The 115,343-nt window shown below is 51.1% G+C and carries 84 protein-coding genes and 1 CRISPR repeat array (1 of these 85 running past the window's edge); of the genes, 34 read left to right on the top strand and 50 right to left on the bottom strand.

The window, feature by feature from the left end; genetic code table 11:
• Window positions 1-113, top strand: partial view of a prephenate dehydrogenase gene (locus DCW36_RS16025; protein WP_114781281.1) — the 3' end only. Its footprint begins 742 nt before the window's first position; 113 of the gene's 855 nt are visible here — the last part of the coding sequence; the start codon falls outside the window, past its left edge; the stop codon is at window positions 111-113.
• A gap of 126 nt (window positions 114-239) precedes the next feature.
• Here DCW36_RS16025 and DCW36_RS16020 read toward each other — a convergent pair whose 3' ends face one another.
• On the bottom strand, window positions 240-455 hold the full coding sequence (locus DCW36_RS16020; protein WP_114781280.1) for a hypothetical protein: 216 nt from the start codon (window positions 453-455) through the stop codon (window positions 240-242).
• 351 nt (window positions 456-806) lie between these two features.
• On the opposite strand from DCW36_RS16020, the gene DCW36_RS16015 reads away from it, so the two are divergent.
• The 3 genes from DCW36_RS16015 (at window position 807) to DCW36_RS16005 (ending at window position 4,719) form a co-directional block, all read left to right on the top strand.
• On the top strand, window positions 807-1,973 hold the full coding sequence (locus DCW36_RS16015; RefSeq protein ID WP_125185321.1) for a hypothetical protein: 1,167 nt from the start codon (window positions 807-809) through the stop codon (window positions 1,971-1,973).
• Between the two features lie 140 nt (window positions 1,974-2,113).
• Entirely contained in the window at window positions 2,114-2,812 is a 699-nt protein-coding gene (locus DCW36_RS16010) for a 3'-5' exonuclease (RefSeq protein ID WP_164891160.1), read from the top strand.
• Entirely contained in the window at window positions 2,812-4,719 is a 1,908-nt protein-coding gene (locus DCW36_RS16005) for a DUF294 nucleotidyltransferase-like domain-containing protein (RefSeq protein WP_114781276.1), read from the top strand. The genes DCW36_RS16010 and DCW36_RS16005 overlap by 1 nt, the downstream gene beginning before the upstream one ends.
• 151 nt (window positions 4,720-4,870) lie before the next feature.
• On the opposite strand, the gene DCW36_RS16000 is transcribed toward DCW36_RS16005, so the two are convergent.
• Complete coding sequence (locus tag DCW36_RS16000; protein ID WP_114781275.1) at window positions 4,871-6,223, bottom strand: NfeD family protein; 1,353 nt, start codon at window positions 6,221-6,223, stop codon at window positions 4,871-4,873.
• Window positions 6,224-6,245: 22 nt separating this feature from the next.
• Between DCW36_RS16000 and DCW36_RS15995 the strand changes: the two genes are divergently transcribed.
• The 3 genes from DCW36_RS15995 (at window position 6,246) to DCW36_RS15985 (ending at window position 8,974) form a co-directional block, all read left to right on the top strand.
• Complete coding sequence (locus tag DCW36_RS15995; protein WP_240676204.1) at window positions 6,246-7,091, top strand: DUF4905 domain-containing protein; 846 nt, start codon at window positions 6,246-6,248, stop codon at window positions 7,089-7,091.
• Window positions 7,092-7,109: 18 nt separating this feature from the next.
• A complete protein-coding gene (locus tag DCW36_RS15990; protein WP_240676203.1) occupies window positions 7,110-8,099 on the top strand; it encodes a LysM peptidoglycan-binding domain-containing protein in 990 nt (329 codons plus the stop codon).
• Window positions 8,100-8,194: 95 nt separating this feature from the next.
• On the top strand, window positions 8,195-8,974 hold the full coding sequence (locus DCW36_RS15985; RefSeq protein ID WP_114781272.1) for a TIGR02757 family protein: 780 nt from the start codon (window positions 8,195-8,197) through the stop codon (window positions 8,972-8,974).
• Between the two features lie 217 nt (window positions 8,975-9,191).
• Here DCW36_RS15985 and DCW36_RS15980 read toward each other — a convergent pair whose 3' ends face one another.
• The 4 genes from DCW36_RS15980 to msrA form a co-directional block, all read right to left on the bottom strand.
• A complete protein-coding gene (locus DCW36_RS15980; protein ID WP_164891159.1) occupies window positions 9,192-11,444 on the bottom strand; it encodes a glycoside hydrolase family 20 protein in 2,253 nt (750 codons plus the stop codon).
• A gap of 322 nt (window positions 11,445-11,766) precedes the next feature.
• Window positions 11,767-12,645 (bottom strand): alpha/beta fold hydrolase, encoded by an 879-nt coding sequence (locus tag DCW36_RS15975; protein ID WP_114781271.1) that lies wholly within the window; start codon window positions 12,643-12,645, stop codon window positions 11,767-11,769.
• A 440-nt stretch (window positions 12,646-13,085) separates the two neighbouring features.
• Entirely contained in the window at window positions 13,086-13,520 is a 435-nt protein-coding gene (locus tag DCW36_RS15970) for a hypothetical protein (protein WP_114781270.1), read from the bottom strand.
• Between the two features lie 167 nt (window positions 13,521-13,687).
• Window positions 13,688-14,236, bottom strand: coding sequence for a peptide-methionine (S)-S-oxide reductase MsrA (msrA, locus tag DCW36_RS15965; RefSeq protein WP_114781347.1), 549 nt, complete (start codon window positions 14,234-14,236; stop codon window positions 13,688-13,690).
• A 249-nt stretch (window positions 14,237-14,485) separates the two neighbouring features.
• Here msrA and DCW36_RS15960 point away from each other — a divergent pair, with 249 nt between their 5' ends.
• Window positions 14,486-15,430, top strand: a complete 945-nt coding sequence (locus DCW36_RS15960) for an NADP-dependent oxidoreductase (RefSeq protein WP_114781269.1) — start codon at window positions 14,486-14,488, stop codon at window positions 15,428-15,430.
• A gap of 232 nt (window positions 15,431-15,662) precedes the next feature.
• Complete coding sequence (locus DCW36_RS15955) at window positions 15,663-15,959, top strand: DUF3303 family protein (protein ID WP_114781268.1); 297 nt, start codon at window positions 15,663-15,665, stop codon at window positions 15,957-15,959.
• Between the two features lie 116 nt (window positions 15,960-16,075).
• Here DCW36_RS15955 and DCW36_RS15950 read toward each other — a convergent pair whose 3' ends face one another.
• The 4 genes from DCW36_RS15950 to DCW36_RS15935 all read right to left on the bottom strand — a co-directional run bounded on the left by DCW36_RS15950 (window position 16,076) and on the right by DCW36_RS15935 (window position 19,094).
• A complete protein-coding gene (locus DCW36_RS15950; protein WP_114781267.1) occupies window positions 16,076-16,459 on the bottom strand; it encodes an SPW repeat protein in 384 nt (127 codons plus the stop codon).
• Window positions 16,460-16,461: 2 nt separating this feature from the next.
• Window positions 16,462-17,028 (bottom strand): vitamin K epoxide reductase family protein, encoded by a 567-nt coding sequence (locus DCW36_RS15945; RefSeq protein WP_114781266.1) that lies wholly within the window; start codon window positions 17,026-17,028, stop codon window positions 16,462-16,464.
• Between the two features lie 117 nt (window positions 17,029-17,145).
• Window positions 17,146-18,162, bottom strand: coding sequence for an SDR family oxidoreductase (locus DCW36_RS15940; protein WP_114781265.1), 1,017 nt, complete (start codon window positions 18,160-18,162; stop codon window positions 17,146-17,148).
• A 311-nt stretch (window positions 18,163-18,473) separates the two neighbouring features.
• Entirely contained in the window at window positions 18,474-19,094 is a 621-nt protein-coding gene (locus DCW36_RS15935) for a hypothetical protein (protein ID WP_114781264.1), read from the bottom strand.
• 344 nt (window positions 19,095-19,438) lie between these two features.
• Between DCW36_RS15935 and DCW36_RS15930 the strand changes: the two genes are divergently transcribed.
• The 4 genes from DCW36_RS15930 (at window position 19,439) to DCW36_RS15915 (ending at window position 23,465) form a co-directional block, all read left to right on the top strand.
• The gene (locus tag DCW36_RS15930; RefSeq protein ID WP_114781263.1) at window positions 19,439-21,004 is read left to right on the top strand and encodes a SulP family inorganic anion transporter; all 1,566 of its coding nucleotides are present in this window, start codon (window positions 19,439-19,441) and stop codon (window positions 21,002-21,004) included.
• 111 nt (window positions 21,005-21,115) lie between these two features.
• Window positions 21,116-21,754: a carbonic anhydrase family protein gene (locus tag DCW36_RS15925; protein WP_114781262.1), complete on the top strand. Its 639-nt coding sequence runs from the start codon at window positions 21,116-21,118 to the stop codon at window positions 21,752-21,754.
• 8 nt (window positions 21,755-21,762) lie between these two features.
• On the top strand, window positions 21,763-22,443 hold the full coding sequence (locus DCW36_RS15920) for a TetR/AcrR family transcriptional regulator (protein WP_114781261.1): 681 nt from the start codon (window positions 21,763-21,765) through the stop codon (window positions 22,441-22,443).
• Between the two features lie 164 nt (window positions 22,444-22,607).
• Window positions 22,608-23,465, top strand: a complete 858-nt coding sequence (locus DCW36_RS15915; protein ID WP_114781260.1) for an MBL fold metallo-hydrolase — start codon at window positions 22,608-22,610, stop codon at window positions 23,463-23,465.
• Between the two features lie 112 nt (window positions 23,466-23,577).
• On the opposite strand, the gene DCW36_RS15910 is transcribed toward DCW36_RS15915, so the two are convergent.
• Complete coding sequence (locus DCW36_RS15910; RefSeq protein WP_114781259.1) at window positions 23,578-29,013, bottom strand: alpha-2-macroglobulin family protein; 5,436 nt, start codon at window positions 29,011-29,013, stop codon at window positions 23,578-23,580.
• Window positions 29,014-29,356: 343 nt separating this feature from the next.
• Between DCW36_RS15910 and DCW36_RS15905 the strand changes: the two genes are divergently transcribed.
• Window positions 29,357-30,406: a hypothetical protein gene (locus DCW36_RS15905; protein ID WP_240676202.1), complete on the top strand. Its 1,050-nt coding sequence runs from the start codon at window positions 29,357-29,359 to the stop codon at window positions 30,404-30,406.
• A 251-nt stretch (window positions 30,407-30,657) separates the two neighbouring features.
• On the opposite strand, the gene DCW36_RS15900 is transcribed toward DCW36_RS15905, so the two are convergent.
• Entirely contained in the window at window positions 30,658-32,589 is a 1,932-nt protein-coding gene (locus DCW36_RS15900) for a M13 family metallopeptidase (protein ID WP_205702955.1), read from the bottom strand.
• A gap of 575 nt (window positions 32,590-33,164) precedes the next feature.
• On the opposite strand from DCW36_RS15900, the gene DCW36_RS15895 reads away from it, so the two are divergent.
• The 3 genes from DCW36_RS15895 to DCW36_RS15885 are packed head-to-tail and all read left to right on the top strand — an operon-like array spanning window position 33,165 to window position 36,788.
• Complete coding sequence (locus DCW36_RS15895) at window positions 33,165-34,985, top strand: TrkH family potassium uptake protein (RefSeq protein WP_114781345.1); 1,821 nt, start codon at window positions 33,165-33,167, stop codon at window positions 34,983-34,985.
• Between the two features lie 16 nt (window positions 34,986-35,001).
• Window positions 35,002-35,685 (top strand): potassium channel family protein, encoded by a 684-nt coding sequence (locus DCW36_RS15890; RefSeq protein ID WP_114781257.1) that lies wholly within the window; start codon window positions 35,002-35,004, stop codon window positions 35,683-35,685.
• A 14-nt stretch (window positions 35,686-35,699) separates the two neighbouring features.
• On the top strand, window positions 35,700-36,788 hold the full coding sequence (locus tag DCW36_RS15885; protein ID WP_114781256.1) for a porin: 1,089 nt from the start codon (window positions 35,700-35,702) through the stop codon (window positions 36,786-36,788).
• Window positions 36,789-37,025: 237 nt separating this feature from the next.
• Here DCW36_RS15885 and DCW36_RS15880 read toward each other — a convergent pair whose 3' ends face one another.
• Together DCW36_RS15880 and DCW36_RS15875 are read right to left on the bottom strand one after the other, a co-directional pair.
• Window positions 37,026-37,973: a gamma-glutamyl-gamma-aminobutyrate hydrolase family protein gene (locus DCW36_RS15880; RefSeq protein ID WP_114781255.1), complete on the bottom strand. Its 948-nt coding sequence runs from the start codon at window positions 37,971-37,973 to the stop codon at window positions 37,026-37,028.
• Entirely contained in the window at window positions 37,961-38,965 is a 1,005-nt protein-coding gene (locus DCW36_RS15875; RefSeq protein ID WP_114781254.1) for an amidoligase family protein, read from the bottom strand. The genes DCW36_RS15880 and DCW36_RS15875 overlap by 13 nt, the downstream gene beginning before the upstream one ends.
• A 447-nt stretch (window positions 38,966-39,412) precedes the next feature.
• Between DCW36_RS15875 and ggt the strand changes: the two genes are divergently transcribed.
• Window positions 39,413-41,098, top strand: a complete 1,686-nt coding sequence (gene ggt / locus DCW36_RS15870; RefSeq protein ID WP_205702950.1) for a gamma-glutamyltransferase — start codon at window positions 39,413-39,415, stop codon at window positions 41,096-41,098.
• 62 nt (window positions 41,099-41,160) lie between these two features.
• Here the strand turns inward: ggt and DCW36_RS15865 are convergent, their stop codons facing one another.
• The 6 genes from DCW36_RS15865 to DCW36_RS15840 all read right to left on the bottom strand — a co-directional run bounded on the left by DCW36_RS15865 (window position 41,161) and on the right by DCW36_RS15840 (window position 51,772).
• Window positions 41,161-41,829: a DUF3347 domain-containing protein gene (locus DCW36_RS15865; protein WP_114781343.1), complete on the bottom strand. Its 669-nt coding sequence runs from the start codon at window positions 41,827-41,829 to the stop codon at window positions 41,161-41,163.
• Window positions 41,830-41,878: 49 nt separating this feature from the next.
• The gene (locus DCW36_RS15860) at window positions 41,879-43,648 is read right to left on the bottom strand and encodes an efflux RND transporter periplasmic adaptor subunit (RefSeq protein ID WP_114781253.1); all 1,770 of its coding nucleotides are present in this window, start codon (window positions 43,646-43,648) and stop codon (window positions 41,879-41,881) included.
• Window positions 43,632-45,098 carry a TolC family protein gene (locus DCW36_RS15855; protein ID WP_114781342.1) on the bottom strand — a complete coding sequence of 489 codons (1,467 nt, stop codon included), beginning with the start codon at window positions 45,096-45,098 and terminating at the stop codon, window positions 43,632-43,634. The genes DCW36_RS15860 and DCW36_RS15855 overlap by 17 nt, the downstream gene beginning before the upstream one ends.
• A gap of 210 nt (window positions 45,099-45,308) precedes the next feature.
• The gene (locus DCW36_RS15850) at window positions 45,309-49,067 is read right to left on the bottom strand and encodes an efflux RND transporter permease subunit (protein WP_114781252.1); all 3,759 of its coding nucleotides are present in this window, start codon (window positions 49,065-49,067) and stop codon (window positions 45,309-45,311) included.
• Between the two features lie 103 nt (window positions 49,068-49,170).
• On the bottom strand, window positions 49,171-49,605 hold the full coding sequence (locus tag DCW36_RS15845; protein ID WP_114781251.1) for an HYC_CC_PP family protein: 435 nt from the start codon (window positions 49,603-49,605) through the stop codon (window positions 49,171-49,173).
• 508 nt (window positions 49,606-50,113) lie between these two features.
• Window positions 50,114-51,772 carry a S8 family peptidase gene (locus DCW36_RS15840; protein ID WP_164891158.1) on the bottom strand — a complete coding sequence of 553 codons (1,659 nt, stop codon included), beginning with the start codon at window positions 51,770-51,772 and terminating at the stop codon, window positions 50,114-50,116.
• Between the two features lie 326 nt (window positions 51,773-52,098).
• Between DCW36_RS15840 and DCW36_RS15835 the strand changes: the two genes are divergently transcribed.
• On the top strand, window positions 52,099-55,029 hold the full coding sequence (locus DCW36_RS15835) for a ligand-binding sensor domain-containing protein (protein ID WP_114781249.1): 2,931 nt from the start codon (window positions 52,099-52,101) through the stop codon (window positions 55,027-55,029).
• Between the two features lie 362 nt (window positions 55,030-55,391).
• Here the strand turns inward: DCW36_RS15835 and DCW36_RS15830 are convergent, their stop codons facing one another.
• From DCW36_RS15830 to DCW36_RS15805, 6 genes are all read right to left on the bottom strand, one after another.
• Window positions 55,392-57,803, bottom strand: coding sequence for a glycoside hydrolase family 3 N-terminal domain-containing protein (locus DCW36_RS15830; protein WP_205702949.1), 2,412 nt, complete (start codon window positions 57,801-57,803; stop codon window positions 55,392-55,394).
• Window positions 57,804-57,904: 101 nt separating this feature from the next.
• A complete protein-coding gene (locus tag DCW36_RS15825) occupies window positions 57,905-58,753 on the bottom strand; it encodes a glycoside hydrolase family 16 protein (protein ID WP_114781248.1) in 849 nt (282 codons plus the stop codon).
• Window positions 58,754-58,877: 124 nt separating this feature from the next.
• Window positions 58,878-60,281: a PKD domain-containing protein gene (locus DCW36_RS15820; RefSeq protein WP_114781247.1), complete on the bottom strand. Its 1,404-nt coding sequence runs from the start codon at window positions 60,279-60,281 to the stop codon at window positions 58,878-58,880.
• An 11-nt stretch (window positions 60,282-60,292) separates the two neighbouring features.
• The gene (locus tag DCW36_RS15815; RefSeq protein ID WP_114781246.1) at window positions 60,293-61,792 is read right to left on the bottom strand and encodes a RagB/SusD family nutrient uptake outer membrane protein; all 1,500 of its coding nucleotides are present in this window, start codon (window positions 61,790-61,792) and stop codon (window positions 60,293-60,295) included.
• Window positions 61,793-61,811: 19 nt separating this feature from the next.
• A complete protein-coding gene (locus tag DCW36_RS15810) occupies window positions 61,812-64,958 on the bottom strand; it encodes a SusC/RagA family TonB-linked outer membrane protein (RefSeq protein WP_114781245.1) in 3,147 nt (1,048 codons plus the stop codon).
• Between the two features lie 642 nt (window positions 64,959-65,600).
• Window positions 65,601-66,893 (bottom strand): MgtC/SapB family protein, encoded by a 1,293-nt coding sequence (locus DCW36_RS15805; protein WP_114781244.1) that lies wholly within the window; start codon window positions 66,891-66,893, stop codon window positions 65,601-65,603.
• Between the two features lie 180 nt (window positions 66,894-67,073).
• Between DCW36_RS15805 and DCW36_RS15800 the strand changes: the two genes are divergently transcribed.
• Window positions 67,074-67,685: a hypothetical protein gene (locus tag DCW36_RS15800; RefSeq protein WP_205702948.1), complete on the top strand. Its 612-nt coding sequence runs from the start codon at window positions 67,074-67,076 to the stop codon at window positions 67,683-67,685.
• Window positions 67,686-67,760: 75 nt separating this feature from the next.
• Here DCW36_RS15800 and DCW36_RS15795 read toward each other — a convergent pair whose 3' ends face one another.
• Entirely contained in the window at window positions 67,761-68,402 is a 642-nt protein-coding gene (locus DCW36_RS15795; RefSeq protein WP_114781243.1) for a haloacid dehalogenase-like hydrolase, read from the bottom strand.
• A gap of 252 nt (window positions 68,403-68,654) precedes the next feature.
• Here DCW36_RS15795 and DCW36_RS15790 point away from each other — a divergent pair, with 252 nt between their 5' ends.
• Both DCW36_RS15790 and DCW36_RS15785 read left to right on the top strand, forming a co-directional pair.
• The gene (locus DCW36_RS15790) at window positions 68,655-68,966 is read left to right on the top strand and encodes a ferritin family protein (protein WP_114781242.1); all 312 of its coding nucleotides are present in this window, start codon (window positions 68,655-68,657) and stop codon (window positions 68,964-68,966) included.
• Window positions 68,967-69,069: 103 nt separating this feature from the next.
• Complete coding sequence (locus DCW36_RS15785; protein ID WP_114781241.1) at window positions 69,070-69,996, top strand: mechanosensitive ion channel family protein; 927 nt, start codon at window positions 69,070-69,072, stop codon at window positions 69,994-69,996.
• A gap of 134 nt (window positions 69,997-70,130) precedes the next feature.
• Here the strand turns inward: DCW36_RS15785 and DCW36_RS15780 are convergent, their stop codons facing one another.
• The 3 genes from DCW36_RS15780 to DCW36_RS15770 all read right to left on the bottom strand — a co-directional run bounded on the left by DCW36_RS15780 (window position 70,131) and on the right by DCW36_RS15770 (window position 71,208).
• Window positions 70,131-70,592, bottom strand: coding sequence for a cold-shock protein (locus DCW36_RS15780; protein ID WP_114781240.1), 462 nt, complete (start codon window positions 70,590-70,592; stop codon window positions 70,131-70,133).
• Between the two features lie 67 nt (window positions 70,593-70,659).
• On the bottom strand, window positions 70,660-70,887 hold the full coding sequence (locus tag DCW36_RS15775; protein ID WP_114781239.1) for a hypothetical protein: 228 nt from the start codon (window positions 70,885-70,887) through the stop codon (window positions 70,660-70,662).
• A 129-nt stretch (window positions 70,888-71,016) separates the two neighbouring features.
• Complete coding sequence (locus DCW36_RS15770; RefSeq protein WP_114781238.1) at window positions 71,017-71,208, bottom strand: cold-shock protein; 192 nt, start codon at window positions 71,206-71,208, stop codon at window positions 71,017-71,019.
• A gap of 263 nt (window positions 71,209-71,471) precedes the next feature.
• On the opposite strand from DCW36_RS15770, the gene DCW36_RS15765 reads away from it, so the two are divergent.
• From DCW36_RS15765 to DCW36_RS15750, 4 genes are all read left to right on the top strand, one after another.
• Window positions 71,472-72,056 (top strand): Crp/Fnr family transcriptional regulator, encoded by a 585-nt coding sequence (locus DCW36_RS15765; RefSeq protein ID WP_114781237.1) that lies wholly within the window; start codon window positions 71,472-71,474, stop codon window positions 72,054-72,056.
• A gap of 73 nt (window positions 72,057-72,129) precedes the next feature.
• The gene (locus DCW36_RS15760; protein WP_114781236.1) at window positions 72,130-72,549 is read left to right on the top strand and encodes a DUF4345 domain-containing protein; all 420 of its coding nucleotides are present in this window, start codon (window positions 72,130-72,132) and stop codon (window positions 72,547-72,549) included.
• Window position 72,550: 1 nt separating this feature from the next.
• Complete coding sequence (locus DCW36_RS15755) at window positions 72,551-73,123, top strand: DinB family protein (RefSeq protein ID WP_114781235.1); 573 nt, start codon at window positions 72,551-72,553, stop codon at window positions 73,121-73,123.
• Window positions 73,124-73,290: 167 nt separating this feature from the next.
• Window positions 73,291-74,115: a ZIP family metal transporter gene (locus DCW36_RS15750; protein WP_114781234.1), complete on the top strand. Its 825-nt coding sequence runs from the start codon at window positions 73,291-73,293 to the stop codon at window positions 74,113-74,115.
• 101 nt (window positions 74,116-74,216) lie between these two features.
• On the opposite strand, the gene DCW36_RS15745 is transcribed toward DCW36_RS15750, so the two are convergent.
• Both DCW36_RS15745 and ftsH read right to left on the bottom strand, forming a co-directional pair.
• A complete protein-coding gene (locus DCW36_RS15745) occupies window positions 74,217-74,627 on the bottom strand; it encodes a hypothetical protein (protein ID WP_128396984.1) in 411 nt (136 codons plus the stop codon).
• 198 nt (window positions 74,628-74,825) lie between these two features.
• The gene (gene ftsH / locus DCW36_RS15740) at window positions 74,826-76,787 is read right to left on the bottom strand and encodes an ATP-dependent zinc metalloprotease FtsH (RefSeq protein WP_240676201.1); all 1,962 of its coding nucleotides are present in this window, start codon (window positions 76,785-76,787) and stop codon (window positions 74,826-74,828) included.
• Window positions 76,788-77,078: 291 nt separating this feature from the next.
• Between ftsH and DCW36_RS15735 the strand changes: the two genes are divergently transcribed.
• Window positions 77,079-78,770 carry a DUF5723 family protein gene (locus tag DCW36_RS15735; protein ID WP_128396983.1) on the top strand — a complete coding sequence of 564 codons (1,692 nt, stop codon included), beginning with the start codon at window positions 77,079-77,081 and terminating at the stop codon, window positions 78,768-78,770.
• 321 nt (window positions 78,771-79,091) lie between these two features.
• Here DCW36_RS15735 and DCW36_RS15730 read toward each other — a convergent pair whose 3' ends face one another.
• From DCW36_RS15730 to DCW36_RS15675, 13 genes are all read right to left on the bottom strand, one after another.
• Window positions 79,092-79,790 (bottom strand): protein-L-isoaspartate(D-aspartate) O-methyltransferase, encoded by a 699-nt coding sequence (locus tag DCW36_RS15730; protein WP_114781231.1) that lies wholly within the window; start codon window positions 79,788-79,790, stop codon window positions 79,092-79,094.
• 354 nt (window positions 79,791-80,144) lie between these two features.
• Window positions 80,145-83,837: a T9SS type A sorting domain-containing protein gene (locus tag DCW36_RS15725; RefSeq protein WP_164891157.1), complete on the bottom strand. Its 3,693-nt coding sequence runs from the start codon at window positions 83,835-83,837 to the stop codon at window positions 80,145-80,147.
• A gap of 865 nt (window positions 83,838-84,702) precedes the next feature.
• A CRISPR array of direct repeats spans window positions 84,703-87,214; the repeat unit is 30 nt; unit sequence CTTTCTATACCACAGAGGTGCAATTGAAAT.
• 334 nt (window positions 87,215-87,548) lie between these two features.
• Window positions 87,549-87,812, bottom strand: a complete 264-nt coding sequence (gene cas2, locus DCW36_RS15720; protein ID WP_114781229.1) for a CRISPR-associated endonuclease Cas2 — start codon at window positions 87,810-87,812, stop codon at window positions 87,549-87,551.
• A gap of 45 nt (window positions 87,813-87,857) precedes the next feature.
• A complete protein-coding gene (gene cas1b, locus DCW36_RS15715) occupies window positions 87,858-88,943 on the bottom strand; it encodes a type I-B CRISPR-associated endonuclease Cas1b (RefSeq protein WP_114781228.1) in 1,086 nt (361 codons plus the stop codon).
• A 64-nt stretch (window positions 88,944-89,007) separates the two neighbouring features.
• Window positions 89,008-89,547 carry a CRISPR-associated protein Cas4 gene (locus tag DCW36_RS15710; RefSeq protein ID WP_114781227.1) on the bottom strand — a complete coding sequence of 180 codons (540 nt, stop codon included), beginning with the start codon at window positions 89,545-89,547 and terminating at the stop codon, window positions 89,008-89,010.
• Window positions 89,544-92,012 (bottom strand): CRISPR-associated helicase Cas3', encoded by a 2,469-nt coding sequence (cas3, locus tag DCW36_RS15705; RefSeq protein ID WP_114781226.1) that lies wholly within the window; start codon window positions 92,010-92,012, stop codon window positions 89,544-89,546. Before cas3 ends, DCW36_RS15710 begins: the two co-directional genes overlap by 4 nt.
• Before the next feature lie 33 nt (window positions 92,013-92,045).
• Window positions 92,046-92,558: a hypothetical protein gene (locus DCW36_RS22740; RefSeq protein WP_205702947.1), complete on the bottom strand. Its 513-nt coding sequence runs from the start codon at window positions 92,556-92,558 to the stop codon at window positions 92,046-92,048.
• A gap of 21 nt (window positions 92,559-92,579) precedes the next feature.
• On the bottom strand, window positions 92,580-92,945 hold the full coding sequence (locus DCW36_RS22735) for a hypothetical protein (protein ID WP_205702946.1): 366 nt from the start codon (window positions 92,943-92,945) through the stop codon (window positions 92,580-92,582).
• A 40-nt stretch (window positions 92,946-92,985) separates the two neighbouring features.
• A complete protein-coding gene (locus DCW36_RS15695; RefSeq protein ID WP_125185319.1) occupies window positions 92,986-94,233 on the bottom strand; it encodes a hypothetical protein in 1,248 nt (415 codons plus the stop codon).
• Entirely contained in the window at window positions 94,208-94,570 is a 363-nt protein-coding gene (locus tag DCW36_RS15690; RefSeq protein WP_125185318.1) for a hypothetical protein, read from the bottom strand. The genes DCW36_RS15695 and DCW36_RS15690 overlap by 26 nt, the downstream gene beginning before the upstream one ends.
• The gene (locus DCW36_RS15685) at window positions 94,567-95,358 is read right to left on the bottom strand and encodes a hypothetical protein (RefSeq protein ID WP_114781224.1); all 792 of its coding nucleotides are present in this window, start codon (window positions 95,356-95,358) and stop codon (window positions 94,567-94,569) included. The genes DCW36_RS15690 and DCW36_RS15685 overlap by 4 nt, the downstream gene beginning before the upstream one ends.
• A gap of 8 nt (window positions 95,359-95,366) precedes the next feature.
• Complete coding sequence (cas6, locus tag DCW36_RS15680) at window positions 95,367-96,041, bottom strand: CRISPR-associated endoribonuclease Cas6 (protein WP_114781223.1); 675 nt, start codon at window positions 96,039-96,041, stop codon at window positions 95,367-95,369.
• Between the two features lie 73 nt (window positions 96,042-96,114).
• Window positions 96,115-97,035: a helix-turn-helix transcriptional regulator gene (locus DCW36_RS15675; protein WP_114781222.1), complete on the bottom strand. Its 921-nt coding sequence runs from the start codon at window positions 97,033-97,035 to the stop codon at window positions 96,115-96,117.
• Window positions 97,036-97,399: 364 nt separating this feature from the next.
• Between DCW36_RS15675 and DCW36_RS15670 the strand changes: the two genes are divergently transcribed.
• From DCW36_RS15670 to DCW36_RS15660, 3 genes are all read left to right on the top strand, one after another.
• Window positions 97,400-98,479: a fatty acid desaturase family protein gene (locus DCW36_RS15670; RefSeq protein ID WP_114781221.1), complete on the top strand. Its 1,080-nt coding sequence runs from the start codon at window positions 97,400-97,402 to the stop codon at window positions 98,477-98,479.
• 244 nt (window positions 98,480-98,723) lie between these two features.
• Window positions 98,724-99,824, top strand: coding sequence for a serine hydrolase domain-containing protein (locus DCW36_RS15665; protein ID WP_240676200.1), 1,101 nt, complete (start codon window positions 98,724-98,726; stop codon window positions 99,822-99,824).
• A gap of 197 nt (window positions 99,825-100,021) precedes the next feature.
• On the top strand, window positions 100,022-100,993 hold the full coding sequence (locus tag DCW36_RS15660) for an ROK family protein (RefSeq protein ID WP_114781219.1): 972 nt from the start codon (window positions 100,022-100,024) through the stop codon (window positions 100,991-100,993).
• A gap of 681 nt (window positions 100,994-101,674) precedes the next feature.
• Here DCW36_RS15660 and DCW36_RS15655 read toward each other — a convergent pair.
• Complete coding sequence (locus tag DCW36_RS15655) at window positions 101,675-102,034, bottom strand: hypothetical protein (RefSeq protein WP_114781218.1); 360 nt, start codon at window positions 102,032-102,034, stop codon at window positions 101,675-101,677.
• Between the two features lie 256 nt (window positions 102,035-102,290).
• Here DCW36_RS15655 and DCW36_RS15650 point away from each other — a divergent pair, with 256 nt between their 5' ends.
• The gene (locus tag DCW36_RS15650; protein WP_114781217.1) at window positions 102,291-103,316 is read left to right on the top strand and encodes a threonine aldolase family protein; all 1,026 of its coding nucleotides are present in this window, start codon (window positions 102,291-102,293) and stop codon (window positions 103,314-103,316) included.
• 54 nt (window positions 103,317-103,370) lie between these two features.
• On the opposite strand, the gene DCW36_RS15645 is transcribed toward DCW36_RS15650, so the two are convergent.
• From DCW36_RS15645 to DCW36_RS15635, 3 genes are all read right to left on the bottom strand, one after another.
• Complete coding sequence (locus DCW36_RS15645) at window positions 103,371-105,221, bottom strand: polysaccharide lyase family protein (RefSeq protein ID WP_114781216.1); 1,851 nt, start codon at window positions 105,219-105,221, stop codon at window positions 103,371-103,373.
• A 71-nt stretch (window positions 105,222-105,292) separates the two neighbouring features.
• Entirely contained in the window at window positions 105,293-108,430 is a 3,138-nt protein-coding gene (locus DCW36_RS15640) for a DUF6298 domain-containing protein (protein WP_114781215.1), read from the bottom strand.
• Window positions 108,427-109,980 (bottom strand): family 43 glycosylhydrolase, encoded by a 1,554-nt coding sequence (locus tag DCW36_RS15635; RefSeq protein WP_205702945.1) that lies wholly within the window; start codon window positions 109,978-109,980, stop codon window positions 108,427-108,429. The genes DCW36_RS15640 and DCW36_RS15635 overlap by 4 nt, the downstream gene beginning before the upstream one ends.
• A 383-nt stretch (window positions 109,981-110,363) precedes the next feature.
• On the opposite strand from DCW36_RS15635, the gene DCW36_RS15630 reads away from it, so the two are divergent.
• The gene (locus tag DCW36_RS15630; RefSeq protein ID WP_114781214.1) at window positions 110,364-110,945 is read left to right on the top strand and encodes a pseudouridine synthase; all 582 of its coding nucleotides are present in this window, start codon (window positions 110,364-110,366) and stop codon (window positions 110,943-110,945) included.
• 200 nt (window positions 110,946-111,145) lie between these two features.
• Here DCW36_RS15630 and purL read toward each other — a convergent pair whose 3' ends face one another.
• Window positions 111,146-114,829, bottom strand: a complete 3,684-nt coding sequence (gene purL / locus DCW36_RS15625) for a phosphoribosylformylglycinamidine synthase (RefSeq protein ID WP_114781213.1) — start codon at window positions 114,827-114,829, stop codon at window positions 111,146-111,148.
• A 113-nt stretch (window positions 114,830-114,942) separates the two neighbouring features.
• Between purL and DCW36_RS22970 the strand changes: the two genes are divergently transcribed.
• Together DCW36_RS22970 and DCW36_RS22965 are read left to right on the top strand one after the other, a co-directional pair.
• Window positions 114,943-115,077, top strand: coding sequence for a hypothetical protein (locus DCW36_RS22970; protein WP_262708154.1), 135 nt, complete (start codon window positions 114,943-114,945; stop codon window positions 115,075-115,077).
• A gap of 30 nt (window positions 115,078-115,107) precedes the next feature.
• On the top strand, window positions 115,108-115,233 hold the full coding sequence (locus tag DCW36_RS22965) for a hypothetical protein (protein WP_262708153.1): 126 nt from the start codon (window positions 115,108-115,110) through the stop codon (window positions 115,231-115,233).
• The last annotated feature ends 110 nt before the right edge of the window (window positions 115,234-115,343 follow it).

The raw sequence follows: 115,343 nt of genomic DNA, 5'->3' as shown, positions 1-115,343 counted from the left end.
TCTCGCACCTGCAACAGTTCCAGGAATGCCTGAAAAGTAAAGATACCGAAAAGCTGTACGAGATGATGGTGCAGGCAAACAAAATCCGTTCGGTGCTGGATGGGCTTACCTAGCAGCAGTGGGTGTGGTGGCAGGTGCAGATGCGTTTTTGAAACATAAAAAAGCCATTTCCGGCACAGCAGGCTTGCTGGCATCGGAAATGGCTTTCACAAAAATCTATAATAATAGCTGAAGCGGAACTACTCAATCCATTTAGTGCGCTGCTTTGGCGGCTTCATCATAGGAGCCTGTTTCCGGTAACGGATCGAATCAGAAGGTTTACGAACCAGTTGCTGAGCAAAACCCTGGTTATGCTCTAAAATTCCACCTTTTAATTTCCAACCTTTAGGGAAAAAAACTGCTACTTCTGCTGCTAAAGTTTCTAAACTTGGCGCAACTACTAAACTGTACTCCATTTCTACATTTGACGGCTAATTGTTGAACTTGGAACTAAGTTAAGCAATTTTTTAATAAGTTGTATCAAAAGGCTACGAAAAAATTAACAATTTGTTTAAAAAGGCGTAATATTTTTAACGTTAATTTATAAATTCCTAACAAAAGTTAGCTTTTTAATAATATCAACATCTGTTAATATTTGGGGATGTGCGGGCCTGTTCTGCTCCATTTGTTCCTTTTGTGAATAGTAAGCTACTGGCTGGCAACCAGTTATAGTTGTTGTGGCGGAGGCTGCGAATTTGTGTTGCTTTTGCCGGATACTCCCTATCTTTACCCTCTGTTCTTCTAACCAGTTTACGATGCATATGAACATGGCAGCCAGATTACAGCGTTTTAATTCTATCAGCATCTTAATTTTCCTTTTTATCCTGTGGGCTGCCGTGCAGCTGGGGATGTATCTGGCCTTTGGTGTTAGAACGCCGGTGGATACTGACGTTTATGTTGCGGATGCGAAAGGGTTGTTAAGCGGGAGTTTACCGGGAGAACGTACCATCTGGTACCTGGGCTACACATCTTTCCTGGCTTCCGTTTTCTTTTTTAAAGGCGGACTTTCGGCTGTGGTTGCCTTACAGGTATTGTTATCGGGGATAGCTGGTTTTTGCCTGTATGCTGCCGTAAAACAAATAAGCGGGCAAAAATTTATTGCCTTGCTGGCGCTGTTTCTGTACGTAGCATGGGTAAAAATACACCAGTGGAATTTTTACATCTACACCGAATCCGTCTTCACCAGCATGTGTATCATTTCGTTTTTCCTGCTGCTGAAATGTGAAAAGCGATGGCACTATGTGCTCCTGGCTGTTCCGCTGCTGTTTACCTTTCTTGTCCGGCCAACCGGTTTCGGCTTTTTCGTCGGGCTTGCCTGCTATTTCCTTGGCTCCCTGAATAAAATAAGGATCAGCAAAGGGACACTCATTACTGTAGGTATTCTTGTGGTTGCCTTCGGTGCTGTGCTGCTGAATAAAATGCTGGGAACACATATCCTGATCGAAAGTTATCTGAAAGCGGAAATCATTTACCCGAACATTTCGCTCGGGGTGCAGGCGCCTGCCGACTTAACTGTGCCGCCAACACATTACCCGCCCCTGGTCCGGATGGTGCTGTTTGTGGTACAGAACCCGCTTTATTTTGCTAAGATTTCCAGCATCAAGTTTTTCCTTTTTGTAAGTAACGTGAAGCCCTATTTTTCCTGGCTGCACAACCTGCTTATCGTCACTGTTCTTTGGCCACTCTATTATTTTGCTTACCAGGGGTTCCGGGTTTTCCCACCCAACAGGAAAGAACATTATTTTATCATCGGCTATATCCTGACACAGGTGCTTACCGTCACCCTCACTACCGAAAACTGGGATGGTCGTTTCCTGGTGCCTGTCTTGCCTTTTGTTTTTATTTTATCTGCCATCGGGATCACCAGCCTGTTCAGGAAATTTTTTGTACCCCAGGATGCTAAGCTGAAAAGCTATTCCCGTATGAACATGTAGCAACAGGGCCTGCGGCACCAGTGGCTTTGCTATTCATGTAGCCTCTAACAGCACCATGAACAGCTCCGTCCGCATGGTGGCAGGTTAAATAATACCGGCATTCGTTTCTTCTGCAGGATATTTATCCGTACTTTCAAAATGTGAGAGATTTTCTGCTGTTTATTGATACGGAGGCTTCCGGGTTGCCCAAAGACTGGAACGCGCCTTATTCGGAGCCGGGCAACTGGCCGTATAATGTGCAGCTGGCCTGGATAATCTATACCAGGCATGGAGAAGAGGTAAAAGCGGAGAATCATTACATCAGCGATGATGATTTTGAAATCTCGGCTGCAGCCGGAAAGATCCATGGCATTACAAGAGCGTTTCTGCTGAAGCATGGCAAACGGCGAAGCGACGTGCTGACGCTGCTGGCGGATGACCTGCAACAGTATAAACCTATGTTGATAGGGCACTTTATGCAGCTCGACCTGCACATGATGGGCGTGGCCTTTTACAGGGCAGGACTGGATTTCCCGTTGCATGAATACCCGACATTTTGTACCATGGAGTCTACCACGTTCTATTCGCGTAACCTGCGGCGACGGTACCTCAGGCTGAACGAGCTGCACCGCATACTGTTCGGTACTGAACCGGAGCAGCAGCACGATGCGCTGGCGGATGCCCGTGCCACCGCCCGGTGCTTTTTTGAACTGTGCCAGCGGGGCGAAGTAGACGATGCGGTAATTGAGCAGCAACAGCATCCGAAGGGAATCAGGGAGAAAGCCGAATCGTGGGCGCCCGGCTGCTTGTCTGCTTTTTTCGTTATTTTTGTAGTTCTCATTTTAACGCTTTACTGGTGATGAACGACCGATTAAGATTTCTGAAGACGGTAAAACCTTTTGATATTCTGCCCGATGATGTGCTGCTGAGCGTTGCCGATCTGCTGCTGGAGGTGCGGTACGATAAGGAAACACTCATCTACCACCAGGACGTGACCAAGATGCGTGGCGTGGACATTATTGTGCAGGGAGAGTACGAGGCCTTTTTCTACGACAGCGACCAGAACAAAAAGGTGATCGACCACCACGGCCCCGGCTATTGCTACGGCGGTGCTTCCGTGTTACTGAACCGGAAAAGGTCGCTGCGCACGGTTATCGCTAAAAAAGGGACGCTGGTTTATTCCCTGCCCAGGCGCGATTTCAAGGACCTGTGCCAGGCGTACGAAGAGTTTTTCCACTTCTTCACAGCGCAGTTTGGCAAGCGGATGATGGACGATGAGTACGTGCATTATGTGAAGCGGCCTGTTACCTTAGAGCCGAATTATATTGCGTCGGAGCAGCTCTATTCCCGCAAAATAGAAAGCATCGAACACCGCGACATCGTTTCCTGCGACAGCGAAACTCCCATCTTTGAGGTGGCCCGGCTCATGGCCGAGCAAAAGGTGAGCTGCCTTTTCGTAACGGACGAGCAGGAGCAGATCATCGGTTTTGTGACGGATATTACGCTGCGCGACAACGTGGTGGCCCGTAAGGCCGATGTGTACGCGCCTATCCGCTATGTGATGGATAACCCTATTGTGTCCATCAGCACACAGGCGTATGTATATGAGGCGATCCTGCTGATGTTCCATACCAAAACGCGCTATTTGCTGCTGAAGGAAAACGGCAGCTACATCGGGTTTATTAGCCGGAATAAATTACTCAGCGAGCAGGCGCAGTCGCCGTTCCTGTTTATCCAGTCGGTGAAGCTGGCGCGTTCGGTGTATGAGCTGAAGAAGAAGTGGGAGAAGGTACCCGAAATTGTAACGCAGCTGCTGACACGTGGCGTAAAAGCCGAAATCGTGAACCAGGTGGTGACCACCATTGCCGATACGATCACACTGAATGTAATAGAGGGGGTGATCAATGAAGTGGGCGACCCGCCTGCCAAATTTGTTTTTATGGTGCTGGGCAGCGAGGGCCGCAAAGAACAAACCCTGAAAACCGACCAGGACAATGCCATTATTTACGAAGACAAAGCCAACGAGCAGCGCGAGCTGGTGCGGGAGTACTTCCTCAACTTTGCCAGAATGGTGTCGGACCGGCTGAACATGATCGGCTTCAGCTACTGCACCGGCGGCTTTATGGCCAGCAACCACAAATGGACGCACTCGCTGTCGCACTGGAAACGCAACTATGAAAGCTGGATCAGCTTGTCGGTGCCGGAAACGGTCATCAAGTTCTCCACCTTCTTCGACTGCCGGTATGTTTATGGCGAAGAAGCGATCATGGACGAGCTGAAGGCTTTCCTGGACCAGGAGCTGCAAAAGCCGCTGGAGAAGCTTTTCTTCCATATGGCCAACAACGCTTTGCAGTACGAGCCACCACTGACGTTCCTGAAGAACATCCGCACCTTTACCGTTGGCTCGCAGCAGGTGTTCGACATCAAAAAAGCCATGACGCCCATCGTGGACCTGGTGCGGGTGCATGCGCTGCGGAACCGGATCTTTAAAACCAACACCGGCGAGCGCCTGGAGGCTTTAAAGAACAAAGGCGTTTTTACCGAAACGGAATACAACGAACTCATCCAGTCGTATTACTACCTGATGAGCCTGCGCCTGAAAAAGCAGGCAACCCAGATCATGGACGACAAAGTGGCTCCAGATAACCTCATCGACATTGGCAGCCTGACCAAGATCGAGCAGGGAACCCTGAAGGAGATTTTCAAGACGATCAAAAACTTCCAGTCTTACATAAAGGTGGAGTTTACGAATAATATTTTTGGATAGTAGGTAGTTGAATGGGCATGTAGGGTGCGGGTTTACCCCGCACCAATCGTTCCCTGGTCAAACATTCCTGATTAAATAAACCCGTCAATCGTTCTCTGTTAATTTGTTGGAATTTCTTTGGGGTCATGAAGGTGAGGGGTGAACCCTCACCCTACGATACTTTTTTAACTTTCAATGAAAATGTGGTGTGCTCTATTACTTGGATGGGTTCGCCGCGTTCTATAAATCCTTCGCGGGCGTGGGCGTCGTAGAGGGTGTCGTCGATGAGCACGCGGCCGGTGGGGGCCATGCGGGTGTGGGCGACGCCGGTTTTACCGATCAGGTGCGAGGCGGCGTAGGAGGAGCGGTAGCCTTCCTCGCTTTCGAACTTCTTGTGCAGGATGAGGCGCTGCATCGACTTGCTGCCGACCATCCGGTTCCAGGAAAGCACGATCAGCAACAACGCGCCAATCATCCCGACAAACACGGCGATCAGGCTTTGCATCAGGGCTTTGGAAGCTACAAAAGTGAAATCGAAGTTCTGGTTGTTCACCATCACCAGCACCAGCGACAGGAACACCAGGATGATGCCGCTGATGCCCGTCACGCCGAAACCCGGTATTACAAACACTTCCAGCCCCAGCAGCACCAGCCCCAGGATAAAGAGCAGGATCTCCCAGTTTTCAGCCAGCCCATTCAGGTAGTAAGGCGTCAGGTAAAAAACAGCGGCTACCAGGGCTGCCAGTAAGGGAAAGCCAACGCCGGGTGTCTGCAGTTCAAAATATAAGCCGCCGATAATGATGAGCAGCAGCAGACCGCTGATGAGCGGGTTCAGGAAAAAGGAAATGACCTTGTCTACCGTGTCCAGCTCGAACTTTACCAGCTCCGCATCCTGTAAACCGACCTGTTGCAGTACGTCGTTAATGCTGCTGGCTTTGCCTTCGCAGAAGCCGTATTTTATCGCTTCGGAGGTGGTGAGCGTGAGTACCTGCCCAGCCGAGAGCGTACTGTCTACACTGGCTTCTACCATGGCCTCTGCCAGGTGCGGGTTTCTTCCGTTTGCCTCGGCCGTTGACCGCATAATGGAGCGCATGTAGGACTGGTATTTGCCGGGAGCCGCCACACCGTCGGCGCCTACAACGGTGGCGGCACCAATGTTGGCGCCGGGCGCCATGTAAATGCTGTCGCAGGCAATGGAGATAAGGGCGCCGGCCGAGGCGGCATTTTTGTTGATAAACACATACACCGGTTTGGGGTATTCGAGCAAGCGTTTCCGGATCTCATCGGCATCGTTTACGGCACCGCCATAGGTGTCGAGTTCCAGCAGGATGTGGTCGGCTTCGATGCGGGTAGCTTCTTCCAGGGCCAGTTCGCTGTAGCGGTTGGTGCGCGGATCTATTTCAGCTCCGATGCGGAACAGGAAGACTTTTGGCCGTTGCTGGGCCAAGGCGCTTATTGGAAGCAGCAGCGTGCACAGGAGCAAACAGAGCAGCTGTACATGCAAGCGCTTTGGGATAGATTTCATAAATTGTAGCTCGATTTCGGGTATGGGCAATAAGTTAACAAAAAATCAGCAGGATATTCTTTCTCCAACTTTTATATACGATTTTGGCGCACCCGTGTGGCGCATGAAACTGGATACGGCCACCGACAGGCTAGCCCTGGAAGTGCGGGACGGCGATGTGCTGCTGGCCTGTTTTTACAGCTTCGATTGCCGCAGTTTTGCCCTTGCCCAACTAAATTTACAGCAGCAGACGGTATGGTGGCAGGGGCTGGAGGATGCGCAGGACGGCCTGGTGTTCCTGCACGGCTACGGCGACCGCAAACTGGGCCAGCACAAAGGCATTACCGCCCGTACAGGCGACGGCACGCAGCGCTGGGAAGAGCAGGAGCTGGCCTTTTACGGTATCGGGGCAGAAGGTCTGTATGCCTTTGCGGTTGCGCACCCGGAAGAAGGTTTTCAGCTGCTCGACCTGCAAACAGGGCAGCCAAAAGAAGCGGACATCAGCCAGCAGGCAGCCGCTGCTGCGGTAGCAGATTTTTTCGGCGCCCGGTACAACAAATGTGTCTATCCGGTGTTGTATCTGGAAGGGGAGCCTTATTTCCTGACGGTTCAGGCATTTTTAGCGGACAGGCTGGGCGTTCAGGCGGTGAAGGGGATAGAGTATGCTGAAACCAATAGCTGCATCCTGGTAAGTTATTACCTGCCTGGTGCTGAAAATAAGTTAGCAAACGAAGTAGCAGTATTTGACCTGGAAGGCAATTTGTTGTTAAGCGAAACTTTAGCTGCCGGATTAAGTGGCATTGGTTCAGATACTTTTTTTATCTTTAAGGATTCATTATATTTTATCCAAAATAAAACAATTCTTCAGGTATATTTGCTGCCTGTGTGAGTCGTAAATTTTAGAGTCATGGTTCGAGTTTTTTTCAGTATTCTTTTTCTGGTTTCTTTCTTTTCGGTTCCTGCTTCTGCTGTTTCGTTTGCCGCTGTGCGCGATTCGGTAGGGGTGGAGCATAAAAACGGGAAGGTGTTTGTGAAGCATAAGGTAGAGCCAAAGGAAACGCTGTATGCACTGTCGAGGAAGTATGGGGTGTCGGTTGCGCAGATTGTGGAGGCCAATCCTGCTGTAGAAACTACCATTAAGATAGGCCAGATCGTGTTTATTCCGCGCAACAGAACGGCTGCTGCGGCTAAACCTGCTTCACCTGCTTCAAAACCTGCTGCAGTGTATACCGCTGCTGCGCCTAAAACGGTGCCTGCTACCACCGTGGCTTCCGGTGCTGCTGCCGCAACTTCTGCCAACAGTAGTGGCGTTACAAAGCTGCACGTGGTAGAGCCGAAGCAAACGCTGTACAGCATTTCGCGGATGTACCAGGTGAGCGTGGAAGACATTATCCGCTGGAATAAAATGACCTCGAACCAGGTAAACATTGGCGCTGAGCTGGTGGTTGGCATAGGAACTACTGCTTCGCCTGCCCATACCGGTTATGCCCTGGCTTCCGCTGCCGATACGGCCACGCCAAAAGTGATAGAACCTGTGGCTGCATCCGGTGCCGCAACGGCGAAAGCAGAACCAGTGGCTGTTGCAACGCCTGAGCCTGTAGAAGAAGAGGAAGAAGAGTCGGGTATCCGGAAAGTGATGGAAAGCGGCCTGGCCGAAATGATTGATCCGAAAGCCGATACCGACAAATACCTGGCCCTGCACCGCGCTGCGCCTGTGGGCACCATCATGCAGGTAAAAAATGCCATGAATGGGCAGGTAGTGTATGTGCGTGTGATCGGGAAGTTACCGGAAACCGGCGCGAACGATAAGGTCGTGGTAAAGATTTCGAAAAAAGCTTACCAGAAACTGGGCGCGGTCGATTCGAAGTTCAGGGTAGATCTTTCTTACGTTCCTTAATCGAAAAAATAAACAAAAAAGGGGAGACCGGGGCAAAAAGCTCCGGTCTTTTTGCATAAATAGTCTGCTGCTCCAGCCACCATAGCCTCTCCTGTATGACCACCTACACCTACGCCTCCATCAAAGCCTTGCTCGACGACCGGGCAGAACGCTACAACCAACCTGACTTCATTCCGAACGATCCTGTTTCTATTCCGCACCGCTTCAGCAAAAAGCAGGACATCGAGATCATCGGCTTTTTTGCTGCGATTCTGGCCTGGGGGCAGCGCCGCACCATCATCAACAACTGCCTGAAGCTGATGGACCTGATGGATAACGCGCCGCACGATTTTGTCCTGCACCACCAGGAGCAGGACCTGAAGCGCTTCCTGGGCTTTAAGCACCGCACCTTCAACGATACCGATTTGCTTTACCTGCTGCACTTTTTCCGGCAATACTACCAGCAGCACGACAGCCTGGAGACAGCCTTTACCGGGGAGCAGAACGAACTAAAAACCCAGAAAGAGCGACTGGAGTATTTTCATGAGCTGGTTTTCAGCCTGGAGGAGGCGCCGCAGCGCACGCGCAAGCACATTGCCACACCCGCCCGCAAATCGGCCTGCAAGCGCCTGAACATGTACCTGCGCTGGATGGTGCGAAAAGACAATGCCGGAGTGGACTTCGGCATCTGGCACCACATGCAGCCATCGGAGCTTATTTGTCCCTGCGATGTGCACGTGGAGCGTGTGGCCCGGAAGCTGGGGCTGATCACCAGGCCGCAACTGGACTGGCAGACAGCGGAAGAACTCACCGCCCACCTCCGCACCTTCGACCCGCAGGACCCGGTGAAGTACGATTTTGCCTTGTTCGGGCTGGGGATAGAGGAGAAGTTTTAGGGAGGGGAGAGGCAAGCGTAGCAGCATGGTACAGACGAACATTCATCTTTCCATCAGCAGTTCACTTATCTTCCTCACGCATGTGCAGAGGCTGTGGTGGCAGGTGCAGAAACATTGTTCGGCATGGCGCTTCAGTTTTACCCATTGCACCTTTACAAGTTCAGGACGTACGAACCTACCACTCCATCATTAGCAGTAACTTGTACTAAATTCCTACTTACTCTACCTGTACCTCATCCACAAACAACCAGGGCGTTTCGCCTGCACCGGGTTTTCCTTCGGCTATACGCGGTTGCTGTTTTATCACTACTTTTACGTACCTGGCTTTTGCAGCCGGTATACGAACATTTACCGGCACTTTTTTTCCGGTAAACGGGCCTGCAGGAGTTGTACTGCCAATCATTTTATAGCTTTTCCCATCTGCAGAACCGTGTACCTCGACTAAGCGGGGAGGGTAAGCCCAGCTGTCGCTGTCGAAGAGGGTGTGCACCGTTACCGTATTTATTTCCTGTGCAGTGCCTAAATCGATGGTTACCTGCGGGTCAACACTTTTAAAGCCCAGGGCTTCGCGGGTGCGGTTGCCGGTTTTATTGACAAGGCCATTTACGAGCGTGAAGGGACCGTCTGCTGCATAAAACTCCGAAATATAGCCTTTGATGGTGATGGGCTTGCCGGTGGCTTTGTTCAGTTTTAAATCCAGGGTAATGGAATCTTTCAGCTTGTTGTGTTGGTGGTGGTAAGCTGTAACTTGCTGCGATTCCTGCACCAGCAGGGGAGCTGTGTAGGGTTGGGTGGCCTTTTCCCCGGCCAGGCTGTAGGTAATCGTACTGCCTGGAGCTTTGGCGCCGAAAGTTACCCGCAAGCCGTTTTTTCCGGGGGCAGGAGCGACGTCGGCCGTTAGGTCGAAGTGGGCGGTGCTGTAGCCGGCATCCCAGAACCGGTAGCGCTGCAGCTGGGTGAGCAGCCTTTTTTCAAAATCGTCGAAGTTTTTGTTGGCAGGGGCTGCCCAGAGCACTTCGCTGAGGGCGCTCATCCTCGGGAAGATCATATACTCCACCTTCTCCGGGTGCTGTATATACTCCGTCCAGACGTTGCCCTGGGCACCCAGGATATACTTTGCCTCTTCGGCAGAGAGTACTTTGGGTACCGGGTTGTAGTTGTAGACTTTCTCCAGCGGCGTGTATCCGCCCATGGTCACGGAGTCTTCGCGCTTGCGCTGGGTGTGGTCGAAGTAAAGGTGGCTGCTGGGCGTCATGATCACGGGGTGCTGCTGGCGTGCAGCCGCAATGCCGCCCCGTTCCCCGCGCCAGCTCATCACGACGGCATTAGGTGTCAGGCCGCCTTCCAGTATTTCGTCCCAGCCGATGATGGTTCTGCCTTTGCTGTTCAGGAACTTTTCGATGCGGTGGATAAAGTAGCTCTGCAGCTCGCTTTCGTTTTTCAGTCCTTCTTCTTTTATTCTTTTCTGGCAGCGCGGGCACTTCCGCCAGTTGGCTTTCGGGGCTTCGTCGCCGCCGATGTGGATGTATTTCGAGGGAAAAAGAGCCAACACTTCCGTGAGCACATCCTGCAGAAACGTGAAGGTGGAGTCGGAGCCGGCACAGTAGATATCCGGGAAAATGCCCCAGGTTTCCTGTACTTTATAGGGGCCTGTACCCGGACAGCCCAGCCACGGATACGCCGCCAGCGCCGCGCTCGAATGCCCAGGCATTTCGATTTCGGGAATAACGGTGATGTGCCGGTCTGCTGCGTAGGCCACTATTTCCTTTACCTCTGCCTGTGTGTAGTAACCGCCATAGCGGGTGTTGTCGTTGCCGGTGCCGGGGTAGCGGCCTCTTATCGTGCCCGCGCGGTAAGCGCCTACGGACGTTAAGTTGGGATACTTTTTTATTTCGATGCGCCAGCCCTGGTCATCGGTCAGGTGCCAGTGGAAGTAGTTCATCTTGTGCAGCGCCAGGTAGTCGAGGTACTTTTTCAGGAACGGCACCGGGAAGATATGCCGCGCCACATCCAGGTGCATGCCCCTGTACGGGAAGCGCGGCGCATCCTCTATCAAAACGGCAGGAATGGTTAAGGATGTTTGTTGCTGTACCGGCAACAGCTGAAGCAGGGTTTGCATGCCATAAAACGTGCCGACAGGGGAATTGCCCGTAATGGTTACGCCCTGCGTTGCTACCTGCAGCTTGTATCCTTCGGTTTCGGATGTGGTACTGCGGCTGCTGAGGCGTACAAAGTCTTTGGTCGCCTGGCTTGCCATAGCCAGTTTAATGCCGTAGCACTCCTGCAGGTAGTTGTTCAGGAAAACGGCTGCTTTTCTGTCTTCCGCGTCAGTTACCACCAGTCTGGTTGTTGGGGTGATGGTAAAGTTGCCCGGCTGCGGCTGCACGTGAGCAGGTTGCGGGATGATAGGAAAATCCTGTGCTGTGGCAGTTGTAGCCAGCAGCACCAGGAGCATAAAAAGGAATCTCATTCTTTAGGTAGTACTTGTACAGCTGTGTTTAACGGTTCAACGTTGAAAAGTTTAATACCTATACCTGGTGTGCTGATAATTTTGCTTGTAGACACGGAAAAATATGCCTGCTTCAAGTTTTCAACTTGGAGCTTCTATCATGAAAGCTTTCAGCTTTCGTGGCTGGAATTATCAGTTCTCATACCCCCGCAAGTTGAAAACTTGCTGGAATGATAGCTCCAAGTTGAAAACTTGAAGCAGTTTTTTTCTTTTTCAGGAGCAGAGGCAATGGTAGCAGCTGCAGACAACTTTTTACAATAATATCAGCCCTGTATCGGAGGTCTTAGTGCCTGCGTGCCTGCTCCACCACCAGTTGGGCAATCTCTTCGGCTTTCTCTTCCTGCAGCAGATGCTTTGCCTCCAGCTGATGCACTTTAGGCAGGTTAGCGGCACGTTTGATCTCTTTGCCATAACGCTCATAAGTCAGGCCCGGATCATCGGCACCCCAGATGGCCTGCACCGGGTACGGTACCTGCTGAACCGCCTGTAAGCAAAGTTTTTTAAATTCTTCCGATTTCTCAAAGTTTCGCATGATCTTGAGGAAAGCTTTTCCGCCGTCTTCGTGTTTGAGCAGGTCTACGTAGGCGTAAATTTCCTCTTTGGGAATGGCACCGGCGTTCTTTACGCCCAGGGTAGAGAAGAGCAGGTGCCAGGTGGGATGCGTCATGGCCGCAAGTTCTGCCTCTCCTAACACCGGCACTTCGAACGGACGCATGGGCAGGGGCTTTTTGAATTTGTCTACCTCAATCCAGGTATTCAGGATGGTGAGCGACAGGACTTTCTCTTTGTTTTCTGCGGCCAGGGCAAACCCGATGGGGCCGCCGATGTCGTGCACGAGCAGGTGGTAGCGCTGCAGCCCGAGCGCTTCGGCGGCATGTGCACAGAAGCGGGCGAAGTTGTGGAAGGTATAATCAAAATCTTCCGGCCGGTCGGAAAAGCCCAGGCCGGGCAGATCGATGCAAATACCACGCATGCCACGGGCTGCGAGTTCTTTCAGGACTTTGCGGTACAGGAAAGAGGAAGTTGGCACCCCATGCAGGCAGAAAACAGCCTCTCCTTCGCCCTGGTCCAGGACAAACGTGTTTATTCCGTTTATGTCAATAAACTTACCGGAAGCTTTGTGCTGTTCAATTACATCTTCTACCGAAACAGGAGCAGGCATAAACTTTGGTTTAACAGGTAACGCTCGCAGGCATACCCTATATATTTCCGCAAGCTGCAGTTGAAATAGAACGCTAACTACACAGCACTTACTTTTATTTAACTTGAAAAGTTTGCCTTAGGCTACCAAAATAAGAGTATGTTTAAATTTTGCTTTTGTAAGCGAAAATTGTTCAGAAAGGGTTCTGACAAAACAGTTTTTGAGCGTCATAGCAGCGCTATGGGGCGAAAAAAATGTGAAGTCAGGTTCCTTTATGGGCAATTTGCAGCACGAAAGGCAAAGTTTAAACATGCTCTAAATAAAGTAGCAGCCTTACTATTAATGGAAATGGATAAATGCTGGTTGTAAAAGTTGAAGAGGTGCCACAAAAGCAGAAAACCTGCTGTACCAGGCAAAGCGCAGGGACAGCAGGTTTTCGTTAAGGTTACTTGACCAGGCAATCAGTTTCCAGGCCAGGCATGCCACGGAATACGGATCAGGATGAGCACCAGTGCGATGCCATAGAAAATGGCAATGCTCTTATAGCGTTTGCTGTCAGTAGCCAGGCGCTTGGAGCGGGAATAGCCTATCGTAATCAGCACGAGGGCAATGATCATGGTAAGCGGGTGCTCCAGCATATAGAGCCTGGAGATGGAATCTTTCATGGCTGCACCTGATGCATTTGAAAGTCCGAGCGGCGATACGAAGTACAAAATAATGCCCAGTACGCCCTGCAGGTGAGCCGGGATAAGCCCGAACAGGCCCATCTTTCGATCCTTCTCGGTAAAGGGTTTGGAACCGGCTAAGCCGGCCAGGGCGGCACCAAAGCTGATGAGCACCCCTAAAAGCACCAGGTAAGTCAGGTAAGAGTGAAAATGCTGTATTCCTGTATACATGTTACGGTTTGGTTAGTGTCGGCTGTAAATATAGAGATTAATAGGCAAAAGAAATCCCCAATTTCAGATCCGGCCCCGTTTCATTTACCTGTTTTGCCCTGTTGGTGCTTCCGGTAAAGAGCAGTGGCTATGGTAACAGCTTCAGTATCAAAAAGCAACGTAACAGCTTACCTGTTCCAGTGCCTTTCGATAAAACCGCGCCTGCCGGACCCGATGCTGTAGCGTTCGTAGTGCTGCGGATTCTTTTTGTAATAGTCCTGGTGATACGTTTCTGCGGGATAAAATGGCTTGGCCGGCAGAATGGGGGTGACGATGGGGCTGCTAAAGCGACGGCTTTGCTCCAGTTCCTGCTTCGACTTTTCTGCCTGCTCTTTTTGCTCCGGGGTGTGGTAGAAAATAGCGGTTTCGTAGGAGTGCCCGCGGTCGGCAAACTGGCCACCCGGATCGGTGGGGTCTACCTGTTGCCAGTATACTTCCAGCAACTCTTTATACGAAATGACAGAAGGGTCGAAGGTGATCTGTACCGCCTCCAGGTGGCCGGTCGTGTCGGAGCATACCTGTTCGTAGGTGGGGTTGGGCAGGTCGCCACCGGTGTAACCCGATACCACTTTCTGCACGCCGGGCCATTTATCAAAGGGCTTTACCATGCACCAGAAACAGCCCCCTGCAAAAGTGGCCAGTTCCTGTTTCTTTTCCTGTTGTGTTTTATCTTCCATGTTCATTTATGTTAAGCTGGTCTTAAAGATGATTTTACCTAAAGTCAATGTTTCCTTTAACGCAGGATCAGGAATGAGGATAAAGTAGTATGGTCCTGGGGTTGTACTGCTTACGTGTGATGACTGTGCTGGAGCGTTACGAGCCATTTTGATGTTGAAATCACGCTCTGGATGCTTTTTTATAACCTTTTGCCCGCATTTTAGTTTTAGATAGCAGACTATTTTTTCTGAAACAACACAAAAAAACACATGAAGGCAATAGTATTACGTGCGCCAGGCGGACCTGAAAATTTTATGATAGAAGAACTGGAAACCCCTATCCCGAAGCAGCATGAAATATTGGTCAGAGTTAAAGCCGTGAGTGTAAATCCGGTTGATGCGAAAACCCGCGCAGGGAAAGCGCTTTACAACTCGCTGAAGGAAGATGCTCCGGTTATCCTGGGCTGGGATATAGCGGGCGAGGTGATGGCCGTAGGAGATGAGGTGCCCAATTTTGAAGTTGGCGACGAGGTGTTTGGCATGGTTAATTTCCCGGGGCACGGAAAAGCCTATGCCGAGTACGTAGTGGCCCCTGCTGCACACCTGGCGCACAAACCCATGGAAATTTCGCTACAGGAGGCAGCAGCAGCATCGTTGGCAGCCTTAACGGCCTGGCAGGTACTCGTGCACCAGGCACAAATACTGCCCGACCAGCGGGTGCTGATTCATGCGGCGGCAGGAGGCGTGGGACATTTTGCCGTGCAAATTGCCAAAGCGTTTGGCTGCTACGTAATTGGTACTGCTTCGGGTAATAACTATGCTTTTTTGCGTGAACTGGGAGCAGATGAGGTGATAGATTATAAAAATGAGCAGGTAGAGGAGGTTGTGCGCAATGTAGATGTGGTGCTGGACTCACTGGGAGAGGAGAACTGCCTGAAGTCGTTGAAAACGTTGAAACCGGGTGGCAGGCTCATCTCGATTGTGGGAGGTGCTAAAGAAGCTGTGGAGGCACAGGCAAAAGAGCGCAAAATCACAACGTTAAATTACCTGGTACATTCCAGCGGCAAGGACCTGGAGCAACTCACGGACCTGCTGCGTGACGGGCGGCTGAAAGTACACATTTCGCATACTTTTGCTTTTGATGAAATGCCGGAAGCCCACCGGCAGATCGAGACACACAAAACAAGAGGGAAAATAGTGGTGAATGTGGAGTAAGTTGTATGCAGCTGCATTGCTCGCTTTAGGGTAAATCACAATGGTAATTTACTAAGAAATATTTTTCGTCTTTAAGTAAAGGCAATGCGTATAACTAATACAGCAAAACAGGTTCTGGTAAAGTATTAAAGTATGTTTTTAGCACAGTGTTGATGGACCGGATAGCTTCTTTTAGCTTTTTGCTGCCTATAAGCGGAAATGGAGTAGTTTTTTCAACTTAAAGTTTATTGTTATGCGCACTATGTTAAAAGTTACGATGGAAGTTACAGCAGGAAATAAAGCTATTTCAGAAGGCTCACTTCCCGAAATCCTCAACACTGTTACCGAAAAATTTAAACCGGAAGCTATTTATTTCTATGCACACGACGGAAACAGAGCTTTCCTGATGGTTTTTGATATGAAAGATGCTTCTGAAATTCCGTCTATCTGTGAACCATTCTTTACAAAATTTAATGCCAAAGTAGAACTCATTCCAGTTATGAACCTGGAAGATTTACAAAAAGGGCTGCAGGCTGTACAGAAGTCCTGAGCGTTAGAAAATTTACCGGAGAGAAAAATACTGCCTTACGTTAGTTAAAAAAAAATGCCAATGCAGAGCTACAATTGTTTTCTGCATTGGCATTTATAATTTTTACGGGGAAATAGCTATATCCGTGGCTGACGGCGTGCTTCCTGCGCGTGTGGTGTCTCTTCTTTCCAGATGGCAGACCAGCCTCCGCCAAATTTCCCTTCTACTTTTCCTTTTACAAACGACAGGCCGATCACAAGTACCCCCACCAGCATGTCGTTTACGATAGCAGTCGTGTTATCGTAGCCAAGTATCCAGGGCGCCACCAGCAGCCACAGGCCCAGCGGCACGTTGTAGAGGCGCACTACCCGCGTAGCTTCCCACCACGAGATGATGGCAAAAGAAGCAATGAGCGGGCCAACAATATGATCGTTGTTGGCTATCATTTTATCGGCTCCCAGTACGGCAGGAGCTGCCATAAGCCAGAGGCCCAGCAGTGCGTTAATTATTTGTGCCCACATAGTCAGTTAACTCTGTCCAAAACTTCTTTATATCCCCAGAACGCTTTCCACAGCGACACCTTGGCATCTTTGGCACGCTTCAGGAATTGCATGCTGGCCAGCATTTCGTCCATGGCGGGTCCTATCATGATAACCGAAATAAACGCGGTAAAGAGGCAGATGGTGCACCAGGCGTCGTACAACACCGGCTGTAACACCACCAGCAGAATGCTGATCATACCCAGCGGACCCACCAGCAGCCCGAAAATTACCACGATCCAGGGCATGGTGCGCCAGCGTTTTGTACCTCCCACGGCTCCGGCTACGGCATCGGTCAGGTAGCCGATGGCGCCAAGCACGGCATCAGGTATGGGTAAAATTTTGGAGGTAGAGGAGGTCAGGATTTTCCGGCTGCCGTTGCCAAAAAACGGTTCCCACACTTCCGGTACAAGTTTTAACTGAAATAAACCCAGGTATCCGGCGGCTATCATGCCAACAATGGCTAACCCTACAATAGGCAATCGTTGTCCCCAGGTGGCCGGGTTGTAGGTCCAGCCGGGCGGAATACCTTGTTCCTGTTCTTTCGTCATGGTACAATCATTTAAGTTCTCAGCCTGTCCTGTTCAATTTATTTGTTGAGCCAGTACCGGTCACCTGCCTTCCAGGCTGCTTGTGCAGGTGAGGCTGTGGTGACGGGTGCAGAAGCTCTAATCGATGTATTTTTTCAGCCAGCTGCCTAACAACATGACACCCGTAAAAGCGAGGGCCGTAGACAGCAGCTCCTTGCGGTGCAGGTTCATCCAGACCTGCGGACTGAAGTCGATTGCCTGCTCGTCGAACGTGCCGTGGGCGCCGTGGTCGCCGGGGATTGGTTCATAGAGGTTGTTTTTCCGGTTCGGATCTTCCGGTTCGTCGGTTTGCTGTCCGTCGTAACCTGTTTTTGCCAGCACGTAGTCGGCATACCATGGTGCTATTTTATTCCCGATCACCGCCTTCATGGTAGACCACCCTACATCTATTTCATCGCGGTCATGCTCGGCGGCATACAAAATCACTTCTGCCGCAATCTCGGGCTGGTAGATGGTGCCCATGGGGCGGGGTTTGTTGGGCAGCCTGCTTTTCACAAATCCGAACTGGGTGGTGTTCATGGCCGGCAGCTGCACCATGGATGCCCGCACATTGCTTTTATCGTGCATGAGCTCGGTGCGCAGCGAGTCGAAAAAGCCTTCGGTGGCATGCTTCGAGGCGCAGTAAGCCGACTGCAGCGGAATGCCGCGATAGGCGAGGGCAGACCCCACCAGCACAATCGAACCTTTGTCGCGTGGGAGCATGCGCTTGAGGGCCGACAGCGTTCCGTAAACCTGCCCGAGGTAAGTTACTTCCGTTACGCGTTTGTAGTCGTCGGGCTCCATTTCCTTGATGGGGCTGAACACACTGTTCATGGCATTGTTAACCCACACATCAATGGGCCCCAGCTGCTCTTCGGTTTTTGCTGCAGCATCCTCCACAGCCTTTGCGTCCGCTACATCAACCTGGAAATATACCGCCTTCCGGCCCATGGCTTCAATTTCTTTCTGCGCGCCTTTCAGACCGTCCAGCCCCCGGGCCAACAGCGAAACATCGTACCCGTTGCGGGCAAACGTGCGGGCAATCGCCCTGCCCAGGCCTGCCGAAGCACCTGTTATGACTACCACTCCTTTGCGGTCAGTGTTATTGTTGCTCATAGTTTCTGATTTTGATGCACATTCTTAAAGGGGTGTTACGCCAGCAGCAGCAGAGGGTTTAACGGTTACTACAGTAAGTGATGGTAATATGTTGGTAAACAAAGAGATATGAAAAATAAAAAGATGTAGACGGGGGAGTTGATATCTTTTTACCTGGAACAGGTGCTATGCCATTTAAGGAAGGGGAAGGAGCCTGGGGAATATAAGAAACAGGTGTTTTGGCAAATGCTGCCGGTGGTGGCGGTAGGCGTAAAATAAGCAGCCGGTTCGTTAAGGTCAGTCAGCAGAACGAACCGGCTGAAAAAATTATCTTATTTCAGTTCGGTGAGGTGCACGAGGTAGCGGGTGAGGTTGTCCCATTGAAGGTCCTGCAGACCAGCCCAGCCTCCTTCCGAAATGAGGGTATTGAGGACAGCCCGGTCGCCGGCCTCTTCGCCCTGGTTATTGATGCCTTCATTTTTGCCAATTTCGTAGGCTACCAGCCTGGCGCCATGCCTGCTCACCCGGAACGTACTGCTTGCTTCTTTAATAAAGAAATGTTCGACCACTTCTTCTTCTGTAAGTTGCCGGGGCTTTTCGCTGGGGTGTACCACAAACTCGGCTACCTCCTTGTCTGTATTTACTTCGCTTATCTGCACCCAGTTCTCTATCTGAGATGCCGGAAGGATGATGTTGATGTAGTAACCCACCCTGGGGATGGCCGTGGTTTTATGTCCCCGCTCGTCGTACAGTTCAAACGTGGAGGTTAGACCCTCTATGTTTGACCAGTTGTTTACATCAAACAGTTTTTGCTTTGCCCGCTCAAACTCTTTTTCAGCGGTTGCTTCGTCAGGAAAAACATTCTCGTTGGTGAAAACCTTGTCTTTCGTTTCTTCACCCTGCACTACTTTCACTTCCTGCTTTATCTTATTTACGATGTCTTTTAGTCCCATAATTCCATTTAATTTTTAGCACTGGTGTGTGCTTCAACTAAGTCTCATACGGCCTTTTATTACATATGTTAGTTAGTACTTTGCCAATCCGGAAAATTTGCGCTGAAAAAAACAAGGTCAATTTATGCGCAACCATAACTTCAAAAAAACGTTTGTAACTGGCTTGTTTTCTTTGGTTTATATTATAAATGCCCGCAAGGCGACCCTGGGCTGCTGAATGTTGGCGACAGAGAAAGATCAAAAAAATACAGGAGAGGAGGGTTCCTTTTTAAATATTATGTTTACATTGTAACGCTATAGTAATGCTATCGTTTTATTATGTATTCCTAATAGATTGTTTGCCTATGATAAGCCTGAAAGAATTTAAACATGATTTGCCGTCAGGACTAGTAGTTTTCCTGGTGGCTGTGCCGTTGTGCCTTGGAATTGCGATGGCTTCCGGGGCGCCGCTCTTTGCCGGTATTATTGCCGGATTTGTAGGGGGTATTGTGGTCACCCTGATCAGTGGCTCACAGCTGGGTGTGAGCGGGCCGGCCGCCGGGTTGGCTGTGATTGTGTTGCAGGCCATCCAGAGCCTCGGGAGCTATGAAGTATTCCTGGCTGCAGTTGTAGTGGGTGGTGCTATACAGTTTGCCCTCGGATTTCTAAGGGCCGGGAGCATCGGCTATTATTTCCCGGTTTCAGTTATCAAAGGGATGCTGGCGGGTATTGGGGTTATCATCATCTTAAAGCAGATTCCGCATGCCTTTGGGTATGATGCCGATTATGAAGGAGATCTTAACTTTATGCAGCCTGATGGAAATACTACTTTTTCAGAGCTGTTCAGGGCTGTGGAGTTTATTACGCCCGGCGCTGTCATTATCAGTTTGTTGTCGCTGGTTATCCTGATCCTGTGGGACCAGGTACTTACAAAAAAGCATAAGATTTTTCAGCTGATACAGGGGCCGCTGGTGGTGGTAGTGCTGGGCATTCTGCTTCAGCAGTTCTTTCTGGCGAATTATCCGCAATTTGTGCTGGCCGCCAATCATATGGTGGAGTTACCGGAGGCCGAATCGTTCAGCGGCTTTCTGCAGCAGTTCACGTTCCCGGACTTCAGCCGTGTGTTTACCTATGAGGTGCTGTTTACAGCTGGTACCATCGCAATAGTTGCCAGTCTCGAAACCCTGCTGTGCCTCGAAGCGACAGACAAGCTGGATCCTTATAAACGCATCAGCCCGGCCAACAGGGAGCTGGTGGCGCAAGGGGTAGGCAACATGGTATCCGGTTTGATCGGCGGACTGCCTGTGACGCAGGTGATTGTCAGGAGCTCTGCCAACATCCAATCGGGTGGTAAAACCAAACTTTCTTCGTTGATACACGGGCTGCTCATCCTGGGCAGTGTTATCTTTATCCCGGGTTTGCTGAACATGATACCACTGGCCAGCCTGGCTGCCATCCTGATCGTGGTGGGGTATAAACTGGCGAAGCCGGCGCTGTTCATGAGTATGTACCGGAAAGGCTATAGCCAGTTCCTGCCCTTCGTGATCACCATCGTCGCCATCGTGTTTACCGACCTGCTTACCGGTATCGGTATCGGCATGGCAGTGGCCATTATCATTTTGCTGCGGAACCACTACAAAGTATCGCACTACCTCTACAAAGATAAAGCGCCTGCCGGCAAAGAGAAGTATTATATGATTTTGGCGGAGGAAATTTCTTTCCTGAACAAAGGGGAAATTATGCAGACCTTACGAAAGCTGCCGGAGAATGTGGACCTGGAAATTGATGTTTCAAAATCGGCCTACATCGACCCCGACGTGCACGAAGTGATTGATGATTTTAAGGAAACAGCCAAAAGAAAAAATATTAACCTCACGGTAAAAGAAGTAGCCGATACCGAAAAGATAAAGGACGAAAAAATGATACTCTGACAGTGTAGGGGCAAAATACAACGCAGCTTGACTGCAGCAGCGGGTATGGTGGCTGCTGCAGCAAATAAAATCTAAAACCAGAAAAAAATATAAACATATAACACACAGAAAATGCGCACACTAACCAAAGAGCTCCTGGAGCAACTAACCCCCGAAAAAGCTATTGAGCTGTTAAAAGAAGGAAACAAACGATTTGTAAGCAACCTGAAGTACAACCGAAACCTGTTGCAGCAGGTAAACGAAACCTCGCAGGGCCAGCATCCCTTTGCTATTGTGTTGAGCTGCATCGACTCCAGGACATCAGCAGAGCTTATTTTTGACCAGGGCCTTGGCGACATCTTCAGTGCACGGATTGCCGGAAATATTGTGAACGAAGACATCCTGGGCAGTATGGAATTTGCCTGCAAGGTGGCCGGTTCCAAGCTGGTTGTGGTATTGGGCCACACCAACTGCGGCGCCATTAAAGGAGCCTGCGACGATGTAAAACTGGGCTACCTGACCGGGCTGATAAACAAGATTAAGCCTGCGATAGAAGATCTGAAGTACGAGGGGGAAAAGAACTCTAAAAATGCGGAATTCGTGCAGCTGGTGGCCGAAAAGAACGTGCACAACATGATTGATGAAGTAACCGGCAGGAGCAGCATCATTAAGGAGATGATCAAAAACGGAGAGATCGGAATTATTGGCGGCATGTACGATGTTGAAACAGGGGTAGTGGATTTCTATGATCACTCCCTTCAATTAAACTAACGCATTTAATGAGAAACTTTCTGGCAAATATTAAGATTAAGGTTGATGAAAAAGTATACCTGAAAGATCCTGAAACGTCGGAGAAGGGCCGGCAGATAGTAAAGCACAGCATCCTGCTGCTGGACGAGCTGGGGCTGGAGTCTTTTACGTTCAAAAAGCTTGCTGAGAAAATCGGGACAACAGAAGCTACCATTTACCGCTACTTCGAGAGCAAGCACATGCTGCTCTCTTACCTGATTTCCTGGTACTGGAGCTGGCTGGAGTACCGCCTGGTATTTGCAACCAACAATATTTCGTCGGCAGCAGAACGGTTAAAGATTGCCATTGCCCTGCTGGCCGGCAAAGTAGAGCTCGACATGGACTTTGAGCATGTGGACGAGGTAACGCTGCAACGGATAGTCGTATCGGAATCGGCGAAGGTGTACCTGACCAAAGAGGTGGACGACAACAACCGGGAAGGTTTCTTTTTCAGCTTTAAGCGTTTTTGCAAACGTGTTACAGCCATTATCAAAGAAATTAACCCAACCTATAAATATCCTGCGTCGTTGGTTTCTACTGTAGCTGAGACCTCTCATTACCAGAAGTTTTTTTCGCTGCATTTGCCTTCGCTTACCAATATTTCGGATAGTAAGGATGAACAGTTGGTCGAGTTCCTGACCGACATGGTGTTCAAAACCATCCAAAAATAACCTGTTCCTTAAAAAACCACTCCCCGTTGTCATCCCGAACGAATGACAACGGGAATGGTTTATGGAACTGGGGTAAGTACTATTTGGTCTGCTACTATAGCCTGTACTATTTCTGGAGAAAAAAAGAAAAGAAGCCCCCTTAATTTTGTTACTTTGCAGCTCTTATGCAACTGTACATCACCTCATTAAATTCAGGAAGTAACGGGAACTGCTATTACATTGGCAACGAGCGGGAGGCGGTGCTGGTGGATGCAGGCATTTCGTGCCGCGAAACGGAAAGACGCATGAAGCGCCTCGGGCTGTCGATGCACAAAGTAAAAGCCATTTTCGTATCGCACGAGCATTCCGACCACATCAAAGGCATCCCGGTGCTGGCAAAGAAGTATAGGCTGCCGGTATACATCACGCCGGAAACCTACCGTTATTCGCGGCTGGACCTGGAGCAGGTGGAGGTGCTGCCGTTTCAGGCACATGAGCCGGTGCAGATCGGCCACCTGACGGTTACGGCTTTTCCCAAGTTTCATGATGCAGCTGACCCGCATAGTTTCATGGTGTCGTGCGGTGGAACAAACGTGGGGGTGTTTACCGACATCGGCGCGCCCTGCGACCACGTAATGCGGCATTTAAGCCAATGCCATGCCGCTTTCCTGGAAGCCAATTACGATGAGGAACTGCTGGAGCGCGGACACTACCCGTACTACCTCAAAAAGCGTATCCGGGGTGGGAGGGGCCATTTATCCAACCGGCAGGCGCTGGCCTTGTTCACGGCTTGCAAACCCGAGTTTATGAGCCACGTGCTGCTGTCGCACCTTTCCAAAGACAACAACTGCCCCAAGCTGGTGCAGGAGCTTTTTACAACACACGCTTCCGGCACTGCCGTGGTAGTAGCCTCAAGGTTCGAGGAGACGCCGGTCTTTAACATCAGCTGTACCCACGTTCCGGCCTCAAAAGCAGCAGCAGTGGCTATGGTGGCAGGAGCAGAAAAGCCCCGGCAGCTGCAATTGTTCCCGGAAATGATTTAGGAGTGGCTGTTCTAGGTGTTTTACCGGTGTGCCTGGGTTATCAATTTTTTTTGGGATTGTGGATGGGGCGAACACGTGGGTTCGCCCCTACATATCTCAAAAATTTTAACTCTCATCGCACCCTTACTTCACCAGCGCCATGATAGGAATGGTACTCGGCATTATACATCGCATCAGCACCTACAGGTCCGGCCTGGAAATCACCTTTGGTTACGGCACGCACCTGGTAAAAGAACACCTGCTCTTTGGGGCGGGCGGTGGTGTAGAGGTGGATGCGGTCGTCGCGGATGTCGAGGTGGTCGGGAGTGGCGGGGTTGTGCTCCTTCAGCCACTGAAACTCACGGGGCGTCATCAGGCGCGGGTTCTCGATTTCGAATCCTGCCGGCAGTAAGTCCGTGATGGCTACGTTCGGGATGTTGCGCCCGTCAAGCGACTGCAGCGCGATGCGCACCACCACCAGGTCGTTCTGCTTAAAGCTGTTGCTGGTGATCTGGCGCCCGTTGCGGTCGAAGTAGGCTTTGCGCACTTTCAGGTAATTGTCTTCTTCTTTATAGCTGCCGCTCTGGCTGATGCCTTCCACTTCCCAGAAATAATACAGGTTGCCTTTGCCATTGCTCCGGATGCTGATGTCGCCGCGGTTCAGGCTGTTGTGCAGCGACAAATCTTTGCCGGAATACGTGGCTACCTGCTTCCCGTCATGGTACACCTTCGCCGACTGGCTGCCGGCACTTTTACTTGCCATTTTTCCCAGCGCCATCAGCGCAAATGCCCGTTCCTGCGTATTAAACCAGCGGCCCGTTTTCAACTCCTGCGAGAGGTGCCGCGACAAAGTGCCCACCTGCGGATGACCTGCGTCCGCTTCCAGCAAACTGTTGAGCGAAATCGCCATGTCGCGCATGGGCGAATAGAAACTGCCGTCCAGCGCCCGCACCGAGATTTCGCTGTCGAAGGAATTAGGGAGCAGCTGGTTGAAGCTTTCGCGGCGACCATTCAGGGCGTAGGTACTGGCCAGCATGTAGCGCGCATCCCGCGAGAGCAGGTCCGGTTTTGCTTTGTAGTAGTTCATCGTGGCCCAGTCGGTTTTACCGGCCAGGCCCAGCACGTAGAGCGAGTAAACTGTTTCGCGGGAGGCGATGTATTTGCTTTTCAGTTGACGGCTGGCGTCGTAGTAGTGGTATTCTTCCATGCCTTTGCCTTTCACCTTGCGCTGCAGGTACACCAGTGCCTTGTCCAGCACCGGGTTGCTTACCGGGAAGCCGGCTTTGCGGGCCTCCAGCAGGAAATGCGTAGCGTAGGCGCTGCTCCACCAGACGGTGTTGGCGGCGCCGGGCCAGTAGGTAAAGCCGCCGTCGTACTGCTGCATGAGCTCAATTTTGGTTATGGCCTCCTGCACGAGGTAGTTCGGGTTAAAGGTGCGGCCTTTCTGCTCCTGGTTCAGCGACTTAGCCAGGTCCGTGTAATACAGCAGCGGGAAAGCCGTGGAAGTGGTTTGTTCCAGGCAACCGTGCGGGTAACGGAGCAGGTAGGTAATGTCGTCGGTGAACTGCACCAGGGGCGAACTGCTGACCACCAGTTTCGAGGAGACAGATGAAGGAATGAAGTCGTGCTCCGGTTTGATCTCGGCGGTGGCGGCATTTTGCAGCGCGCCGGCTCCTGTCTTTTTCACCAGCGGCGCAGCAGGACGAACCGAAATGTCAGTGCTGCTGCTGAACAGCTCGCCCAAAGCTTTTACGGCAACTTTCACCGAGGCCTGCCCGATAGCAGGCTGCGCGACCAGCTTGTAAACCACCTGCGCCTCGGAATTAGCGCCGATGCTCGCCGACTGCGCCGCCGTTCCCACCACGCGCAGCGGACCTGTTACCGCAATGGAACTGGCCGCCGAGGCTTTGGTGGCGGTGGTATTGCTCAGCGTTACCGGCACCAGCAGCGTATCCCGTGGACTCAAAAACCGGGGCAGCCCGGCACTGATCACCACCGGGTCGGAAACGCGCATCATTTTATCCGCAGCGCCAAAAGCCTTGTCGTTGTAAGCAACGGCCATCAGCCGGACGGCGCCTGAGAATTCCGGGATTTTTACCCGAACAGTTGCTTCGCCGTTGCTGTTGGTGCGCAGGTGCCCGCTCCACAACGACACCAGCTTCACGCGTTTGGATGTGAGCGGATTGATACGTTTGGACAGGTCATAGCCGTCGCCACCAACGCTGGAGCGGCTGCTGCCCAACTCCGGGAACAGGAAGGGGTACAGGTCATAGGTGTTTACCTCCAGCGCCCGCTTCTGGTAAAAGAAACCGTGCGGATCGGGCGTTTTGTAATCCTTCAGCTGCAGAATGCCCTCATCCACCACCGCCAGCGTTACCTCTGTGTCCGGCGTGGTTTTAATTGTTACCAGCTGCGTCTGCTTCGAACGGGAAACTTCCGGTGACGTGATAACGACAGGCAGCTGCGTGGATTTTTTGGTGACGGTCAGTGGCTTAAAGCCACGGGCGATGGTGAGGGGCATGTTATTGTCTTTTACCGGGCGCAAGGCGGTGGCGGTAATGTAAGCTGTCGGTAAGTGTTCGTCTTTGATAGGAAGGGAGATGGAAGCAGCCTTTTTATCTGTTTCGAGGTAGAAGTGGCTGAGCACCCGCTCGCGCTCCACTGTTACCAGCAGCTTGCCTGCAAACGGCGCTTTAAAGAGTATCTTCGCCTCGTCGCCCACCTCATACGATTCCTTGTCAAAGGCAATATCCACTTCGCCTTCGGTGTTTACCTCGAAGGAGGTGCTTTCGGTATCGCCCCAGCCGTAGGCGTAAAAAGATTGCGCCACGTAATTGCTTGCCCCCGGTCGCATCACCCGCAGCTCATACTCACCGGAAGTAACCGGTGTAAATTTGAAAACAGCGCCCGAAGCCGGAATGCTGACGATGCTGCTTCTCACCACATTCTCTTTGCGCTGCGAATTGTAGTTGTACCGGTCCCTGTGCCGCGACACCACCGACTCGTACGTATACCGCACCAGCTGTACCTGTGCTTTGGCGGCAATTGGCTGCCCCTTGCGGTTCAGGGCCAGGAGCGGAATGTTCAGCTGCTTACGGGTGCTCACGTAAGCATCAAAGTCTTTGATACCATAAAAGGCCTCTTGTGTGCTCAGGTCAATTTTGCTCAGCCGGTTCACAGGACGTCCCGATTCATCAAGCACCGTCGTATAAAGCGAGCCATCCAACAAGCCGATGTCGCTGTAGCCGGTTAGTTCGAATTTCTCTTCGCTTTGCCCGCTGGCATCTGTCCGGCCCTGGCGCACACTGTTCTGGATATTAACTGAGCCTGAAGTCTTAATTTCAAAGTTGTAGTCCGGGTAGCGTTTTGCTTCGAAGGATTTCTTTTTCAGGCTGAGCTGCATCTCGTAGTCGCGCCCTGCTGCCGGCGGACCAAACAGATTCTGCGCCGTCAGTTTTGCCACCAGCTGCTCCCCTGGTTCAAAAGCGGTTTTGTTTAGGATAGTGGTTACTTTCAGGCGGTCGGGGATAAATTCTTCCACGCCAATCTTGCGAGAATTCAGGAGCACATCGTTACCCGAATACACTTCCAGGGTATAGGTACCGGTAACGGCGGCAGGAGGTAAGTAGAAGGTAGCTTCGCTGGCGCCTTCCTTGTTCAGCTTGCCTTTGGCGCTGCGGTATTCTTTGCCGTTGGGCAGCAGGAGCTTCAGTTTGATGGGCAGGCCGGCTACCGTTTCAAGTTCCGGCGTTCGCACGACCGTATTCACATGCACCGTATCGCCGGGACGGTAGAGGTCGCGGTCGCCGTAGATAAAGGCATCGTAGTTAACGCCGCTCATGCGTTTGCCACCAACTTCAAAGCGGGAGGTATTCACTTCCGTCTGGCTGTAGGGCAGGTAAGTGAAGTCGTGGCCGTGGCGGGCGGTGATCATTCCAACTTTGAAATCGGGAGCCGTCTGGTTGATGTTGCTGAACACCGCCACGCCGTCGGTTCCGGTAGTGGCGGTATGGATCACCTGGTTGTTCGTGCTGATAAACCGGACTTCTACCTCCGGTTGCGGCTCAGCGGTCCGGATGGAGTTGGCATAGACCAGCACATCGTTTTGTCCCTGCTTCACGATGAGACCAATATCGGAAACCGAAATAATTTTGGAATCTTTCAGCCAGTTTTTCTCCGTGCTCTCCACCGTCAGCACATACAGGCCTTTGAAACGGCTGTCGAAGTCAAGGTCGTTCAGATCGAGGTGCAGCAGGTGGGCATTGCCCTGTTTGCGGAGGCTTTTGGTGTCGTATTCTTTTTCGAAGATCGTGTTGCCGTTCGTTTCGTTTACCGGGTATTCGGAGGTTTCGTAGTATTCTTCGGCTTCGCGGTCGTAGTAGCCGTCGTAATGTTTGCCTTCCCAGAGGTAGCGGAGGATGTTGTTCTCGTAAATGCGGCCAATGGAGACTTTGATGCGGGGCACCTGCACCAGGTTGAGGGCGATGTTCCGGTTGCCCTGGCTGCTCAGGTAAATGCTCTTGCTGTTCACAAACGACACATCGGGCTCCAGCATTTGGAAGGAGAAGGGGTGCTGGTAGCGCTGGCCCATTTGCCGGCCCGTCACGCCGCTCAGATTTTCGGAGATGGTGAGGGTGTAGGTCTGGCTTTCTTCAAAGTCACCGCTCAGCACCATCCCGTTCTCCAGCCGCTCCACACTGAACTCAGCCCGCGGACGAATGCTGATCAGCTGGTGCAGGTCCTGGTTCTGGACAGGCTGTGTCGTGAGCACGTACACCCGCTTCTGCCCATCCTCCAAAGCCGTAGACACTTCCGAAACCTGCATCCGTTTACGGCTGGGCAGCTCCACCACCGTCTCCAACTCCTGCCCCGACTGGTAATTGCTACCTGCCGTAGTCAGCCCTTCTTTTACCCGGACCGTCAGCGGAATGGCATCTTCTTCGCCTGCAAATGATTCTTTTAGCTTAAACGTGATCCCATCCTGATCGCTGCTGACCAGCTCTAACGGCAGTGCGGTATTCCCCTGGTACACGTGCAGCAGGTCGCGCAAGGCACTGGCAGCCACGGGGTAATTAAAATTCAGCGCCAGGTTTGCCTCCAGCTGGTCGGGTTTGTTGGGGTTCTCGGTCCAGTAGCCTTTGGCTGTAGTCAGCTGTATGTAAGGCGTGTGAAAGGTAAAGCCCTGGCCTGCAGGTATCTTGTATTTGGTTTCGGAATGCTGCAGCAGCTTTTCCGTCAGCTCGGCCTGGTAATCGGTGGCGGGAGCAAAGGGTTGTGCCGGAGAAAACACCAGTTCATTCGGAGCGGACCATTTGTAGCGGCCTTTTACCCTTGGTGTAAAGAGGAGGTAAGCGGTGGTGTCCCACTTGTTCAGTTGCGTGGCGGGAACCAGTTCCTTATCAAAGGTAAACACCAGGTTCTGCTCCCGCGCAATTTCCTGCTCAAAGTTCCGGTTGGTGAGCTGCAGCTCATCGCTTTTCCCGCCGCAGCCATACGTAAACAGCAGAACAAGCAGGCAAAGTAACTGAGCTGCAACAGGTAAGGTAAAGGCTACGGGTCTGGGATTCATAGTGGCAAGGAAAAGGACGTTTCTGTTAACTAAACTTACAAATTGTTCAGGAGAAAATACAGCCTGAACAACTAATATTCTGGATGAAAATAAGGTTGATCCTGCCACGTTTACAGGATGAACCGAATGCCGGGCGCAACTGTTTCAGGATTAGCAGCATCGGCAAGTGCCCGAACGGAACGGGTAAAGTTTGCTCCTGCCGCCACTTCTTATGCTGATAGCAAATACCATGACAAATTATACATTAAACACGCAGGTATTGAATAATTCGGGAAATCTAAGACGGTTTTACCTTAAAATTTTTTTTCTGCTCCTGTCACTATTGCCTCTGCCTCTGCTGCTCATGGCCAGCCGACCGGCAGACAAAGCAGACCCGCTCGTCCTGCGCCCGCAGTCCCTCGATTTCACGCCTAAAGAATTTTACATCGCCAACGTAACAGACGAACGAAAGGACCGTGCCGCCGTGGCGTACCTGCTTCCGGAGGTGAAAATGGCGGGACAGCAACCTGGTGCCGCACAAGCCATCGACCTGCAGGGGGGCGGGCAGCAGGCTATTCGTGCTTTTATGCTGGAAAGTCTTCCCCGCAACACGCAGCTGCGCCCGGTCACCATCCGCTTGAAAGAATGCCGCGTAACCGAAATACCTGGAGCCACCGGCATGGTAAATGGCCGTATCGCCATCGCCATGGCCTTTGAGTATAAGCGTGGGGAGGAAGTGGTGCAGCTGATGGAGTACCAGGGAGGTGCTCGCTATGTTCGTCCCGCCAGCCAGCAGGCGGTAGTGGAGCCAACCCTGCGGCAGGCGCTGGGGGAGTCGTTGCGCTACCTGAACAATTGGATGAACCAGGAGGCGGATACCAACCTGAAGCTGGCCAAAGCAATCCGCCTGCACATTGCCGATTTTGCCCCAGCTACCGAAATTGACACGGTTTATTATACGTCAACGCGTCCGCTCACCTGGAACGATTTCAAAGCAAAGCCACGCGCAGGCAGTAAATTTTCCGCCAGCATTTTCCCGGGCTTCGCCTACGAAGGGCGCTCTGAAGTAATAAAAGGTGTGCTGCACCTGCACCTTACTATGAAGGTGTACATGGTGCCGGAAAACTCCTGGACCAAAGATACTAAATCAGCCTATGGCTTAAATCACGAGCAGCGGCATTTTGATGTAGCCAAACTGGTAGCAGAGCGGTACAAGCAGAAACTGCAGTCGGGAATCGTGACGCTGGAAGATTACAACAGCATCATCCAATACCAGTTCATCGAATTCTACCGCGAAATGAACCGCCTGCAGGAACAGTACGATGCCGAAACCGGGCATGGGCTGAACACAGCAGCACAGGCGAAATGGGATAAGAAAATAGCTGCGGAACTGGCGCAGGTGGGGGTGAGGTAGATAAACTTATAAAGACCTCGCAGTGTGCGCAGCTCCTGCGAGTGTCGGGGCCAGTTGCATCAACCGCTCCCTGTATATATTAATTTTTCCTGAAGTTATTGCAGAACATCTTTGTACAGGCTTTACTGCTGTCAGACACTCGCAGGAGCTGCGCACACTGCGACGTCTTTGAAACAAGCGGTGTTAAGACAAAAACAAAAAACGCCTCCCAATTTCTCAGGAGGCGTTTGCATTTCTATTATCTGTCCAACTTACCAGAGTCTGATTCGGTCTTCCGGCTTTTTGTACAGCTTATCACCCGGCTGCACATCGAAGGCCTGGTACCAGGCATCCATGTTTACCGGAGCGCCTATGGTTCTGTATTCTCCCGGCGAGTGCGGGTCGGTCAGGATGTACTGGGCTGCTGTTTCAGGCAAAATATTGCCGCGCCATACCTGTGCCCATGACAGGAAGAAACGCTGATCCGGCGTAAAGCCGTCAATTTTCTCGTTCGACTGTCCTTGTTTGGTCATTTTAAAGGCTTCGTAGGCTGCATTCAGGCCGCCCAGGTCGCCGATGTTTTCGCCCAGCGTCAGTTTGCCGTTTACGTGAATCGTGTCGAGCACGGTGTAGGCATCGTACTGCTCCTGCAGGGTTTTGGCTTTCGCTTTAAAACGGGCCAGGTCTTCCGGTGTCCACCAGTTGCGCAGGGTGCCGTCTTTGTCGTACTGGCTGCCGGAGTCGTCGAAGCCGTGCGAAATTTCATGGCCGATCACAGCACCTATGCCGCCATAGTTCACCGCATCGTCGGCGTTCGGGTCGAAGAACGGGAACTGCAGGATACCGGCTGGAAACACGATTTCGTTCATTACAGGACTGTAGTAAGCATTCACAGTTGGGGTAGTCATGCCCCACTTGGTTCTGTCGACCGGTTTGCCCAGCTGGCCCACCATATCGCTGTAGGCCCACTTGTTGGCATTCCGCACGTTCTGGAAAAAGGTGTTGCGTTTGATCTCCAGGCCCTCATACGTATTCCATTTTTCAGGGTAACCCACCTTTGGACGGAATGCATGCAGCTTCGCAAGCGCCTTCTCTTTTGTTTCAGCGCTCATCCAGTCCAGGTTGTTAATTCGGATTTCGTACGTTTTGATCAGGTTAGCAATCATTTCTTCCATACGGGCCTTGGCCTCCGGCTTAAAGTGCTTCTGTACATAAATCTGGCCCAGCAGCTCGCCAATGGCACCATCCGTCAGCGAGGACATGCGCTGCCAGCGGGGCGTCGGCACCTTCTGCCCGGTGAGTGCCTGCGTGTAAGCAAAATTGGCATCTACAAATGGGGCGCTCAGGTAAGGAGCAGCCGATTTCAGCACGTTCCACTGCAGGTAGGTCTGCCAGTCGGCAACAGGGGTGTTGGTGAGCAGGCTGTTCAGTTCGGTAAAGAATTTCGGGTTATTTACGAGCACCGTATCCTGCCCGGTTACCTGCATTTTCGCCATCAGCGGTTTCCAGTCTATAGCAGGAGTGGTTTTGGTGAAAGCAGCAACAGAAAATTTATTGTAGGTTTTATGCGGATCGCGCATCTCTACCCGTGGCATCTGGGCTGTCGCCAGTGCTTTTTCTATGTTAAATACAGTTTCGGCGTTTTTAGCAGCCGTAGCCTCCGGTACACCGGTTAGCTTAAATAGCGTAGTCACGTAAGTTTTAAATGCCTGCTGAATTTTCTGGCTGCGGGCATCGTCTTTCAGGTAGTAGTCGCGGTCGGGCAGCGTAGTGCCGCCCTGGCTGAACTGCGGTACCATCGTCTCGACGTCTTTCCGGTCCTGGCCCACATAAAAACCGAACAGGGGAGAGCCGGCCCCTACAGTGCGCATGTAAGCGGCTTCGTTCAGCACGTCATTCATGTTTTTCACGGAACCCGCCCGTTTCAGATCGGCTTTGATAGGCTTGTAGCCCAGCTTCTCAATGGTGGCGCTGTCCATACCGGCGGCATAAAAGTCGCCCACCCGCTGCTCCAGCGATCCTTTCGGCGCATTTTTCTGGCTGGCCGATTCGTTCAGGATGGTTCTGACGGCATTGATGTTGAAGTCGCGCAGTTCGTTAAAGCTACCCCAGCGGGTTTCCTTGGCGGGTACCGGGTTTGTCTTTAACCAGATACCATTGGCATAGCGGTAGAAATCGTCGCCCGGCTTCACGCTAAGGTCCATGTTGGACTTGTCGATAAAAATTTTGCGTTCGGCGGAAGGTATGCCAGGGTGTGAAACAGATTGTGCAGCTTGCTGTGCAGCGGCCTCTACCGAAATGAAGGCTGCTGCTCCAAAGAGAATCAGTTTTAAATGGTTTTTCCAGTTCGACCTGGTTCCAGGGATCTTCTGTAATTGCATAAATTGTAGATGTAGTTTTGTAAGGTCAGGGGCTCCCGGCTCTGAGCCGGAAGTGATGATTGTCCTGCAAATTTAATGCTAAAACCTGAAATTTCCGTTTTGAGTTTCTTTTTCGGGTTGATAAACACCAGGATGGTTCGCAGAAAAGGCAAGCGGATGTTCTAAGTTTTTGATAGTTATCTATTTATGAATTTGCAGGGATAAAACCAGGAACAGACTGTCAGGCCAGGAGCAGGTATCCTGTGTTAAACCGGTTGTAAAATTGTCCCGGATTTTCCGCAGCTTCAGGAGAAAGGCTGGTGATAAAATGACGGATTTCGGTACCCTTATGCGTGGTTTACGTACTACAAGCAACAGTTTCGGCACGTTTGTTTTACGCTTACAAGTTCAACGTCCTAATGTACAAAAGCCTGTTTGGTAAACACATCAGTGAAAACTTCAAAGAAAGTAAGCCACGCCTGCTGACCAGGACAGACAACCTGCTCTTTTTGCTCAGCATAGTCGGTTTGCTGGTTTTTCTCTATGATTTTGGGTTCGTGCACAGTGTCTGGGGCAAGAGTATGTTGCGCCATTATTACGGCATTCATGCACTGGCTATTTTCTCTGTTCTCACCTTCCGGTTATTTCTGATGAAGAAACTTGGCCGGGCCAGAACCTGGTTTTGGGTGGAGTATGTCCTGATCCTGCTGCTGGTGGCCGGTATGTTAGTATCTTTTTTTTCGGATCAGTTTTATTTCGGGCACACCCGCTTCGAGCAGTTTATCAAGGAGAACTTTTTCACGATCGGGGTCAACTTCTATGTTTTCCTGATCGAGCTTTCCAAGCGTTCCGTTAACCTCTACCACATGCGCTTTAACCCGGCGCTGCTGTTTGTGGCTAGCTTTATCGTGCTCATTTTTATAGGTACCGGGCTCCTGATGCTGCCCAAGGCAACGGTGGGGGGCATTAGCCCGCTCGACGCGCTTTTTACCGCTGCCAGTGCCGTTTGTGTTACAGGACTGATTGTAGTGGATACCGCCACTTTTTTTACTACGTTCGGCAAAGTGGTTATCCTGCTTATGATACAGGTGGGCGGACTGGGCATTATGACGTTTACCAGTTTCCTGGCCATGTTTTTCCAGCAGTCGTCTTCCTTTAACAACCAGCTGTTTATGCAGGACCTGATAAACGAAGAAAAGCTTGGGAATACCATGCGCACTGTGGGCAAAATTGTGGGCGTCACGCTTGCCGTCGAAGCGGTTGGCGCCTGCCTGATTTATGCAACCATCAGCCCGGCTCCTTTCGACGGGATTCACGACCGGGCCGGGTTTGCCATCTTTCATGCCATCTCCGCTTTCTGTAATGCCGGTTTTTCAACACTTACCGATGGTTTGTACGATACCGGTTTACGGTATAACTACCATTTTCAGCTGGTCATCATGCTGCTCGTCATCATTGGCGGCTTAGGTTTTCCGATCATGTTCAACCTCTACCGGTATATGAAGCAGGTGATCAACAACCGGCTGCGGCAGCTGCGGTACCAGGAGCCGTATGTGCACACCTCGCGGGTGGTTAATGTCAATTCCAAGATCGTACTTATTACAACGGCGGTGTTGCTGGTGGGAGGCACCATCGTTTATTTTATGACGGAATACGACAGTACCCTGCGCGGCCACTCCGGCTACGGCAAGTTCATCACCTCGCTTTTTGGCGCCGTTACCCCCCGTACTGCCGGTTTCAACACCGTGGATATGACGCAGCTTACCTTGCCTATTGTACTGGTATACCTGCTGCTGATGTGGATAGGCGCCTCGCCGGGATCAACAGGTGGCGGTATCAAAACGACCACCATTGCCCTTGCCGTGCTCAACGCCTTCAGCATCACGCGCGGTAAAGACAGGGTAGAAGCCTTCAGCCGCGAGATTTCGAGCAAATCGGTTCGGCAGGCCTTTGCCGTTATGTTGTTGTCCATCCTGGTTATCGGGCTTGCTACGCTGGCCATTGCCTTTTTCGAACGGGATATTCCTTTGATCTCAGTGGCATTCGAAGCCTTTTCTGCCTTCAGCACCGTTGGGCTGACCCTGGGGATCACCGGCGATTTAAGTACAGGCAGCAAAGTGGTTATCATTATCACGATGTTCCTGGGCCGCGTCGGCATTTTTACACTCATTGCCAGCCTTCTGACAAAAGTCAGCGCCATGCATCATCAATATCCTTCAGAGAGTATCATCATCACATAAACCAATATATGTATTCATGAAATTTATCGTCATAGGTTTGGGATATTTTGGCTCCTCGCTCTCCATGAAACTCACCGAAATGGGGCATGAGGTCATTGCCGTGGACAATGACATGGAGAAAGTAACGCAGTTTAAGGACCAGATCACGCATACCGTTTGCCTGGACGCCCAAAGCATGCAGGCCCTTTCTACGCTGCCGCTCAACGATACCGACATTGTGCTGGTCGGGATTGGCGAGGACTTTGGCGCCTCGGTGATGGCAGTGGCGAACCTGAAGCAGCTACAGGTGAAAAAGCTCATCGGACGGGCCATTTCGCCGCTGCACCAGACGGTGCTGGAGGCGATCGGGGTTGATAAAATTATCAGCCCGGAAGCCGAATCGGCGGACCGGCTGGCGAAAAGCCTGGAGATAAAAGGCGTAGTCGATTCTTTTGACCTGACAGAAGATTACAACATTATCGAAGCCACCGTACCCGAAAAATATGTCGGGCAAACGGTACAGGAGCTAAACGTAAGAAAGCGGTATTGCATTAATATTCTCACCATAATCCGGATGCTGGAAGGGAAGAATTTTTTCGGCAGAATACAGAGAAAGCCCACGGCTATTGGCGTAGTCACGCCCGAAACCGTTTTAGAGCATGCCGACGTTCTGGTGATGTTCGGGAAGATGGACGATATCGATAAGTTTCTGCAGGAGTAACCAGGCGATCACGAATGAAATTATCCTTACCTGCTCTCACCGCCTTACTTTTGAACTTCACATTGGTAGCCAATGCGCAGAATGCCGATTCGGTGCGCCAGGATGCCGGAAGTAAACCTTTCGCGATCAGCGGGGCGGTGGATGTTTACTATGCCTATGATATTTCCAAACCTCCGGGCAACAACCGGGCCTTTACCACCCAGGCTTTCCGGCACAACGAGTTTAACCTGAACTGGGGATTTTTGCAGGCGCATTACGAATCGGATAAAATTCGCGCCACTTTTGGCGTGCACACCGGTACTTATGTGCAGGCCAACTACGCCGCCGAACCAAACGACCTGACCAGGCTGATCGCCCAGGCTCACGCGGGGGTAAAGCTGGGAGAGGGGCTGTGGCTGGATATGGGTATTCTGCCCTCGCATATCGGCTACGAGTCTACTTTTTCGGGCGATAACGAAATCTATACCCGCGCCCTGATGGCCGAAAATTCGCCCTATTACGAAACAGGCGCCCGGCTGACGGCTGAACTGTCGGAGCAGCTGACGCTGAAACTGCTGGTGCTGAATGGCTGGCAGATTATCCGGGAGACAAACCAGGCCAAGTCGCTCGGGTTCAGCATGGCCTGGCAGCCGACGGAGCAGCTGAAACTGAGCTACAACAACTACTATGGCAACGAAGCGCCCGACGGCATGAAGGCGCAGCGCAGGTTCTTTCATAATTTTTATGCCAGCTATGCCCTCACCGGACCTCTTAAACTGGCAGCCAGTGCCGATTACGGACGGCAGCGACTCCTGGGCAGTACCCGCAAACGGAACTGGTATGCAGCACTGCTTCTGGCGCAGTACCAGGTTAGCACGAAACTAGCAGTTGCCGGCAGGGTGGAACATTACAACGACAAGGACCAGGTTATTATCACGACCTACACCGCCAATGGTTTCCAGACCTCCAGCGCCTCCCTCAACCTGGATTATGCGCCTGCAAAACAGTTGCTGCTCCGGCTGGAAGCAAGAGGATATGATTCGAAAGATGAGGTGTTCCGCGGAGAAGATCAGGTTCGGGATAAAAACGCCCTGCTGGTCACGTCCATGTCGTACAGGTTTTAGCAGGTACTTTTTTGCTTTCGCCTGATAGCTAAAAGTTTTGTATCAGAACGAAACCAAGGGATAGCGCACAGAAATGCTAAGGTTTAATCTGCTATTTGGTACTAAAACATCCGTGTCATCCTTTAATCCGGTAAATCTGTGGTTCAGAAAATGATGCTGCAGCTGCCACCATAGCCTCTGCTCTTCCCTGCAAATGAACTTTCTGCCTTTTTACTTCCTGGTGTAGCAAGCGGGCTGCTACGGCGACTTGTCCTGCTGCTCCTTCAGCATTTTTTCTTCCTCTTCCTCCATTTTCAGCAGTGCCTTGGAAGGTGGGCTTGCCAGGGCCTGCTGCATATCGTATTCTTCAATCTGTTGCATGACCAGCCGCGCCTGCTGCACCAGCGACTGAAACAGGCGGCGGTGAATTCTGCTCTGGGGCAGGTACTCCGGGTGCCACTGCACACCAATCATAAAGTCCTGAACCGTATGCTCGATTGCCTGCACTACCTGGTTGTCCTCCCGGGCTACTATGGCGATGGCTTCGCCCGGATCTTTTACGGCCTGGTTGTGCAGCGCATTCACCTCCAGTTGCGGCACACATAAGATGTCGGCCAGTTTGCTGCCGGGTTTTATATTCACCGTTTTCACCGGGAAAATACTGGCAGGGTTGGGCTCTTCGGTATAAAAGGCGCTCAGGCTTTTGTAGAGGGTGCCGCCAAAGTAAACGTTCAGCAGCTGCGAACCGCGGCAGATGCCCAACACCGGCAAACCTTTTTTTACGGCCTGGTCGATCAGCTGGAACTCCAGGTGGTCGCGGCGCCTGTCCAGGGTGAACTTGAGTTTCAGGCTGAACAGCTTTCGCACAAAAAAGAGTGTGGGGTAATACAGCCAGCTGAAAAAGCGGCCGACCCGCTGGAAAATGTTCTTCTTGGGCTGGCGGATCGTTCGCCTGAGGTATTCTTCAATTACATGCTCCTGCTCGTAGGTAGTGGGGTCTACATCGGCGCCACCGCCCACAACCAGGGCTTGCAGTCCGTCGGCGGTCCGGGGCCTGGAGGGCGTAATGCGAACTGGTTTCCCGCCTGCCATACGCACAGCGAGTGCCGTGAAAAACCAGGCAACGCCACCGCCCCGGTCTGGCCCGGTAATGCCGATGGTCGCCCGGTTGCGGTTTATTTTAAACTTCTTTCTCAGGTTAACCATTTTTCAATTCTTTTGGTCCACTTGCTGTCAAACCCGATGAGCGTGCCTGCTTTGATACCCAGGTACTCCGTACTCAGCTGCGCAATTCCTTCCGGGTCGTTTGCCAGTTCCTCCACCGCTACCCAGTTGTTCCACTCCTGGGCCAGCGACCAGTCCGGCTGCGAAACAGAGCTGTTGGGCAGCCGGTAATGGAATGTTTCCCGGGGCTTCACCTTGCCTATATCTTTGTAAGTGGAAAGAATGTCTTTTTTTAAGGCTGCAAACAGCGGGTACATATCCAGTGGCCGGTTCCGGTTCGGGCTGAAGCGATGGTAATGGTCGATCAGGATAGCCAGGTCCGGATGATAGGCAGGTGAAAGCACGAGCGTTGCATAGGCCTCGGGATAGGGGGCAATAAAGGGGCTTACCCGCCGCGCCAGGTCGGTATCGCCTACCTGCAGCAGCCAGGGGTAAAGCAGTAAAAAAGCTCGCAGGTACCTTAAAATAGTTTCCGTATCGGTAGCAGGTGTTTCGATGTTGATATGGGTGCCGAAGGCATTGGTCGGGAAAGCTTTTGTTCCTTCCGCATGGTGCTCGTACAGGGCTTGGCGCAGCTTTTCGAACTGCCCGATCTGGGTGCAGGGAACGGGAGGCGTCGCAATCTCGTAAGGGAAAATTTTGCCGACGATGCCTTCCAGCAGTAGTTCCACATCATCTTCGAGGGTGCCGTTACCTGTTTTTACATCTTCTAAATTGATGTTGAACTTCTCAAACACCTTTCGGTAATTCTTCTCGGTCAGGAGCGTTAAGTCAAATTCTACCGTAAAATCACCCAGCGAGGTGCCCACTACTTTCTGGTGGAAGCGGTTCTGCGGCTCCACCCGTCCGCCATACAGCTGCTGGATCAGCTGTACAGACTCGGCGATGCCAAGGTTCGAGAACTCCAGTTCAAACCCAACCGTGCGCAGGTTTCCTTTTTCGTTGTACAGCAATGGTAACGACTTGAATTGCATATATTGTAGCTATAAACCCTAGTTAAAACGCAGAATCACAGCTGCTGTTTTGGTTTTGCAGTTAAAGTTCTGCTGCACCTGCCACCACAGCCTCTGCTGCTGAAAAACGAAGTGAATTGGAACGACACCAAACCTCTGTGGCAAGCAGCGCGCTTCCGCTAGCGACAGTGCCTGCTCCGGTTCAAATTAACAGCAGGTAAACCCCCGGCGGCTATATCGGGTATAGAGTAGGGCCGTTTCATTCTGGTTTCCTATAATTCAAAATGGACAATAAAAAAAATGTCATTTCGAACGCAGTGAGAAATCTGAATTATTTCAAGCATTTATGTCAGCACCAGATTTCTCACTGCGTTCGAAATGACACAAAATTTTAGAATGAAACGGCCCTAGGGTATAGAGGACAGCTACAGGACAGGCTTGTTGTACAAACTCCAAAAGATGTTGCCGATGCGGAAATTTTATTTGATCCTTCTTCTTTTCAGTACCGTTGGGTGCGCCAGCAGTAACCTGAACGAGCGGGGCCTGGTGACGGAACAGGCCATGGTCGTTTCAGCGCATCCGCTTGCTTCTGCCGTGGGCGCAGATATTTTGCGGCGTGGCGGCAATGCCGTAGATGCAGCCGTTGCCGTACAGTTTGCGCTGGCCGTGGTGTACCCGGATGCAGGAAACTTAGGCGGTGGCGGTTTCCTGGTGCTGCGGCTCCAGGACCGGCGCATCGATGCGCTGGACTACCGCGAAAAAGCACCGGCGGCAGCGCACCGCAACATGTACTTGAACGAGAAAGGAGAGGTGATAAAAGGACTGAGTGTAAAAGGACACCTGGCGGCGGGCGTGCCCGGTACCGTAGACGGCATGGTGCAGGTGCACGAAAAGTATGGCAGCCTTCCCTGGAGAGAACTGGTGCAGCCAGCGGTACTGCTCGCCGCCAGGGGCTTTCCATTAACAAAGCTCGAAGCGAAAAAGCTGAACGAAAACAGGAAAGATTTTATCCGGTACAGCACGCAACGCCCCGACTTTATCCTGAAAAGCCGCTGGAAGAAAGGAGACACCCTGCGGCTGAAAGAACTGGCCAGCACCCTGGAACGGATCCGGGACAAAGGCAGGGCCGGCTTTTACGAAGGTCCAACGGCCCAACTGATCGTTGCTGAAATGCAGCGTGGTAAGGGGCTGATCAGCAAAGCAGATTTACAGAACTACAGTGCGGTCTGGCGCAGTCCGCTTACCGGGACTTACAAGGATTATACGGTTATATCGATGCCGCCCCCTTCCAGCGGCGGACTGGCGCTGCTGCAGTTGCTAACCATCACATCTGATTACCCGGTAGCCGATTGGGGCTGGAATACAACCAAAACGGCTCATTTCATGATTGAAGCCGAACGCCGGGTGTATGCCGACCGGGCAAAACACCTCGGCGACCCGGACTTTTACCAGGTTCCGGTAGCAGGCCTGCTCGATAAAACCTACCTGAAAAGGCGCATGTGTAATTTCTCGCTGAAGCACGCCACAGACAGCGATGACATTGCGCCGGGAGAACCGGGTCCTCCGGAAGCAAAACATACCACGCACTATTCCATCGTAGACCAGCAGGGCAATGCTGTTTCCGTTACCACCACCCTGAACAGCAGCTTCGGGTCCAAAGTATTTGTGGGCGGTGCGGGTTTCCTGCTCAACAACGAAATGGATGATTTCAGTATCAAACCCGGGCACCCCAATACGTACGGCCTGCTTGGGGGCGATGCCAACGCCGTAGAATCCGGTAAGCGCATGCTCAGTTCCATGACCCCCACCATTCTCGAAAAGGACGGGAACCTGTTTATGGTGGTGGGTAGTCCCGGCGGTTCCACGATTATAACCTCCGTTTACCAGACCATCCTGAACGTGACAGCACACAATTTGCCCATGCAGGGGGCCGTAAATGCAGGCAGGTTTCATCACCAGTGGGAGCCGGATGTGGTTCTGGCCGAGAAAAAAGCCTTCACACTGGGCCGGTTCCTGGGCCTGTGGTGGAAAGGCCACAAGGTCATTCCCTTATCCCGCACCATTGGGCGGGTAGATGCCATTTTAGTACTGCCCGACGGTAAACTGGAAGGAGGAGCCGACCCGCGCGGCGACGATGCGGCAGCGGGGTTTTGACAACAGCCACCACAGCCGCTGCACTTTGCTTTGCTGCCGGGTGGCTGTTGTTTTAAGCGCTGCTAGTTTAAAACCTCTTTGGTGCTGCCGCACTTCAGCATTTTAGCGCCAAAATAGGGGTTGCTTATTTCTTTGCTGCTGCTCAGCCAGTAGCCGCCTTTGTTGTTGAGGGCCATCGGGCAGTGCTGGTAGTACAGCGTATTTTCTGTAGCATCAAACGCTTTGGTCAGGGCAAACACAGCTTCGGAAAGTCCTTCCAGTTGCTCCCGTTGTGTCTTGATGTCGCCGGTGCTGGCTATTCCGGAGGCCGTTTTCCTGATCTTCTCGGTGTGCTCCTGGGCAAAGTCTTTCTGGTCGGCGTCCTGTAAAGAGGCTAGCGGTAAGGCTTTAGCGGTTGCAGCAATGGTGTTGGCAGCTTTTTTGGCAGCGGTGGCATCGGAAGCTACCAGGGCGTCTTTTACGTTCATGTACTGGTCCAGCAGCTGTGCGAGCTGCTTTTTAAATGCAGCATCAGCAGCGGAATAATCCGGGGCGTTTACTACAACGCCTGCTGCCGTTGCTGGTTGGTCATGTGGCATCCCTTCAGGATGTGCATCATGATGGTCGTCGTTATGAGCCATCCCTTCATGGTGCTCGTGTGCCTGCTCATTTGCAGTGGTGGAGTTGTCTGCTGAGCAGGAAACTGTAAACAGCATGGTTACAGCAGTGGCAACTAATGATAACTTCTTCATTTTTTTGATATATAAAGGGTTGAAAATGGGTTTCTTTTTAAGCATGGTTTCAATGCACATGCGATTGAACCGGGGCAGGTGCCTCCGTTTTGTCTCTTGCCTGCTGCTGCCCCTGCCGGTACGTTTCTTCGGTGTCGCCGCAGGATAACATGGATTGCCCGAAGTAGGGGTTGCGGATTTCTTTCTGTTCGCTGAGCCAGTAAGCGCCCTGGTCGCCGAACACCATCGGGCAGGATTGCTTGTAGGCGACCTCCTTGTTGATGCCGAACAGCTCCACCGCCTCTATCAATAGGTCGGAGAGGGGCGAAAAGGCGATGCGCTGTTTCTCGATGTCCTGGTTTTTCTGAATAGACTCCGCATTCAGGCGCAGGGCCGGCAGAAGTTTCATCCAGCGGGCGTGGGTGTTGCCTTCCAGCAGGCTCATGTCTACTTTGTCCAGAGCTTCCAGGAAATTTCCAGCTGCGGTTCGGGCAGCTGCCACATCCGAAGCGACCAGGTCGTTTTTAATCTTAAAATAGCGGTCAGCCAGCACGGTCAGCTGCTCCTGGAACGCTTCGGGAACAGCTAAGGCTTTGGAGACAGGAGCAGACATCATGCTGTAGTTGCCGGTAAGCTGGGCGGCGGCATCCACGGAAAACACCCCGTTTGTCACTACCTCGTCGCCTTCGCTCAACCCTGATTGCACCAGGTACGAGTCGCCTACCTGTGGCCCCAGCGTTACCTCGCGCATCTCGAAGGCTGGTCGCTCGCTGTCTTGTACTTTGGTGTACACTACCGAGCGCTTGCCCGTCCAGAGCACGGCGGTGCGCGGCACGGACAGGGCATTTTCTTTTACAGCTGACGGCGTTTTGATGGTGGCGTTCACGAACATGCCGGGCTTAAGCTGGTTATTCGGGTTGGCGACCTCGGCACGTACCTGTACAGACCGCGTACCGGCATCGAGCACGGGCGTTACAAACGATACTTTGGCGGTAAACTCCTTGCCCGGAATGCTGGGCACGGTAAAGGTAAGCGGGGCGCCTTCCTTCAGCCAGGCCAGGTCCTGCTGGTACGCATCCAGCACGACCCACACTTCGGATAGATTGGCCACGGTTGCCAGCACTGTTCCGGTGTTCACATAATCGCCTACGGCTGCAGACAATTCGGTCACTACGCCCGAAACCGAAGCATAAATATCGAAACTGGTGATAAGCTCCTTGCTGTTTTCGATGCGCTGCATCTGGCTGTTGGAGATGCCCCAGAGCCTGAGTTTGGTTTTGGCGGCTTCGTAGAGTTCCGGCAACAATTCTCTGGATTTTGCCGCTTCCTGCAGCTCCCGCTGTGCCGTGATAAGTTCAGGCGAATAGACCGATGCCAGCCGCTGTCCCTTTTGTACCTGCTGTCCTGTAAAATTCACGTATAGCCGCTCGATGCGTCCCGGGAATTTGGCCGTAATGGAGGATACTTTCTGCTCGTTGAGTTGTACCGTGCCGGCCAGCTCCAGCTCATTTGCCGCACTGGCAGTTCCGAGCCGGGTGGTCTGGATGTTGGCTAAGGCCACTGCTTCGGGTGTCATCTCCAGCACATACGGGTTGACTTCGCCCTTGCTGTCTGCTTTTGTAACCGGTATGAGTTCCATGCCGCAGATAGGGCACAGCCCCGGCTCGTTCTGCCGTATCTGCGGGTGCATGGAGCAGGTGTATTCGGTTGCAGCTGCCGTATCGGCGGCATGGTCATGTACTTCTTCTGTTGACCGGGTGCCGAACAGGAGCCAGCCCAGCAGCAATCCGCCCAGGGCTACCAGGATGTAAGTGGCAATTCTTTTATTTCGTGTTGTCATGATTTCCTGCAAAAAGTTGTGTATTCATTAAGCGGCTGATAGCATGTACAGCTGTGTGCTGGTTGGTGATGGCCTCCAGTTGCTGCTGGCGGTAACTTAGCACAGCCTGCCGCTGGCGCAGTATCTCCTCGATGCCGGTGCCCGCAACGGAATAATTGGTCGTGAGTAAGCGGATGGCCTGCTCATTCAGTTGTAACTGGTCTTTGAGCAGTTCCAGGTTGCTGGTGGCGCGCTGGTAGTTGTAAAGCTGCATTTCCAGCTCCGTGAACAGCTGCCGTTCGGCGGCTTCTTTCTGGTACAGCGCTGCCTGTTGCGCATAGGCTGCTTCCTTTTTCAGGGCATTGTATTTTTTGCGGTAAATGGGCAGCGTGACTGTTACCATCGGCATCACCATGTTATCGCCCCCCATGGGCATCTGGGTCATTTCATCGGTCCGGGGCTTGAGCACCATGTAGTTCAGGCCAAGGCCAATCATGGGGCGGCCCATGAGCCGGGCCATCCGCAGCTGTGCTTCCCGTGCTTTTTCATCCCATTCATACATCTTCAGCATGGGGTGGTTCTGCCGGATGGAATCCTGTATAAGCGACAAGGAAGCGGGTAGCGCAGCAGGCAACAGCGTATCCGCTACGACAATGGGGCTGTCGGGCTGCCGGTTGAGCAGGTTGTTGAAGGCTACCACCAGTGGTCTTCTGGAGTCGCGCAGCAGTTGCAGCCGGTTCTCCATATCCTTTACCTGCACCCGTATCAGAATCACGTCGACCATCGAGCTGCCCGATGTTGCCATGGTGGACATGCCGCCTCCCATGTTCGCACCGCCGCCCGCACCGGCAGGCGCAGGGCTGCTGCTTCCTGAACCGCCGCCCATTCCTGCCATGCCCGAAGCGCCTGTGCCGGCGGAGCTGCTGTTCATGCTTCCTGTTGCAGCACCCGTACGTGGCCTGGCTGTGCCGGAAGCGCCACCTACCGGGGCTGTCTGGTATTTAGCCAGCGCAATCCGCTCCAGCGACTGCAGTATGGCCAGCTCTTTTTCAAGCAATTTCATTTCCTCTTCTGTTTCGTACAGGTTTAACCAGGTCGTCTGCACGTCGTAGTAAAGATTGATTTTAGCTTCTGTAAAGCCGGCGAACTTCATCAGCGCCATGTAACTGGCCTCGTCTTTGGCGGCTTCCAGCGAACCAAACCACGGGAACATCTGCATGACCGCCACGTCGCCCACCTGGTAGCCCATAAAGCGCTCCATCGGCTTCAGGAAGAAGTTGAAAGTCGCCTCCGGGTCCGGGAGCGTGCCTACCTGTGGCACTTTTTCAAGCGCGGCCTGGTACTCGGCATACCGCGCCTTCAGCAGCGGGTTGTTTTCCCCGGCTGCTACCAGGTACTCCTCCAGGGTCTGCGCCTGCCCGAATGAAGACAGCACCAGGAGAAGAAGTAAAATTATCGGTATCTTTTTCATGTTATTACTGCTGTTATTTTTTGTGTTATCCTCTAAAGGATAATCTATGATGATAAGTTGTCTGTACATCAGGTAAACTATCAGCACCTGCATCCGTTTCTGTAGGGACAGGTCGCGACCTGTCCGAATCGTTCCCGAATTTCACCTGCAGGACCAATCATTCCCGTGCACGATTGGCTCACAGCCGATTGGACAGGTCGCGACCTGTCCCTACACATTCCCTTTCTTTAACTTCAACTCCTCCCGCCAGCTGTAGAGCACCGGTACGATAAACAGCGTAATCAGCGCAACGGTCATGCCGCCGAACGTAGGAATCGCCATGGGCACCATGATGTCGGAGCCGCGGCCAGTGGAGGTGAGGACTGGGAGCAGCGCCAGCAGGGTGGTGGCTGTCGTCATGAGGCAGGGGAGCACGCGGCGTTTTCCGGCTTCCAGCACAGCTTCGCGTACGGCTGCTCTGCTGCCGGGCTGGTTGCTTTCGAAGCTTTGTTTCAGATACGTACCAATCACGACGCCGTCGTCGGTGGCGATGCCGAACAGGGCGATAAAACCAACCCACACGGCCACGCTCAGGTTGAAGGTGCGCATCTGGAAAAGCTCCCGCAGGTTAAAATCTCCCAGGCCTACATTCAGAAACCAGTCCTGCCCGTAAAGCCAGAGCATCAGGAATCCACCTGAAAAGGCCATGGCGATGGACGAGAAAATAAACAGCGTGGTGGTCACCGACCGGAACTGGAAGTAGAGTATCAGGAAGATGATGATAAGGCTCAGCGGAATGACAATGGCCAGCCGCTGCTCGGCCCGCACCTGGTTCTCATAACTTCCGGAAAACTTGTAGCTCACACCGGCAGGCACCACTAACTCTCCCGCTGCTATCTTCTGGTTCAGGTAGCGCTGCGCATCCTCCACCACCGACACCTCGGCAAAACCGTCACGCTTGTCGAACAGCACGTAGCCGGTGAGGAAGGAGTTTTCGCCGCGAATCATCATCGGGCCCGGACGGTACACCACTTCGGCAATCTCACCCAGCGGAACCTGTGCCCCGGTGGCAGTGGCGACCATGATGTTGTTGACTGCCTCCGGTTCGTTGCGGAACTCGCGGGCGTAACGGGCCCTGATGGCGTAGCGTTCACGCCCTTCCACGGTGGTAGTCAGGGCCATGCCGCCCATGGCCACTTCGATGTACTCCTGCACATCCGACACATTCAGCCCATAACGACCCATCGCCTTGCGGTTCAGTTCAACTTCCATGTAAGGCTTGCCGAGCGAGCGGTCGGCATATACGGCTTCTGCTTTTACGGAAGGTACTTCTTTCAGGAAGCGCTCCAGTTCCAGGCTGAAGTCTTCGATGGTTTCCAGGTCCGGACCATACACTTTCAGCCCCATCGGAGCCCGCATACCCGTCTGCAGCATCACGAGGCGCGTCTCGATGGGCTGCAGTTTGGGAGCGGAGGTAACACCCGGAATGTTGGCTGCTGCTACAATTTCTTCCCAGATGTCGTCAGGGCTTTGGATGTGGTCGCGCCACTGGCGGTAATATTCGCCTCGCTTGTCCGGCACCAGGTTGCCTGCGGCATCCCGTACGAACTCGCCGTCTTCTACCTTAAACCGAATTTTTTGACCGCTGGCGTCGGTGATGTATTCCGACTTGTACTGGATGATATTTTCGTACATCGACATAGGCGCAGGGTCCAGGGCGGTTTCGGCTCGACCGGCTTTGCCCACTACCACTTCTACTTCCGGAATGGCCGTGATGAGCATGTCGAGCTGCTGCACAATGCGTTTGTTGGCTTCCACACCGGCATGCGGCATGGCAGTAGGCATGAGCAGGAAAGCGCCTTCGTCGAGCGAGGGCATAAACTCTTTGCCCATGCCCGGGAACGTATGCGCCAGACCGCTCCAGACGGAGGTGGTGCGGATGTTATAACCTGTTTTATCGATGCCACCGGCAAACCAGCCGAACAGGCTGTTAAAGCCGACCCACGAAAGCAGCCCCAGCAGCATGATGAAAGCCGGAATAGCCAGGAATTTTCCTTTGTTGGCCAGGCACCACAGCAGCAGGCGCGGGTATGCCCGCAGGAACAGCGAAAAAGCGCCCAGAATCAGGCCAATCACCAACAGGATGAACAGGAAGTTTACAACCAAGCCCACCGAAACGCCCAGTGGCATCCACTGCGAAGCCAGCAGCCAACCCACGGCCAGCACCGCAATAGCGACCATGACATTCGTATGATACCTCCCGTAGCGCTCTGGCCGGTAGTAGTTCAGCAGGTTGTTGGCGGCAATTAACATGAGTGTGATGCCCGCCAGCGGCAGCAGGAAAGTGGCCATAACTCCCAGCCCCAGCAGCACCCAGTTGAGAATTTTGGACCAGAAAGGGCCTTTTCCACGGAAGCCTAAAATGCTATGCGCAAAGGCCGGCATGATGAGAATGGTAAACACGAGCGAAGCCAGCAGGGCAAAGGTTTTGGTAAAAGCCAGCGGCCCGAACAGCTTGCCTTCTGCTGCTTCCATGGTAAACACCGGCAGGAAGCTGACAATGGTCGTAGAGACTGCCGTGATGATAGCAGTGGCTACTTCGGTGGTGGCGATGTACACCGTTTTCAGGACCGGCTGCCCCGGCGGCGCTTCGTCGAGGTGCCGCAGGATGTTCTCGTTCAGGATGATGCCTAAATCCACCATCGTACCAATGGCAATCGCGATACCCGACAGGGCCACGATGTTGGCATCCACATGAAAGTAGCGCATCATGATAAAGGTCATGAGCACGGCCAGCGGGAGCAAAGCCGAGATAAGCAGCGAGGCCCGCAGGTTGTACACCATCACGATAATCACGATAATGGTGATGAGTATCTGCAGCAGGATGGCTTCGTTGAGCGTGCCCAGCGTTTCGTTGATGAGCTGCGTGCGGTCGTAGAACGGCACCACGGTTACTTTGGAAGTGCGTCCGTCGGCCAGCTTTTTGGAAGGCAGACCGGGCGCAATTTCAGCCAACTTCTCCTTCAGGTTATTGATAACGGCCAGCGGGTTATCGCCATACCGGGCAATCACTACGCCACCCACCGCTTCGGCACCGCTTTTATCGAGGATGCCCAGCATGGAGCGGTCGGCGGGGCCGATGTTCACGCGGGCGATGTCGCGGATGCGGATGGGCACATTGTTAGCCACGCGCACCACGGCTTCTTCTATGTCACTTATATTTTCGACATAGCCCAGGCCGCGCACCAGGTATTCCGCCTGGTTTATTTCCACGGTGTTGGCGCCCACGTCCTGGTTGCTGTTCTGGAGCGCCGTCATCACGTCCATCATCGAGACGTTGTTCACGCGCATGGCGTTCGGGTCGAGATCTACCTGGTATTCTTTGATATACCCGCCAACCGAGGCTACTTCGGCTACTCCCTCAGCGCCCGAAAGGGCATAGCGGACATAGAAATCCTGGATGGTGCGCAGCTCGTGCAGGTCCCAGCCACCGGCAGGTTTGCCGTTTTCGTCGCGGCCTTCCAGGGTGTACCAGTACACCTGCCCCAGCGCGGTGGCGTCCGGCCCTAATTTCGGTGTTACCTCTTCCGGCAGCAGGTCGGCAGGCAGGGAGTTTAGTTTTTCAAGAATGCGGGAGCGGCTCCAGTAGTATTCTACGTCCTCGTCGAAAATGACATAGATGCTCGAGAAGCCAAACATGGAGGTAGAGCGGATGGTTTTTACACCCGGCATCCCCAGCAGCGAGGTGGTGAGCGGGTAGGTAATCTGGTCTTCCACGTCCTGCGGGGAGCGGCCCATCCACTCGGTAAAAATAATCTGCTGGTTCTCGCCAATGTCCGGGATGGCATCGACGGGCACCGGGTCGCGGGGTAAAAACGACACGTTCCAGTTAAAAGGAGCCGTAACGATACCCCAGCCTACAATGAGCAGCAACAGCAACACGGTTACGAGTTTCTGCTCCAGGAAAAATTTGATAATACTATTTAACATGCTTTCTTCGATTGAATAGTAGGAATACCTGCAGCCGGAAAGGCAGCAAAAAACCGGGCCTGCTCCGAACATGGCGGAGAGGCAGAAATCGAAAAAAGCGGTATTAAATCAGGAAGGACTGCACCAGCACGGGAATATCGCGCGCCAGCGGGGGAGAAGAATAGTGGGCAAAGGCAGGCTTAAGGGCCACCTGCTGTTCAAAAAGGTGCAGGATAACGGCACTGAAAGCCGCAATAAACTTAATGTCGGGCTGCTTGAGGAGCAGTTTGGCTTCAGCATCGGCAGCTACATCGTGGCTCTGCAGCACAAAGGTATGGTCGTCGCAGCAGTCAGCATTGGAACCGTCGTCCGGTACCTGGTGGCAGGGCGGCAGCGTTTCTTTTTGCTGCTGCTCCATGGGGCAGTCGCTTTTGCCGCCCAGCAGGCTGATGTCACGTAACTCGCCGCCACACAAATGCATGCCCACCGAGATGCCTGTCGAGGAGACGAGCACCAGCAGCGTGAGGGTTAGCAGTATGAAGCGGCGAACGAAGTTCATTAGCTGTGATAACAGGTTTACTTAATGCAAAGGTAAGAACTTTCTTTTTGGGAGGTTTACAAATTTACCTGTAAGTTTTACAGATTTTCTGCAGGAATAGTTGCAGTAGCTGAGCAGCAGTGGCTGTGGTGGCAGGTGCAGCAGGCTTTTTTGTCTGAACCGCTGATTCTTTTGATTTAAATGATTTCTGTGATTTTCTGTTTGTCTGAAGCAGGATTTACGGGATTTTAGGATTTTCAGGATTAGGGTTGTCTGAGCAAATTGTCTGAACAAGATTAAGAAGATTTAAGGAATAACAGGATTGTATTTGTTTGTGGTTCGTGCAGGAGACGCGGGCACCGCGTCTCTACAGCCATCCAACCTCTCTACCATTCTGGTACAGGGTTGAAAATCTTCAACCTCTACAAAACTTCTACTTTTCTACCTCTTTACCTCTTAAACTCTCTAACTCCCTAACTTTCTAACTCCTAAACTCCAAAACTCTCTAACTCCCAAACTCCCAAACTTTCTAACTTTCCCTAGCTTTCTTCTCTGCCAGTTTCAGGGCTTCGTAGGCGTTTACCACGCCGCCGGTGCGGGAGAGGTTGGAGAATTTTGTTTTCTTTTTGCTTTTCGTGTCTTCGCTGTTGGGGTAATAGACTTTTAAACGGGGGTAGGTGGTGCAGGAATGGAGCAGGATTTCCTTTAGCTCTACCGCCGTCAGTTCAGGATAGTGCGACCATACGAGTGCAGCCACGCCCGATACCACCGGGCCCGCAAAGCTGGTGCCGTCCATTTGCCCGTACTGGTTATCAGGTGACAACGCGACGATATCGACACCGGGAGCGAACAGGTCTACGCTTTCTTTGCCGTAGTTGGAGAACACCGCGCAGAATGTTTTGTCTGCCAGCCGGGAAACTGCGCCTACTTCCAGCCAGTTTTTTACGCTGGTACCGTCGCTTAATTTTCTGTTCGGGTAAAATGCTTCCTGGTCAACATTCTTTGCGTCGTTACCGGCGGCATGCACCAGCAGCACGTTTTTTTCTTCTGCATATTTCACCGCCTCGTCCACAAACTTTTTCTGAGGGGAGAATGCTTTCCCGAAGCTCATGTTGATGATGTTGGCGCCGTTGTCTACGGCATAGCGAATGGCGAGTGCAATGTCCTTGTCGTATTCATCTCCGTTGGGCACGGCCCGGAGGGCCATGATCCGGATGTCTTCGGCAATGCCGTCGATGCCCACGTTGTTATTTCTTACTCCGCCGATGATGCCGGCAACGGGCGTGCCGTGGTCGGCCCTGGGGCCGGTTACATCGTTGTTGCCGTAGTTGCGGTCGTTCAGGTCCTGGGGGTTATCGGCTAAAATGGTTCTGTGGTTGCGCTTCAGGTTAAGGTGCTCCTCCAGGTACAGGTTGTTCATCTTTTTGGCCTTTTGCAGATCCTCTTTGGTGAAGCCCATGTCATACCTGCCCAGCAGCCACTTCCGGGCGCTCAGCACCTGCGGATCCCGGGAGGTAATGCCTTTTATGTCCTCCAGCGTTACCTCCTCCTTGCCCAGATGATGGGCAAGGATGGCTTCGCACCGGTTTAAATACTGCTCAAAATTCTCGAGGTTGGCTTTCGTTTTCTGCTGTTCGGTATACTCCTTTACAAAGGCATCGCGGCACTGCAGGTAAGTTTTGTATTCCGCCTGCTCGTGGGCCGGTACTTCTTTTATAGATTTGATGCTTCTGTATTTCGGCGTCAGTTCCCGCAAAATACGGACATACTCGTACGTTTCGTATTGCACATTTTCCCCGTTACTGTTCCCCAGGAAGCCCCAGCCGTGTATATCGTCCACATAGCCGTTGTTATCGTCGTCGATTCCGTTACCCGGAATTTCGTTCGGGTTTGTCCAGATTTTGCCCTGCAGCTCCGTGTGCTTAATGTCGATGCCACTGTCGATAACGGCCACGACCACGGTTTTCTTTGGTTTGCGGTTTTGCAGCAGTTCGTTGTAGGCACGGTTTACGCCCACCCCGTGAATCTTGTCCTGAGAGGCATCCTTGTTGTACCAGTTCAGGAGGCTTTCATCGAAAGAAGCCACCGAAGAGACAGCATCGGGTTGTGCAGCTGCGATGTTTAACATGCCGCTGACAACGAAGGCAGCAGCAGTGGTGCTTAAAAAGCGATTATACTTTTTTTTCATATGTAGTGATGAGCACATAGTAGTAGCTGAACTAAATGCAGGCGAGCAGGTTTTCCCGGTATATGTATGCTGCCAAGTAGTTTGAAATATAGATAAAATATTTAGATTGTTACTGTTTTATCAAGTAAAGTTTGTGTAAAATGATAACAAAACAATTTCCGATTTTGTTAAACCGGTGAAAGACTTTACGATGGCACTCATTTTCAAAAGTCTTTGTTGAAAGGACATGCAAACAAATGTTAACTTTAACGGATAATTACGCTTTCAGCATATCAAATATCTTTTAGATTAACACTTTTTGTACCAGGTTTTTTTATTTGCCATTTGTGAAAAAGTTTCTTCTAATATTTTCCTTTCTTCTTATTCAGTTCCTGGCAGTTGCCCAGGTAAAGAATGAGGGTATTCCATCCATCCGTAATTACACACACAAAGATTACAAAGCTGCCTCGCAGAACTGGGCTATCGTGCAGGACCACAGGGGCGTACTGTATTTCGGAAATAACGCCGGTATACTGGAGTTTGACGGTAACCTCTGGAACACGATCAGCCTTGATAACAGAACCAATGTGCGTTCGCTGGCCATTGATAACAAAGGACGCATTTATGTGGGCGGTCAGGATGATTTTGGTTACCTGGAGCCGGATGCGCAGGGGCAGCTGGTTTTTAAGTCGCTTAAAGGTAAAATAGAAAAACAGTACCAGAACTTTGATGATGTCTGGAAAATCTACACGACCAGCGATGGTGTTTATTTCTGCACTGTTTCGGGTATTTATTTTCTGCAGGACAATCAGGTAAAGGTTTATAAAGTGCCCGCTCAGAAAAGCGAGATGGCTTTTTTTGTACAGGACAAGCTGTATGTGCCGGTAATGGGCAAAGGCATTTACGAGCTGAAACAGGAAAAGATGGTGCTGATTCCCAACAGTAGCGCGTTCGGGCAAAGCGTAATTACAGCCATGCTGCCTGCTGCTGAAAACAAAGTGCTGCTGGTAACGGAACAGGAGGGCCTGTTTACTTACGACGGGTATACCCACTTCGAGCCCTGGGCAACAGGGGTGAAAAGTTTTCTGGCTAAAGCCAAGGCAGGAACCGCTATTGCGCTGGCAGAAGGTTATGCCATCGGTACTTCACAGGATGGCCTGCTGTTGATAGACAACAAGGGGCAGCCGCTCCAGCACCTGAACCGGGATAAAGGTCTGCAGAATAACACCGTCCGGAGCATTTACCAGGACAATGCCGGTAATCTTTGGCTTGGACTGAACAATGGGATCGATTATGTGGAGATAAATTCCCCCTTCACGCTTTTTAATATTAAAAATGGTTTGCCCGGCACTGCCTACACCTCCCTGATGGACAAGGACCGGCTTTACCTGGGCACCAGCGACGGCTTGTATTACCGGAAATGGTCGAACCGGCAAAATCCGCTCGAAACTACCGGTTTTCGCCAGATTGAAAACTCGCAGGGCCAGGTTTACAATCTGCAGAAAATAGCAGGACATTTGCTCCTGTCTCACCACAACGGAGCTTATGAACTGGTGGATGACCGGGCCGTTAAACTTTCTGATCACCGGGGCGCCTGGCTGTTTATGCCGCTGAAAGATTATCCGGGCTACCTTGTCTGCGGTACCTATTCCGGGTTGTACTTGTATAAATTAGTGGGAGGACAGGTGCAGTTTCAGTGGAAGATTGCCGGTTTCAACGAGTCGTCGCGGGTGATGGAAGAAGACGAAGCGGGAAACCTATGGGTAGCGCATGGCTATAAGGGCGTTTATAAGCTAAAGCTGGAGCCGGATCTTAAAAAAGTGCAGCGGGTAGATTTTTATAATGAGAAGAACGGGTTTCCGTCAAACCTCTTCATCAACACATTTAAAATAGGCGGTAAACTGGTTTTTACTGGAGAGCGCGGTGTGTTTAAGTTTAACGAAGGCTCAGAAAGATTTGAGCAGCATGAAGAATTGGGAAAGCTTTTTGATGAAAATGTGCACGTGCGCAAGCTGGTGGAAGACCAGAACGGGAATATCTGGTTTTCGGCTGGGGAAGAAATGGGTATCCTTAAGAAACAACCGAATGGCAGCTATGAAGTGGAAAAAAATACGTTCAGCAAAATGAGTGGCAAACTGGTTGGGGGCTTTGAACATATTGCCTACTACGACCGCGCCAATGTGCTCTTCGGCACCGATGAGGGCTTTGTGCATTACCACCCATCCTTTCTGCAGACAAAGAACGTGGATCATAAATTTTATACACTTATCCGCAAAATAGAGGCCAGGGCAGATGGAAAAGACACCTTGGTTTTTGCAGGCGCCTTCTCTGCTAGTGGCTACCTCAGTGTGCAGCAGCCGGAAGAAAGGATACCTGAGTTGCCGTATCGGTTCAATTCCCTGAAATTTACCTACGGAGCCATTTCTTACAGCGACATAGATGGCATGGCGTACCAGGTTTTTCTGGAAGGGCACGATAAGAACTGGTCGTCCTGGAGTCCGGTGTTGCAGAAGGAGTATACCAATTTAGGAGAAGGAGATTATACGTTTCATGTGCGGGCAAGAGATATTTATAATAATGAAAGTGCAGAAGCCTCTTTCCGTTTTGAGGTGGCGCCGCCCTGGTACAGGTCGTTGGGGGCTTATGCTGTGTATGTTTTTTTGGGAATCGTTTTGTTGTTCCTGCTGAAAAAGCGAGTTGACCGGCAGATCTATAAAACAAAGTTAAAGCTGGAAAAGGAACAGCAAAAGGCGCTCCTGCTGCAGGAGGCGCAGCATATGGAAGAAGTGCTGAAAGCTGAAAAAGAAATTATCAGGTTAAATAACGAGAAACTGGAAAATGAGCTGAACATGAAAAACAAAGAGCTCGCTTCTTCTGCCCTGCACGTTATTCATAGCCTCGATACGGTGGAAAAGGTACGGAACCAGTTGCAGCTCGTTATAGAAAATGTTAACGACCGGGAGTCGCAGCATCACCTCCGCAAAGTGCTGCGCTCCGTGGAAGATGAGATAAAGGTTGAAAATAACTGGGACCAGTTTGAGCTGCATTTCAACCAGATACACGAAGATTTCCTCAAGCGCCTCCGGGTAGATTACCCCGAGCTCACACACCGCGATATCAAACTTTGTGCTTACCTGCGCATGAGCTTGTCGAGCAAAGAAATTGCATCGCTTCTGAACCTGTCCATCCGGGGAGTGGAAACCAGCCGCTACCGTATCCGCAAAAAAATGAACCTGGAGCAGGAGGTTAACCTGACGGAGTTTATTCTGAAGTATTAAGTTTGCGCCTTAGGGCAGGAGCAGAGGCTTTGGTGGCAGATGCAGCAGAAAAAATTGACCTGATTCAGAGGCTGCCTGCCTAAGATTTAACTAAATGTAACTGCTGTTTAGGACATCTGTGTCATGAACTAAGTCTGTTGCGGACATCCGTGTCCGCTTTGCAAAATAAGCTTGCACGGTACGGGGACATGGATGTCCCCAGCAGAGAACTTCCGGACACAGATGTCCGGAAGAGCAAAATTTGAAAAGAAAGCACAGTCATATATTAGCAAAAAAAGAGGGAGACTGGTTTGAACGTTGTGTTCTTGCCAGTCTCCCTCTTCGGTTTATAACCTGTTGATTCAAATTCAGGCTACATCATATCAGTTATTCTGCGTCTTTACCGGTGCCTGTTCTACTAACGTAAACTTTTTAACCTGGTCTCCGATGCGTATTTCGAAGTCGCCTGCTTCCGTTACTTTTTTGCCGGAACGGTTGGTATAAGAGAGGTCGTCGGCGCTAAGGGTGAAGGTGACGGTTTGTTTTTCGCCTGGTTTGAGGTTTATTTTTTCGAAACGTCGCAGCCTTTTTACATCGGGTGTGATGTTGGAGGCGTAGAGGTCGGAGGTGTAGAGGTGAACAACTTCTTTGCCTGCCACTTTGCCCGTGTTGCTTACCTCCACGCTCACTGTCAGCTGCTCGTTTAGCTGCAGTTGCTCCGTGCTCAGCTTTATGTCGCTATAGCTGAAGGTCGTGTAGCTAAGGCCATGTCCAAAGAGGAACTGCGGATTATAATCTGCTTCGTAGTTGTAAACGCCCTCTGCTTTTGCCTGCTCTTCGGCATGCTTATGAATGTAAGAAATGGTCGCGTTGGGATAGCGGGGGTAGGTGTACGGCAGTTTCCCGGAAGGATTCACATCACCGAAAAGCACATCGGCCAATGCGTTGCCTCCGAAATTGCCGGGCTGGTAAATCTGCACGATGGCCTGCATCTGTGACTCAAAGCGGCTGATAATACGCGGGCGGCCTTCGTTGAGCACCAGCACCACGGGCTTCCCAGTTGCGGCAAGCTTACGGGCCAGTTCCGTCTGCAACTCCGAAATGTAGAGGTCGCTCAGGTCGCCCGGTTTTTCGGTGGAGGTGTTTTCGCCGAGGCAGAGTAGTATGACATCTGCGTTACGGGCAGCGGCCACGGCTTCGTCTAGTTTGTCTGCTGCTTCTTCGTAGTATTTGCCGCCTGCTTTGTAGCTCACACCCGGTACATAGGTTACATTGGAAGCTCCGATTTCCTGCTGCACGGCCTCCAGGATGGTGTTGTATTGTGCAGCAAACTCATCTACTTTATCGCCCTGCCAGGAGTAGGTCCAGGCGCCGTTGAGGGTGCGCATGCTGTTGGCATTGGGGCCGGTTACGAGCACTTTGGTTTTCTTTGCCAGGGGCAGGAGCTGCTGCTCGTTCTTGAGGAGCGTAATAGACTCTGCGGCCATCTTGTAAGAAGCTTCTTCAAACTCCTTGCTGCCAAACTTGGGGTAATCTTTCGGGTTGGTGGTAGGTTTGTCGAACAGGTTCAGTGCGAACTTTACGCGCAGGATGCGGCGCACGGCATCATCCACCCGTTCCTGCTTTACCTTTCCTTCTTTTACCAGCTCCACCAGCCCGTCGCAGAACGGCTCGTAGTTGTAGGGAATCATCGACATGTCTACCCCGGCGTTGATGGCCAGCATGATGGCCTCCTTGTCGGTGGCGGCTACCTTGTCGCGGCGGTGCAGGTTTTCGATATCGGCCCAGTCGGTTACCACCAGTCCTTTAAAGCCCAGTTCCTCTTTCAGGAGTTTGGTGAGCAGGTCGTGGTTGGCGTGTACAGGTATGCCGTTTATGATGCCGGAGTTTACCATCAGTGTGTGCGAACCAGCGTCTACGGCTGCTTTAAAAGAGGGGAGATGATATTCCCGCAACGCTTCTTCTGAAAGGTAGGTAGGCGTTCTGTCTTTGCCGGAGGTAGGTATCTGGTAACCCAGGAAGTGCTTCATGTTGGAGGCCACGTGCTCCGGGTGACCAATGTTGTTGTTCTCGCCTTCGTAACCTTTAATAGTGGCCACACCCATTTCTGCTACCAGGTAAGGGTCTTCGCCAAAGGACTCGAACTGGCGCGGGAAACGCGGGTCTGCACCCAGGTCCAGAACAGGGGAGAAGTTCCAGGGAATGGAGCTGGCGCGGGTTTCATAGGCTGTTACTTCAGCGCCGCGCCGTACCAGTGCCCGGTTCCGGCTGGCTGCCTGCCCGATCTGTTGCGGGAACATGGTCGCGCCCACCGTGTACGTAGCACCATGGATTTCATCCACGCCGTAGATCACCGGTATTTTCAGGCGCGTCTGTTGCATGGCTACCTGCTGAATTTCGCTGATGAGTTCGTGCCACTTTTGCGGCGTCAGGGCGCGGTTATTGGCGGTATTGAGCACGGAGCCGATTTTATAATCCACCAGCGCCTTTTTCATTTCTGCCTTGTCCAGCATTACTGGCTCAAAGCTGGTGAAGCGGTTTTCGCCCTTGCCGATTACATCCAGCGTTATCTGGGCCATCTGGCCTACTTTTTCTTCGAGCGTCATCTGGCTGAGGAGCGCCTGCACCTTGCGCTCAATTTCTGCTTCGGAAGGAGCAGCAGAGGCTGTGGTGGCAGGTGCAGCAGATTTTTGTGCCGTTCTTTTCTGGGCATGGCAGGAGGTAAAAGCAGCAGACACAAACAGGACTGTGAGCGCTGCCTGCCGCAGGTTCATTAAAGTTACTTTCGGTTTCATGTTAGAAAAGTTTTCTGTAAAGCGTTCAGCAGCAACTGGGGTGGGTACAACTGATGAATTGCTGCTGCTTCTTTTTTATTATTCCGGACAGATGTCCGCTGTTATTTATCAATCATTTTGTACACCCGTACATAATCCACTTCCATGGACCTGGGGTAGATATCGGGGTCAACACCCTGGGCACCGCCCCAATCGCCGCCTACTGCTAAGTTGAGTAACAAATGGAAGCGTTTGTCGAATGGCCACACGGCATAGCCTTTTCCTTCGTTCCTGTATTCAAATACCAGCTGTTCATCAATATACCCTCTCATGGAAAATGGTGTCCAGTCGAGGCGGTAGAGGTGAAAATCAGTGCTGGCTGTGGGAATTACTTTTGTTCCCGCTTTCTGCGTGCCGATTTTGTGGTGGTAAGCTTCGGTATGCACCGTAATATGAACTTTATTCTGATCGTAGCCCACATGCTCCATAATATCTATTTCGCCTGATTTGGGCCAGGCGCCATAGGCCCAGTCGGTTGGGAGCATCCAGATGGCGGGCCAGGTGCCTTTACCGGAGGGTAGTTTTGCCTTTACTTCAATCCGGCCATAGAGAAAGTCACCTTTGTTTTTGGTAACCAGCCGTGCCGATGAGTACTCCATGTTGCCGCTGTTCTCGCGCCTGGCCGTAATGGTTAGCAAGCCATCGGCAACGCTGGCATTGGAGAGATTGTCGGTGTAGTTTTGCAGCTCATTGTTTCCCCAGCCGCCGCCGCCCAGGTCATAGCCCCATTTGTTCGGGTCCGGCTTTCCGGGGGTGTTAAATTCATCGGCCCAGACCGGGGTGCTTTCAAAAGTCCAGTTCAGGTCCTGGGGTGGTTTGGGTGCCGTGATAACCGGTCGTGGTGTTTCGGTACCGGTACAGGCAGCACATAACAGGGCAATGCAAAGGTTGGAAACCAATATAAGAGGCATGGTGGTACGTTTTATGTTGTGGAAGATCATTGTTCAGGTGCAGTCCAATTATATTTTTGGGATAAGTAAGGAACAGCATCAGCAGGAGACGTTAATGCCCCTTATGATACTGTTCCTTTTTTAGCTATGGCTCCAGCCTGAAATCATCCAGGAAGAAAATAGCCGGAATGTAATTTCCTTCTCCACCGATCTGCACCACAATGCGGTCCAGGTCAGTTCTGTCGGCGTAGGGGCTGAAGTCGAAAGTGAGTTCCACCCATTTGTCTGTTTGGCTTACAGCCTGTTTCACCTCTACCTGGTTGGCCCAGGGTTGGGCAGCAGAACCATCCTGAAGTTTAACAGATACCTGCTTCAGGAGGGTTTTAATGGCCCAGTCTTCTCCGGCCGCTGTTACGAAGTCGTTATAGCTGGGAATAAATACCTTTAGCTTGAAAACATTTCGCTGACGCAAATCCATTTTATATTCGAGGTCAGTAAACAGGTTGGCAAACGCGAAAGGCTGGCCTTCCTGCTTAATATACATCGCCACTTTTGGTGAGGTATTGATGGGAAGGGGAGCAGGGTTGTCGTAAGGCGCCATCAGCGTCATGGCATCCTGTATCCAGATGATGTTGCCGGGAGCGTCGAAGTTGTCGCGGATGTCCTCTATTTTGTAGGGTTTTTCAATCACCTCGACAGGTGGCGTATAGCCTTCCGGAACAAGTACATAATTACGGGTGCCGGCACCGCCGCAGCAGGTTTTACGGATATACAACCTGTTTTCGGTCAGCTCTATGACTTCATAAACACCTTCGTTGTCGTCCCAGGCGATGGTCTCGTTGTTTGACAGCGACAGCATGGTTTTGCCGTTTTCTTCATACAGGTTCCAGGAACTGGCAGGAGCCGTGGCCGGTTGCGGCACACACACGTTTTCTGCGCCGTCCGCAATTCCCCACATGGCACCGTTGCTCTGGTTTTCGAATTTGAAACCATCCAGTTTGAAAACGTATTTGTCATCTTTCATACAGTCGTTCTGCTCAGCCAGCGTCTGGTTCCACCACGAATTAGGAGCATCCGCCGGACCGCCAAAGTTCATGGGACCTACCGGGTCGAATACCCAGGTTTTGCCGGCCAATTTATCGGCGCCACCGGTAAGGGCGTTGTAGTCGGGCCGGTCGAGCATCGAAAAGTTGGTCTGGTCGATGCGGATGGTTTTAGTGTTGGAGGCAAATCCGTTTTTGGTGAACACGGTTAACTTTACCGTATACTCACCTTCCAGGGCATAAGAAGCGTTTACTTGCTGGCCTTCGGCAGTAACGCCATTTCCTAAGTCCCAGATGGATTTGAAGGCACCAGGGGCTTCGCTCTTTAACTGAACAATGTTCGGATTGCTGCTGCTGGGCGTAGCTATTATGGTGATACTATCCGAGGAAGGGGGTGGCCCGAGTTCGAGATCCGGATCATCGGGGGAGCAGGCAGCTGCCACCAGCGTCAGCAGCGCTACCGGAAGGTATTTTATAAGTCGGGGAAAAGATATCGTACGTTTCATGCTTTTTTAAATTAATAGTTCCTGTTTTGTTGTAGAACTCCTTTGGTAAGGTCTATTTCCTGTTGCGGAATGGGCAGTACCTCGTTTTTATTTGCTTTGAACCCTAAAGGCCCCAGCACGGCAGCCGCCCTGCCTGTGCGCACCAGGTCAAAAAAGCGGTGGCCTTCGGTGGCCAGTTCCAGCTGACGCTCCCGGTAGATATTTTCCAGTGTAGGCGGTACAGACGGTAAGCCCACCCGTGCGCGGACAGCGTCGAGCAGCATTTTAGCCCTGCTGATATCGCCGCCACTACGTACAATCGCTTCTGCTTCCAGGAGATAGGTGTCGGCTAGCCTGATTTCAATTTCGTTGATAGGCCAGTTCAGTTCCGGGTTGCCGGCACCGGTGTGGCGGTAATCTTTGACCGGCGCATATTTGCGGATAAAGTAATTGGTGTTTTGGTAGCGCTCGTTGTAGGTGGCTCCCTCAGCCCGTAAGGCATTCCCGTCGATAATGGTGTGCTCAAAACGGGGGTCGCCCTGCAAGGCATTTACCAGGTCCAGCGAGACAGGGGCAAAGCCCCAGCCGGATGCGAAGTCGGGGCCATTATAGCCGTCAGCCCCGATAAACTGAGGCGCCACATTACCTTCTCCGCCATTTACCCAGCCCCAGTCGCCCCAGGAAGAAAGGTTTGAATGCGGTATTTCAAGGATTGACTCGGTGTTGAATTTGTTAGCGGGATTAAAAATGTCTCCAAAGTTGTCGAGGAGCCTGTAGTTACCCTGGGTGTTTACTTCGTTAAACAAAGCTGCTGCCTCTGCCATACGGGCATTATCGTTCCGGAACATAATTACTTTACCAAGGATTGCTGTTGCCGCCCATTTGCTTAGTCTTCCTTTTTCATTAGCCGGAATGGTGGGTGGCAGAACAGCGCGTGCCTCTTGCAGGTCTTTCTCGATTTGGGCATACACATCTGCCGGCGCTGCCTGTTTCTGGCTGTAAAGTTCGCTAGTAGGTATCGCTTTTGTAATGAGCGGCACATTCCCAAAGAAGCGCATCAGGTCGAAGTAGAAGTAGGCTCTCAGTGCTTTTGCTTCTGCCGCGGCACGACTGCTGAAGGCTGGGTCGATGCCGGTAGCATTTTCGAGTTTACTCAGGAGCAGGTTGGCTCTGTAGATACCGGTAAAGTTCTTTTGCCAGATACCGGGAGCCGGGCTTATAAAAGGGTCTATGGTGAAATTATCCCAGCGTACCCAGGTAGGCTGATCGGAGGCATCGCTGCCACCTGCGTGCGCCTCGTCAGAGGCAACCGTGAGCAGGGGCATCTTCATGGTGTAGCCGCCGCTGGTGCCCCACTGCATCACATCATAAACAGACACAAGGCCTTGGAACAACTGCTCTTCATTTTTGTAGAAGTTGTCTTCCAGTTCGGTTCCTCTGGGCTGCAGCTCCAGAAATTCTTTGTCGCAGGCGCTGAACGAGGCTGAAGCAGCCACAAAAAGCGCGGGTAATACTATATTTTTGATTTTCATTACTGTAGCAGTTTAAAGATTAAAAGCCAAGATTTACGCCAACCATGTAAGAGCGGGCCTGTGGGTATATGCCACGGTCTACACCAAAGCTTCCTCCGCCAATTTCAGGGTCGAAACCGGTGTAGTTGGTAAAGGTGAGGATGTTGTTGCCGGTAACATAAAAGCGCACTTTGTTCAGGCCTGCTTTGCTGCTGATGGCCTGCGGAAGGGAACAACCCAGTTGCAGGACTTTTATCCGGAAGTAAGAACCGTCTTCTACATAAAAGTCGGAGCTGCGGCTGAAGTTCTGGTTCGGGTCGTTAAGAGACAGCCTCGGGAAGCTGTTGGTGCTGCCTTCGCCCGTCCAGCGGCCAAGCGCTGCAGTGGTCCAGTTGGCACCCTGCAGGTCGTAACGCCTGATAGCTTTAAACACATCGTTTCCGGCTATGCCCTGACCGAACACCATGATATCAAAGTTTTTCCATTTAACAGAGGTTGTAAAGCCGTAGGTCCAGTCGGGGGTAGGGTTGCCAATCATGGTGCGGTCGTCGTTGTCGATGATACCGTCGTTATTGGTATCAACGCGACGGAAGTCACCTGGCTTTGCGTTTGGCTGCAGCAAGTTTCCTTCGCTGTTTACATAGCTGGCTACTTCTTCCTCGTTCTGGAACAGGCCATTATTTTTAAAGCCATAGAAGAAACCAACAGGCTTACCTACTTCGGTGCGGGTGAATACTTCACCGGATGGGCCGAAAACCTGTCCATTCAGGAATTCTTTGTCTTCGCCCAGGAAGGTAACTTCGTTTTTGAGGTACGATACGTTGCTGCTGATATCGAAGGTAAAGTCACCTACCGTTTTGCCGTAACCTATTTCTAGTTCATAGCCCCTGTTTTCCATGTCGGCAATGTTGCCTACCGGTCCGTTATTACCTGCATACCACGGAATGGCAATGTCAAGCAGCATACCGCTTGTTTTCTTGTTGTAGTAATCAAACGTCAGGTTGAAATCCTGGAAAAGGTTGGCATCAAATCCAATGTTTGCCTGGGATGTTTCCTCCCAGCGCAGGTCGGGGTTAGAAAGCGCATTCGGGCTTACACCGTTTACCAGTTGGGCATCCGGGCCATAACCCATGGTGTAGTTCCGTCCACCGCTTACCGTAGGCAGGTAACGGAAATCTCCGATCTGGTTGTTGCCGTTAACGCCGTAGGAACCTCTTATTTTAAGGAAGTTTACTACATTGTTTTCAGGGAAGAAGCCCTCACGCGACGCTACCCAACCAACAGAAACCGACGGGAAAACGCCGTACTTGTTATTGGAGCCGAAGCGGGAGGAACCATCGCGACGCACGATGCCGGTAAAGAGGTATTTTTCATCGTAATTATAAGTTACCCTGCCGAACAGCGAAGCCAGCGTTTCCTGGTACTCACTGCCGTAGAATAACTGGTTTTCGTTAGCGACCGGGAAAGCCAGTGAAGCCTCTTCCAGGTTGGTAGCAGGAATCCCCGACTTCAGGCCGCCCTGCATCTCGCCGTAGTTGCGCTGGGCAGAGGTGCCCGCCAGTGCTGTGATGTTGTGGCGACCGATCACACGGGTATAAGAGGCCGTATTTTCGAGCAGCCAGAACATGCCGCGGTTAGCGTTTCGGGAATAATCGTTCAGGGTATTATTGAAGGTGCCGCTCAGGTAGTAAACCGGGTCGAAATTCTCGCCGCCCCAGAAAGCCAGGTCAACACCCATGCTGGATCTTAATTTCAGACCATTCAGTGGCTCCACTTCTGCAAACACATTGCCCACAATTTTATCAGACCAGCCCTTATTTTGTAAAACAGCAAGCGCGGCTACCGGGTTGAGTATCTCAGAGAACACATACTGTGAGATGCCGTAGGGCCTGCCCATTGCATCGCGCACCACGGGCTGGTCTGTAAACGGTGAGGCATTGAGGCGGGCAGGATCCGTTTCGATGACAGGCGTAAGCGGATCCATGTTTATGGCCCTGTTCAGAGGAGAACCCCACTCGCTGTTAGGTTCAATACCGTTGGAGGCAGTACGGGTATAGCCCAGGTTGTTGCCAAAAGTAATGGCTTTGGTAATCTTGTGGGAAGAGTTCAGGCGAACCGTAAAGCGCTCGTATTTCGACTTATCCGGGGCCACAATACCTTCCTGGTTCAGGTAGCCGAACGAGGCAAAGTATGTCGATTTTTCGCTTCCGCCCGATACGCTCAGTTCGTGGTTTTGTATGGGCGCATTATCGCTGAAAACAGCACTTTGCCAGTCTGTTCCTTCACCAAGCGCATCCGGGTTCTGGAAACGGATAGGACCGCCGCCTGCTACACTGGCTTCGTTGTAAAGCGTGGCATATTCGCGGGCATCCAGCAGGTCGAGCTTGCGCCAGGGAGCCTGTGTACCCACAAAACCGTTGTAGTTCACCGCCATCTGTCCACTTTTCCCTTTGCGGGTGGACACGATAACCACCCCGTTTGCTGCACGTGCACCGTAGATGGCTGCCGATGCGGCATCCTTCAGCACTTCAATTGATTCGATATCCGCCTGGTTCAGGTAGTCTATGCCACCGGTAACCTGCACACCATCCACGATATACAACGGATCGCTGTTGTTGATGGTCGTGGTGCCGCGTACCCGTACGGTGGCCGCTGCACCAGGCTGGCCGGAACTGGTGGTAATGGTAAGACCGGAGGTGCGGCCCTGCAGCGACTGCTCCACCCGGAACACAGGCATGTTCTCCAGGTCGGAAGCACTTACACTTGATATAGCCCCTGTTACCACGCTTTTCTTTTGAACGCCATAGCCGACTACCACCACCTCTTCGAGGGCATTGGCATTAAGCTGCAATGTTACATTCAGGGTTGTTTGTCCGGGAGAAACGAGCACCTCTTTCGTCTGGTGCCCTACGTACGAGATAACCAGTGTTCCGCCTTCATCCGGAACGGGAAGGGTAAATTTCCCATCCATATCGGTAATGGTGCCGGTGGTGGTACCTTTCAGGCCTACACTGGCGCCTAATAATGGCTCTCCGGCTTCATTGGTAATGCGCCCCGAGATGGTGCCAACAACCCGTTTACTGCTTGTGTGGCTAGAAGCAGGCACGGCACCGGCAAAAGAAACAGCGGGCACACAGACAGCTGCAGTAATGGCACAGGATATTGCCAAATGTGAATATTTCCTCATGTTAATAATTTGTGTTAGCTGGCTCATGGTAATCTTTCATAAAAGGTGGACAGGTAAGGATGGGAGTGATGCCGGTATATATTTCAACTAATGAAAGTGAATAATGTTTGCGGGTCCAGCCCATGTTACAGTTGTAAAGTTTTAGCATAAGCGACTTTTTAGGGTTATCTGAATTTGATGTCGGCAAGCTAGGGAAGATTTTTGTAAGCTAACGAATGTTAGGGTACTGCAATCATACTTTCATACTACGTCTTTACTACTTCAAATGCATAAAATGTGCGTTTAAATGAGATTTTGGCCATTTTTCAAAACAGCTTCAAGAGTGGGCTAATGTTGTAACATTAGTTGTATGTTGAAATTTTATTGCACTTGGCGTAGTGGGTAAAATAGTAGCTCTTAGAAATATGGCTGAAAAGTTGATGAAAAGAGGAGCTATCTTTAACAAAAGGATTGAGCGGGTAAGAATAAATCTGCCAAAACGTGGAGTCGCCAGTGGAGCAGCGAACAAATCTTCACAAATAAAAGGCAGCCCCTGGAGTGACTTTAAAATATGAAATGATTGTTAATTGCATAAAAATTAGTTGAATAATGAAAGTGCAGCGGGATTGGTGGCTGCTGCAGCAACCTTTTTAGACTCCCGTTTTACTTTTCCTGTGCTTTGCCGCCCCCCAGCATTTCCTGGAACAGCACCAGGTCCTCGGGCCACAGCCAGAGCAGGAGCAGGCCGCCAGCCACTACCAGGCTGAACATGACAGCCACACGGCCAAACAGGCTCCGGCTCCCCAGAAATCCTGCTAAGGCCGCTTTAAAAACGAGGTTCGAAAGGGTTGCTACCAGGATAATGCGCCAGCCGTTGTCCGGCACAATGCCGCCGGTGTTCATGAGCCGGGCCGTAGAGAGGGTGATGGCATCCACATCCGTAAGGCCCGAAATAAAGGCCACGAGGTACATGCCTTTGCTGCCCAGGTAATCGCGGGCGGCTGCGGTGGCCAGGATGACAACGGCATAGATCGATCCGAAAACCAGCGCAGTCCGGAGCTGTGCCGGGTTGCTTTGCTCCGGCATTTTTTCCTCTTCGTTTCTTTTAAAGAAATAGGCTATTACCGCAACCAGCAGCATCAACAAAAACAGAACCGCAAAGGGAGGCGCTACCTGTGGCATGGTGGCAGGAGCTACTACTGCCATTTCGATTAAAACACGCACCAGCGCTACCGTGGAGGCGATGAAAATAACCAGGGCCGCCAGCATGGTTACATCGCTGCCGCTTTTGGTGCGGCGGGCGTAGGTAACGGTGGTGGCCGTGCTGGAAATAATGCCGCCTAAAATGCCTCCCAGAATGGAGCCTGCCTTTTCGCCGAATAACTTGTAGGCGAAGTAACCCAATAACCCGATTCCCACGATCAGCACCACCATCAGCCAGATGTTCCGTGGGTTGAGCACATCATAAGGACCATAGGTTTGGTCGGGCAGCACGGGCAGGATAACCAGCGAGATAACGGCAAACTGCATAATGGCTTTGATGTCTTTCTCGCCGATGCGGGACACGAAGCGGTGCAGCGTGCCCTTCAGGTGGAGCAGCATGGCCACTGTAGCGCCCAGTGCTACGGCAATGGTACCGTCGCCAGCCATTACGTAAGCGCCCAGCGCATACATCAGCAACATGGCTACTTCGGTTGTGAGCCCTATCTCTGTGGTTTCGGGTTTGCGCAGGATCAGGTTGGCGATCATGATCATGCCGGCCATTCCGATAAAACCTGCCGCCACTATCCATCCTCCAAATTCGGAAGACAGAAGGGCCGCTACTGATCCTAAAAGCGTGATTAACGGAAAAGTACGGATGCCGGCCAGCTTCGATTCTTTATACTCCCGCTGCAGCCCGACCAGCAGGCCTAACCCAAGGGAAATAGCAAGTTTCTGAAAAAGCTCCGGCTCCATAAAATTTATCTTTTCAGGTTGCCCTACAGATACGTTGGTTTACCGGAAGGAAGTTATAAACTGTTCCTGATTCTTTTGTTTGAGCTTATTTTTTTGTGCTGTGGCTTTCATCCGAACCATACTTTCCGTGTATACCGTAGTAAGTGTAATTCTTCATCAATCCAGAAAAGAAACAACATCATGAGCAGCAACAGTACACAACATGCCCTGGCTACGCTGGGCGATGCAGTCGGAAGAGGTCTGCTGGCCGGACTGGCCGGTACGGCAGCTATTACTATCTCGCAAATGATTGAGATGTATTTTACAAAGCGGGAGCCGAGCCCTGCTCCGGCAAAGGTGGCCGGTCAGGTGTTAGGCGTGGCCCCCAGCAATAAAACGGAAACAGCCGAGCTCAGAGGGGAACCGGTGGAGCCCGGAAAAACAAACCGGCAGGTAAAAGAGGAACACACCGAACGCTTTGCCAACCTGATGCACTGGCAGTACGGCACCAGCTGGGGGATCGGACGGGGGCTGCTTTCTGCCGTAGGCGTAACGGGCTGGCCGGCCACTGCCATCCATTTCGGCTCGATCTGGACAACGGCCATGGTCATGTTGCCTGCGGCCAATGCGTCGGAACCCGTTACGGAGTGGTCGCCGAAGCAGATTGCGGTGGACGCGCTGCACCATGGGGTGTATGCCTTAGCAGCGGGTCTGGTGTTCGATTATATCAACGAAGGGCATGTGCTGCGCAAGTCCGATAAGCCGAAGCGGTATCCGTACATTCACGAAGGGTACGACTATGTAGAGCCTTGATTTTTTGATTCCGTTCAGGTTGTTTTTTTGTGGCGCGGGCAGGAGCCGCCCGCGCTAACAGGATGCTTCTGGCTTTTACTCCATTGGTTGCAAATTGCCTTTTTTTACCAGGAATGCTTTTTCGGCTTTTTCAAGCATTTCTTCTTTTTTGTCGGAATAGGCTTCCAGGATCCTGTATTTTTTCCCGTTGAAGAGGCTGTTCAGCCGGCGTAGCTTTTCCTCGCCCTTGCAGGCTTCGCCTTTTACCAGGTAGGTTTTGTTTGTATACTTTACGCGTGTTCCCACCATGCCATCGACCTCGAAGAGGCGGAACAGGGGCTTCACGTACACTTCAAGACCGCCGGTGGCGCAGACAATTTTAACCCCGTCTTTTTTCATGCTGTCGAGGCGGCTCATGATTTCCTGGTTAAAGTTTTCCGGGAATTCCTTTTTCCAGAATTCTATAGCATACGCTTCCACTTTGTCGGGCGGGAGCTTGTCGAGGTAGTTGAAAAAGTTTTCTTTGAATTCGGTTTGCCTGATCTGGTTAAGCTTGTTGAGGAGTTTGAAATAAGCCATCTCAAAAATGTAGGAGAGGCGTTTGGGTTCTTTGGTCAGAATAAATTTATAGAATTCTTCCTTCGAGCTTTTGTGATAGAACGTTTTGTTTAAGTCGAAAACGGCAAGCTGTAGTTCTTCATTCTTTCCGCCTGTATCCTGAGCCTTTTCTGTTGCCATTGTTGTGTTAGGTAAAGATTGCACGTAGATACGTAAGGCCTGTAAAGTGGTTGAAGGAGCAGTGGGTGTGGTGGCAGGCGCAGCAGAACGCCGGAGTGCCAAACGCCGTTGCGCCAGGCTAAAATTACCGCGATGAAAGAGGCAATAACAAATAGCAGGCTCCCGCAGTATATAGGTTTGCTTACAGACAGCTGCAGAACGCTTGTCAGCGGCAGACAAAACTAAACTTGCTACACTAAAAAAAATCACCTTATGGCATTCGATCAGTACCACGAACCACCACACGAATTATCAGACGAAACCAGGACATTTGCCCGTATGATTGTTTCGCTCACAGAAGAAGCAGAAGCCATTAACTGGTACGAGCAGCGCATTTCGGTAGAGAAGAACGAGGAAGCAAAAGCGATTATGCGCAATGCCCAGAAAGAAGAGTTCAAGCACTTTGGCATGGACCTGGAATTCCTGCTCCGGCAGAAGCCCACCTGGCGCCGGATACTGCAGGGCATTTTGTTTAAAGAAGGAAATATTGTGGAGCATGGCGACGAGGCCGAAGAGCACGGGTAAGAAATGCTTCCGTTTTGAATCCCACTTTCCTGTTCCGGGTAAAGCGTTACATTTTATCCCTATCCCTATTCTTTCATGTTCGTAAGCAGAAAATAAAATCTTCATGCGAAAGGTAGAGCACTGGATAGAGGAAGTGTTGGGTTTGTCTCCTGCAGCACAGGGTAGCATCCTGTCTACAGTTGTCCTGCTGGTCGTTCTCTGGATTCTGAGAAAGTTGCTGGTGCGGATTGCCTCCAGGCGGCAGACCGACTCCCGGAAGTTTTACCAGTGGAAAAAGACGATCAATTATGTTGTTACCGGGTTTGGTATCATCTTCTTATCCAATATCTGGTTTAACGGTTTCGAGTCCATTGCCACTTTCCTGGGACTGTTATCGGCGGGCCTGGTGGTGGCTTTGCGCGACCCCATCACCAATATGTTTGGCTGGCTTTTCCTGATCTGGAAACGGCCTTTCCGGGTAGGCGACCGCATCGAGATAAACGATTATGTGGGCGATGTGATTGACATTACGTTTTTCCAGTTTACGCTCAACGAGCTCGGGCAGTGGGTGGATTCCGACCAGGCAACGGGGCGCGTGGTGCATATACCCAACGGGCAGGTGTTTACAAACCCGCAGATCAACTACAGTTACATTTTTCCTTTTCTCTGGAATGAAATAAAAGTGCTGGTGACCTTTGAAAGCAACTGGCAAAAAGCGAAGTCCATTTTAGAAGAAATTGCTATAGCCCGTTCCGTGGATTTAAACGAGGCAACGGCCCAACGGGTAAAGATCAAGGCGCAGCGGCACCTCATTTTTTACAAGGATTTTAAACCAAAAGTCTTTACCAAAGTCCGGAGAAGAGGGGTTAAACTGACCATTCGGTACCTGTGCAACATCAATGGCCGCCGCGAGAGCGAGAACCAGATCTGGGAAGATATCATTACGCAGTTTTTACAGGCGCCGGATATCAGCTTTGCCTACCCGACCACGCGTTTTTACCAGCCGCCGGAAGAACTGGGGCTGCAGAAGCAACAGGAAAAGGAGCAGTAACACCGCAGCATGCCCGTAAAGCCACTGCCACATTCTGCAGCACCTGCCACCACAGCCACTGCACCTTTTTCTGGGGTGCCTGTGCCGGAGCCTGCTGCCGGTATAGGAGCAGCAACAGGTTCCGGGACGGCAGTTTAGGAACGATCAAGCCGCACATTTACGGCGCCTGGTCCTTTTGGTGTCTGTTCAATCTCAAAAGTAACTTTGTTGTTTTCCTGTACCTGGTCTACCAGGCCGTTCAGGTGCACAAAAATACTTTCCTGCGTCTCCAGGTCTTTGATGAAGCCGTAGCCTTTGGAGTTATTAAAGAACGTAACGATACCGGTTCTGATCAGATCCGCCGGCTCCAGGTCTTCCTGCCGCGTCACACTGATCTGGATATCTTCCTGCTTTACGGCTTTCTTTTTCCGGGTGGGGTCCGGGGGCGTATCCGTAATATTGCCGTTTTCGTCTACATAGGCCAGCATTTCGTCAATGCCTTTCCCTTTGCTCGAGGAAGCTTTGCGCTCTTCCTTCTTTTGTTCTTTGTCCTGTCTTTTTTTAAGTCTTTTCTTTTCTTTTTCTTTTTTACTAAAGGTTTCCTGAGATCTACCCATATATTATTGTTCCTGTTGTTTTTGGTTGATTGTAAGTTGTTTTGAAGTGAAATTTAGCTGTGGCTGGTTAATAGCGGAAGAGGAAGTTGGTTCCGTTGCGTATCCACTTTTCGAAGAAGGAATTATCGTTAAATTCGCCAGAGAGCAAGGCTGTGTCGGAAGCAGTGGTGGCGGAACGGGAATTCATAAATTTTTTGAGGGAGTCCTGGTTGTTGGGTACCCAATCCTGTCCTTTTTTAAGAGCTACGCACAGGTATTCACGTGTTGTGGTATCTACTAAGTACTTTCGGTTCATAGAGTGTATAGGTTTAAGTGAAAGAACATGCTGCACTTCAAGTGCCGCCGGGGCAGTTGTTGGTGCAGGTAAAAACTAAAAAAGCCTTACCGGATGTAAGGCTTTTTCTGGATGACTTGTATGTTAAAACTAAACGAGCTTAACGTTAACCGCGTTTAGTCCTTTTCTACCTTCCTGCAGGTCAAAAGTTACTTCGTCATTTTCTCTGATTTCGCTTACCAAACCAGTTACGTGCACGAAGTATTCCTGATCTGAATTTGCTTCTTTAATAAATCCGAAACCTTTGGTTTCATTAAAGAATTTTACTGTTCCTTTATTCATTGTGTTTTGTTTATTATATACCTACTACAATTACAGCGGCATATACGTTCATAATTTTTTTAAATGTACGACAATTAGTTTACATATCTAAGTTTAGGCCTGTTAAATACAGAAAATAAATAGCAGCACCCTCCGCCATTGCTACAGCTTTTCCGGCTGTACCGGGTAATCCGGCGGGTATGGAAACGCACAAAAAAATATGCAGCATTTTCCTGCTACGAAAGTTTGAACCATCTTTATCCGTCAAAACAGCAGCAGCTTGTATGGAGGCAGCATTACAAACATTAAAACAGGTTGTTACCGCTATTCGTCCCTTGCCGGAGGCGGACTGGCAGGCGTTTTCTGCTGCCTGGAAACCGTTTTCGGCTAAACGGAAAGAAACCCTGACGGTGGCAGGGGAGCGGGAGCATTACCTGTATTTTGTGACGGAGGGGGTGCAGCGGGTGTATTATTTCGACGAGCAGCAACGGGAGGCAACGCTGCTCTTTACCTATGCGCCGTCGTTTGGCGGGGTGCTGGACTCGCTGATGCTGCAACAGCCTTCGCGTTATTTTTACGAAACCTTAACGCCTTCTGCTTTCCTGCGGGCGCCTTACTCCGAGGTACAGCAGCTGATGCAAACCAGGCCGGCCATCGAACACATGATCCGGGAAGGCATCACGCATAGCCTGTCCGGGGTGCTGCAGCGGCTCGTGGAGCTGCAGTGTTACTCCTCGGAAGAGCGGTTCCGGATACTGCTGCAGCGCAGCCCGCATATCCTGCAGCTGGTGCCGCACAAGTACCTGGCCAGCTACCTGGGCATCGATGCGACTAACTTCAGCAAGCTGCTCAACAAGGTGCGCATTTAAATGTTGGTATTTACCAAGATTTATCTTTTTGAGCTGCTGCATCTTTGTAACGTAAACTTTAAACAAACACGTTATGAAAACGCTGAAAATGATTCATGTAGTATCCAAAAGTTTTATCCTTTTTTCGGCCTTCAGTTTGCTGGCAGTCAGTGTGATGGCTTTTTCTGATCCGCAGTCGGTGATGGACCTGGTACACGTGCAGCTAAACAATACCGATGCCTTCAGCTCGATCAGGGGCGTGTATGGCGGCGTGGGAATTACGCTGGTCATCAGCCTGGTGTACCTGATGCTGTACGACACACGCAAAGGACTGGCCTTTTTATGCCTGCTCTGGGGCTTCTATGCCTTGTCGCGCACCATTACCATTTTTATGGAAGGTGCTTTGGGAGACTTTGGAAACCAGTGGCTGCTCACCGAGACGGTGCTGTTTGTAGTAGCTGCCATCCTGGTTGCTGTTTATAGAAAACCGGCTTCACCTGAAAAAGCAAACTGATATGAAAGAGGTAAACCAGGAAGAGCTGCTGGAGGCGCTGGAAACCAAAGTGGAACAGCACATCGCAGAGGCCGTGCGGGTTTTCCAGAACCTGCCGGAGGCCGGACTGCTGCAACCTGCGGAGAACGGGGGCTGGAGCATTGCCCAGTGCCTGGCCCACCTGAACTCCTACGGCGATTACTACCTGCCCCGCATTCAAGCTGCCTTAGCCCGGAACAAAGCCTTGCTGCCTACAGGAACATTTAAGAGTACCTGGCTCGGCAACCGGTTTATCCGGATGATGGCACCTGAAACAGGAACGAAAAAGTACAAGGCTGCCAGGCAGCATCTGCCTGCTGATGCGCTGGATGCGCCGGCGGTGGTGGGGGAGTTTATCCGGCAGCAGGAGGAGTTGCTTGCCTGCCTCAGGCTGGCCCGCAAGTCGGATCTGAACGCCATCCGGATACCGGTTTCCATTTTGAAATGGGTGCGGCTAAAGCTTGGGGACATCCTGCAGTTTATGGTGGTGCACAACGAGCGGCACCTGCTGCAGGCGAAGCGGAATTTGCCTGCAGCAAAAAGCGTAGCCGGCTGAAGGCCCGCGGAGGAGCAGCGGCTGTGGTGGCAGGTACAGCAGTATTTTAAGGAACAGCAGAAGGTGTGGTGACTGCAGCAGCAACGTAAAATGTGCTTTCCGGCGCTTTGGAAGCAGCAACTATTGGCATGAAAACAGGGTATCAACAACAACTGAAGCCTTGTTCTATGTCAACCATAGTCTCTTACCTCAGCGACCAGGGACCTGTACTCTCCGCCCTGCTTGCCACTGTTTTTACCTGGCTGGTAACGGCTGTGGGAGCTGCTATGGTTTTCTTTTTTAAGGAGATGAAACGAAGCTGGCAGGATGTGTCGCTGGGGTTTACCGGGGGCGTGATGCTGGCAGCCAGTTTCTGGTCGTTGCTGAGCCCGGCTATCGAGCTGTCGGCTGAGCAGTACCCGGACATGAGCTGGATGCCTGCCGCGGTGGGGTTTACGGTGGGCGCCCTGTTTGTATATGGCCTGGATAAGACAGCGCCGCACCTGCACATCAATTTTGAACCGGAAGAAGCCGAAGGCCCCAAAACGAAACTGCACCATACCAGCCTGCTGCTCATTGCCATTACCATCCATAACTTCCCGGAGGGACTGGCAGTGGGGGTGCTGTTCGGAGCGGCAGCGCACGGTACGGAAGGGGTAACAGTGGCTTCGGCCGTTACGCTGGCTTTTGGAATCGGGATGCAGAATTTTCCGGAAGGATTTGCCGTGGCCATGCCCCTGCGCAGCATGGGCGCCAGCCGCTGGAAGAGCTTCTGGTACGGACAGCTTTCTGCCATTGTAGAGCCGGTCGCCGGCGTGCTGGGCGCCACTGCTGTTTATTACATGCGCCCGGTACTGCCTTATGCGCTGGCTTTTGCAGCCGGTGCCATGGTGTATGTGGTGGTGGAGGAGGTGATTCCCGAAACGCAACGCGACAAGTTTACCGATTATGCCGTGCTGGGCCTGATTGCCGGTTTTGTGGTGATGATGGTGCTGGATGTTGCGCTGGGGTAATTTTTCTGAATTCAAGCTGCAGGTTCACTTCCTGCCTGTCCTTATAAAGGAAATGCACGCCGCTTTGCGAGGGGCCAGAAATCAGCCTGTGTCCACATCAGTTAGAAATATATACCGGCCACAAGCAGCGCGATTAACAGGAAAAGGGCTGTCCAGAAAAAGATGCCCAACATGACCTGGTCATCCCGGAACGGTACTTCATCGCGCACAGCAGCTGGTCCGGCCGGCGGATGATTCCGGCTGGTGTCCTTATTTTTCCGGCGAGATGGGGCGGCAGCTGCCAGTAACAGCGCAATAAGCAGCCCGACAAACAGCAGGGGCAAAAACGCGACGCCCCAGTAAACCGGCCCGATGGGCCGAACCCAGATGTGCGCTAAGTAAACGCCCAGGAACAGCACCAAAAAAAATGTCCAGAAGCTTCCCCAGGGTCCCCTGTTCCTGAAAACAAAGTAAAAGAGGGCGCCGATGACGAATGCGATCAGTATAACTGCTATCAATCCTGCTACAGACATACGCTTTAGGTTTTATGTTATTGCTAACGAAAGGTATGTGTTAGAGTTTAAGACCGGTTTGCCTTTACCTGTTCCTGTTCCAGGCAATTATTAGGTAAAAAGCTTTGCTGCACCTGCCACCACAGCCACTGCTGCACAGGGATAGCTGCCGGTGGACAGTGCATCGTCGAGCAGCAAAAAAGTATCTTTTTGCTGCAGCTACAGGGGCGCTTTCTGGGGCGTTTCTTTTTCCGGGGCGGCCCGTTTACCGAGGATTTGTTCGAGGTCTTCTTTGAAAATGACTTCCTTGTGCAGGAGCAGTTCGGCCAGCTTTACCAGCAGCTCCTGGTTTTGCTGCAACAGGTCTTTGGCTTTCTGGTAGGCGCTGCTAATCAGTTTTATTACCTCTGCGTCAATTACCTTCCCGGTTTCTTCGCTGTAGGGTTTCGAGAGGCGGGTGTCCTGCTTGCCCGTGGAATCATAAAAGCTGATATTACCGATCTGCTTGTCGAAGCCGTAGTAGGCCACCATCATGTAGGCTTCTTTCGTGGCTTTTTCCAGGTCGTCGAGCGCACCGGAGGTTACTTCGCCGAACGTGATTTCTTCGGCAGCTCTGCCTGCCAGCATGGCGCTCAAATGTTCCGTAAAGGCAGTGGCCGATTTCAGCTGGTGCTCTTCCGGCAGGTACCAGGCAGCGCCCAGCGACTTGCCCCTCGGAATGATGGATACCTTTATCAGCGGGTCCACGTGCTGCAGCAGCCAGCTGACCAGCGCATGCCCTGCTTCGTGGTAGGCGATGATCTTTTTCTCTTCCGGCGAAATGATCTTGCTTTTCTTCTCCAGACCGGCCACAATCCGGTCGAGCGAATCCAGGAAATCCTGTTTGTCGATGCTGTCTTTTTTCCTGCGGGCGGCAATCAGGGCGGCTTCGTTGCAGACGTTGGCGATGTCGGCGCCGGAAAAGCCGGGGGTCTGGGCAGCTAAAACAGAGATCTCGATGGAGTCGTCGGTTTTAAGGGGGCGCAGGTGTACTTTAAAGATTTCTTCCCTCTCCTTGATGTTGGGCAGCTCCAGGTAAATGTGCCGGTCAAAACGGCCGGGGCGCAGCAGGGCAGGGTCCAGCAGATCGGCCCGGTTGGTAGCGGCCAGCACTATAATGCCGCTGTTGGTTTCAAAGCCGTCCATCTCCGTCAGCAGCTGGTTCAGGGTACTTTCGCGTTCATCGTTGGAGCCGGTAAACATGGCGTTCTTCCCCCGCGACTGGCCAATGCTATCAATCTCATCGATGAAGATGATACAGGGCGCTTTTTCCTTTGCCTGCTTAAACAGGTCGCGCACCCGCGAGGCGCCCACTCCCACAAACATTTCCACGAAGCCAGAGCCCGACATAGAGAAAAAAGGCACCTGCGCTTCGCCTGCCATGGCCCTGGCCAGCAAGGTTTTCCCTGTTCCGGGCGGCCCCACCAGGATGACCCCTTTCGGAATTTTGGCGCCCAGTTTCGTGAAGTCGTCGGGATTTTTTAGGAAGTCCACTACTTCTTTTACTTCCATGGCCGCCTCGTCCAGCCCCGCCACATCGTTAAAGGTCACTTTGCTTTTGTGTTCCCGGTCAAAGAGCAGCGCTTTCGACTTCCCGAAATTAAACACCGAGGTTCCGCCTGCGCCGCCGCCACTGTAGCTCCGGAAAAGGAAGCGCCAGAACAGGATAAACAGAAACAAGGGGAGCAGCCAGATAAAAATGTTGCCGAACCAGTTTTCCTCCCTGATGTAAATTACCTCCACCTGCTCCTCCAGCGGCACGTTCTCCTGGGCTGCCTCCAGTTTCCGCTCAAAGGTTTCTACTGAGCCAATGGTTAAGGTATAATGCGGCCCCGGCAGTGGCTCCTCCTTATCGCCGGGCTTTAGCACATCCTTAAAGGGTGGCGTGTCGGCAAGGGCTTCCTTAATATAGATGTTTGCTTCCTCGTTGTTGATGACCTCAATTTTTTCGATAGCCTTTTCAGGAAGCATCTGCTGTTCCACCTCCAGCCACGAGATTGCTTTACGCGGGGCGCTGTCGGTATTAAAAAGCGTGATGAACAGCAGGAAGAGCGCCATCATCATCAGGTAGGTCATGATGGAAGGCAGCTTTACCTGCGGTTCCTTCTTCGGAATGTCTTTATGAGAGGGTACTTCTGCCAAGTAAAAAAAGATTAGTGTTAATCTTTTTACTGTTTTTAGAAATTTTTGGGTTTACGTTTGCCTGTTTCCTGATGGATTTACTTCATAACAAAGCATATCTGCTGAATTTTTTAGTAAAATACCTGCTTTTGGGTATTTTTTTTCTGTGCTTATAATGGTAATTTCGGGCAATTATTATTCATAATACTTAGCTACCTTGGGAAAATCTTTCCTCTCCACAACCTGAAAACAAGCTTCATAAACGGTTATCTCTCATGATTTATTAACTATTTTTTATTCACTCGTTTGCTTATGAAGCTAAAATTCTACCCTTTAACAGTTTCGTTTGCAGCTGTTTTACTAGCCAGGGTGTTTTCGCCCGAAACCGCTGACGCACAACAGCTGGGGCTGGCTAACACCAATTACGGCGGTACAAACAGCCTGTATACCAACCCTTCGGCCATTGCCGATGCCCGCCATTCGTTCTATCTCAACCTGTTTTCTGCAGATGCCGGCATTACCAACGATTATTTACGGTACGAGGCTCCTGTTTCTATTTTTAAATTGTTTAAAGATGAAATGGAGTTTAAGGATGAATACATCAAGGAGAACCTGAACGGTAAAGCAAAGATGTTGGTGGCAGGCGCCGACCTGCGGGGCCCGGCTTTCATGCTGCGCCTTAGCCCGAAACACAGCATCGCCTTTTCGTCGCGGATGCGGGGTGGCGTGCAGATTCATAACCTGTCGGAAGACATTGCGCGTGTCGGGTGGCTTTACAAAACAGAGGGAGGCGAAGCCGAAGACTTGGTGAATGAGGTGTCGGATAATACCACCATGAATTTAAATGCGAACCTTTTCTCGGAATTAGCCTTTTCGTATGCCCGGGTGCTGGTAGACCAGGACAGGCATTTCCTGAAAGCGGGCATTACGGTTAAAAAACTGGCCGGCCTGTATTCGGCCTATTTCATAAACGAAGACACCCGGTTCGAGGTACACAAGCAACCCGGCGGCGACGACTACGATTATGTGTTGCAGCTGGATAAAATTCAAACCAAATACGGCTACTTAACCGACGACGCTTTCGGCGGCATGGATTCTTTCGAGGAAAAAGACCCGGCGGAACTGTTAAAAATGCTAACCGGTATCGGAAGTCCAGGAAAAGGATGGGGAGCTGATTTCGGGCTTACCTACGAATTCCGTCCGAACATAGAAAAGTACCAGTCGGTGCTGGATGGGGAAGAGGTTGTGAACCAGGAAAAAAACAAATACAAATTCCGGGTAGGCATCGGCCTGATGGATGTGGGCAGCATTTTATACGACAATCCGGATTATGTAAAAGGCTATTACCTGAATAAGGAAAACAAAGAACTGAGAACCTCTGATTTTGAAGATGCCGAAAGCGTAGAGGAAATTGCTGATATCATGAACGAAGCGTTGGGTGTATCGGATGCCGACAGGATAAGCTCTTTCCGTTCGGGTTTGCCAACCGCGTTGAACCTGAATGTAGATTATAACGTGGCTGGTCCCTTGTACCTGAACGCGACCCTGATCAAAAATTTACGTGGCGAAGGCGCCATCGGCATGCGTCAGAATTCGCTGGTGGCCGTAACGCCGCGCCTGGAATTCAAGAAGTTTGAAATTGCGCTTCCGGTAGCTGCGCAGAACGAGTATTCTGTACTGACGGTTGGCACCATGGTCCGCTTCGGTAACGTGTTTATCGGCTCCGACAACATCGGCAGCGTATTCAATTATGGAAATCCGCATGGCGCCAATGTGTACATGGGCGTATCGCTGCTGCCGATCTTAAAGCGCAACAAAAAAGACAAGGACAAAGACGGCGTGTCGAATAGAAAAGACCAGTGCAAAAAAGTGCCGGGTACGTTAGAGCTCATGGGTTGTCCCGACAAAGATAATGACGGCGTTGCCGACAAAGACGATGCCTGCCCGGATGTTCCCGGCACGGTAGAGCTGAAAGGTTGCCCTGCGCCTGTTGGTGGACAGTAAATTTCACTAGATTTAGAAAAATAGTAGCAGAGGCTGCCACAGGAGAGATCCGGGCAGCCTTTGTTTTTTCAGGTTCAGTCCGATGCTGTGCAGGAACCAGTAACCGAATAACCATTTCTCTGCTTTGGAAAGGTTCCTGCAGCTAGCCCACCAGATCCCTAAAGGGATGACAGGAGGGGTGTATGATATTGGAATCAGCTAACTTCTATTCGGGTTGGGTAGTTATTGGGAAAAAGAAAGATAATATCTCGTACGACAATGTACTGGCAGCAGCGGCTGTGGTGGCAGGTGCAACAGGCTTTTTTGATGCTCGAATGCGGCTTACTCTTCCTTCTCCCGCGTGAACGGCACAAACACTACCGGTAGCAGGTCTTTGGTAACCGCTTTGCCTTTCTTCTTTTCGATCAGCTGCAGCGACTGCGTCTGGTTTTGCGGGCCAACGGGAATGACCATGCTGCCGCCTTCTTTCAGTTGCTCCAGCAGGGGAGGCGGAACAGCTTCAGCGCCGGCGGTAACGATAATGGCATCGTAGGGAGCATGTTCTTTCCAGCCTTTGTAACCGTCGCCTACCTTCACGTGTACGTTGTCGTAGCCCAGCTTTTTTAACCGTTCCGCCGCAGCCCTGCCATGTTCAGGCACAATTTCGATGGTGTACACTTCTTTCACGATTTCTGCCAGTACGGCCGCCTGGTACCCGGAGCCGGTGCCTATTTCCAGCACTTTCATCTGCGGCTTTGGTTCGAGGACTTCCGTCATATAAGCCACGATATAAGGCTGGGAGATGGTTTGGTCATGGCCAATGGGAAGGGGATGATCATTATACGCCTCGGCTGCCAGCGCCTGGGGCACGAACAGGTGCCGCTTCACGGTGCGCATGGCCTTTAGCACTGCCTTATCGCTGATGCCCCTGCCTTTGATATGGCGCTCCACCATTTTTTCTCTTTTCTCTTTGTAAATATCCTCCTGTACCGGAAACGTTAGCAGCAGGAGCAATAGCAGGATAGGAGCCGGTAGTAACATAGCCTGTTAAATTATAGGTGAGGGAAATGAAGTAAGGGCAGCAGTATCCGCTGTTCGCGTACCGGGTGTTCCTATTTTATACTTCTGCTGCCGGAATAAGTTTTTCACGGTTCAGAGCCAGGTTGGTGCTACCGCTGCATCAGATTAGCGAGAAAAACGCGCTCAAAAGTTTACTGCACCAGCCACCACAGCCGCTGCTGATGGGGGAGGGACCGAATACCCTTGCCGGGGCTTCAGGGTTTGGAACATAAGCACATAAAGAAGCCCCCAACGCACCAACATTGGAGGCTTCCCGTATAGGCTGTTTCGTTTATCCTGTTAACCTGTGACTGGATGGATAAGCAGTGCCTGCTGTTACTTTTCCAGCACCAGTTTTACGATGTGCTGGCCTTCGCCAGACACGAGCCGCACCAGGTACAGGCCTGCCGGCAGGTTAGCGCCGTCCACCGTTACCGTGTTGCGTTTTCCGGCTTCCGCGGTACCCTGTTTGAGCAGGGAGACCAGTCTGCCTGTTGCATCGTGAAGCGTAACCGAATAGTCTCCGCCCTGCTGCAGGGTAATGTGCAGGGCAGCGTTTCCTGCAAAAGGATTCGGATAGGCTGTTAAGACTTGTTCGTCTTCAATCGCCTGAACTATGGCAGTTAAAGATACGGCGGTTGCAGTTGTACCGGTTACTTTAAAGCTCTTTTTGCTGGTGCCGGTTCCGTACTCTGTGGTAACAGCGATAGGGCCTGTAGTGGCGTTTGCAGGAACCGTTGCCTGGATGGTTGTAGCACTCTGCACTGTAAACAACGTAGCTACCGTACCGTTAAAAGTAACCGTTCCATCCTCAATAAAGTTGGTGCCTGTTATGGTTACCACAGTGCCCACAGGACCGGAAGCGGGCGAAAAGCTTTTGACAGTAGGAGCAGGAAAATCGGGCAGTACCGTAAAATCCTTGTCACTGATGGCATTGCCTGTTGGATTGGTTACCGTGATCTTACCGGAACCAGCCTCTGCCGGAACGATGGTGGTTATAGTTGTGGCATCCACCAGCGTAAACTGTGCACTCACGCCATTAAAAAACACGCCGGTTGTGCCGGTAAAGAATTTACCGCTTATCGTGACACTCGTTCCAACGGGACCTGAGACCGGTGAGAATTTAGTGATTTTTGGCAGTTCGTTTACATCTGCCGGCGTCACGGTCATAGTCAGCAGATTGGAAAGAGCCGGATTACCGGTGGCACAGGGTGCGTCGGAGGTTAACACGCAGGTTACCTGGTTGCCGTTAGCCAGGGTAGTGGTGGTGTAGGTAGGGCCGGTTACACCTGCTACCTGTTCTTCGTTTATCCACCAGCTATACACCGGGTTCGTTCCCCCATTTACGGGAGTGGCGGTAAAGGTAACACTGGTACCGGCTTTGATGGTGGTAGAAGGCGAAGCTGTAATGCTTACGCTCACGGGAGGAGAGGGGATGATGGTTACTTCTACCGCTGTACGCGCACTTTCACAATCTTCATCCGGGCTCTGGCTTACGTAATAGGTACCTGTTGCCAGTACAGTTGTACCGGGTAAAAGGGTGCCGCCTGTAGGAGCATCATACCACTTCAGGTTTGTGCCGGTAGCTGCCAGGTCGGCCACCGTTTTATTGTCGGCGCTGCAAAAGGATTGATGTGGCTCAGTGGTTGGCGCCGGAGCGCAAATGAAATCGCCATGCAGCCTGGCTATCCTGCCTATCCTGCCTTTTGGAATGGTATTAAAGGAAAGAAAATTACCGCCTACAACTAACTTTCCGTCAGGCTGCAGCACAACGGACAGCACATAGGGTGAAGTTCCGCCGCTAAAACCTGTTCCGGTACTGAAGCCGCCATCGAGGGAGCCGTCGGCATTGAGGCGGGCAATATGGTTGTGATTTGTGCCGTTGAAGGAAGTAAAAAATCCGCCTGCCACAAGTTTGCCGTTGGCTTGCAGCGCAACACTAATAACGTAATGATTAAAACCGGTACCCGGGTTAAAGGTGGCGTCGAGGGAGCCGTTCGTATTGAGGCGGGCAAGCCGGTTTCGGGCCGTGCCGTTAAAGGAGGTAAAGCCCCCGCCCGCAACTACCTTGCCGTCAGGTTGTCGCACGATGGAGAAAACATAAGGTAATGTTTGTGATGGATCTCCGCTGAAGCCAGTTCCAGGGTCAAAGGACGTGTCGAGGGAGCCGTTGGCGTTGAGGCGGGCAATCCGGTTGCGGGCCATGCCGTTGAAGGAGGTAAAGCCCCCGCCCACCAGGATCTTGTTGTCTGGCTGCAGTGCGAAAGCCAGCACTTCGCCACCATCAAAACCAGTTCCAGGATCGAAGGAAGTGTCGAGGGAGCCGTCGTTATTCAGGCGGGCAATCCGGTTGCAGGCCGTTCCATTGTAAGAAGTAAAGATTCCGCCGACCAGTATTTTTCCGTCAGGCTGCAGTGTAACATTCCATACAATACTATCAAAACCAGTTCCCGTGTTGAAAGAAGCATCGGGGGTGCCGTCGGCATTCAGGCGGATAATCCGGTTGCTCGACGTGCCGTTGTAGGAGGTAAACCTTCCGCCTGCCACTATCTTGCCGTCTGGCTGCAAGGCAAGGGAATAAACATAGGTAAATGAACCACCTCTAAAACCAGCTCCCTGGCCGAAGGAGGTATCGAGGGAGCCGTCGGGGTGGAGGCGGGTGATGTTGTGGCGGGTTGTCCCGTTGAAGGAGGTAAAGTTTCCTCCCATCACCATCTTTCCGTCTTGCTGGATAACGATCGGATAAACCTCCCCATCATCGAAACCGGTTCCACCCACATCGCGGGTGCCGTTGTCGTTGAGGCGGGCAATCCGGTTGCTGGTTGTGCCATTAAAGGCAGTAAAGGCTCCTCCTACCACCATTTTGCCGTTCGGCTGCAGGGCGACCGTAAAAACAAATGAAAAGCTGCCACCTGTAAAACCAGTGCCCGGATCGAAGGAGGTATCGAGCGAGCCATCGGTATTGAGGCGGGCAATCCGGGTGCGGGACGTGCCATTAAAGGAAGTAAAGTTTCCGACCAGCACCACTTTACCGTCGGGTTGTAACTCAACAGACGTAACCTGGTTATCAAGGCCCGTGCCCGGATTGAACGATGTATCGAGGGAGCCGTCGGCATTCAGGCGGGTAATCCGGTTGCGGGATGTGCCGTTGAAAGAGGTAAAGACCCCACCCACCACTATCTTGTCGTCCGGCTGCAGGGCGATGGAATTAACATTGCTATCAAAACCAGTTCCGGGGTTAAAGGAGGTATCGAGAGAACCATCGGCGTTGAGGCGGGCAATCCGGCTGCGGGAGGTGCCGTTGAAGGAGGTAAAGCGCCCCCCTACAACCATCCTGTTGTCTGGCTGCAAAACAATGGAAAAGACATAGGGGGAGTCGTCACCGCTAAAACCAGTTCCCGGGTCGAAGGTAGTGTCGAGGGAGCCGTCGGCGTTGAGGCGGACAATCCGGTTTCGGGGAACACCTTTGTAAGCAATAAAGGCTCCTCCCACAACAATCTTATTGTCAGACTGCAGAGCGAGGGCATAAATATCAGTACCAAAACCTGTTCCTCCCGGGTTGAAAGAAGTATCGAGGGTGCCGTCGGGGTGGAGGCGGGCAATCATGTTGCTGGTTGCGCCATTGTAGAAGTTAAAGTCTCCCGCTATTATTATCTTGCCGTCAGGCTGTACAACGATGGCACGTACATTCCCGTTCAGACCCGTTCCCGGATTGAACGAAGTATCGAGGGAGCCGTCAGCGTTGAGACGGGCAATGCCTCTTCGGGATACACTGTTAAAGGTTGTAAAGTTTCCCCCTACAACCACTTTGCCGTCCGGCTGCAGTACAACCTCCTCTACAACATTATCAAAACCTGCTTGAGGATTAAAGGCTGTTTCTGCGGTATTAAAGCTTGTGTCGTTGGAACCAGGTTGTGCCAGAGCATGGCTGCCTGCTGTTAGCAGCAGGGCACCCGTGAGTAGGAGGAGGGCCGTAGTAAGGTTTTGTAAACATAAAATTTCGCGGCTGCGATGCTTGAATCCAGCCATTGTGCGAGCCGCAAACAAGCTGCTCCTTAACAGAGAAATTATCCCTGCCTGTTTTAAGATGTGTGGCATAGTACGCTTACCAGTTAAAGAAGGAGTTGTCCGGAATTTGAGTAAAGCAGGAAGCTGGAGCTACGGAACAGAGCCAGCCAGGAGAGGAGCAGTCAGGAGCCAAAAACATGACAGTTTGATTTTCCATCGCAAAAAATAAATAACAACCCAGAAGATTATAGCTGAAGGAAAGAATGGTAAAGCCCTAGAGGCATGTGCATGGCATGTAAGCACAGCTACTAAAGGCCAGTGGGAGCGTAAATGCTTTCAGAAAAGCAATTCAAAATCATTTTATACACCTGTGCCTGTCCCTGCAGTTGGTGCTACTACATGTACTGTTGTAGTAGCAGGTGATCCGCCCGGACAGTCAGTTCAGTTTGCATCAACGGCTAAAGCGACAGTTTCCAGCGCGGTTTAACCACGTTCCCGAAACCGTGCGGAGCCTATAGCGGCACATATACCTGTCGGGCCTCTGGTGTTATGTCGCGTATGCCGCGGAAAATTATGTTGTTTTACATCATTGACAACCCTTCTATGGACTGCGACAGAACTTACCGGAATCGGGCGTGAAAACATCTGCTCCGGCAGTCACCACACCCTCTCCTCATGTCCGATATGTAACGACGTTAGCTATACCATCCTGCAAATACATCATTATCAGTCACATAAAACCTTTTCATAGCTTGTATACATTTAATTCGTGTAAGAGTTGTTACAATGGTAATATTTTTAAACAAAATTTTAATTAAAAGGTAAGCTGGCTGCCGCTGAGTATTTTTTTTTTACCGGTGAAAAAGATACCGATTATATTACCATGGTTTCTATACCACAGAGGTGCAATTGAAATGCGAAGAAAGAACAAAGGGCAACATATACAGTTAGTGCTTTCTATACCACAGAGGTGCAATTGAAATTAAAAAGATCGCTACTATTTCCCCCTGGTTTACCTCCTTTCTATACCACAGAGGTGCAATTGAAATTGAGACAAGTGCTGTAGAACTGAAAGACAGGATTCACTTTCTATACCACAGAGGTGCAATTGAAATGACGTATATATTTTGCTGTGCCAAATATCTGAAGATGCCTTTCTATACCACAGAGGTGCAATTGAAATGGCTAATAACGAGCTATTAGCGCTGGAGCTGGAGGCTTTCTATACCACAGAGGTGCAATTGAAATGCCGCAGCAAGGTTTACCCTGATGGGATAGGTATAGGCTTTCTATACCACAGAGGTGCAATTGAAATAAATTATCACAAAGGTGAACTCCCGATACGGGGCACCTACTTTCTATACCACAGAGGTGCAATTGAAATTGAATTAAAGAAAGAGCAGAGGTTAGGCCACAACAAACTTTCTATACCACAGAGGTGCAATTGAAATATCGGGTTTGCCCGCATCATGGTAGACGTTGCCCTGCTTTCTATACCACAGAGGTGCAATTGAAATACAGGATAATTTGCCTTTCTTTACGTGGCCTGAAATACTTTCTATACCACAGAGGTGCAATTGAAATCCACCATCAGGTTCCGGGTCTTCCGGAAGAACTCCGGGGTGCCTTTCTATACCACAGAGGTGCAATTGAAATTCAAAGCCGAAGCCTGTTATCAGGGCTGTATCTGTACTTTCTATACCACAGAGGTGCAATTGAAATTTGAACTTCTTCGTAGGTAATGAGTTCGTAAGGTGTACTTTCTATACCACAGAGGTGCAATTGAAATGGTTAAATTCTGTCAGCCCATCTGTAGACATAATTACCCCTTTCTATACCACAGAGGTGCAATTGAAATAGCAGGTCGATATACTCCTCCGCAGTGCCCATGTACTTTCTATACCACAGAGGTGCAATTGAAATGCGGCTACGTTTGAGGCTGCCACACAACCAGCTTCTGCTTTCTATACCACAGAGGTGCAATTGAAATTTTGCAATAAGAAGTTTAATCCTTTAAAGGGATTGAACTTTCTATACCACAGAGGTGCAATTGAAATTAATTGTCTGCTCCGGCGTAATGCCGTCATCATAATAGCTTTCTATACCACAGAGGTGCAATTGAAATCTGGTAATTATACTTTTTCATTTTAGGGAAGATTTAGCTTTCTATACCACAGAGGTGCAATTGAAATTTCTATTTTTTTAATCACCACAGAAACAAGAAAAAGCCTTTCTATACCACAGAGGTGCAATTGAAATCATTCAGGAACTGGATATCCTGCAAAGCGTAAAAGCTTTCTATACCACAGAGGTGCAATTGAAATAGGGGTTAACCGGGCCATTCGCATTACGGCGCTGGAACTTTCTATACCACAGAGGTGCAATTGAAATAAGGCAGAAGCAAGGCTTGTCGGGCGCAACTGATTGTCTTTCTATACCACAGAGGTGCAATTGAAATGGGGTAACTTGGAAAGATTTAGATGCCTTTAAAACAACTTTCTATACCACAGAGGTGCAATTGAAATTCTACTTCACAGATTCGTTTGTGAAAGCTGATCTGACTTTCTATACCACAGAGGTGCAATTGAAATCGCATTGATGTAGAGATAGCGTATGGCTCTACCACTCCTTTCTATACCACAGAGGTGCAATTGAAATTGTTACCGCGCTGCTTTTAGGCTTGCTTTTAACCAGCTTTCTATACCACAGAGGTGCAATTGAAATTCCCATCCATGTTACAGATTCTTTTGTTTCATCAATAACAAGCTTTCTATACCACAGAGGTGCAATTGAAATCCTGTGCATCGCCTTCCGGGTTGGCTGTGAGCTTGACCTTTCTATACCACAGAGGTGCAATTGAAATGTGGCAAGTCCTTGTAATGCGTTCATATATTATCTCTACTTTCTATACCACAGAGGTGCAATTGAAATCTTGCTGTTGTACTGCCGCACGAATGAATCGTACTCCTTTCTATACCACAGAGGTGCAATTGAAATAGAACGGGGCCAATGTCGGCACTGTATTGGAGCATCCCTTTCTATACCACAGAGGTGCAATTGAAATCTGCTCGGCCTGTATCGCCTCCCGCCCGGACTGCTGCCTTTCTATACCACAGAGGTGCAATTGAAATAGCTTTGCCGGGTGGAATGGCTCGATACGAAGTACACCTTTCTATACCACAGAGGTGCAATTGAAATCCCAATGCGAGGTAGACCAATCATCTTACTATACCGACTTTCTATACCACAGAGGTGCAATTGAAATCATATTCTGCCCGATTGCCTGCAACTTGCCCCCGGCAGCTTTCTATACCACAGAGGTGCAATTGAAATTATTTGCGTGTTTCTAAAAACTGTGCTTCTTCTGGCTTTCTATACCACAGAGGTGCAATTGAAATCCACCGCTAAATTAAGCGCAAATGGCTGAAATCTGAGCGAATGGAAAGATTTTATTCTTGTATTTGGTGAATAAAAAGCGTCAGCTCCCGGTAAGGTAAAAAACACAGGCAGCTGACGACTCAGTAAAAATATTGAAATTCAGGAAATTACATAACTTCGAAAGTTGTGATTCTTTCTCACCTACTAATAGCTCCTATTATTGTTATCACCCGACGCTTCTAAAAAAGTTTTGAAGCAGACAATTTAATGTCCATAACCAAAGCCAGATAGGGGAGTCGATGTACTGCTCCTGCCACCAAGCCCTCACCTCCGACCTGGCTAAAAAGAAGATTCTTAAAGAAAACGTTGCGGACTGCCTTTGTCTTCGCCCAACACGTGCCGTTCATGATAGCGCTCGTCGCGCATTCGGTAGAAGACTACACCGTCGCCTTCTTCTATCAGTTTGTTGGCTTCGTGACGGAGGCGCTGGTACTGGACTTCCGTTAGCTCACCTTCGAATACAGAGTTCTGTATCCAGGTCAGGTACTTGCGGAAGAGCTTCAGCATTTTGCCTACACGATTCTGGTTTACATCATATACGGCGATAAAATAGGGCATAGGTCTTTTTTTACAGTACGTCAAAGAACGAATGAAGCAGTTTGCTTACCACCACATGTGCAGGCCCTGGTAAGGGTCATGCTTGGGGTCACAGAGGTGTCGTACTAGTTTGTGGCACTCCAGCCGTACCAGCCGCTCGTACGAAATGTGGCGGTTCAGTTGCCGGTGAAGTACCGTTTTCTGGAGGCGCTGGTCCAGGTGCGCCATGAAAATTTTGCGTCCTTCCTCTTTGAGGAAACAGCCGCCCATGCGCTGCTCGAAATGCTTTGGCTGAATTTCGCCGTTCTTCAGCAACTTAAATATTGCGCGGTCGATGAGCAGGGGCTTGAAAATTTCTGCCAGGTCCAGCGACAGCGAAAAGCGGCGGTCGCCGGGCTCGTGCAAAAATGAAACGGTCGGGTCGAGGGCGGTGCGGTAAATCTGCCGGAGAGCGATGGAATAGCACAACGAGTTGCCAAACGAGATGAGCGCGTTCAGGGCATTGGATGGCGGACGGCGCTCCCGCTTATCAAACGGAAACTTCTGCGCTACCGCCTCGCCCAGCAGGAGCGGCCAGCTTTGGTAATAGCAGTCGCGGGCGCGGCCTTCGGCACTCATGAGCGTGGGAATATCGGAACACGCTGAAATCCGGCAACGTTCTGCTTCAATCTGTTCGCAGCTTTCCTGTAAGGCAAGCGATTCGGGTTCGGGCAGGCGTGGCACGTAGTAGCGCATCACCCGCAGAATGTTGAACAGAGCTGCATCTACAAATTCCTTTGCCAGCACCAGCCGCTTTTTCGGGCTCAGGTAATGCTGGGCCTGCGCCATACGCACACGTCCGCTGATAACGGGCTGGCGCGGGTACAGCGATGCGGTATAGTTGCCGTAGTAGTCGAAAAAGAAGATCGGGATTCCCTGCTGTGCCAGGAAGGTTACCAGCTTGGTGTTGATGTCGATTTCGCCGAAAAGGTAGAGGCTTTCTACAGATTCTACTGCAAATGGATACTTTTGCCCGTCTGCCGGTTGGCTAGGTAAGCCTTCGGTATCTTCGTCGTCGGGTATACGGCAGTCGGAGGAAGCTTTCTCCAGGGCCAGCGTATTGTGTTTCCCGCGGAGGCGGCCGTTGGAGAAGAGGTAGAACGGGCGTTTCATGGCTGCTGCTGATTTAGATTGTTTTTTTCCTGGTTTAAAGTTTACTGCACCTGTCACCACTGCCTTAGCCGTAGCACAATTCCTCGAAAGCACATTTGCGGCAGAAGTCGCGCTTGCCCAGGCGCTGCGGCGGGTGTGGTGACTCCAGCAGTGAAGTTAATTGCCGGAGCTGCGTGGCCAGTTCCGCTTCATGCGCCGGTTCCAGGCTGACCGCCTCTGAACGGCGCAGCGCAGGGTAATCGATTTGGCCTCTGTAGGATGCACCACCCGGACCTGTTACACCATTGAGCTTCAGCAACCACAGGTAAAACCGCACCTGGTTCTGGTGCGCCTGCTGGCAGGAGCGTCCTTTTTTCGTTTCGTGCAGCACCCCGTCCCGCAGCATCGCCCGGTCAATCTTCCCGACAAGCGGCGTGCCATCCGGGGCGGTGGCGTGAAGGTCCAGATGCTTTTCGCTGCGGGCGTAGCTGGTTTCGTCGAGCAGCCTGCCCAGCGCCACGTCCTCCGATTCCTGTTCCATGTAGAGGCCCTGCCGTACCAGCCAGGCTTTGCGGGGGCAGATAAGGTAATAGGAAAAGAGCATACCGCCGATGGGGGAACTCATATCTGTCCAAAATTAGAAAACTGATTTACAGGTGTAGGCCTGGGTGGTGTAGTAAGTCCCAATCCCGCCAGACCAATCTCATCGTTATAAATAGAACAAAGGAATAAAACCTGCGTTGCTTTTTCATCCTGCCCAATGGTGTAGCAAAAGCGGGTTAAATGACCTGCCTTTAGACCTTTTTTGATTAAATAAGTAGGTACCGAGATACCATATTCCAACTGATAGCTTCTGAATGCATCATAATTCAGGAATGGGAAAGCCATATTGTCATTTTCATAGTCTTCAGCTGCATCAATCGGAGCTTGTACATAAATAGTGGTCTGACTTTCGATGTTACGGGATTGCCACTGGCCTGCCTGCCCGTTTTCTTCATCCGTTTTGGTGTAGGGTACAATGAGCCAGTTGTCACGCATGGCGTCACATAGCAGATTACGGTTAAATTCTGCGTGCGAGGTCAGCTGTTCCGGTTTAGGATAAAGTGCATTAACCTTATCAACAAATTCTTGAGAGGTTATAAGTTGAGGTGTATCACCAGCATAATTTACCTGTATCTCCTTATGAGTATCCGTAAAGGCTTGCGTTGCTTCCCACTCGTTACTAGTTTGCAGATAAGTCCCGTACGGAGCCGGATAGCTTTGACATTTCTGAACAGGAGAACCTATAAAAGCAATGCCTTTTTCACTTTCATCAAAGCGGTTCAGTCTGCCTATGCGTTGTGCCAATCTGTCCCAGGGGCAAGCATCTGAATACATGAGAGGAGCACTGATGTTGATGCTCATTTCACCAATTTGAGTGAGAATGGCAATACCTTTCGCATTTTTATCCTCAAGCCAAGCTTTTCTGCCAAGATGTTTAATTAGCTTTTCTTCCAGTAGTTTCTTGTCTGGTTCGGTAAAGCGGCTATGATAGAAAATGAGTGGTATATCCAGCCCTGCGAGTGCGGTCTGAAAGTACTGGTAAAAAGCGTAGCCTCGTGCAACTGTGTTAGCAAAAACAATACCTTGACCAGTTTCAATCATTTGTTCAAAAACCTGCTGCAGTGACTCTGGTAGCTGGAGAGAAACTTCTTCGTCTTCGTCGCTATCTTCTTCACTTTCTGCTGCTGTGATTTCAGTTGCAACTTCTCCGACATAAGATAGATACCTCTTTGGTTCCTCTTCCCGCTCTGCTTCCTGAAGTGGTTCGGTTATCTCATATAACTGACGTGCGGAATCCGGTACGGTGGCACTCATGACAAGAGCCGGAACTTTCAATAGCCGAAGCGCTTTGATGAGCACCTGTAAATTTGCCTGTATAAAGGAATCGTAAAAATCAGCTTCGTCAATTACCACACAGGCATTTGCCAAAAAGAAGAAAGTACTGTGATGTTCCTCTTTGGTGCCGGTCAGGCACATGAGCAAATGGTCGATGGTGCAGACGCTAACAGGAGTAGCCAATAGCTGAGCTAGTTTGTGTAGCTCCTTTGCATCTTCCTTTTCAGCTCCTTTCAATTCATTACCAAAGCGGGAGTACCAGGCGCTGGAGTGGTAAAGACCTGTATCGCTCACTGTTTCCTCAATATTTAAGGCAAGAGCGTTTGATGTAAACCTGGTAGGCATAGCGATGATTAAACGGTCAGCTCTGCCATTATCTATTTGTTCTTTGGCCCACAAAAGAGAGGCATCTGTTTTACCGCTACCTGTTGGCGCTCGTAAGATGCTAACAGGTTTGTTAGCACAGTCGAGCGCCTGTTTCTGAACTGGCCGTAATTTGAAATTTTCTGGAAACTTGTAATCAAATTTAGTTAAAGGAGCAAGCTCCTTTCCTGCCTCTTTGCGGCTGGCACGGGTATCTGCCAACTGGAGCAGGCATCTTATGGCAGCCACTTTGTAACGTTCGCATAAAATAGACTCCCATTTTTGAGATGGTGTTAATCTGCGACCAAAGTTTCTGGAGGTGCTTTTAAAATCTTGCCAAAAACTTTTAAATCTACCTTTACCGTCCTCTTCCCAACGACTTATATGCTTCTGATTTAGTTTACCATGATGTGCTGCTATAGCTACCTGAATAGGTATTGAAAGCTTTTCATCCTTACTTCGTTCTAAGGAAGCAAATTCATGTCGCAGCTTTGCTTTAAGCAAATGTGGAGCAGATTCTTTTTTAGCTTTATAACAAGCAGCTACATATTCCTGATAGGTAGAAGGTTGGTTGATGGTAGCTGTTTTGTCATTGGCCTTGCACCAGTTTTCATACAGCTGATAATCTAGCTGGCATGCCTGCTGCCATTGCCGGTCATCTTTTCCGGCATCATGCCAGAAACAGGCTCGCTGTAGCTGCTCAGTTAAATCTTCTCCGGTAAATTCTTTGTACTTCTTTGGCAGGAAATCAAAAGTTCGTAGAATACACTCCGCCTCCTCCCACACATGCTGCGTGTGGGAGGCAAGCGAAATACCGGTTGGCTTAGCTAATGATTGATTAAGATTCATAACAAGTGAAGCAGAACGGGCAGAAAGGTTTAACTAAAGCACAACAGGTGCATATAACTCATTTTCCTGTAGTGCTTTAAAAGCTTGTTCATAAGCTTCGTACACTGGCGTCTGAGTTTCTTTTCCGGTATCATCTCCAAGGAAATATTTTGCACCACGGCTTTCCAACTCCTTCAAAATGTTTTCCTTCTCAGCTTCGCTTGTTTGGGGTGCAAAATAACGAATGGCTTTGCGACTGTGGCGGTTGTCCAGTACAATCAGTACTTTTTGCGGCTCACCTGAGACTGCATTCCGCGCCTGGTTGGCATAGTCTGTCATGTTGTTTGTTGATTCTAGGAACAGTTTCACCCGGCGCAATTTCTCTACTTCATCTAAATGAACATCGTATTCTGTAGCGATGTGTTTTTCATTTTCGTACCGATAGTTTTTTGTTAGCCCAATGGCGCCAATGTCCAAATGGAAATTCATTAGCATATTATCTGTTTGGCTGTACTCATTTGTTGCTAGTGCCTGCTTTTTGCCTTCACCTCTAGCTTGAGAATCCATTTTGAGGCGTATCAACAAGTCTCATCCAACTTCACTTTCTGCCAGTGCAATGGCAGGAGTTGCTGTAAGCGGAGCTGTTCTTCTGCCAGAATAGTCACCTTGGTTTGTATCAAGAAAGCCTCCTAAATCGCTTCTTAAATCTTTACTAATATTTAAAGAAGTTCCGTCGCCATTTGATACAAAGGTTTCACCCTTCTGATCATCGTCGTCATTCAACCGCTCCATAGCACTAAAAAGAACATGGCGCTGCATCTGGCCTGATATATATACACGACCGTCCGGACGGCGTTTAATTGACGAAGCGTTACCCAAAAGTTTTTCTCCTCTGTTAGCAGCATGGTCAGACATAGGAGCAACTACAGAAACAAGAATAGATTTAATTTTCATAATAAGTTTATTTGATGTTTTAGTTAAATTTCTAGTTGTACTAAACTGATTCTGCAACAGGCGGCACATCGACTTTATCTTGATGACTATCCTGTGGTGTTGAAACAGACCTTAAGCGCATAAAGGCCGTAATTAAGTTTTGTGCCTGTTTGAGCGAAACTTTCTCAGTCAGCACCTCTTCCATAAATTCTCCGGCTTCTGGAAAAAAATCTCTGCCGGTCATTCTTCCGATGGTGATGCTGATTTGACTCAAAAGCTCTGTCTTTGACTTTGCACTGAGTACTCGGCTTTCCAGTTCAGTTAAAATGCGGGCTTTATATTCATCTGTAGTTAAGCCGGTTCTTCCTGCTTTTTGGTCTTCTTCATTTTTTTTTGATGCTGTTTTATAGGCAGCAAGATTGAGGGACTGTCCGTATAAGCGAGCGGACCGGACTAATGAAGGGGAAAGATTTTCTGCATCCATAAAGTATTTTTTAAAAAGTTGTGAAAACTCAGCAGGGTATTCAGCCCTGTAGGCAATAAAATTTTTGAAATCTGTTGAGCTATAGAGCTGTAAAAAATGTGTAAAGGCAAGATTGAAAAGTTGTCGTTTAGGGTCATCTGGTCTGTCTACTCCATAAATTTGGCTTCGCCATACCGCTTTTTGAAGCTTCGGAATATTATGCTCCAGAGCAAGTGAAATCAAATGATGACTAAAACGTTCCTGCCGGGCAAACTCATAGGACACTACATAAAGCGGCCGACCTTCTAAACTTTCTAAAACTGCTTTAATGTGTTCGGCTCTTTTACCTTGCTCCAGGTTTTGCTTATACCATTCGGCAATGGCAGCTACTAAAGAAACTGCATTTAAATTTCTGTCTGAAGGTGCATTCGGGTAATTCCCTTTGTGTAGGTTGGGCCGCTTGTAAACTTTACCGTCTGGTGAAACCTCAGCTACCATTATTCTTTCTCCTTCTTGTGCCTTTTGCATTTCGCGAAACTCTTCCGCAAAATCAACTATTGGATAATTAATTTCACGACCATCCATAGATGGAGCATAAAGCGGTAAATCTGGTATAACTACAGCATTGGCAAAGCTATTCTTCTGGTAAGCGGCATACACGGCAGGTTTATATTGTGTAAGTGTCGCAATGCAGGTAAAGGCAGCATCTCGTAAGGAAGCTTTAGGATTTTGAGCGCTCTTGCTGCCGTTGTTAACTTTAGAGGTAAGTGGCGCAAAGGAGCGCTTTAAGTCGTAAGGTTTATACAAGTCTTTTTCTTCCTTACATTTCTCTTTTAAGTAATGCATGTGCTTCAACAACTGTATTAGCTGCCGAACCATCCGACGTTACCACATGCGGAGCGATAAAATAGCCCGTTGCAGCAATCTGATTATTCGCTTTACCTGGATTTAATTCATCTGCTGGTACAGGTTTAAAGTGAAGCTTCTTAACTCCTTCATTTTTTGGGTCATCTTTGGTAGACACCGAAAAAAAGCCTAATCCAGTTTTGATGCCCTCCATTGCTAGTTTTTTAATATCCTCCCATGTTTCCAGATGGTCCGGATAATTAAAAAGCTGAGAAGAAACGAGAGCAGCGGCAAAGCCATAGCGCGGGTAGGGGTGCTGAAAATTTATCTGTTTCATGCTGTTTCAATTGTAGCGTTTACCCATCCATCATTAGAGCCAAGATAAAGCGGGGCTGCAGGGTCATCTAAGGCATTCTTTAATAACTGTAATACTTTTACAGTTGTATTGAAGCGGAATAAATAATCCGGCTCACCAATTTTCTTACCGGTCCTAACAGGCTCCACATATTCTCTTACCGTCGGCAGGCTGGCGTAATACTGAGGAAAAAGATGTCTTATACTGGTGTATTTTACTTTACCACCATCAGGAAGAGCATCTAGCGCCTCTGGTTTTACATCTTCAAAGCCGGTTCTGTCGCCAAATTCGATTGCTTTGCGGCGAACCCTGTTGATTGTATTCTCTAAACTGGCATCATAGTGCCTGCTACCACCAAAGAAAGACCTGCCGGAATCACGCAATTGCTGCGACCATAGGTCATCATAGGTGATAGTAGCTGGTTCAAAAATGACAGGCTCGAACTCCAGGTGGTATCGCAAAAAAGAAAAATACTTTGTATCAGATGCTTCCGGTAAAGCTGAAAGCCAGGCAGACTTTGCCTCCTTCTTATTTACTTTCTTGGCTCTCTTTTGCAGCTCCTTATACAGCTCTCTCCTTACATCTTCGGCAAAATGCCATCCTAAAGCATTTTCAATCATACCGTACAGCATATGTGGTGAAGGTACCCGAAGGCTTTGGTAGTAGTTGCCAGGATGTCCGCTCGCCATAGAAAGAGGAGCAAGTGCCTCTATCTGGAGAGTGCCTGTAACTGTAAGCTCAGGCGGCTCGAAGAAAAAAGAAAAATCCATATCGTTTTTTATTGTAGTGCACCGAATCCTGAACCTGTTAATTCACCTATACCTACTAACCATGCGAAACGCGTACTGGCAGGTGTGCCTTCCACAATCACAGGACAACTACTGCCTTTGTGATCAATCCCCTTTATTGAAAGCTTTCTTACTCGTGGATTGCCCTTGTTATCGCGCAGAAATTTTACATGGGTTAATTCTGTTTCCTCATTGCTAAAACCTGCTGCTAACATTTTTTTTCGTAAGACGCGCGTGAGTACATCATCTGCTTCGGGATTATCAAACAGAAGATATTCCTTTGTTTTGTCGTCCCTTAGTTTTCTGGCTACTACAGCGCCGTCTACTTTGAAAAGTTGCTTTTCAAAAAAGTTGGGGTAGGGCATCTCTAGTGCTTTATCTACTTCCATTCCAAAGAAAGCTTTTCTGTCGGCTAATATCCCTTTAACCAAATTGATGCCTTGCTCACTTTCATGGAAGCTGATATTCCAGCTAGATCCATTAGGAAACCAAAGGCCGTTTCCAATTCGCTCTCCACCCCTCAACCACCCAAAGCTGTACAAACTCAGTCCATCGTGCAGTTCGTTTTCCGGCCCCAGCCAGTGGTGCAGACGCTTCGTTAGCTCGTGCAGGTGGTTGAAGGGCACCTGCTGCGTATTTGGCGATAATTTTAGTTGTATCCTCATATTGTTGGCGTTGATGTCTCAAGTTTAAGTTGTACCCTCGCCAGTTCCTGGCGAGGCGCTGAAATTTTGAAAATTATTTTTCGTACTGCTCCGCCAACTTACACACCCGCTCCCTCAGCTTCTCCCGCAACGCCACCGGCTCCAGTACCTCCACATGCTCCCCAAATCCCAGCACTGCACTCTCCAGCTCCGGGTTCACGATAATGCGCAGCGATAACAGCATTCCGTTTTCGTTCTCTTCCAGCACCTGCTGGCTGTGATGTATCGGAACCGTTTTGATGTAAGGAGCCATTTGCGCATCTACCTGCAGCACGACCTCCTGCACCTCATGCTCAGGACCGAGAAAAACGCCTAACGCATCCTGCTTCAGCGCCAGGAATTCCGGCCTTCGGTCTTCCTGCACCGGGACAACAGTTAACTGCGGGGCCTGCATACGCTCCAGGCCGAAGGTTTTAAAACGCTGGTCTGCCGCATCCCAGGCAGCCAGGTACCAGCGGTTGCGGTACTCCAGCAACAGCAGCGGATCTACCTGGTAAGGCTTTGGTAACAGCGTCTGAAAAGTCTGGTACCCGAAGGCAAGTTGCCGCTGCAACCGGAGTGCCTCCCATAGCACCGGTAAATGCTGCAGGTCCTGCAGCGCCTGGTTGTCTTCCAGCAGCAGGTACTGGCTGGTGCGTAAGGCGTCGGAAGAGTGGGTTAGAAAAGCCAGGCGTTCGCAGCGCTCCAGCAACTGGAAGAACTGTTGAAAGTTTGTTAAGTCTTCGTCTTCGGGCTGGTCCAGGTAATAACCATTGCGCCTGGGGCAGCGCTCAATTTTGATTCCGTAATAATCTGCAATTTCCTTCTTGTCCCGCTCAAACGTTCTTTTCGAAACCGACTCCAGGTCTTCCGCCTGCAGGCGTTCTACAATTTTGGCTTTACTGGGGTAGGAAAAAGGCGGCTGTACGAGGCGGAGAATGGTTAAATGCCGCCGCAGGATAGAGAGCTGATTCATAGTGAATGGTGTCGCTGATTCGGGATCTTACCTGAAATATATAAATTTCTTAATTAAACATCCAGTTTAATATTAGTAAAGTTTAATATTTTATGTGATTCTGACTCAGAAGCTGTACTAACTATTTAGTAACCAGTAACAAAGGGAATTGTATTACCCCGGAAACCCGCCCTCAGACTTTCAGGCAAACCTTCTGCTGCGTTAGCAGTAAAAACTTCTGACGGGAAGCTTGCCTTTCCTGCTTTTTTATGGCAATAAATTCCTGTAAAGAGTATATTTGAGTGCACATCCTTTTAATTCATAAGGATAATTGGTTAGATTCGCTTAAACAGATTTCCTGATCATCAACACCTTTACTATTACTATGAGACCAATCACCACTATCACCGATCCTGTTTTCAATCCGCCAGCACAGTATAGCGCTGTTGACCGTTTTTTTCTCAGCCTGATCCGGGATGAGCGGGATCTGCCTTTTATTTATCTCACGTTGAAAATAACACTTACCATGCTTCCGTTGGGTATCCTGCTTTACTTTCCGCTGCAGAACGGCGTTTGGTGGGGAGTGGCAGCGGCTTATTTTTTTCTGAATAATTTCGTGTACAAAGGTTCGTTCGGGCTCATGCTGCACTGCACCAGCCACAGGCGCTTTTTCAAACAAAAATACGATTACCTGAACCTGTACCTGCCCTGGGTGGTAGGACCCTTTTTCGGGCAAACGCCCGAAACCTACTTTAGTCACCACATGGGCATGCACCACGTCGAAAACAACCTGGAAGACGACCTGAGCACCACCATGTATTACCGGCGCGACAGCTTTCGTGGCTTTATGCGGTACTTTGGCAGTTTCCTGTTTTTAGGCTTCGCCTACCTGCTCAAGTATTTCAATGTGAGAAGGATTTTTAAGCTCCGCAACAAGGTGCTACGTGGCGAAACCATCTTTTTTGCCATGTGTATCCTGCTTAGCCTGGTGAACTGGCCCGCAACCGTTATGGTGTTCATCCTTCCTTTCCTGATCTCCCGCCTGATCATGATGCTCGGCAACTGGGCGCAGCATTCCTTCGTGGATTACAACGATCCGGGAAACTGCTACAAAAACAGTGTGACCTGCATCAACACAAAGTACAACCACAAGTGTTGGAACGATGGCTACCACATCGACCACCACCTGCAGCCTTCCCTGCACTGGACCAAGTACCCGGAGCACTTCCGGGAGCATCTTGATGAGTTTGCCAAAAACAAGGCTTTGGTGTTTGAAGGCATCCACTGGCTGCACATCTGGCTGTACCTGATGACGAAGAACTACAATAAGCTGGCTGCGCACCTGGTAAACATCAACAACACCTTTGCGTCGGAAGAAGAAGCGATTCTGCTGATGAAAGCCCGTACCGCCCCGATGCCGGTGCGGGGGATCAGCGTCCGGAGCCTGCGGGCGCAACTGGGGTAGTGGCGTCTGGAAAAGTGCGGCTTTGGCAGGTGCAAAAGGGAAGCCGGCTGCAGCCGGTAAATTTTTGTTTTTTGCGGAGAGGAAGACTGTACAAAATCAGGAAGAAAGCCTATATTTATAGCCAGTTTGTGTAGGTATTTCAGGTATGAGGTTTCTTGGATTTCAGTTTCCATTGTTCGGCTGCATTGCGGCTTCTGTTCTTGGTTTAGTGCTGGTTTCGTGTTCGGGTTCGAAGCACGAAAATTTGTTTCCGGAAGAGGAGGAGAGCAGGCAGCAGGTGCTCGTTCCCGCGTCGTTTACCGAGGCCAGCGCCCGCCGGCTGGGCAGCCAGGTCGATTCCATTTTCAGGTACCTGCACCGGAAGAAGGGCTTTAACGGAACGGTGCTGGTAACCAAATACGACCAGGTGCTTTACAAAGGCGCCTTTGGCTATGCCGATTTTTCCCGTAAAGATACCCTGACCACGCAAACAGCATTTCAGTTGGCGTCGGTATCGAAGCAGTTCACGGCCATGGCCATTATGATGCTGCAGGAGCAGGGCAGGCTGCAGTACGACGACAGTGTGCAGCAGTACATCCCCGGCTTCCCCTACAAAGGTATTACCATCCGGCACCTGCTTACCCACCGGTCCGGGCTGCCGGACTACACCTACCTGAGCGACAAGCACTGGCCTAACCGTAAAATTGCGCTTACCAACGACGATGCCCTCTACCTGCTGAAAGCGCATCAGCCAACCATTTATTTTAAGCCCGACAAGCGCTTTTACTACAGCAACACCGGGTACCTGGTGCTGGCCTCTATTGTCGAAAAGGCTTCCAGCATCTCCTACGCCACTTTTGTCCGGAAAAACATATTCGAGCCTTTGCAGATGAAGAACACCTTTACCTACAGCTCCTTAGCTGCCCAAACCGAAAAAGTTGCGACCGGCCACCTCAGCGGCAAACGGAAACGCACACCCGATTACCTGGATAATGTGCTGGGAGACAAAGGAATTTATTCTACGGTAGAAGATCTGTATAAATGGGACCAGGCCCTCTACACGCAACAGCTCGTGAAGCAGGAAACCCTGGCCGAAGCATTTACAGGAAACGGACAGGTCAGCAAGAAAACAGAAGATTACGGGTTTGGCTGGCGCATCCGGCAGGTAGATAGCGGCGATACGGTTGTGTACCACGGGGGCCTGTGGCACGGCTATAACACCTATTTCCTGCGAAACCCCAAAGACCGCAGCACTGTTATTGTGCTGAGCAACATGACCAACGGCAGCCTGAATTACCTCAAAGACCTGCGCCGGTTTTTATACCCGGCGCCTCCCGCCGTTTTGGCCAGCCAGAAAAGCAGGTAACGTAAAGCAGCAGGTTGCCTGTTGCTGAAGCGGTAAAGTGTAAAAACGACAAACAAGCGCTCGTAAAAACTGCTGCTGAAAATTATTGTAATGTTGGAAGGATTGGCTTATGTTTGGGCGCGAAAGCCTTTTACAGGAGGCTTCCATATTAATTAAGCTTTAGGTACCAGCACACAGCTACTTGAAAACCAGCATTTATGATTGAAACTATACAGGAATACGCCATCGGGGTAGATATTGGTGGAACCAATACCAAGTATGGCATCGTGAACCGCCACGGGGAGATTTCGCATAACGGCAGACTCTCCACCAGCGCTTATGCAACGGCAGGTGAGTTTGTTGCTGCACTGCATGCCGCCCTGCTGCCGGCCATTGAGGCCGTAGGGCTCCGGAATATCAAGGGCATCGGCATCGGCGCCCCAAATGCGAATTATTTTACGGGTTGTATCGAGGACGCGCCCAACCTGAACTGGAAGGGTGTTGTACCGTTTGCCAGCCTGGTCACCGAAAAATTTACCTTGCCCTGTACCATCACCAACGATGCCAATGCTGCTGCACTGGGCGAGCGTATGTATGGGGCGGCAAAGGGAATGAACGACTTTATTGTAATTACCCTGGGCACAGGCGTAGGCAGTGGCATCGTAACCAGCGGACACCTGATTTACGGTCACGATGGTTTTGCCGGTGAACTGGGCCACACCATTATCCGGCCTGGAGGCAGGAAACACTGGTCTACCGGCTTGTACGGTTCCCTGGAGGCTTATGCATCGGCTACCGGAATTGCCCTTACAGCAAGAGAAATGGTGGCTACTGCAGAAAAACCCTCTTTATTAAAAGAATATGCGCCGGAGGCCATCGACTCTAAAGTTGTTTTCGATTGTGCCATGCAAGGCGACGAAGTGGCGCAGGAGGTGTATCGGTTTACCGGCCAGATACTGGGGGAAGCGCTTGCCAACTTTGTGATGTTTACCTCGCCGGAGGCCATTATCCTTTTTGGCGGCGTAACCAAAGCCGGCGATCTGCTGATGAATCCGGTGCGGGAGCACATGGAAAAGAACCTGCTGGCCGTTTTCAGGAACAAGGTTAAATTAACCTTCAGCGAACTGAAAGAAGCCGATGCCGCCATCCTGGGCGCCAGTGCCCTGGTGTGGGCCATGAAAACCGAATAACCGGAAATGCTGGATTCGAAAGCGTATCGGGAATAATAAGGAGCATAGGATCACCTGTATACTTTTCCTGCATTTTCTTAAACAAATGGATAAAAATCCTGCTTATCGCCAAATAAGCAGGATTTTTTTCATGTCATTTAAGATCAGCAGAGGCTGTGGTGGCAGGTGCAGCAGAATAATTATATTTTAAATTTCATTACTAACTGATGTTACGCAGGGATTTTTTGTCCCCCCTCAAAGCTAATCTTGTAGGGAAAAAATGGAATCATAAAATGATTCCTGCCGCAAGTTTGAGCGTAGCGGTAACTTGCGGCTAGGTATGGTGCCAGTTTTCAACTGGCGTAGCTGTATATTCGTGCTTTTGTGCGCACGCCAGTTACAAACTGGCTATCATAGTTAACCACCAGTTAACGCTACGCTCAAACTTGCGGTAGAAAATACTTATAAAAGACAAATCATTTTTTCTCTACAAGATAAGGCCTCAGGGAGGGACGTTTCATTCTAGCGGACTCTCCCCTTGAGGACAAGTGAGAACGAGAGTTTGAAACTTGCGAGCAGCGCTCATAGGGGTGTTTACACCTGCGTATAAAACCCTGTGAACTTATTTCAGACTTTTACCTTCGAGATTAACACCCCTGTTAGCTCCGCTAGCATCTCCAAAGCTCACGCTTTAGGTTGTCCTCAAGGGGCTTCCCCAACAAGATTAGCCACTGTGGTGAAAAGCGCTACACCCTCTGTTAGGTAAAGTAGCAGGTTAAGCGCCTGGAGTAATCTTCCAAAGTTCGCCATCCGGCTCATGCAGCCCCTCCGCCAGTACCTCCCCCGGAAAGCTCCCTCTGTTGTGATAGCACAGGCACGGGTTTGTCCCGGGAAAGCAGGCGTTTGGGCAGGTACGTTCGCCTCCCGTGTTTCGAGCGGCTGACAATCGTTTTGTGTTTCGGTTGTTTGTGCCGTTTCCTGCTGTTCGGTAGGGTAGTTACAGGCTACGCCTAACGTAGCCAGAAAAAGGACCAGAAGAATTATTTCTCTGATTTTACCCATAGTTAGCTGTCGTTTATGTATGCCATAAACTTATTTGATAAGTTTATGCTTCGATTTTACTATTTTTAATCAATGCCTTGGTTTACTCTTTTCCTGCACCTAAAGTTATTGAAAAGGTTTCCGCACAAGCGGGAGTGCCACAAAGTGCATTTTACAGGCTGCCGTTGGTCTGCCGCGGGCGCAGGAGGTGGTGCAGTAAACGGCAAATTGGTTGCAGGGAGCTGCGGCTTCCGTAACATCTAACATCAGGTACATCATGCATAAAATCAGCTTTAAGAATGATTACAGCGAGGGAGCCCATCCGCTCATCCTGCAGCAACTGCTCCGCACCAACCTGGAACAGCAGGCCGGCTATGGCAACGACAGCTACAGCCAGCGGGCGAAGGAGCTGCTACAGGAAAAAATTGCTATGCCGGCGGCCGGTATTCATTTTACGGCCGGTGGAACACAGGCGAACCTGCTGGTAATCGGTCACCTGTTAAAACCCTACGAAGCGGTAATTTCTGCCAGAACAGGCCACATTGCCGTGCACGAAACGGGCGCCATCGAAGCTACCGGCCACAAAGTGGTCCTGGTGGATGCGGTGCTGGGAAAGCTGACGGTACAGGCTGTAAAAGAAGTGCTGGACACGCACACCGACGAGCACATGGTAAAACCCGCCATGGTGTATATTTCCAACGCGACGGAATTAGGCAGTGTGTATACCAAAGCCGAGTTAACCGAACTCTCCGTCTTCTGCCGCGAACGTAAGCTGCAGTTGTTTATGGATGGCGCCCGGCTGGGGTCCGCTTTAACGTCCAGGTTTAACGACCTGACCTTCTCGGACCTTGCAAAACTGGTAGATGTCTTTTACATTGGCGGGACCAAGAACGGTGCTTTGTTAGGAGAGGCGATTGTTTTTGCGAAGCAAGGGCTGGACGAAGGCTTCCGGTATTACCTCAAGCAGAAAGGTGCTTTACTGGCAAAAGGAAGGCTGCTGGGAGTCCAGTTTCTGACTTTGTTCGAGCACGATTTGTACCTGGAGCTGGCGCACCACGCCAACGCAATGGCCGAAAAAATAGCAGCTGCTTTCGAAGAGAAGGGATATGCCTTTTTCTTGCCGCCCCAATCAAACCAGCTTTTTCCTCTACTTCCCAACGCAATGATTGAAAAGCTGCAGGAGCGTTTCGACTTTTACGTGTGGCATAAACCGGACCAGCATACCTCCGCTATCCGGTTGGTAACTTCCTGGGCAACGGAAGAGGAAAATGTTGATGCATTCATCCGGTGTATCCATTCGTGACTTTCCGCCAGGAGCAGTGGCTGTGGTGGCAGGTGCAGTGGGATTTTTGTTTTGCTATTCCTTTAATTCCAGGCGTACATAATCATACAGCACCCCGAAAGCCCAGTTCCTGGGATTAAAACTGAGGCTGATGGTATTGGTTCCCTTCTTCAGGAGCCGCGCATCAAATGGGATATCGTATTCTTCCTGTTTACCACGTATGCCATCGCGGTGCATCACACCCATGGTCGGTAACGGTCCGGCCTTGCCAATTGGTTTGCCGTTTAGCGCAACCTGGATTACCTCTCCTTTTCTGCTTCCGCAGAAGGCCAGCCGCAACGTTCCCTGCCCGCTCACATGTTCCGGCATATCAAAGGATATTTTCCAGGTGGTGCCGCGGAGTACGCTATAGTCTTCAGCCAATACGCCTGGTTGACTGTAGTTCCAGTCTTTGCTCCAGTCGCTTTTGCCTATAACATAGTTTACATCATCCGGAAATTCTTTTGGATAGCGCATGTACAGGCCCCATTGCCAGTAATGGTCGCCATGCCTGAACTCTGCTGCAGAACGGTCGGGGATGCCAATTTCCCATACCTGCTTCCCGAATCGCTGCGGCTTAAACGCCAGTTTGCCCAGGTTCACAGTACTGGCCGGTGAAATGGTGATGCCTGTTTTCTTAAACTCGCCAAGTACGCCGGCGGCAAAAGCATACAGGTTGTAAGTTCCCGGGCGTATGTTTGGTATACTAAAATTTCCCTGCTCATCGGCCTGCACCCAAAACTGGTACGCTTTGCCTTCATACTGCCAGTTAACTTCTTTCGAGGAAGTTTCGGCAACAGCCAGTCCAACCCACATGTTTTTAAATTTTACATCTGCAACATAGGGATCTTGTATTTCTATTTGCCCGCTCACAACCCCGCGTTCCTGCTTTTGGGGATATGCTTTGGCTTTAACCCAGGTATAAGGCCAACGGTTACGCTGTGTTCCGGCCTGCGCTAAAGCATCTTTCCACATCTCGTCATGGGTTGGGCCTGCGTTACAGTAAAGGAAGAACGGCCCTATAAACTTTTCCCACTCCTCATCCTCTTTAAAGTTCAGCGGCTGACCACCATAGTGACTATCGTGCCAGTGATTTAATAAGATGGCTTCTACGTGTCCTGTATTGCCAACCTGGGTAGGGCCGCCATTGATGTACTCAAAGCTGGGATTAATCATCCAGAAACCAACCTTTTTTGCCGTGCTTGTCCAGCCCCAGGCAGGGGTTTGCGCTAAAATGGCAGCGTAGTCATATTTATGCTCTACTTTACCCTGGTGTACGCCTGTGGTGAGCTTCTTTGCTTCTTTCACATTCATCCTGATGCCGTTTTTTACATCCTCAGCCGTCGCCATTACACCCTGCCTGTGGGCATCAACGGTATAAAAGTCAAAAACCTGCGGATTTAAAACGGTAATCATTCTTCCTTGACCAAGTTCAAAAGCTGGATAGCCCGGACGGCGCTTCCATAAAGCAGAGAGGTACACCCCCCGGTCTTCCTGGCCTAAGGCAAAGCGTAAGTCAATATCAAACGGAAGGGTTGCCGTATCGCCTTCATACAGGAATTTGAAAGAGACTTCAACCCGCTCTCCCTGGTTTTTGGCTGGATCAATGCTAACGGAATATATTACCTTGTTCGGAAATTTCCTGACGGTTACTTCCTCATCTTCGCCAACCACGTTCCAGTGCGGATGAGGCCGTTGTCCCATCAATTCCAGGCCTTTGTATAGCAGTGAGGTGATGGTGGCTGTTTTCCTGTTGATGGTAGCAGTGACATGCTGGTTGGCGAGAATCACCCGGTCTGGCTTCTCGGTTAGCACGACACGCTGCTGCGAAAAGCAAGGGACGAACGTTAACAGAAACAGCAAGGAGAACAGGCTCTTTTTGGGCATGGCAGCGAGGTTGATATGGTGGCAGATAGACTAACGTAGCATCGTAAAGTTTAAAAGGATGAAAAATTTTTTTACCGTAACCACACCACCACAGGCCCTTCATACGGCGCTTCAAGTGAGCTAATTTTTCCTCCCTGAACTTTCTTTTTTGTATCCATAATTTCCCCAGTCTCAGGATGAATAAACTTCAACCTGTAGCTCTGCTTATCGCCCGTCAGATCAACCTGCACGTTGGGAGATTCGGAGAAGATGATGTAGCTGGTTCCCTTCTTACCCAAACCATATTGTTTCGCCTCCGGGCTTTTCAGCGGGAGCGGGTCCATTGCAGCGGCAGCCTCAAAAAAGGCTTTATCCCGGATTTCCGGAAGCGAAGCAAGCGAACCGCCGGCCATAAACACGGCCCAGTCAGCGAAGGCGGGGCCGCGGCGGGAGTAGACGATGGCTTTTTCCGGGTACCTGGTGCGGAACTCCTGCACGGCCCGGTAAATCTGACCAAAAGAAGTTTCCCCGACATCATGGATACGCGCATACTGCCGCTCTGCCAGGCTCACGCCACCAGCGGGGGCATATAGGCTGCCGTCCTGCCGGTAGTGCCACTGGATAACGTCTATCGCATCGACCAGGCGTGCACGTTTCGGGTCGGCGAGAATGGCGTCCTGCATTTCTTTGGTGCCCGGCAGCATGACCAGCACATCCTGTTGGTTTTCTTTTTCCCATTCGGCAATCACATCGAGCCAGAACTGCACAAAATGCAGGGGACCGGTATATTCCATGCCCAGGTGATGGAGGATGTTGGTGTTGCCTTTAAAGTTGTCGAGGCTTTTCCGGATGTAGGCGCGGTGCAGCTTGTTTCGTACGGTGTGGGTGGTGTCGTAAAAGGCTTCGGCCATGTAAATCCGTTTGTCGCCGGCGTAGGCAGGGTTCTCGGCGAAGCCGGTGTTGTTGATGTTGTTTGCCGTTCGCCAGGGGTAGTCGGTCCAGTGCGCCCCTTCTTCTATGATGTTGTGCTGCAGGTAATGCTCCTGTATGAATAGCAGTCCGTGCTGGTCGGCCAGGTCGGCGAATTTTTTGAGGCGCAGCCAGTACCAGGTATTCCATTTGGTGAGGTCGTATTTGCTGAGACGGTCGAAGGCTTCGCCCTGCCCGCTGCGGCTGAAAGGCTGCTCATAAAAGGGCGCCCACACGTCGGCATCGGCGCGGCGGGTGCGGGCATGGTCGTCGCGGCGGCGTTCGTACCAGAGGGCCGGAAAATGCCGCATCGCCACCACGTTGTTCTGGAGCATGTCGTGGACGAGGGTGTCGAGGTTGTCGGTGAGGCCCCTGCCGGTACGGCCCGGAACAAAGCGGACGAGGTTGGGAGCGGGGTTAGCCAAAGCGCTGGGACGGGTGCTGCCGCGCCAGAGCGAGGTGCGGTTTTTCCTGCCGGTCAGCACCTGGTTGCCTTGTACAATCCAGCCATTTTTAATGGAAACAGGAGACGCTTTGTGTGCGACCTTCGGTGACGCTTTCAACTTTATCTGGTCTATCTTTTTTGCCCCGGACAAGTCAGACTGAATCGGATATTTCTCCATCATCAGGTCAATCCATTCCTCCATCGTCAGGTCAGGCGTTTTGGAGCGCTCGCTTAGTTGGGCCGTTAGTTCGGGGGTAGGAGCGGTAGTTCGGTCGGTTTCGTAGGTCAGGATTTTTGCTGTTTCCGGCGACTTTTTGCCGGTGCGGGCTTCGAGCTGCGCGTAGAAAAAACTCTCCGGTTTTACAAAAGTATGCGGCGATTCGTGGTGGCCGTTTCCGTAGCCCTGCGCCCAGTTGGCAAAAGCCCAGTTCTGCGCGGTAGGAGGAGCGGGCACATGAATCTGTGCAGCCCGGCATTGCCAGATAAGGGAATTGGCAGCAGACCAGCCACCTCCCTGTGCGTCCACATCGCGGTAGGCCAGGCTGATGATGCCGCCATCTACGGTAACTTTATCGAACAGCACGCCGCTTGCCCAGCCGCCAATGGCTCCCGAAAAGTGAAGGGGCAGGTACGAATAACACTGCACAAAGGCATTTGGACCGGGAGTCGTGAAGCCGACGGAAAAAGCATGGTAGGCGTACTCGGCATAGCAGCGCTGGAAAAGCACCTGCTGCCCGAGCGTATGGAAGGCATAGCGCCTGAAATTGCCCGTTTCTCCCACAGGTGCCAGCGATTTGCAATCCTCTACGGTCACACGGCTGGCAGTTTCCCAGACGGCCACAGCCGAACTTACAAAATGCTCCGCCACCAGCCTGCGCACCCACGCATCCTGCACATTGTCCAGCGTGACGGCCATCCAGCGGTGGTTTTCGTCTTTGGGATTGGATTTAGCATAAGAAGAGACGCACCGGAGGTTTTCGACTCCCACATGGCTGATCCGGCCACTCCAGCTGTACCGGGCCACCTGTCCACCACCGTATTGCGGGTCCAGGGATGTGGTCAGCGGAATGTCCAGGGTGATGGATTCGGGGGTAACGGCTACCACCTGCCGGTACCAGTTCTGGTCGAAGTCGCCGGGTTCCCAGTGGGTGAGGTGGTAGTTGACGTAGGTACCGATTTTATCGGTGCCGAGCTTTTCTATCCATTCCTGCGTCGACGGCCGGTTGACGATCACCTGGTCGCCTACCTTGAACGGGTGCTTGTTCTTAAATGTCAGTTTGGTGGAATTAACCGGAAAATAAGTGTCCGCCAGCTGCACCGGAGCTTCCTGTTTCAGGTTAGCAGCTCCGGCAATCCGGATGAGTGTTTCGCGGTCTTGCCCTGTTCCGATAAGAACTGTACCGGTGCTGTCGGGACCGCTGCCACGTAACACAACACCTGATGTACGAATAATCAAGCCTCCGGAAAGTTCGAAGGTGCCTTTCTCCAGCAGTACCGCGCCCCGGAAGCCCTGCGGGTTCAGGGGCAGCGAAGCGACATAATCAATGGCGCGTTGGATGGTCGCGGTCGCATCGCCTGACATGGCCGGCACGATTACTTTTACAGGAACATCCGGGATGGGCGCTTCCGAATTTTTGTAGCCGCAATAGGAGTAGTCCGGAATACGGTCGCCATTTGCCGCTGCCTTGTAGGTAAACGTTCCGTCCTGGCTTTGTTGAAGCGGGGAGTCGGGAGTGGTTTTGAGCTGCGCGAACGAAGCTTCTGCAGTGGCTATGGTGGCAAGTGCAGCAAAACAAAAAGCCCGGAGTAGCCTCATAGTTTCCGGTATACAAAGTTGTCGAATGTTACCTTGCCTTCACCGAAGGCAAACAGGCCGGCCCGCAGGCTCAGGAACCTGCCGAAGATGTTGTGGTTAAACCCGGAGGCATAGATGGTGCGCTCTACCCGTGTCCAGTCTTTGCCATCCTGGCTGTAATAGAAGCTCACTTCGTTTTCATCGTTCAGGATGCGCAGGTAGCCGTGCCTGCCAAGTTCATTCTTCTCGCTGATCTTCCGGTTCTGCTGGTTGTATACCGTAAACTGGTTGGCGTCTACGGAAATGCGCACGTTGCCCTGCTCGTTGTAGTACAGCGTGAGCCCGGCAGTGGCGCCTTCGTCGAGTGTGTACGCTACCTGGATTTCGTACTTTTGGTCGGCGGCATTCACCAGCAGCGGCGAACTGTTTTCGAAGGAGGTGCCTTTGGCTTTCAACACCAGCTTTCCATTTTTTATTTCAACCCGTTCGGATGGATGTTCTTTAAATGCCTGCCACTGCAGCCCCAGTTGCTGCCCCGAGAAATCATCGGAAAGACTGTCTTCTGTACTCACCGAAGTAGCGCCAGCAGGTTTGCGGATGGGTTCGCTGCTCTTCACGCCTTCCGGCACCCGGAACCAGTCGTCTTTTGTCCATTCGATGGGCAGCATCAGCGTCTGGCGGCCCAGCGTGTGGTAATCCTTTTCGTAGCCGTGGTACATGATCCACCAGTTGCCGTTTACATCATCCACCAGGGTGCCGTGTCCCTGGCTCCACCAGCGATCTTTGCGGCTTTCGGTATGGATAACCGGGTTGTAAGGCGAGTTCTCCCAGGGCCCCAGCGGCGATTTGGCGCGCCCGGAAACCACCATGTGCGAGGTGGCAGGACCGGCTGTTCCGCCTTCGGCTACTGTCTGGTAATAATAGCCGTTCCGCACCGTCGATTTGGGTGATTCGAGGCAGAAACACTCGGTGCTCCATTCTTTCGGAAACTGCCAGCCCGCATAGCCCTCTATCGGTTCCCCCACCGTCGACAGGCCATCGTCAGCCAGCTGGATGATGTAGCCTTTGGAGAGGTACAGGTAACGCTTGTCATCAGGCCCCACCACATGACCGGGGTCAATAAAGCCCTTCAGGTTTAAATCCACCGGCTCGGACCAGGGACCTTCCGGCGACCTGGCCGTCACGACCCAGTTGTTGCCGTTGGCCGGGAAGTAGATGTAATAGGTGTCGTTGTGTTTGATCAGATCAGGCGCCCAGACCGAGCCCACATTTTTATTCAGGGCAAAAGCAATTCTTTTCCAGTTCACCAGGTCGGTGGAGTGCCATACCAGCAGGCCCGGGTAATAGTCGAAGGAGGAGTGGGTCATGTAGTAGTCCTTGCCAACCCGCAGCACGGAGGGGTCGGGGTAGTCGCCGCCGATGACCGGGTTCTGGTAATATGCGTTTGTTGTAGCCGTAGCGTCCTGTGGTTTGGCCTGGTTTGTTGGCTGCTGCGAGCAGCCAATTAAATAGCCTGAAGTCAGCAGCATCGAAAGCAACGCTGCACGCCTGGTATGTTTGAAGTGCTTCATCCGTTCTGGTTTAGAACTTAAAATTATTCATTCTGAGCTTCCGGGCAAGCAGAATTTTATTTAACCCGGGTAATGCGTGTTAGTGATGCTGCTTTTTTTATTCTGCCGGCCTGTAGAGCTGGTTCTAAACCTCACTGCAGCTCCCATTACAGCCTCAGCACCTGCACCATGCACAGCCTGGTAGCTTCCAGGAGGAAAAATGAATGAAGGTGAAATGGATAAGCTGTGCACAAAATAACTAATTTTGTACTGCTGTACCAGCCACCATAGCCACTGCTGGCCCTATCGGATGTAAGTGCTTGTGAGCGGATTGAACCTGGAAGCGGGGAAATGGCAGAAGTCTTTCAAGCAAACATCAAAGACCAGCGGGGAGGATATTTTTAATGGAAACACACCGTCACTTTATCATACACAAGCCTTTCGGCTATCTGTCGCAGTTTGTCAGCAACCAGGGCAAGCAGAAAAACAAAAACTTCCTGGGTTCGCTCTATGATTTCCCGGAAGGCATCATGTCTGTTGGCCGCCTGGACGAAGACTCCGAAGGCTTGCTGTTGCTTACCACGGATGGTAAAGTAAGTGAGCTGGTGCGCAGCAGAGAGGTTGAAAAGGAGTACTATGTGCAGGTAGACGGCGACATTACGGGTGAAGCAATAGCGCTGCTGCAGAAAGGAGTTGACATTAGTATCTATGGCAAACCCTATAAAACGCTGCCTTGTCAGGCATGTCGCTTAGATCCGGTCCCAGACGTTGAACCAAGAGCCAAAAAAATCAGAGACGAGCGGCACGGGCCAACCAGTTGGGTAGCCATCACCATTACCGAAGGCAAATTCCGGCAGGTCCGGAAGATGACGGCTGCCGTAGGCTTTCCAACGCTACGGTTGATCCGGGTCCGGATCGGGGGAATCAGGCTGGAAGATTTAGGCGCTGCCCAGGTGGTGGAAGTAAAGGATTTCAATTTGCTTTAACCCGCTTTATCGTTCTGCACCTGCCACCATTGCCACTCCTGCCGCAAGTTTAGCGCCAGCGTAACTTGTGGTAATTTATGGTGCCAGTTTTCAACTGGCGGAAGTATGGATTGTGGTATGTACTTCTATATAAACTGGCGGTTTTTAATGAGAAAGCCCCTCAGCATACACTGAAGGGCTTCCATTAAATTTTACAGAAATTACTTCCCGTGCGCTTCGAGCCATTTTCTGGCGTTCACAAAAGCTTCCATCCAGGGTGATACTTCGTCGTGACGACCTTTTGGGTAGTGCGCCCACTGCCACTGCAGGAGCGAACGTTCGATGTGCGGCATCATCACGAGGTGACGACCGGTTTCGTCGCAGATCATGGCGGTGTTGTAGTCGGAACCGTTCGGGCAGGCCGGGTAGGTTTCGTAGCCGTACTTGCCGACGATCTGGTATTTATCCTCCAGGTGCGGCAGGCAGAAGCGGCCTTCGCCGTGCGATACCCAGGCTCCCAGCGTGCAACCAGCCAGGCTGGACAGCATCACCGATTTGTTTTCGCGGATGGTCAGCGAGGTGAAAATGCTTTCGTGCTTCTGGCTTACGTTGTGCAGCATTTTCGACGGTTGCTCATGCCCCTTTGTGATAAGGCCCAGTTCTACGAACAGCTGACAGCCGTTACAGATACCCACCGAAAGGGTGTCTTCGCGGTTGAAGAAATTCTCCAGCGCCGTTCTGGCTTTTTCGTTGTAAAGGAAAGCACCTGCCCAGCCTTTGGCGGAACCCAGTACGTCGGAGTTAGAGAAACCACCCACCGCGCCAATGAACTGAATATCTTCCAGCGTCTCTCTGCCGGAGATCAGGTCCGTCATGTGCACGTCTTTCACGTCGAAGCCGGCCAGGTACATGGCGTTGGCCATTTCACGCTCGGAGTTGCTTCCTTTCTCGCGGATGATGGCGGCTTTTATTCTTGGCTTAGAAGAATCAACAACTGGTTTCTTACCGTCAAATCCTTCTGGGAATTGGTAAAGCAGCTCGTGGTTTTTGTAATTCTCGAAACGCTCTTTAGCGCTTTGCGGGCCACTTTGTTTGATGTCCAGCAGGTAGGAAGTTTTAAACCAGGTATCGCGTAACTGCGCTATGTCGAAGCTGTAGGAGTCAGAGCCGTTCTTCAGTTCCAGCGTGGCTGTGCCCGTTGCTGTACCTATTTTATGGAACGGCACCTTGCTGGCTTCCAGGGTAGCTTCTACGTCTGCCGAAGCCTGGAACACCACGCCGATATTTTCAGCAAAAAGAACTTTTACGCTGTCTGATTCTCCCAGTGAGGTTAAGTCGATGGAAGCGCCCAGGTTATTGTCGGCAAAGCACATTTCGAGTAGGGTGGTGATTAAACCGCCGCTGCCGATGTCGTGTCCTGCTTCTATTTTACCTTCTTTGATTAAATCCTGTAGCGTGTTGAAAGCGTTCTTAAACTGTGCCGCGTCGGTTACATCAGGCGTTTCGTTGCCTATTCTGTTGACTACCTGCGCAAAAGAAGAGCCGCCTAGTTTGTAGGCATCGTTGGAAAGGTTGATGTAGTAAAGGTTGCCGCCATCACGCTGCAATACCGGCTCTACCACCTGGCGTACATTGCTGCAGTTTCCGCCAGCTGAGATGATCACCGTACCAGGCGCGATCACGTCCTCATCTTTGTACTTCTGCTTCATGGAAAGCGAGTCTTTCCCGGTCGGGATGTTGATGCCCAGGGCAATCGCGAACTCGGAACAGGCTTCCACGGCTTTGTATAAACGGGCGTCTTCGCCTTCGTTCTTCGAAGCCCACATCCAGTTGGCAGAAAGCGAAACACTTTTCAAACCATCTTTCAGCGGCGCCCAAACGATGTTCGACAAAGATTCGCCAATGGCATTGCGGCTACCGGCAGCCGGATCGATCAGGGCTGAAACAGGCGCATGACCAACCGAAGTCGCAATACCCTCTTTGCCCTGGAAGTCCAACGCCATTACGCCGCAGTTGTTCAGCGGTAGTTGCAGCGGACCGGCGCATTGCTGTTTCGCCACACGGCCACCTACGCAACGGTCTACTTTGTTTGTGAGCCAGTCTTTACAGGCAACCGCCTCCAGTTGCAATACCTGCTCCAGGTAGGTTTGCAGCCGGGCTTTATCGTAGGTTACCGGCAGGTAGGTTCTGTTTATGGTTTTGTCGGTCATCACCATTTTAGGCGAGCTTCCGAACATGTCGCTCAGCTCCAGGTCCATCGGTTTCTGGCCGGTGGAGGCTGACTGGAAGGTAAAGCGGTGGTCGCCGGTCACGTCGCCCACGGTGTACATGGGAGCGCGTTCGCGGTCGGCTATCTTTTGCAGGGTCGCAATATCTGCTTCGCCTATCACCAGACCCATACGTTCCTGCGACTCGTTGCCGATGATTTCTTTCGCAGAAAGGGTCGGATCGCCTACAGGCAGTTTATCGAGATCAATTTTACCGCCTGTTTCTTCCACTAATTCCGAAAGGCAGTTTAAGTGGCCGCCGGCGCCGTGGTCGTGGATGGAAACAATGGCGTTGTGCTCGCTCTCCACCATGCCGCGTATAGCGTTGGCAGCGCGTTTCTGCATCTCGGGGTTAGAGCGCTGCACCGCGTTCAGTTCGATGCCAGTGCCGTGCTCGCCGGTGTCGGCAGACGATACAGCGGCTCCGCCCATCCCGATGCGGTAGTTTTCACCGCCCAGGATCACGATTTTATCGCCGGATTTCGGGTGACCTTTCTGCGCCTGGCTGGCTTTGCCGTAGCCAACGCCACCGGCCAGCATGATCACTTTGTCGTAACCTAGTTTTCGTGGTGCTTCAATAGCATCCGATTTTTCGTCGTGCTCGAAGGTTAATACCGATCCTGTAATGAGCGGCTGCCCGAATTTATTTCCGAAATCGGTCGCGCCGTTAGATGCTTTGATCAGGATATCCATGGGCGTCTGGTACAGCCACTTCCGCTCCTGCGTCGCATTTTCCCAGGGACGGTCTTTTTCGAGGCGCGACAGCGCCGTCATGTACACTGCCGTTCCTGCCAGCGGAAGCGCTCCCTGTCCACCAGCCAGCCGGTCGCGTATCTCACCACCAGACCCGGTAGCGGCACCATTGAAAGGCTCTACGGTAGTCGGGAAGTTGTGTGTTTCGGCTTTGATGGAGATCACCGATTCGAATTCGCTTACCTGGTAGAAGTCAGGTTCATCGGCACGTTTTGGCGCAAACTGCTGCACTACAGGCCCTTTGATAAAGGCCACGTTATCTTTGTAAGCCGACACAATGTCGTTCGGGTTGGCTTCAGATGTTTTGCGGATCAGTTTGAACAGCGAGGTCGGTTTCTCTTCGCCGTCAATCACAAACTTACCGTTAAAGATTTTATGGCGGCAGTGCTCCGAGTTCACCTGCGAAAAGCCGAACACTTCGGAGTCGGTCAGCGGCCTGCCTAATCTTTCGGCGAGCTGGTTTAAGTAATCAACTTCTTCGTCGCTCAGCGAAAGGCCTTCCTGCTTGTTGTAGGCGGCAATATCAGTTACCGGCAGCACCGGCTCCGGCTGAATATGAATGTCGTAAATATCCTGGTCCAGCCCGTTGTACTTCTGCGAAAGCATCGGGTCGAACTCCGTGAAATCGGCTGCTACTGTTTTAAACTCCTCGATCCGGATGATCCCCCGGATGCCCATGTTCTGGGTGATTTCCACGGCGTTGGTACTCCAGGGCGTAATCATGGCCGCACGCGGGCCCACAAAAGTACCGCTCAGGGTGGTTTCCTGCTTTAAGGCGGCATCGCCGAAAAGCCATTCAAGTTTCTGAATGTCGGTAGCGCTCAGTTCCCCCTCGCTTTGTAAGGCGTAAACTGTATCAGGCTGTCTAAAAAAGAAATGAAGCATGCTTGTCGTTTTTCAAGCAGCAAAGGTACGGGTAAAATTTGGAAAATGGGAGAGAAACTAACAACCCGGCTAGGTTTTGAAAACCTACCGCGTTTAGGGAAGTACAAAACAACATGGGCAACAAACGTATTCCTTTTGAGCCGGATAAGCTGTACCATGTCTACAACCATGGCAATGGCTCCGAATGCCTCTTCAGAAGCGACGAGAACTATTATTACTTCCTGAAGAAATATGCCCAGTATCTATAGCCGGTTGCGGAGACCTTTGCCTATTGCCTGATGCCGAACCACTTCCACTTCCTGATCTGGGTAAGGGCTGTGGAGGTACTGGAGCAGCTGGCGAAGGTTAAAAACCCGGTAGGTTTTGAAAACATTGTTGTCCGAAACCTGCCGTATATTCTATAGTTATCAATTAGTTACGACTTTGTTGCAACGGATATAAGAAGGGGATATAGCTTGATTAAAAAGTAGAGTTGTAGCGTATCTTAGAAGCGACCAAACTTTTAAGAAGCGAT

Source organism: Botryobacter ruber, assembly GCF_003347595.2.
Classification (GTDB): domain Bacteria; phylum Bacteroidota; class Bacteroidia; order Cytophagales; family Hymenobacteraceae; genus Pontibacter; species Pontibacter ruber_A.
Note: the sequence above shows the minus strand (reverse complement) of the source record. Positions and strands in the feature narration are given on the sequence as shown.

Coding starts and splice junctions, on each gene's coding strand:
- DCW36_RS15785 (WP_114781241.1), top strand. CDS start 69,070: ATGCGAAAGGTAGAGCACTGGATAGAGGAAGTGTTGGGTTTGTCTCCT.
- DCW36_RS15950 (WP_114781267.1), bottom strand. CDS start 16,459: ATGTGGGCACAAATAATTAACGCACTGCTGGGCCTCTGGCTTATGGCA.
- DCW36_RS15730 (WP_114781231.1), bottom strand. CDS start 79,790: ATGTTACTACCGGCTCCTATCCTGCTATTGCTCCTGCTGCTAACGTTT.
- DCW36_RS15910 (WP_114781259.1), bottom strand. CDS start 29,013: ATGAATCCCAGACCCGTAGCCTTTACCTTACCTGTTGCAGCTCAGTTA.
- DCW36_RS15980 (WP_164891159.1), bottom strand. CDS start 11,444: ATGAGATTCCTTTTTATGCTCCTGGTGCTGCTGGCTACAACTGCCACA.
- DCW36_RS15925 (WP_114781262.1), top strand. CDS start 21,116: ATGCGCACACTAACCAAAGAGCTCCTGGAGCAACTAACCCCCGAAAAA.
- DCW36_RS15645 (WP_114781216.1), bottom strand. CDS start 105,221: ATGCCCAAAAAGAGCCTGTTCTCCTTGCTGTTTCTGTTAACGTTCGTC.
- DCW36_RS15790 (WP_114781242.1), top strand. CDS start 68,655: ATGGCATTCGATCAGTACCACGAACCACCACACGAATTATCAGACGAA.
- DCW36_RS15865 (WP_114781343.1), bottom strand. CDS start 41,829: ATGAAGAAGTTATCATTAGTTGCCACTGCTGTAACCATGCTGTTTACA.
- ggt (WP_205702950.1), top strand. CDS start 39,413: ATGCGGAAATTTTATTTGATCCTTCTTCTTTTCAGTACCGTTGGGTGC.
- DCW36_RS15780 (WP_114781240.1), bottom strand. CDS start 70,592: ATGGGTAGATCTCAGGAAACCTTTAGTAAAAAAGAAAAAGAAAAGAAA.
- DCW36_RS15630 (WP_114781214.1), top strand. CDS start 110,364: ATGGAAACACACCGTCACTTTATCATACACAAGCCTTTCGGCTATCTG.
- cas3 (WP_114781226.1), bottom strand. CDS start 92,012: ATGAATCTTAATCAATCATTAGCTAAGCCAACCGGTATTTCGCTTGCC.
- purL (WP_114781213.1), bottom strand. CDS start 114,829: ATGCTTCATTTCTTTTTTAGACAGCCTGATACAGTTTACGCCTTACAA.
- DCW36_RS15690 (WP_125185318.1), bottom strand. CDS start 94,570: ATGAAACAGATAAATTTTCAGCACCCCTACCCGCGCTATGGCTTTGCC.
- DCW36_RS15695 (WP_125185319.1), bottom strand. CDS start 94,233: ATGCATTACTTAAAAGAGAAATGTAAGGAAGAAAAAGACTTGTATAAA.
- DCW36_RS15845 (WP_114781251.1), bottom strand. CDS start 49,605: ATGAACTTCGTTCGCCGCTTCATACTGCTAACCCTCACGCTGCTGGTG.
- DCW36_RS15655 (WP_114781218.1), bottom strand. CDS start 102,034: ATGGGTAAAATCAGAGAAATAATTCTTCTGGTCCTTTTTCTGGCTACG.
- DCW36_RS22965 (WP_262708153.1), top strand. CDS start 115,108: ATGCCGAACCACTTCCACTTCCTGATCTGGGTAAGGGCTGTGGAGGTA.
- DCW36_RS15855 (WP_114781342.1), bottom strand. CDS start 45,098: ATGAAAAAGATACCGATAATTTTACTTCTTCTCCTGGTGCTGTCTTCA.
- DCW36_RS15975 (WP_114781271.1), bottom strand. CDS start 12,645: ATGCCTGCTCCTGTTTCGGTAGAAGATGTAATTGAACAGCACAAAGCT.
- DCW36_RS15955 (WP_114781268.1), top strand. CDS start 15,663: ATGCGCACTATGTTAAAAGTTACGATGGAAGTTACAGCAGGAAATAAA.
- DCW36_RS15760 (WP_114781236.1), top strand. CDS start 72,130: ATGAAAACGCTGAAAATGATTCATGTAGTATCCAAAAGTTTTATCCTT.
- DCW36_RS15640 (WP_114781215.1), bottom strand. CDS start 108,430: ATGAGGCTACTCCGGGCTTTTTGTTTTGCTGCACTTGCCACCATAGCC.
- DCW36_RS15860 (WP_114781253.1), bottom strand. CDS start 43,648: ATGACAACACGAAATAAAAGAATTGCCACTTACATCCTGGTAGCCCTG.
- DCW36_RS15840 (WP_164891158.1), bottom strand. CDS start 51,772: ATGAAAAAAAAGTATAATCGCTTTTTAAGCACCACTGCTGCTGCCTTC.
- DCW36_RS15765 (WP_114781237.1), top strand. CDS start 71,472: ATGGAGGCAGCATTACAAACATTAAAACAGGTTGTTACCGCTATTCGT.
- DCW36_RS15660 (WP_114781219.1), top strand. CDS start 100,022: ATGATTGAAACTATACAGGAATACGCCATCGGGGTAGATATTGGTGGA.
- DCW36_RS15985 (WP_114781272.1), top strand. CDS start 8,195: ATGACCACCTACACCTACGCCTCCATCAAAGCCTTGCTCGACGACCGG.
- DCW36_RS15990 (WP_240676203.1), top strand. CDS start 7,110: ATGGTTCGAGTTTTTTTCAGTATTCTTTTTCTGGTTTCTTTCTTTTCG.
- DCW36_RS16020 (WP_114781280.1), bottom strand. CDS start 455: ATGGAGTACAGTTTAGTAGTTGCGCCAAGTTTAGAAACTTTAGCAGCA.
- DCW36_RS15810 (WP_114781245.1), bottom strand. CDS start 64,958: ATGAGGAAATATTCACATTTGGCAATATCCTGTGCCATTACTGCAGCT.
- DCW36_RS15880 (WP_114781255.1), bottom strand. CDS start 37,973: ATGGTTAACCTGAGAAAGAAGTTTAAAATAAACCGCAACCGGGCGACC.
- DCW36_RS15960 (WP_114781269.1), top strand. CDS start 14,486: ATGAAGGCAATAGTATTACGTGCGCCAGGCGGACCTGAAAATTTTATG.
- DCW36_RS15930 (WP_114781263.1), top strand. CDS start 19,439: ATGATAAGCCTGAAAGAATTTAAACATGATTTGCCGTCAGGACTAGTA.
- DCW36_RS16015 (WP_125185321.1), top strand. CDS start 807: ATGGCAGCCAGATTACAGCGTTTTAATTCTATCAGCATCTTAATTTTC.
- DCW36_RS15735 (WP_128396983.1), top strand. CDS start 77,079: ATGAAGCTAAAATTCTACCCTTTAACAGTTTCGTTTGCAGCTGTTTTA.
- DCW36_RS15915 (WP_114781260.1), top strand. CDS start 22,608: ATGCAACTGTACATCACCTCATTAAATTCAGGAAGTAACGGGAACTGC.
- DCW36_RS15635 (WP_205702945.1), bottom strand. CDS start 109,980: ATGAAGCACTTCAAACATACCAGGCGTGCAGCGTTGCTTTCGATGCTG.
- DCW36_RS15745 (WP_128396984.1), bottom strand. CDS start 74,627: ATGTCTGTAGCAGGATTGATAGCAGTTATACTGATCGCATTCGTCATC.
- DCW36_RS15945 (WP_114781266.1), bottom strand. CDS start 17,028: ATGACGAAAGAACAGGAACAAGGTATTCCGCCCGGCTGGACCTACAAC.
- DCW36_RS15815 (WP_114781246.1), bottom strand. CDS start 61,792: ATGAAAATCAAAAATATAGTATTACCCGCGCTTTTTGTGGCTGCTTCA.
- DCW36_RS15670 (WP_114781221.1), top strand. CDS start 97,400: ATGAGACCAATCACCACTATCACCGATCCTGTTTTCAATCCGCCAGCA.
- DCW36_RS15940 (WP_114781265.1), bottom strand. CDS start 18,162: ATGAGCAACAATAACACTGACCGCAAAGGAGTGGTAGTCATAACAGGT.
- DCW36_RS15750 (WP_114781234.1), top strand. CDS start 73,291: ATGTCAACCATAGTCTCTTACCTCAGCGACCAGGGACCTGTACTCTCC.
- cas6 (WP_114781223.1), bottom strand. CDS start 96,041: ATGAGGATACAACTAAAATTATCGCCAAATACGCAGCAGGTGCCCTTC.
- DCW36_RS16000 (WP_114781275.1), bottom strand. CDS start 6,223: ATGAAATCTATCCCAAAGCGCTTGCATGTACAGCTGCTCTGTTTGCTC.
- DCW36_RS15935 (WP_114781264.1), bottom strand. CDS start 19,094: ATGGGACTAAAAGACATCGTAAATAAGATAAAGCAGGAAGTGAAAGTA.
- DCW36_RS22740 (WP_205702947.1), bottom strand. CDS start 92,558: ATGGATTCTCAAGCTAGAGGTGAAGGCAAAAAGCAGGCACTAGCAACA.
- DCW36_RS15685 (WP_114781224.1), bottom strand. CDS start 95,358: ATGGATTTTTCTTTTTTCTTCGAGCCGCCTGAGCTTACAGTTACAGGC.
- DCW36_RS15830 (WP_205702949.1), bottom strand. CDS start 57,803: ATGAAACCGAAAGTAACTTTAATGAACCTGCGGCAGGCAGCGCTCACA.
- DCW36_RS16005 (WP_114781276.1), top strand. CDS start 2,812: ATGAACGACCGATTAAGATTTCTGAAGACGGTAAAACCTTTTGATATT.
- DCW36_RS15770 (WP_114781238.1), bottom strand. CDS start 71,208: ATGAATAAAGGAACAGTAAAATTCTTTAATGAAACCAAAGGTTTCGGA.
- DCW36_RS15805 (WP_114781244.1), bottom strand. CDS start 66,893: ATGGAGCCGGAGCTTTTTCAGAAACTTGCTATTTCCCTTGGGTTAGGC.
- DCW36_RS15825 (WP_114781248.1), bottom strand. CDS start 58,753: ATGCCTCTTATATTGGTTTCCAACCTTTGCATTGCCCTGTTATGTGCT.
- cas1b (WP_114781228.1), bottom strand. CDS start 88,943: ATGAAACGCCCGTTCTACCTCTTCTCCAACGGCCGCCTCCGCGGGAAA.
- DCW36_RS15775 (WP_114781239.1), bottom strand. CDS start 70,887: ATGAACCGAAAGTACTTAGTAGATACCACAACACGTGAATACCTGTGC.
- DCW36_RS15675 (WP_114781222.1), bottom strand. CDS start 97,035: ATGAATCAGCTCTCTATCCTGCGGCGGCATTTAACCATTCTCCGCCTC.
- DCW36_RS15710 (WP_114781227.1), bottom strand. CDS start 89,547: ATGAGTTCCCCCATCGGCGGTATGCTCTTTTCCTATTACCTTATCTGC.
- DCW36_RS15905 (WP_240676202.1), top strand. CDS start 29,357: ATGGCCAGCCGACCGGCAGACAAAGCAGACCCGCTCGTCCTGCGCCCG.
- DCW36_RS15650 (WP_114781217.1), top strand. CDS start 102,291: ATGCATAAAATCAGCTTTAAGAATGATTACAGCGAGGGAGCCCATCCG.
- DCW36_RS15820 (WP_114781247.1), bottom strand. CDS start 60,281: ATGAAACGTACGATATCTTTTCCCCGACTTATAAAATACCTTCCGGTA.
- DCW36_RS15800 (WP_205702948.1), top strand. CDS start 67,074: ATGAGCAGCAACAGTACACAACATGCCCTGGCTACGCTGGGCGATGCA.
- DCW36_RS15850 (WP_114781252.1), bottom strand. CDS start 49,067: ATGTTAAATAGTATTATCAAATTTTTCCTGGAGCAGAAACTCGTAACC.
- DCW36_RS15970 (WP_114781270.1), bottom strand. CDS start 13,520: ATGTATACAGGAATACAGCATTTTCACTCTTACCTGACTTACCTGGTG.
- DCW36_RS15885 (WP_114781256.1), top strand. CDS start 35,700: ATGAAATTATCCTTACCTGCTCTCACCGCCTTACTTTTGAACTTCACA.
- DCW36_RS15755 (WP_114781235.1), top strand. CDS start 72,551: ATGAAAGAGGTAAACCAGGAAGAGCTGCTGGAGGCGCTGGAAACCAAA.
- cas2 (WP_114781229.1), bottom strand. CDS start 87,812: ATGCCCTATTTTATCGCCGTATATGATGTAAACCAGAATCGTGTAGGC.
- DCW36_RS15995 (WP_240676204.1), top strand. CDS start 6,246: ATGGGCAATAAGTTAACAAAAAATCAGCAGGATATTCTTTCTCCAACT.
- DCW36_RS15900 (WP_205702955.1), bottom strand. CDS start 32,589: ATGGACCTTAGCGTGAAGCCGGGCGACGATTTCTACCGCTATGCCAAT.
- DCW36_RS22970 (WP_262708154.1), top strand. CDS start 114,943: ATGGGCAACAAACGTATTCCTTTTGAGCCGGATAAGCTGTACCATGTC.
- DCW36_RS15725 (WP_164891157.1), bottom strand. CDS start 83,837: ATGGCTGGATTCAAGCATCGCAGCCGCGAAATTTTATGTTTACAAAAC.
- DCW36_RS15875 (WP_114781254.1), bottom strand. CDS start 38,965: ATGCAATTCAAGTCGTTACCATTGCTGTACAACGAAAAAGGAAACCTG.
- DCW36_RS15920 (WP_114781261.1), top strand. CDS start 21,763: ATGAGAAACTTTCTGGCAAATATTAAGATTAAGGTTGATGAAAAAGTA.
- msrA (WP_114781347.1), bottom strand. CDS start 14,236: ATGGAAGATAAAACACAACAGGAAAAGAAACAGGAACTGGCCACTTTT.
- DCW36_RS15795 (WP_114781243.1), bottom strand. CDS start 68,402: ATGGCAACAGAAAAGGCTCAGGATACAGGCGGAAAGAATGAAGAACTA.
- DCW36_RS15895 (WP_114781345.1), top strand. CDS start 33,165: ATGTACAAAAGCCTGTTTGGTAAACACATCAGTGAAAACTTCAAAGAA.
- DCW36_RS22735 (WP_205702946.1), bottom strand. CDS start 92,945: ATGAAAATTAAATCTATTCTTGTTTCTGTAGTTGCTCCTATGTCTGAC.
- DCW36_RS15890 (WP_114781257.1), top strand. CDS start 35,002: ATGAAATTTATCGTCATAGGTTTGGGATATTTTGGCTCCTCGCTCTCC.